Here is a 115,343-nt window from a genome sequence, read left to right as displayed (position 1 = left end):
CGAAGTGAAAGTATAAAGCCAGCAGGTAAGCGAGCGGAATCTCTATGAGCCACAGCACAACAACATTGATGGCGGCAGGGGTGCGAGTGTCGCCGGCCCCGTTAAAAGCCTGCACCATCACCATGCCCAGGCCAAAGAAGACATAGCCGAGCGTGATGATCTGCAGCGCTTCAGTCGCTACGCTGATGACTACGGCCTCGTCGGTGAAAAAATCGGACAGGTGCTCGCCGAAAAGTATGAACACCAGCGTAACAGCCGCCATAAAAACCATGTTGTAGCGGGCCGTCAGCCACACCGCCAGCTCTGCTCTTTTGGCTTTCTGGGCCCCCAGGTTCTGGCCCACCAGGGTGGCCGCGGCCGAAGACAGGCCCCAGGCCGGGAGCAGGGTAAACATGATGATGCGGAAGGCAACGGTATAGCCTGCCAATGCGCTGCTGCCAAACTCGGCCATGAGCCTGGTCAGGAAAATCCAGCTGGCGGAGTCGATCAGGTACTGGCCCACACCGCCCGAGGCCAGTTTTAAAATGCGGATGATAACCCCAACGCTCAGGACCATGTTCTCCCGCGTGAGCTTTAGCAGGTGCTTTCCGTTAAAGAGGTGGTAAAGCTGGTAGAGCACGCCGATGCTTCTTCCGATGGTGGTGGCCCAGGCGGCACCTGCCAGACCCAGGCCCTCTATACTGCCAAGCCCGAAGATCAGGAGCGGGTCCAGGATGATGTTGGCCCCGTTTGCCAGCCACAGCGCGCGCATGGCCAGGTGCGGCTGCCCCGCTCCGCGAAAGGCGCCGTTGATCAGGAAGAGCAGGATAATGGCAACGTTGCCGGCAAAAATGATTTGGGCATAGGTCACGCCCGTGGCGATCACCTCGGGTGCGGCACCCAGCAGGGCCAGTGTTTCCGCGGCGAAGAAAGTGGCCAGGCCGCCCATCAGCAGGGCCAGCGCCACCCCGGTCACGATCAGCTGAAACGTGATGCTTCCGGCCTCGCTGTAGTTCTTCTCCCCAACCCGGCGCGACACCATGGCCGTCGCCGCGATGCTGATGCCCATGCCCACGGCATAGATGATCATCAGCACCGATTCCGTGAGCCCCACGGTGGCCAGGGCGTTCGCCCCCAGCTTACCGACAAAAAAGATGTCCACGATGGCAAACAGCGATTCCATCATCATCTCCAGGATCATGGGTATCGCCAGCAGGATAATGCTGTGCTTGATGCCAAGCATCGTGTAGTCCTGCTCTTTGCCTTTTATGGCAGCCCAAACGAGTTGCGGAAAATCTTGTAGCTTGGGCATAGGGCAAGGTAGCGAATAAGCGGTTTGGTGTTTGCTCAGGTAACTACGGGAACAGGAGGGAGACCGGCTGACGATTCTGCTGATTAACTTCCGCTGCCTCGGACTAATCCAGGCGCAAGCTTCCCCGCTTTAGTCATACTTCGTTTTGCCGCGCCTGCTCCGGGCGAGTTTGCTGCGGAGGTTCACGGCTTATGCCCGGGCTGTTGCAAAGGCTTTTGGCCTAGCCATGAGTACGAAGCGCCAGACTCCTCTGTCTGGCGCTTCGCTATACGCACTTCCTTAGTGGTTGAACTCGATTTCGTAAATGTTCGGCCACATTTTACCTGTCACGTAAATCTTGTCTGTCGCCGGGTCGTACGCGATGCCGTTTAACTCCAGCGACGCCGGGTTCTTGGTTTTCGCATCCTGGGCCAGGCTTGTCAGGTAAAGCTTGCCCACGACCTGCCCGCTTTTAGGGTCAATTTTCACGATGGTATTGGTGGTGTACACATTCGCGTAAATATAGCCGTTGATGTACTCCAGCTCGTTGAGATTCTTCAGAGGGCCGTTGTTGTCGTAGACGCCCAGCGCCTTTGCCTTCTTCAGGGTCTCGGGGTCCAGGTAGGTTAGCTGGCTGGTGCCGTCGCTCATAATCAGGTGGGTGCTGTCTGTGGTCATGCCCCAGCCTTCCTTGCTCGGGAAGGTAAACTCATCCAGCTTCTCAAAGGTGTTGAGGTCATACACAAAGCCTTTTTTAGCCTGGTAGGTAAGTTGGTAAAGCTTGTCGTTCAGGATTACGATGCCTTCTCCAAAGTACTTGTCCCGGTCCAGTTCAACCTTCGTGTCTATTTCGCCTGTGTTTAAATCCACCACGCCCACCAGCGACCTGGTCTGTGGCAAATCAGACGGCGAGCCCGTGCTTTCGTACAGTTTTCCCTCGTGCACCAGCAGGCCCTCTGTAAAGGCGTTGGTGTCGTGGGGGTAAGCTTTGGCCACGCCGTAGTTTATCTCAGCCGGGGCCGGGCCGTATATCGTGTCGTTGCTGACAACGGTTGTTGCTTTTTCCCTGTCGTCTCCGCATCCCGCTAAGGTGCTCAGGGTGAGTAGTGTTGCTGCGAGTATGTTTGTGTTGATGGTTTTCAAGGTTTGGTTGATCATTAGTTATGATATCTTCTTGCGTGCAAAATATGTGCTAATTTTTTTCCTGCATCACCTGGTTAGCACCTGCGCTTTATGGCACTTCTATGCCTGTAGCTACGGGCCGTTCGTTTCTTGACCATTCACTCCAGGACCCTACGTAAAGTTGCGGTATGCCCAAACCGGCATAATCCATTGCCAGCATCGTGTGGCAGGCTGTAACGCCGGAGCCGCAATGTACTACCACGTCTTCCGCCTTTCGGTTGCAGAGGGCCTTCCTGTACCTGGTATAAAGCTGGCCGGGAGGTACAAAAAAGCCACTTGCATCGAGGTTTGTAGTGAAGGGGATGTTAACGGCACCCGGTATGTGGCCCGCCACCAGGTCAATAGGTTCTTTCTCGCCTCTGAAGCGCTCCGGGGCACGCACATCAATTACAAGAGAGGCGGCCGCCCGGGCAGCGTTTGCGGTCTGGTTTATATCAGCGGTAGGCAGGTGCCAGGCTTCAAAGGGGTAAGGCGCACGTGCTGCCGGGGTTTCGGCTGCTGCACCTGTTGGCACCCCCACCGCGACGGCTGCCTGGTAACCGCCGTCCATTACCTGCACCTGCGTGTGTCCGGCCGCTCTTAGCATCCACCAGAAGCGTGCGGCGGCGTTGGCGCCATACTTGTCGTCATACACCACCACATGGCTCTCCGGCGCAATGCCTAACTGCCCCAGTAGGCTCGAGAAGCGGTTGATGCCAGGTAGCGGGTGCCTGCCGCCGTCAGCAGGGCTTGCGTTCTTATTGGCCAGATCCTGTTCCAAATCCACATAGAGCGCCCCTTTTAAATGCGCCGCGTTATACTTTAGCCTCGCGTCCGGCCCTGTTCTGACGTCCACCAGAACCAGGTTTTGCTTTTGCCCGAGCGAAAGTAATGCGTGTGGTTTTATGATTGGTACCATGGCTGTCAATTTAGATGGTTCGCTGCTACTTTACCGCAATTTTTAGCACCACCTTCCGTACGACCTCCTCCGTAACCATCGCCGCGTGCGCATCGTCGGGGTAAAAAATCGTGAAGGAGCCCGCGGGCACATCGAACCAGTTGCCTGTTTTGTCGGGGAAGAAAGCGGCGTCGCGCTCTTCGGTGTAAGGGTCGTTTGGTTCGCTGCAGAGGGCCAGGTCTTTCCAGCCCATGTGGTCGGTGCCCGAGATCACGTACTGTATGTCGATGTACTTGCGGTGTACCTCCAGCTTAGCCTCCTCCTTCGGGCTGCCTTTCGCTTCGGATACAATAGCGAACAAGTCTTTGCCTTTCACTTCGTGCACGCCCGTAGGTACGGCCATCAGGTCTGTCTCTTGCAGGTACTGGAAAGCCAGTTCAAAAAGCGGGTGCATAGAAGTATAGCGCGAAGCGTTGGCAAGTTTGTCGAGAACCATGTCTTTTCAATTAAGAAGTATGAATTAGAAATTATGAACTAGCGGTACCGAGGTGTGGTTTTAAACTGCTTTTTAAAGTATAAGGCCGTATGTCCGGGTGCGTGCTGCCTGTATCGCAACATCTGTCTCGTAAATCGAACAAAACAGCCCTGTATACTTGTTATAGATATTGCTAATTTTGCAGTAAATTAAAAGATAACCGTTGATCTATCCAGAAAACTTTGAAATAAAAATAGGGTTTGCCCAGGTGCGCGAGATGCTCTCAGAGCTTTGCCTGAGCCCGCTGGGCCGCCACTTCGTAAACCGCATGGCTTTTCTGAACCGCCACGACCTGGTGGAGAGGCTGTTGCAACAAACTGAGGAATTTAAACAATTGCTGGAGTCGGACGCTGAGATTCCGCTGCAGCACTACTACGACCCCACGGCCTACCTCGACCGTGCGGCCATCGAAGGCACGTACCTGGATGTGGTGCAGTTCTTCGAGATAAAGATGTCGCTGCGCACCATCCGCGACTCGCTGCGCTTTATCTCAGAGGCAGAGGAGGGGCAATATGAAGCGCTGAAGGCCCTGGGCGCTAACGTAAGCGTGGAGCGCTCGCTGCTGGCTGCTTTAGATAAGGTGGTGGACGATGCCGGCGCCGTGCGCGACGACGCCTCGCCCGAGCTGCAGCGCCTGAAGCGGGACCTGATCGCCCAGCAGGCCGTGCTGCGCAAGACTATCTCGTCTATCATCCGCCACGCCAAAACGCAGGGCTGGACCCCGTCTGACGTGGAGCCGACCATCCGCGGCGGCCGTTTGGTGATTCCGGTGATCGCCGAGCACAAGCGCCGCATCAAGGGCCTGATACACGACGAGTCGAACACGGGGCAGACGGTGTACATTGAGCCGGAGTCTATCTTCGAACTCAACAACGATATCAAGGACCTGGACAACGCGTACCACCGTGAGCTGATCCGCATCCTTGTAGGCCTTACCAACACGCTGCGCCACCACATACCGGAGCTGCGCAAGGCGTACCAGTACCTGGGGCTACTCGACTTTATCCGGGCCAAGGCTGCTTTGGCGCGCCGCATAGAGGCCAGCAAGCCAACCCTGCACAAGTACCCGCTCATTAACTGGAAGCAGGCCTACCACCCGCTGCTATACCTGGCGCATAGGCAGGTGGGCAAACCGGTGGTGCCCATGGACCTGGAGCTGAACCAGGAGCAGCGCCTGTTGCTTATCTCCGGCCCCAATGCCGGCGGTAAGTCGGTGAGCTTAAAAACGGTGGGGCTGGTGCAGTATATGCTGCAGTGCGGCCTGCTTATCCCGGCTGAGGACGGCTCAGGGGCGGGCATCTTCCATGATATCTTTATCGATATCGGGGATGAGCAATCCATCGAAAACGACCTGAGTACGTATAGCTCGCACCTCACCAACATGAAAAAGTTTGTGACGGTGGCCGATAAGCGAAGCCTGGTGCTGATAGATGAGTTTGGTACGGGCACGGAGCCCATATTGGGCGGGGCCATTGCCGAGGCCGTGCTGCAGAACCTGAACGAAAGCCGGGTGTACGGCGTGATCACGACGCACTACACCAACCTGAAAAACTATGCGGAGCGCACGCCGGGCATTGTGAACGGGGCCATGCGCTACGACCACAAGCACCTGCAGCCGCTTTACCAGCTGGAGATAGGCAAGCCCGGCTCTTCTTTTGCCATTGAGATCGCCCAGAAGATCGGCCTTCCGAAGCACATCATCGACAGGGCCAGCAAGCTGGTGGGGAAAGACAAGATCCGCTACGACCGCCTGCTGGAGGAGCTGGAAACAGAGAAGCAGGAGCTGGAGCAAAAGGTGCGTGAGGCCGCGAAGCTGGAGCAGAAGCTTGCCAAGTCGGTGAAGGAGTATAACGAGCTGCGAAACTTCCTGGAGGAGAGCAAGCAGGATGTGATGCGTGAGGCCAAAGGCAAAGCCAAGCTGTTGCTGAAAGACGCCAACCAGAAGATCGAAGCTACTATCCAGCAGATAAAGCAGAGCCAGGCCGAGAAGGAGAAAACCAAGGAGGCGCGCCGGGGGCTGGAGGAGTTTGCCCAGGAGGTACGCAAAGAGGAGCCGCGCCCTGCGCACAAGCGCATCGCCAACGGGCGCATAGAGGAAGGCGATAACGTGGCCCTGGTAGGGCAGGACTCTGTGGGCCAGGTGGTCAGCATTAAAGGTAAAACGGCAGAGGTGCTGTTTGGCGGCCTTAAAACCATTGTGAAGGTGGATAACCTGGAGCGGGTAGAGGGGCAGATAGCCAAACCGAAGAAGTCTAAAATGGAGGGCTCCGGCAGCTTCAGCCGCGGCATGAACATGACGCAGCGTATGGCCGACTTTACCAACACCCTGGACATCCGGGGCGAGTATGCCGAGGATGCCCTGAACAAAGTGATGAACTTCACGGACGAGGCACTGATGCTGGGCATCCCGGAGATCAAGATCATACACGGCCGTGGCAACGGCGTGCTGCGCCAGGTCGTGCGCGATTACCTGTACTCGGTGCGCGAGGTGGCGAGCGTAGAGAACGAAGCCGAGGAGCGCGGTGGCGACGGTGCTACGCTGGCAGTGCTGAAATAGCCTAAAGAGCAACACGTATAAAAAGCAGCAAGGCCTCTCCAACTGGAGAGGCCTTGCTGCTTTTTATACGTTAAGCGGGGACTGAATACTGGCCTGAGAAAACTCAGTTCCTTTCAAACCTGTACTCCAACCCGTCCTGCACGTAGTGCAGCTCGTTTTCATTGAGCAAGGAGATAACAACTTGGTGTTCTCCACGAGTGCCTTCATCGAAGAGGATTACGCGCTCGTTGTTGGCGTACTCCCAGGTGCCATCAACCACGGGTGCGTCATCATAATGGTCAATGTAAGTGCCGTCGCGCTCAAAGTTCGACGTATACTTGCTGAAGTCAAATCCATCCTCTGCTAAGATGTCATCCGTTACGTTCTGCCCCATGTAGTAGATAGCACTTCCGGTCCACTCGCCGTTGGTGAGCAGCGAAACGTTGGGAGAAACATCGTCATCATCGTCGTCGCCGCAACTTGTAAAGGCTGCGCAGCACAGTGTGAGAAACAGAAAGTAGAGTAGCGTGTGTTTTTTCATATGCCGGGGGTTAAATGTGACTAATGCTGTTAAAGGGGCTGTTTAAAGAACTTACTTATAAGAAAGCGAATTAGTTGCTCCCGGGAAGGAATAGGGGCTCTTAGCACAGCCAGGGCCTGGGCCGCTTGCAAAACAGCGAAGGCTCCCAAAACTGGGAGCCTTCGCTGTTCATGGCTGTGAGCTGTTATTAGTGTATGTAGTGTATTTGGATTTTGCTGCTGCCAAGCTCCTCCTCAAGCTCTTCGTCCTCAAACTCCAGGTGTAGCTCGGAAGCCGTTAGCTTCAGCACCTTCGCGCTGGACTCATCGGTGCTTCCTTTGTCGAATACGATCGTCTTCTTGCCATCGGCGTATTCCCACTTGCCCGAGCTGGACTCTCCGAACACGGACATCGTGCCGGTCCCGTCTGCGTTAAAGCGCAATGTCCAGGTGGCAAGGTCGAGCTGGCCCATACTTTCCCTGAACAACTTGTCCCGGGTTACCAGCTCTTCGCCTACTTTAAGGGCATTGCCTTTCCATACGCCGGTTGTTAGCAGCTCCTCTGTAGGAGCAGCATCCTCGTCATCGTCTTTGTCGCAGCTTGTTAAGGTGAGTGAGAAGAGCGCAACGAACAGCAGCGCCAGTAACTGTAGCTTTTTCATATTTTCGGTTATGAGGATTTAAGGTGTGTAAAAGTAGGAGATTAGTTGGATATGAAATGAAAGTGCGTCGAAATATTATGAGCTATGATGCGGATAATCCTGCACGAGAGGCTGACTGCCTGTTAGTTTGCCGCCGCCTCGCCCTCGCTCCGTAGTTTTTATAAGCTCTGAAGGCCAAGTCGTAAGCTTGATGTGCTAAAATAATTAGTATTTCTATATAGATTTTGCTAATATTGTTCGTAAACTAGCGGTATGGAAGCAAGAGTTATACCTATGAAGTTGTGTGAGGAGGGCGTGCCGCTGCATGCTTCGCCTGCACATAAGTTGTTGTTGTTGTTTGCGTCGGCGGTTCGTGCAGGCTTTCCGAGTCCGGCAACAGATTACCAGGCCGACCCTATTGATTTAAACACATACCTCACCCAAAACCCAACATCCACCTTTCTGGCCCGCGTGGAGGGCGACTCTATGATAGGGGCCCATATTGAGTCGGGAGACCTGGTGGTGATAGACCGGTCTTTGAGGCCAGGCAGCGGCCGCATTGTGCTGGCTTTTATTGCCGGTGAGTTCACCATTAAGCGGTTCATGCTGAAGCCCGACGGAGCGTACCTGGAGCCAGAGAACAGCAAGTATAAAAGTATAAAAGTGAGCGAGCCGGACATGGGCCTGATCTGGGGCGTAGTGGTAGGCGTGGTAAAGAAAGTATAGCTGCCGATGAACACAAGCCGATTTGCCCTGGTAGACTGCAACAGCTTTTATGTGTCGTGCCACCGTGTGTTTCAGCCGGAGCTGAACGGCAGGCCGGTGGTGGTGCTCAGCAACAACGACGGCTGTGTGATTGCCCGCTCTGATGAAGCCAAGGCCTTAGGCATTAAAATGGGTACGCCATACTTTCAGATGAAGGAGGTGGCAGGGCAGGAGCAGGTAAAGGTCTTCAGCTCCAACTACGAGCTGTACGGCGATATGTCGCGGCGCGTAGTCAGCACGCTGGCGCAGTTTACGCCTCACCTGGAGATCTACTCCATCGACGAATGCTTTCTGGATCTGAGCCACCTGGCGCCAGAGGAGGTAAAGGCCTACGGGAAGAAGGTGAGGGAAACTGTGAGGCAGTGGACAGGTATACCGGTATCCGTAGGCGCGGCCTGCACCAAAACCCTGGCCAAAGTGGCCAACAGGCTGGCTAAGAAGCAGACCGGGAAGGAGGCCGGCGTGCTGGTGCTGGCAAACCAACAGGAGGTAGAGCAGGCGCTGCGGCAAACGGAGATAGGGGATGTGTGGGGTATTGGCCGCCAGCATGCCAAACGCCTGCGGCAAATGGAGGTGCACACCGCCTGGGGCCTCCGCAATCTGCCGGAAGGCTGGGTCAGGAAAAACATGGCTGTTACCGGGCTTCGGACTTTACTGGAGCTGAGGGGGGAGCCCTGCCAGGACCTGGAGCTGGCATCCCCCGCCCGGAAAAACATCTGTACCTCGCGCTCCTTTGGCAGGCCCGTGGCAGAGCTGGGGCATGTTAAAGAAGCCCTCTCCACCCACACGGTGCGCTGCGCCACCAAGCTGCGCGGGCAAGGCAGCTGCGCCTCCAGCCTTACAGTGTTCCTCATGACCAACCGCTTTGCCGTAACCGAACACGACTACTACAGCAGCCGCACCATACAGCTGGCCAGACCCACCAGCAGCGAGCTCGAGCTGCTGCGCCACGCTAACGCTCTCTTGGAGGATATCTTCCGCGCCGGCAGGCGCTATGTAAAAGTCGGCATCATGCTACACGAACTGATTCCGGCTTCTGAAGTACAGCTCGACCTGTTTACGGCTCGCAACGAGGAGAAGCAGGGCAAGCTGATGGCGACGCTCGACTCTCTGCGGCAGCGCTTCGGGCACCATGCCCTGAAGTATGGGGTACAGGGGGCCAGGAACGAGGGCGACACCTTTGAGAACGAAGCGGAGAAACCACCCTGGATGCTGAAGAGGGAGTTTGCATCACCCTGCTATACCACCAACATCCGTGAGGTGCTGGTTGTAAAAACATAAGAGCCACCCTTGGTAAGGGGTGGCTCTTATACTTGATTTATGAAGATAGCCTTTCGTAAACTTTGTACCTCAGGCTATGTGCCGATAACTAGGCTTTTTTCTTGGCTGCCGGCTTCTTAGCCGCTGGCTTTTTGGCTGCGGCTTTTTTGGTGGTGCTTTTTGCTTTGGTCGCCGTCTTCTTCTCGGCGGCCGGTTTTTCTGCGTCTGCCTTTTTCTTAAAGCCGCCCCGGCCTTTTTTCTCAGGTGTGGCTTCTGCTAAAGCAATGCACTCCTCCAGCGTCAGCTCGCTCGGCTCTTTGTCCTTCGGGATTTTCACGTTTTTCTTGCCGGCCACAATGTACGGGCCGTAGCGTCCGTTCAGCACCTGGATGTCCGGGTTCTCCGGGAAGGATTTGATCAGCTTTTCGGCATCGGCCTTGCGCTTGGCCTCAATCAGTGCAACGGCTTCCTCAGCCGTTACCTTCAGCGGGTCCAGCGTTTTGGGCAGCGAGTAGAACTTGCTGTTGTGGCGAATATATGGGCCAAAGCGGCCAATGGCAGCCGTCATGTCCTTGTCCTCGTAGGTGCCCACTATGCGCGGCAGCTTAAACAGCTCTAGTGCATCCTCCAGCGCCAGGCTCTCGATAAACTGGCCTTTGCGCAGGCTGGCGTACACGGGCTTCTCTCCCGTCTCCTCGTTCTCCTCGCCCAGCTGTACGTAAGGGCCGAAGCGGCCTAGCTTTGCCACAATGGTCTTGCCTGTCACCGGGTCGGTGCCCAGCTCGCGGGCCCCGGATACGTCGGCCCTGGAGATGTTCTCGCTCGACTCGATGCGCTTGTGGAACTTCTGGTAGAACTGATCCAGCATGTTTTCCCACTCTTTCTGGCCTTGCGCAATTTCGTCGAACTCAGCCTCCACACGTGCCGTGAACGAGTAATCGATCACGTTCGGGAAGTGCTCCACCAGGAAGTCGTTCACCACCATGGCTGTGTCGGTAGGGAAGAGTTTGGCTTTCTCGGCACCGGTAATCTCCGTTTTGGTTTGCGTAGTGATGTCGCTCCCCTTCAGCGTGAGCACCTGGTAGTTGCGCTCCTTGCCCTCACGGGTGTCTTTCTCCACGTACCCGCGCTTCTGAATGGTGGAGATGGTCGGCGCGTAGGTAGACGGACGCCCGATGCCCATTTCCTCCAGCTTCTTCACGAGGCTGGCCTCTGTGTAGCGGGCGGCAGGGCGGGTAAAGCGCTGGGTGGCCAGCATCTGGCGCAGACTTATGCCTTGGCCAATGCTCAGCGGCGGCAGCATGCCCTTTACATCGTCATCTGCTCCGTCCTCTTCATCGTCCTTCGACTCAATATATACTTTCAGGAAGCCCTCGAACTTGATTACCTCCCCGGTTGCCTGCAGTTTCTGGTCTGGCTGGGTAGAGATGCCGATGGTCACGGTGGTTTTCTCTATCTCCGCGTCAGCCATCTGCGAGGCAATGGCGCGTTTCCAGATCAGCTCGTACAGGCGCTGCTCGTTGCGGTCGGAGCTGGCCACCATCTGCGAGAAATCGGTCGGGCGGATGGCTTCGTGCGCCTCCTGTGCCGAAGCCGACTTGGTTTTAAAGCGACGCGTCTTCACGAAGTTCTCCCCAAAGGAGCTTGTTATTTCGCGGGTAGCGCCCTGTATGGCCTCGTCCGATAGGTTCACGGAGTCTGTACGCATGTAGGATATCTTACCCGATTCGTACAGGCGCTGCGCCACGGTCATGGTCTGGGCCACAGAGAAGTACAGCTTGCGGCTGGCCTCCTGCTGCAGGGTAGAGGTCGTGAACGGAGGTGCCGGGCTACGCTTGAGCGGCTTTTTCTCCAGGTTCTCGATTTTGTACTCTGCGCCAACACAGGCCTGCAGAAAGGCCTGGGCCTCTTCTTCTGTCTTGAACTTGTGGGGAAGTTCGGCCTCCAGTGTCCGGCCCTGCACATCAAAGGATGCCGTGACACGGAACGTGGCCTCTGCCTTGAAACGCTCTATCTCGCGCTCGCGCTCCACCACCAGGCGAACCGCCACCGACTGCACGCGGCCTGCCGAAAGGCCTGTCTTGATTTTCTTCCAGAGCACCGGCGACAGCTCGAAGCCCACCAGGCGGTCCAGTATGCGGCGTGCCTGCTGCGCGTTCACCAGGTCCATGTCAATGCCGCGCGGTGTGCTGATGGCGTTGAGGATGGCGTTTTTGGTGATCTCGCGGAAAACAATGCGGCGTGTTTTGGCGTCGTTCAGGTCCAGGGCCTCGGTCAGGTGCCACGAGATCGCTTCTCCCTCGCGGTCGTCGTCCGATGCAAGCCATACCATCTCGGCTTCCTTTGCCAGTTTTCGCAGCTGTGCCACCACCTCTTTCTTGTCGCTGGATACAACGTAAGTCGGCTTAAAGCCGTGCTCCACATCGATGGCGTTGTTACCCTTGGGCAAGTCGCGCACATGGCCGAAGCTAGACTTTACAACAAAGTCTTTCCCTAAGTATCCTTCAATTGTCTTTGCCTTTGCAGGCGACTCTACTATGACTAAGTTTTTTATCATCCTTTATCTTTGACAGGCGAAACAGGCCAAATTTTGCCCAAAGTTCAAATTTTTTTTTCAACAATTACAACCTGATTCGTATAACATAGGTTTAATACCATACAAAAACCACCGGTTCTGTAAGACAGGCTGGTACTACAAACTATACGGCCAGTAAAAGACTTTATGCAAAGAATTGTACTCCTCTGCCGTCATGCCGAGACTTTCGACCCTTATCCACTACAGCCCGACTTCGAGCGTGAACTCACGCCAGCGGGCCAGCAGCAGGCACGAAACACCGGAAAGTGGCTGCGCGAAAAATTTTTAAAATTGGATGCTCTTTTGGCAAGTCCCGCCGTGAGAGCCAACTCCACGGCCCGCGTTATTGCCAGTCGCCTATACTTTGGCGAAGAAAATATTTCCTATAACCCCGACCTCTACAACGCCCGCGAGTCAAAACTGATGAACAGCCTCGGTGAGTTGCCCGACCACGTGAAGCAGGTGCTGCTGGTTGCCCATAACCCCGGCATCACACGGCTGGCACGTGAGTTAACGGAACAGCAGCAACTCGGTTACCTGGAGCCCGCCAGCGTGGTGGCCGTCGCCCTGGAGCTGGAGCACTGGCAGGACATCCATGTGACCACTGGCGTGCTGCTAGCCCACAATTTCGAGTCGGTGCTGTAGCCGCGCCCTCCGCAAGTATTATTTTCAGGTTCTACTTTATTTCCCTAGCTTAGGGGCAGGGCAGGTATTGCACCTGCCGCGATGCAATTTAACATCAACGTATGAAGACGAATGTAGTGGCCGTGATCAACCAAAAAGGCGGCACTGGTAAAACAACTACAACCATAAACCTGGGCAGCGCCTTGAGTAAACTCGGTAAAAAGGTTCTGCTGCTTGACCTGGACCCACAAAGCAACCTGTCCTACTCCCTGGCGGTTACTACCCCTGCAGCCACACTGGCAGATGTTTTTCAGGGAGAGAAAAGTATAAACGACGTGCTGGTGGAGCGCGACGGCCTGTGGGTTGTGCCCGGCTCCAACGAGCTGGTGGATATCGAAATCTCTCTGGTAACGCAGCCGGAGCGGGAGAAATTCCTCAAGTCTATACTGGCAGAGGTGAAAGGCTTTGACTTTATACTGATAGACTGCCCTCCTTCGCTCTCTGTGCTCACCCTGAATGCGCTGACAGCGGCGCAGGAGGTGCTGATCCCCCTGCAGATGGAGGTGCTTACGCTACAGGGCCTGGACCAGATCATGAACACCATAAAAAAGGTGCAGAAAACATTTAACCCGCAACTAAAAGTAAAAGGAGTCGTAGTGGTGATGTTTGATGTGCGTCGGAAGCTAAGCCTGGAGGTGCTGGAGTACCTGCAGGAAAACGTGCGGGAGAAGATTTTCCGCAGCCAGATCCGCATGAACGTAAAGCTGGCCGAGGCCCCGTCTTTCGGCCGGAGCGTACTCGACTACGATGGCTCCTCCAACGGTGCCAAAGACTACAGGGCACTGGCAGAAGAGTACCTGGAATCCTAGAATGCGTCTTTTAAAGCCACTGAAGGCTTAATTTTATACTTGTATCAATTTTGCGTAAATTGCACTTGTTTGAAACCTATTGCAGCAACCTGCGCCGTACGCTTATGGGCATGGCCGGCCTGGCAGAAGGTTTGAAGACACCCTATTCCAACCAAAGAAACTATGGCCTTAGGTAAAAACTTGAAGTTGAGCAAAGACAAGCTCATCAGTGATGTAGAAGCCAAAGAAGAGCAAAAAGGCGCCTCCAGTGCGAAGGCCGATAAAGGCGATTCTACCACAGCCGTGCCTGACGCACCAGTTAAAGCAGATGCCCCGGCTGCCAAGGAACAGGTGGCAGGAGCAGCGGCACCTGCCAAACCAGCCGGTAACCCTCCCGACATAAAAAAGAAAAGACAAGGGAAGCTTCCGAGCAACCCCGACTATATCAGCGACCAGCTGAACAGGGTGCTCTATGCCCTGGACGCCTTTAAAAAAGGCGACGTGTCGGTGCGCCTGACGAAGCAGAACGACGACATCTTTGCCGATATCGCCGAAGCCTATAACTCCATGGTGGAGATGATCGGCGGGGTAGGCGGTGAAGTGTCGCGTATCTCCAAAGTGGCTGGAGTAGAGGGAAACCTGAAAGCCCGTGCCTCTGCCGAAAGCGCCTCCGGTTTCTGGAAGGACATGATCAACAACATCAACGGCCTGGTGGACTCCATTGCGGTGCCGGTACTGGAAGTAGGCAAGGTGTTGAAGAACATTTCGCGCGGTAACCTGGATGAAACATTCCAGATCCCGGTGTCCGGTGACTTCAAAGTAATGGCCGAAACCATTAACCGCACCATCGACAACCTGAACCTGTTTGCCGGTGAGGTAACGCGTGTGGCGCTGGAGGTGGGTACTGAGGGTAAACTCGGTGGCCAGGCATCGGTGCCGAACGTGGCCGGTATTTGGAAGGACCTGACCGACAACGTGAACACCATGGCCAGCAACCTGACCAGCCAGATGCGCGACATCGCCAACGTGGCGACCGCCGTGGCGAAGGGTGACCTGACCCAGAAAGTATCGGTGGATGTGCGCGGAGAGTTTGCCCAGCTGAAGGACAACGTGAACCAGATGGTGGACTCGCTCAACATCTTCGCCGATGAGGTGACGCGCGTGGCCCGCGAGGTGGGTACCGAGGGCAAACTCGGCGGCCAGGCCCGGGTGCCGAACGTAGGCGGGGTTTGGAAGGACCTGACCGACAACGTGAACACCATGGCCAGCAACCTGACCAGCCAGGTGCGCGACATCGCCAACGTGGCGACCGCCGTGGCGAAGGGCGACCTGACCCAGAAGGTAACGGTAAACGTGAAAGGCGAAATAGCCGACCTGAAAGACATCATCAACCAGATGGTGGTTTCCCTGAACATCTTCGCCGGTGAGGTAACGCGTGTGGCACGCGAAGTGGGTACCGAGGGTAAACTGGGCGCGCAGGCCAACGTGCCGCGCGTGGAGGGTACCTGGAAAGAGCTGACCGACAATGTGAACACCATGGCCAGCAACCTGACCAGCCAGATGCGCGACATCGCCAACGTGGCGACCGCTGTGGCGAAGGGCGACCTGAGCCAGAAGATCACGGTGGATGTGAAAGGGGAGATTGCCGAACTGAAGGATATCTTAAATGAAATGGTGGACCGACTGAATGTGTTCGGCGCGGAAGTAACGCGTGTGGCACGGGAGGTAGGCACCGAAGGTATACTAGGCGGGCAGGCCAACGTGCCGAACGTGGCCGGTATCTGGAAAGAGTTGACGGACAATGTAAACTACATGGCCAGCAACCTGACCAGCCAGGTGCGCGACATCGCCAACGTGGCAACCGCCGTGGCGAAGGGCGACCTGAGCCAGAAAGTAACGGTAAACGTGAAAGGGGAGATTGCTGAGCTGAAGGTGAACATCAACCAGATGGTGGACTCGCTCAACATCTTCGCCGATGAGGTAACGCGCGTGGCCCGCGAGGTGGGTACCGAGGGTAAACTGGGCGGCCAGGCAACGGTGCCGAACGTAGGCGGGGTTTGGAAAGAGCTGACAGACAACGTGAACACCATGGCCAGCAACCTGACCAGCCAGGTGCGCGACATTGCCAACGTGGCAACCGCCGTGGCCAAAGGAGATTTGGCCCAGAAGGTGTCCGTGGATGTGAAAGGCGAACTAGGGGAGCTGAAGGAGAACATCAACCAGTTGGTAGACTACCTGAACATCTTCGCCGGCGAGGTAACGCGTGTGGCGCTGGAAGTAGGTACGGAAGGACGCCTGGGCGGCCAGGCCAACGTGCCGAACGTAGCCGGTGTATGGAAGGACCTGACCGACAACGTGAACACCATGGCCTCTAACCTGACAACCCAGGTGCGGGGTATCGCCAAGGTAGCGACGGGTGTAGCGAAAGGAGACCTGACGCAGAAGATCACGGTAGAGGCCCGTGGCGAAATTGCAGAGCTGAAAGAGAACATCAACTTCATGGTGGACTCGCTTAATATATTTGGTGATGAGGTAACGCGCGTGGCACGCGAAGTGGGTACCGAGGGTAAACTGGGCGGCCAGGCCAACGTGCCAAACGTTGGCGGCACCTGGAAGGACCTGACCGACAACGTAAACTCCATGGCCTCTAACCTGACCAGCCAAGTACGCGACATCGCCAAAGTAGCGACTGCCGTGGCAAAAGGCGACCTGACCCAGAAAGTGTCGGTAGAGGCACGCGGAGAGATCTTGGACCTGAAGGAGAACCTAAACCAGATGGTGGACTCACTGAACGTATTTGCCGATGAGGTAACGCGTGTGGCCCGTGAGGTGGGTACCGAAGGTAAACTGGGCGGCCAGGCCAACGTGCCGAAGGTGCGCGGTACCTGGAAGGAGCTCACCGACAACGTGAACACCATGGCCAGCAACCTGACACTGCAGGTGCGCGACATCGCCAAAGTATCGACAGCCGTTGCCAAAGGCGACCTGACTCAGAAAGTATCCGTGGATGTGAAGGGCGAACTAGGAGAGCTGAAAGAGAACATTAACCGCATGGTGGACTCGCTCAACATCTTCGCCGGTGAGGTAACGCGTGTGGCGCTGGAAGTAGGTACCGAGGGTAAACTCGGCGGCCAGGCCAACGTGCCGAACGTAGCCGGTGTTTGGAAAGACCTGACGGACAACGTAAATACCATGGCCTCTAACCTGACAACCCAGGTGCGCGGCATTGTGAAAGTAGTAACCGCTGTATCCAAAGGTGACCTGACCCAGAAACTGACGCTGGAAGCCAAAGGCGAAGTGGCTGAACTGGCTGATACCATCAATAACATGGTGGTGGACCTGAACCGGCTAGCCGGTGAGGTAAGCCGTGTGGCCAGGGTAGCCGGTGTGGAAGGAAAACTGACGGAGCGTGCGGCGCTGCAAGGCGTTGGCGGAAGCTGGAAAGAACTGGTGGACACCCTCAACGACCTGCTGGAGTCCATCGTGACGCCGGTGCTGGATGTATCCAGAGTGGTGCGTGCTATTTCGGAGGGTGACCTGACGCAGAAAGTGGAAGCACAGACTGCCGGAGACATTCTGGACATGGCCAATGCACTGAACCTTGCCGTGGACAACCTGAATGCGCTGCTCGGCGAAATAAACGACTCCTCTCTTGTAGTGGGAACCTCTTCAGAAGAGATGGCTTCCAAAGGGTTGGAAATGAACAAAATAACGCTGGATGTGGCCCTGGCCATGCAGCAAATGGCGGAGGGCGCGCAGAACCAGGCCCTCAAGACAGACCAAGCCTTTAAACTGATCGAGGAGATCATGAAGGCGACCAAAGAAACCGCTAACCGGGCAGAGGTAGTAAACAAATCAGCCAAGGTAGGTGAGGAAACCTCGCAGCATGGTCTGAAAACAGTGGCCGAGGTGGTGAAAAACATGGAGGAGATCTCCAGCTCTGCCGCCCAGACAGCCCGCACAATTGAAGTACTGAGCACACGCTCGCAGGAAATATCCAAGTCGCTTGGCGTGATTACCGACATTGCCGCACAGACCAACTTGCTGGCCCTGAACGCGGCCATTGAGGCGGCCCGTGCCGGTGAGGCTGGCCGTGGTTTCGCGGTGGTAGCCGAGGAAATCAGGAAGCTGGCAGAAGGCTCTCGCAAATCCGCCAGTGAGATTTCGACGCTGGTGGACGACGTGAAGAAAGACACCGCCTCTGCTGCAACAGCTATCTCCACCATGGAGGGCCGTGTAATGAAAGGAAAGAACGCCACCTTCGAGGCGTCCGGAGCCTTTAAGAACATTGCCTCTTCGAGCGGTGAAACGCTGCGTACCGCGCAGGACATCCTGACGGCAACAGAGATACAGAAATCCTCCATCGGGGATGTAGTGAAGTATGTGGAGGAAGTGGTGGCCATCGCCGAGCAAACGGCCTCCGGAACGCAGCAGGTGGCAAGCACCGCCAAGCAGCTTTCCGGTTCGATGCAGGAGCTGACGTCATCCTCTCAAAACCTGAACGACATTGCCGCTGACCTGCAGGTGAGTATCTCCGCCTTCAAACTTATTGACGGCAACCTGGTATTCATCAACAGAAAAAACCTGATGACCTCTGTTCCGGCCAACAGCCGGTATGAAAGAAGCCAGACAGGCAACACCAGGCAGGCAACCCGCTCATCGCTGGCTAAAAACGGTTCTGCGAAAAAAGACGGTAGCAAGGCGTAGTTATGGGAAAAGAAGCGAAGAGCAAACCAGAGGCAGCCGCCCCTGAAGAGAAAGCCCAGGTGGCAGCGCCGGAAGTGAAGCCGGATGCCAGCGAAGCCTCTACTGCCAAGGCGGCCAAAGAGCAGGTGTCGGCTGAGATGGTGCACCTGATCGTGTTTAAGCTGGGTACGGAGGAGTATGCGATCAAAATCGACCAGGTAAAGGAAGTAACCATTACGCCGAGTGTTACCCGCATGCCGCGCACGCCGGAATTTGTAAAGGGAGTAGCCAACATCCGTGGCGATATTATTGCCATCATGGATATGGAGCGGCGTTTCCAGATCAGGCCGGCGGAGTTGCCGGCTGGGCTGGCCCCGAACGTCTCCTACACACTGGTGATCGAGGCAAAAGAATACAGCATAGGGGTAGAGGTGAAGGAAATGCCGCAGTCTCTGAACCTGCCTGTAGCCAAAATCGACAGGGCCCCTTCCTTTTTGCAGGATGTGAGCGTGAGCGAGAACTTTATTGAGGGCATTGCCAAAACCGATAACCGGCTCATCATCGTGCTGGACATGCACAAGGTCCTGACGCAGGATGAGATAAACCAGCTGTCGAACACATAAACCTAGAAACTGTACTTTAAAAGTATGAAAAGAATACTAATCGTAGATGATTCCTTCTACATGCGCACCATGTTGAAAAACATGCTCACCGATGCCGGTTACGAAATCGTGGGTGAGGCACCAAACGGGCAGACGGCACTGGAGCTAGCCAAGGAAACCAAGCCCGACCTGATTACCCTGGACGTGATTCTGCCCGACAACACTGGTCTTGATGTGCTAAAGGGCATCCGCAAGGATAACCCGGAGCAGAAAGTGGTGATCGTAAGCGCGGTGGGCCAGGAAGTGATTGTAAACGAGGCGATGGAAAACGGTGCCAAGTCATACATCGTGAAGCCGTTCTCTGAGGAGAAGGTGCTGGAGGTGGTGAGCAAGGTGCTGGCCGAGTAGCCGGTTCTATTTCCCGAAGGATAAGAAAGCAGAAGCAAAGCAGTGCAGGAGAAGAGTAGGGAATTACGGGTACTGATAGCAGATAAATCCAGCTATGTACGGCTGGTGCTGCAGGATATCGTTGACTCGGAGCAGGATATGCAAGCCACGGGAGTGGCAGCGGATGCAGACGAGCTGCTGGGCCTGCTGGGGGCGGATGAAGCCGATCTGGTGATCCTGGACTGTGACTTGCCCGGGAACGAAAACCTGCTGGTGCTGAAGCGCATCTTCAGCGAGGTGCCCAAGCCGGTACTGCTGCTGATAACGCAGGAGCAGCTGACGCTGGATCTGCTGAAGCAGGCGGTGGAGCTGGGGGTGTACGGCATCGTGCTGAAACCCGGCCGGGGGCGTTATGCCAACTACAGAAGTATAGCCGCTGAGTTTTTGCGCAAAGTACGCGCGGTAAGCGAAACAGAGCTGTACAACGTGCAGCGCCGGCTGGAGTACCTGCAGCAGGAGATGGTGCTGCTGGCCGAGCGGCCAGTGAAGCGCAAAAGCAGCCCTGTAGACACTATCATCGTGATCGGAGCCTCAACAGGCGGCACCCAGGCGGTGGAAAGCATCGTCAGCCGGTTATCGCCGGAGCTGCAGGCTGCGGTGCTGGTTGTGCTGCACCTGCCGGAGAAGTTTACCCGGTCCTATGCCAAACGGCTGCAGCGCCTCACCCCACTAAAAGTGGTGGAGGGCCGTGCGGGGTCGTTGCTCAGGACAGGGAAAGTGATTGTAGCACCCGGTGGTAAAAACATGGTGGTGGAGCCTTTTATGGGTGACCCCGCCAACCTAAAAGTGGGCTTTACAGACGAACCGACGCCGCTTTTTGATCAGCCTTCCCTTGATTTGCTGCTCCGCTCCGTGGCGCAATGCGCAGTGCGGAACATGGTAGGTGTGGTGCTGACAGGCATGGGCAAGGACGGCACGCTGGGAGCATCATACATGCGGGAGCAGGGTGGTTTTATGGTGGCGCAGGACGAGGCGACATCAGTCATTTTTGGCATGGCCAGATCTGCCATCCAAAGCGGATACATAAATAAAGTGCTGCCCTTGCAGGAGATACCGCAGTTCCTGAACAGGTATGTGGCAGGGCAGCAGCAGGTCAGTGCAACTGACAGTGACTATGAAATCGAGAGAACAGGAGTATAAAGAAATATTCATCGCCGAGGCCCTGGAGTACTTTGATGCACTCAACAGGCATATCAGCACGTTGGAGAAGGAGCCGGAAGACGAGCAGACGCTGGCCGAGATCTTTCGCTTGCTGCATAACCTGAAGGCAAACTCTAAGGCGATCGGTTACCTGCAGATCTCGGATGTGTCGCACAAGCTGGAGACCGCCTTCAGCCTGATCCGCAACAAGGAGCTAGCTTTTAGCGAGGAGGTCGTAACGGTGCTGTTCGACGGCATCGACATGCTGGGGGAGCTCATCCACAACGTGGACAACCCGAACTATGGGGAGCCTGACCCGGTGTTGCTGCGCAACCTCGACATCATTGTAGAGAACCTCTCCGACAGCACAATTGAGCTGGCCAAGGTACAGAAGTACAACACGTCCAAAAACCTGTCGCTCTCGGAGCTGATCTACATCCAGATTAAAAAGCTGGACCACATGATGAACCTGGTGGGGGAGCTGATGATCGACCGCGACCGCATCCTCTCCATCAGCCGCGACCTGAACAACGACGAGCTGAAGAGCGTGAGTTCGCACCTGTACCGTATTACAGAGGACCTGCAGTACAGTGTGATGGATGCCCGCCTGGTAAACATCGGCTCGCTGTTCAATAAATTTCCGCGTATTGTGCGCGACATTGCCACCGCCGAGAAAAAGGATGTGGACCTGAAACTGACGGGGCAGGACATTCAGATTGACCGGAACATCCTCCAGATCATCACTGATTCGCTGCTGCACCTGGTGCGGAACGCGATCACCCATGGCCTGGAGACGCCGGAAGACCGGAAAAAGAAGGGCAAGGAGCCGGTGGGCAACCTGACGCTCAGCGCCCAAAGCGACCGCGATAACGTGGTGATCAGGCTGCAGGACGACGGCAAGGGCATCGACCTGCGGAAGGTGAAGAAAACCGCCGTGGAGCGGCAGCTGGTATCGGCAGACGTCGCCAAGGGGCTGGCAGATAATGAGCTGCTCTCATTCCTGTTTGAGCCGGGCTTCTCCACCGCAAAAGAGGTTACCGAGTACTCGGGCCGTGGTGTGGGGCTGGACGTGGTGAAGAACGCGATTGACTCCATAGGCGGGCGAATCTCCGTAGACTCAGAGAAAGGCGCCGGGACCACCTTCATACTGCAGCTGCCGACGTCTATTGCCGTAAAAGGGGCCCTGCTGTTTGAGGTGGATGAGAACTACTACGCCATTCCGCTCATACACACCGACCAGGTGGTGGCCCTGGACAAGGATGAGCTGCATGAGGTGGGGGATGTGCTCATCGCCAACCTGAAGGGGGAGACCGTAACGGTAGTGTACCTGAACGAGCTCCTGAATGCCCCGGAGGCAAGTATGAAACTCGGAGACAAGACCCGGCTGAACGGACAGGTGCAGAATATCATCATCGTGTCGTACAACAACAGGAAGCTGGGGTTAATTGTAGATAAGCTGTACCGGCAGCAGGACATTGTGGTAAAGCCACTGAGCAAACCGCTGGAGCAGATTGATATTTATGGGGGCGTTACGCTGCTGGGCACGGGCAAAGTGTGCCTGGTGCTGGATGTACCGGCAGTAACACGCTACTTTATGAGCAAAAGGCAGGCATGAGGCGATGGGAAGCAACACAAACGCAACAACAATGATGATGGAACCTCAGATAACGGAGTTAGAGAGAGATATTATCAAGGAGATACTCAACATCGGTCTGGCAAGAGCGGCGGATTCTTTCGCGGCCATTGCCCAGGATAAGGTACTGCTGAAAGTGCCCGACATCCAGCTGATCGAGGTGAAGGAGCTTCTGAAGCTGGTGGCAAAGTATGAGGATACCCACGCCATCATTCAGTCCGATGTGAAAGGAGACTTTAACGGCGCCACGCTCATGCTCTTCTCCGACGAGCATATTGTGCGCCTCTCCGAAGTGTGCCTGGGCATGCTGGACGTGCAGCCGGGGGAGCTGTCGGTGATGCAGGAGTCGCTGCTGCTGGAGATCAGCAACATCATTACGGGCGCCATGGTGACACAGCTGGCCAACATCCTCAAGGCCAATATTTACGGCTCCCCGCCAAAGGCTCCCAAAAACCACATAGCCGACTCGCTGAAGGATATCCTGGTGCAGCACCCGCTGTTTCAGCCGCTTGTGTTTACCGTAATCACCCGCTTTACGCACAACTCTAAAAGCGTGGAGCTGCCGCTGCTGCTCTTCTTTGATAGCAAGACGTTCCTGAAGATACTGGATATTATCCGCACCTTTGACCTGGGCAAAAACAACCTGATGGAAACCGACTGAGCCAAAACACAGTAATGTAGCGTATTTGAGCAACGGGGTGGCGAGCTGCAGGTGCAGCCACCGCCTGCACGCAATACATACTAGCGCATTACGAACCACATGTCTGAACCCAAGCAGAAACTCAGCAAGTACGAACTTACCGGCTACATTTTAATTGTGATGGGGGCCGTGGTACTTGTTTGGGGAACGATCAAATTTGACTTAGTGAAAGAGCTCTACCTGGACCCCGCTGACCGCGAAGGCGTTTTTGGGCAGTACGGAGAGTTTATCGGCGGCATTGTCGGGTCGCTGTGGGCGCTGGCGGGGGTGTTTCTCTTCTTCGCCACCCTTACCTATCAGAAGCGCGAGTTTGAGCTGCAGCGCTTTGAGCTGCACAAAACCCAGAAGATCTTCCAGCAGCAGAACTTCTCCACGCTCTACATCAGCTTCATTCAGAAGCACAATGACATCATCGACGCCCTTACCGCCTACGACATCAACGAGAGCGCCTGGCGCGGGTCCAACTTCTTTGTGTTCTTTCAGGAGAAGGTGCTTACCTCCTTTGTGCAGAAAGTACGGAGCCTGGAGCCGCACGAGAAAACCGCGGCCGAGCTGCACCACATCTTCCAGGACTACTTTACCTACCACTTCACCTTCTACCAAAACTCGCTCAACCCTTACCTCAAAAACCTGAGCGTGCTCTTCAAGCTTATCCAGAAGTACAGGACGGAGGCCCAGGACCAGGGCGAATACTACAGTTTTATCACCAAGGCTAACTTTACCCAGGCAGAGCTGTTCCTGATTTACCATGTGGCGCAGTTCAGCCTGCTGCAGGAGTTCAGCGCCATCGACAACGCCTTCGACGTGTTTGAGGACATGGTGGAAGAGTACAAGGTAGAGCACATTGTGCGGCAGGAACTGGTGCGCCAGTAGGAGAGAGGGCACAGGGGGCGATTTCGCAACAATAGGTATAAATTATTAACGCGTTGGCTCCCAATGGAGTATACAGGTGTGCTGCAGTTATACTTTTGATAATAGCGGCAGATTTCGTTTTTTTGTTCTCTTATTGATTTTTAACCTTCTATACCCATTGATGAACGCTTTAGGTAGACACATTCTTGTTGAATTTTACGATTGCTCCCCTGAGCTGATGAATGATGTTGTTCACATAGAGAACAGCATGGTAGCCGCCGCCGAAACCGCCGGTGCCACCGTCATCAACAGCACCTTCCACCACTTCTCGCCTTACGGTGTTTCCGGTGTGGTGGTAATCCAGGAGAGCCATTTGGCGATCCACACCTGGCCAGAGTACGGTTACGCTGCCGTGGACCTTTTTACCTGCGGCGATTCCGTAGATCCATGGGTCTCTTACACTTATCTGAAAGACGCCTTCCAGTCCGGCCACGGTTCTTCCATGGAGCTGCGCCGCGGCCAGCTCAGCCTGCTGAAGCGCAACGACTTTAACCTGGATGCCCTGCGCGATGTGGCGCCTAAGTCTATAGAGGCAGACGGCACTATCACGCGTGATGTGTGGTTTACGGAGCGCGACGAGAACATCGCGCTGTCGCTGAAGCACTCCGGCAACCAGCTTTACAAGAAAGACTCGCCGTACCAGCGCGTGGAGGTGTTCGAAACACTGGCCTACGGCAACATGCTGACGCTGGACGGCATGGTGATGTGCACGCAGAAAGATGAGTATGTGTACCACGAGATGATCACTCACGTGCCGATGTTCAGCCACACCAAGGCCAAGCGCGCGCTGGTGATCGGCGGCGGCGACGGTGGTACCGTGCGCGAGCTGCTGCGCCATGAGCAACTGGAGGAGGTAACGCTGGTGGAGATTGACGAACTGGTGATTGAGGCTTGCAAGCTGCACCTGCCGGAAACGGCCGTGGCGTTTGGCAACCCGCGCCTGAACCTCCTGGTAGAGGACGGCATCAAGTACATCAACGACTGTGAAGACGGGCGCTATGACCTGATCATTGTTGACTCTGCTGACCCTGTTGGCCCAGGCGAAGGCCTGTTCACCGCTGAGTTCTACAGCCAGGTGTACCGTTGCCTTACCCCGGACGGCGTGATGATTACGCAGTCGGAGTCGCCGCGCTTTAACAGTGGCGTGTTTGTGGAGATTTACGAAACCTACAAGCAGATCTTTGGCCAGGATAAGGTGCATTGCTACCTGGCAGCTATCCCGACGTACCCAACTGGCACCTGGAGCTTCTCGTACTCCTCAAAAGGCAACTCGCAGCCACTGCAGTTCGACCGTGAGGCAGCGGCGAAGTTCTCTAAAGAGCAGGGCCTGAAGTACTATAACGAGGATGTGCACACTGCCGCATTTGCCCTGCCAAACTTCGTGAAGGAGCTTTTGAGCAACGGCTCGCAGCAAGCAATCAACGCATAATCAGCAGAACCAACTGATGAATAGCAAAGAACAGAAAATACAGAACTTCGACCCGAACGGTGTAGGCGATATTAGCGGAGGCCTGTTCGGCCTTCCCTTTACCGTAGAGGAGTCGGAGGTGGTGATCATCCCGATGCCCTGGGAGGTTACGGTGTCTTACAGCGCCGGAACCGCACAGGGGCCGCAGGCAATCAAAGACGCCTCTCCGCAGCTCGACCTGTTTGAGCCGGGGATCAAAGACGCCTGGAAACTAGGCGTCGCTATGGAGGACATCTCTGAGGAGTGGGCCGCCACCAGCGAGGCGCTGCGCCAAAAAGCCGAGGCGTACATTAACTGGCTGGAGGCCGGCAGTCCCGAGATTGGAAGGGCTGAGTTCGAGAACCTGCCAGCCGAGGTAACTGCGAAGGGCGAGGAGCTGCTGCAGTGGCTGAAGCAAAAGGCGCTGGCGCACCTGGAGCAAGGGAAGCTGGTAGGAGTGCTGGGCGGTGACCACAGCACACCGCTGGGCCTGATGCATGCACTGGCCGAGAAGCACGAAGAGTACGGCATTTTGCAGGTCGATGCCCACGCTGACCTGCGCGACGCCTACGAAGGTTTTGAATACTCCCATGCTTCCATCATGTTCAACGCCCTAAAGCTGCCACAGGTGAAGAAGCTAGTGCAGGTAGGCATTCGCGATTTGTGCCAGGCAGAAGCAGAGCTCGCGGAGCAGTCGAACGGCCGTGTGACCATCTTCTACGATGCCACCTTGAAGGAAAACATGTATGCCGGGGACAGCTGGAAGAAGGAGTGCAAGAAAATCATTGCACAGCTCCCGCAAAAGGTATACATCAGCTTTGACATAGACGGACTGGACCCGAAACTGTGCCCTGCCACTGGCACGCCGGTACCGGGCGGCCTGGAGTTTGAGCAGGCGGTGTATCTGATGAAGCAGCTGGTGAAGTCTGGCCGCGAGATCATTGGCTTCGATTTGTGCGAGGTAGCTCCCGGCGACAGCGAGTGGAACGGCAACGTTGGCGCCCGCATGCTGATGAAGCTGTGCAACTGGATGGCTGTATCGCAAAAGCGCCTGGAGGCGCAGCTGTAAGCCGCAGCCGAGCCCGGTTTTTTGCAATAAAAGAGAAAAAGCCTCACAAGCCTTGTGCCTGTGAGGCTTTTTGTGTCAGTGCTACATCCAAAGTCTACCTTTTATCGGGTGGCGGCCGTATGCATACAAAACAAAGTATAAAAACTATATACGTTCAAAGAGATACACATGGGATTTATTATTAGACTTTTGATTGTTGGAGCCGCTGCGCTGCTTTCTTCCTACATTCTGCCAGGGGTGCATATTTCTGGCTTTGTCGCCGCTGTGATACTAGCCTTGGTGCTGGCGTTGCTTAACGCCGTTGTGAAGCCTGTTTTGGTTATCCTCACCATACCGGTGACGATCCTAACCCTGGGCTTGTTCCTGCTGGTCATCAATGCGCTGATCATACTTTTGGCGAGCGCCATTGTGCCCGGCTTTCTTGTTGATGGCTTTCTGTGGGCGCTTCTGTTCAGTTTGGTGCTGTCCATCATCACAGCCATTATAGACGCGATCGTGTAGCCGTTTAGGGCGAGTGAGAAATAAAAGAGAGGGCCAGCAGTTTTTACTGCTGGCCCTCTCTTTTATACTTATATCCGGTAGGTTATTTCTTCTGCATCCACTCTTCGCAGGCATCCGCGCACTCTTTGCAGGCGTCAGCGCACTTCTGGCAGTGGTCCATGTCATACTTGCGGCACTCTGCCTCGCATTTGCGGCAGATTTCAATGCACTCTTTCATCACATGCTTGGCGTGAGCCGAGTTGCGGGCTACAAAGCGGGCAGTCACCACGCATATGTCCGCACAGTCACGGTCAATCATAATGCAGTCTGCCATTTTCTTTACATCGTCTTCCTGCAGGCAAAGTGTGGCGCAGGTTTCGCAGGCGGTCATGCATTTGATCAGTACGTGTTCCAGGTTGTTTGTTATTTCAGATTTCATAGTTTTAAATTTTATTCTCTTAATGATGCCTTTAGGTACGGCTGCAGGCAGGCATAGTTACCGGAAGGGGCAAAGGCAGCGGAACTAACTCGTATTTGAACGGCATTATGGGTATCTTTGTGGAACAGAAAGTGAAGCAGATACGCAGGTTCGCCTGCAGTTAGAAACAGTAAGTATGGCAACGATACGGGAGGCGAGAGAAGCCCTGAAATTATACTTTGGTTATGAGCAGTTCCGCCCCATGCAGGAGCAGATCATAGAGGGGGTGCTGCAGGGGCAGGATGTGGTGGTACTGATGCCGACAGGCGGGGGCAAGTCCGTGTGCTACCAGGTGCCGGCGGTCGTGCAGCCGGGTATGTGCGTGGTGGTGTCGCCGCTAATTGCCCTGATGAAAGACCAGGTGGAGGCGCTGCTGGCGAACGGTATCCCGGCGGCCTACATCAACAGCTCCCAGAGCGCCGAGCAGCAGTACCAAATCGAGAACCAGTGCCTGGACGGAAAGCTGAAGCTGCTGTACGTGTCACCGGAGAAGCTGCTCTCGTCGGGTTTCATGGCCTTCCTGCGCCGTATCAATATTTCGCTTTTTGCCGTGGATGAGGCCCACTGTATCTCCTCCTGGGGCCACGACTTCAGGCCGGAGTACACGCAGCTGAAGGCGCTGAAGCAGCAGTTCCCCACCACGCCCGTTATTGCCTTAACAGCCACTGCCGATAAACTGACGCAGAAAGACATTCAGGAGCAGCTCTATTTGCGCAACCCGCAGGTGTTTGTCGCCTCCTTCGACAGGCCCAACATCAACCTGATGGTAAAGCCCGGCAAGGACAGGTTTAACAAGATCACGGACTTCCTGATGCGCCGGCAGAAGCAGCCGGGCATCATCTACTGCCTTAGCCGCAAAGCCACCGAGTCGCTGGCCGATAAGCTGAAGCGCAACGGCTTTAACGCCTCCTACTACCACGCGGGCATGTCGCCTAACCAACGGGCAAAGGCACAGGAGGACTTCCTGAACGACGACACGCAGATCGTTTGCGCCACTATTGCCTTCGGCATGGGAATCGACAAGTCTAACGTGCGCTGGGTGATCCACTACAACCTGCCCAAGAATGTGGAAGGGTATTACCAGGAGATAGGGCGAGCCGGCCGCGACGGAGCCCAGTCGGATGCGCTGCTCTTTTACAGCTATGCAGACGTGATGAACCTGCGCAATATGCTGCAGGATAACCAGAACGAGGCCCAAACGGAGCTGCAACTGGTGAAGCTGGAGCGCATGCAGCAGTTTGCGGAGGCCGCCGCCTGCCGCCGCCGAATCCTGCTGCAGTACTTCGGCGAGACGATGCAAAAGAACTGCGGCAACTGCGACATCTGCCGCAACCCGCCCACGCGCTTTGATGGCACCGTGATCGCCCAAAAAGCGCTTTCAGCCATAGCACGCACGCAGGAGCGCGCCAACATGAGCTTGCTGGTGGATGTGCTGCGGGGCGCCCGGAATGCCCAGGTGCTGCAGGCAGGCTTCGACAAAGTGAAGACCTACGGTGCCGGGCGCGACGTGAGCCCGCTGGACTGGAACCGCTACCTGCACCAAATGCTAAACGAGGGGCTTATTGAGATGGCCTATGACCAGGGCTATACTTTAAAGCTGACGGAGCAAAGTAAGGAGGTGCTCTTCTCAGACCGTAAAGTGCAGCTGGTGAAGTTCGAGGAGGTGAAGCAGGAAGAGGCCGCCGTAAAGGCAAGGCCGAAGCGCGAGCTGATAAAAGACGCGCTTTTCGAGAAGCTGCGCGCGCTGCGCAAGAGCCTGGCAGACGAGTACGGCGTGCCGCCTTACGTGATCTTTACTGACACCACCCTGCAGGAGATGGCGGCGGAGCGACCTACGAACAAAATTGCCATGCTGGCCATATCGGGTGTTGGCGCGCAGAAGTTTGAGCGCTACGGCGATGCCTTTATCACCGAGATCATCGATTTTATAAACGAGGAGCAGAACAAGGGGACTAAGATGAAAGGTGCCACCCACCTGGCCACTTTTGAGCTGCTGAAGAAAGGCCTAAGTATAGAGGACGTGGCGCAGCTGCGCAACCTGAACCCGGTGACGATATTCTCTCACCTGGCCACCCTTTACGAGCAAGGCTACGCGGTGGATGTACAACGCTATGTGAGCAAAGCAGAGTATAAGGTCATTTCAAAAGCCATCGCAAAGCTAGGGGCCGATGCCAAGCTGAAGGATTTGTTCGAGGCGCTGGAGGAGCAGTATGAGTACTACAAGATCCGCCTCTCCGTTTCCATTTTTAAGAAGGAGAACACCTGGTAAAGAACTCCGTCATCATAAAAAGAAAAGGGCTGCCCAAACCGAGCAGCCCTTTTCTTTTTATGATGACGGAACCCCTGTTACTTCAGAGATGCAATCGGGTCTGGCGTGGTATCTTTATCGCCTGTGATGACACCTGCAGACAGCACCTCGCCGCGAAGAAGCAGGATACCGGCCACGTGTGGCGCTGCAAAAGATGTTCCGGACGGGCCTGTGGTCAAACCGCCGCCTTTGTTGGTAGTCGTTACGTTTACACCAGGTGCAGAAAAGTCAACCCCTAAACCGAAGTTAGAGTAGTCCCACAGCCTGTTGTAGTTGTCCATGGCAGAGACGGTGAACACTCCCTGCACATTCACGCGGGCAGGAGAGGAGCCTGAGCAATCTACGGCACTGTTACCGGCAGCCACCGAGAAAAGAATGCCTTTTGCTGCTGCTGTTGTAACGGCGTTGTCGAGGGTAGAAGAAATGCCGCTACCAAGGCTCATGTTTACCACATCACCTGGCTTTGCATTGTTGATGACGTGGTTTACCGCAGAGATAGCTCTGGATACCGTACCGCCACCGGCGTCGTCAAATACGCGCAGTGCCACCACCGTAGCGTTAGAGGCCACGCCTAACATGCCTGTGCCGTTGTTCTTCGCTGCAATAATGCCCGCTACCTTTGTGCCGTGGCCAAAGCCGTCCTCAACAGAAGGGTTGCCATAGATAAGGGAGAAGCTTCTTTCTAGGTCCACGTTCAGGTCTGGGTGGTCTGTGTCAACACCTGAATCGATGATCCACACGGTTTTGCCAGTGCCGTCGCCGTAGCCTACGCGCTCAACGTTCCAAGGCACAATTTCGCCGGCAAGCGGCGTTACAGAGGTATAAGCTGGAGCCGGTTCTGTTGGTGTTGGCTCCGTAGGAGTTGGTTCTGTTGGAGTCGGCTCTGTCGGCGTTGGTTCCGTAGGTGTAGGCTCCGTAGGCTCTGGCTGTGGTAGCGTGCCTTTTTTGCCGCCGCCTTTTGTAGTCGTCTCTGAAGGGGAGGTTTTGCCACTGCCTTTACCGTTGTTGCCGAGGCTGATGATTCGGTCCTGCTCAATGTAGGCCACCTCTGGGTTTTGGCGAAGCGAGGCAAGCTGCTCCTGGCTCAGGCGAGCTGCAAAGCCGTTTACCACTCCTTCAAAAAGCTGCTCAACGTCTTGTTGTTTTACCCCTGATGTTCTGATTGCATTGTCGCGCATTCTGGCCGCAGCTACCTTGCTTGTGGTGAAGTTTTGGCTGGTGCTGTTAGAGCTGATGCTGGTGTTGCCATTCTTAAGAACAACGATGTACTGGCCTTCTATGGCCTGTCCGTTTAGCGGCGACAGAACAGCCTGCGGCTCGTTAAACTGGTTCTCCATCAGTTCCTCTTTCTGACAGCCCGTCAGGGTGATCGCTGTAGCCAGTGCCATCATAGACACTGCTTGCTTAAATGCGCGTGAAGTCGCCATAGCTGAAATTAATTTTAGGGGGTTTAAAGTTTTTAGTGTATCGCGTAACTTTTTCTTAAAGAATACGTAACCGGGTGCTTATTCAAAAGGTTCACACGCACCTGCTTATTTTCAAAAATTTTGGCGCTTCGACTGTGAAATGTACAAACCACAGGCTTTGTAAGCTGTAGGGCATACTTTTCCCCTGTAATCCGGAGGAAAAACGTCTGTAATTGCACAAAATGCCAGATAGTGAAATTAAAGGAGAGTGTAGCTGTTTTGCATATATTCGTATTCGTTAAAGTAGTATGGCGTAAAAGTGTGCTTATGTGAGCATAAATGCAAGAAAAGGTTCGGTGTTGTGCAAGTATAATGTTGTACTTAATAAAGAATATTGAATTTTATTGGAAGGGTTAAATTTTACTACCGTCTAAGTGATATAGGAATATACTGTGGTTTTAAAATATTGCTAATAATATTAGTATAAAAGCTAAAGTTTAATTAGTTTTACAGGCGTGCAGCTATACTGTGGCTGCAGCATCAGAAAACCTAAAGAAGCAGATATGCAGTTGGTAACATCTAACATCAGGCATTTGCGCAAGCATGCCGGTTTTACGCAGGCACAGTTGGCCGAGAAGCTGGAAATAAAGCGCTCTTTGGTGGGCGCTTATGAGGAGGGGAGAGCAGAGCCTAAGCTGAGCACCTTAGTTAATGTTGCGAAGCTGTTTAGTGTTTCCCTGGATGACCTGGTGACCCGGGATCTGCAGCGCGAGGGTGCCGCAGGCGGGGCTGACAGGTCGAGTGGTGGCAACCTGCGCGTGCTAGCCATTACGGTAGACCAGGACGAAAAGGAAAATATCGAGCTGGTGCCTTACAAGGCGAGTGCCGGTTACCTCAACGGCTACGCTGACGCGGAGTTTATAGAAGAGCTTCCGCGCTTCAAGCTGCCCATGCTGGGAACCACCGGCACCTTCCGGGCCTTCGAGATAAGCGGCGACTCCATGCTGCCGATCGCCTCGGGCACCGTTATTGTCGGGCGCTTTGTTGAGGACTGGAGCCAGATTAAAGACGGCACTCCCTGTATTGTGGTAAGCCAGAAAGAAGGGGTGGTGTTCAAGCGCATCTTCAACAAGGTGAAAGACGCTTCCATGTTGCGCCTGCACTCCGATAACCCGGTGTACTCACCGTACGAGGTGCATGTGGAGGACGTGCTCGAGATCTGGGAGGCAAAGTCGTACATCAGCTCTACTTTCCCGATAGCGGACCTGTCGCTCGACAAGCTGTCCAGCATTGTGCTGGACCTGCAGAAAGAGGTGCAGAAGCTAAAGAAGGTAGACTAGAGAAAGGAAACTCCTGTAAAGCCTGGCGCTGTATAAACCTACGGCGCCAGGCTTTTTTGTGCCTGTACTTGCCGTTGAGGCGCTTTGGTTAACAAGAAATTGCCATATCCGTAAAGCCATAGCAGAATGTGGCACTGCCTGTGCCCTTTATTTGTACCATGCACTACAGCAAAAAGAAACTATGATAAAACTGATATCTGCCTCCGAACGCCACGAAGCCCAGGTAGGAGACTGGTTGCAATCGCACTACCTTTTCTCCTTCGCCGATTACTACGACCCTGCCAACGTGCAGTTCGGGCCTTTGCGCGTGTTTAACCATGATGTGGTTGCAGGGCACAATGGTTTCCCGTCCCACCCACACGCGGAGATGGAGGTGGTTACGATCGTGCTCGATGGGGAGCTTACCCATAAAGACAGCATCGGAAACGAGGTGACCCTGAAGGCGGGGGACGTGCAGCGGATAACGGCCGGCACGGGAGTTAGCCACGCGGAGGCCAACGATACGGACAACACCGCCGAGCTGCTGCAACTGTGGTTTTTGCCAAACAAGCGGGGGCTTGCGCCATCCTACGAGAACATGTCCCTGGACTTCTTAGACGTACACGATAAGCTCGTTCCGCTGGTAACAGGCCAAAAGGTGCTCGACAACGTTCCTTTCCTGAACTCCAACTCTACGGTTTACTTTGGACAGGTCACCCAGGGGCAGGAAATCGATTTTAAGACCTTTAAAATAAGGAAGACGCTGGTGTACGTGCTCAGCGGTAGCCTGCTGGTCAACAATGTGGAGGTGGACCGGCATGACCAGGTGCGGCTGGAGCAGAAAGACGTGGTGAGCCTGCACGGCGCTGCCAACGCTACTTTCATACTGGTGGACGTGCCAGCCACAGAAGCCAATTACTAACCAGGATATAAATTTGTCTTTACTCCTGACACAGCAAAGGCCGCCCTTTATAAGGCGGCCTTTGCTGTGTCAGGGCAGGAAAAGCAGGCAGTGCTGCTACTCGCTCTTCAGAGAAAGCACCGGGTTGGAGAGAGCGGCCTGCACAGCCTTCGAGCCCATGGTGACCAAAGCGATCGTCAAGGTGGCCAGGCCGGCAAGTATAAACGGCCAATAGCCAATGCTTATACGGTAGGTGTAGTCCTCTAACCAGTGGCTGATGATATAGTAGGCAATCGGGGCAGCCAGCACAAAGGCGAGCAGCACCAGTTTTATGAACTCCTTTGAGAACAGCACCGCAATGTTAAAAATGGAGGCACCCATAACCTTGCGAATGCCTACCTCTTTGGTGCGCTGCGCCGCCATAAAGGCTACCAGGCCGTAGAGGCCAAGGCACCCGATCAGTATCGTTATCAGCGAGAACACTTTGAACAGCACGTTCTGCCGTGCCTCATCTTTATAAAACTCAGCTATACTTTCATCAAAAAAATAGTAACTGAACACATCGTTCGGATAGGCCTTTTCCCATACTTTCTCCAGGTGCTGCAGTGCCTCCTGCTTTTGGTTCATGTCTATTTTAGCAGAGAGCGTGCCGTAGCCTTGCGGGTATTTCGTGATTAAAAGGGGCTCTATGGGTAAGGCCAGCGAGGCCTGGTGAAAATCGGCTACCACACCCGCGATAGCGCCCGCAAACTGGCCGTCTCCCCCAAACGAAATATGCTTTCCGATTGCTTCCTCGGGAGTTTTAAGGCCAAGCCTGCGGCGCATGGTATCGTTGATAACCATGTACTGAAGCGAGTCGTTGGTGTAGGGCTTGCCCGCCACAAACTTCAGGTCAAACAGGTCAAAGTACTGCGCATCTGCATATTTTTTATGCGTCTGGAAATCTTCGTCTTCAGCTGCATGGTTAAAGTAGAAATTGCCATAGCTCATATTTCCAGAGGAGGGGGCGTCGGAGGCAAAGCTGACGTTTTTTACGGCAGGGTTGTTTAGCAGCTCCTGGCGCAACGGCTGTATTCTCTGGTTTGTCTGCTGCGGCAGCTTAACCACCACTACGGCTTCTTTGTTAAAGCCTAAGGGCTTGCTTCTGAAGAATGCCATCTGCTCACTTACCAGGAAAGTACAGATAATGAGCACCTGGCAAATGGTAAACTGCAGTACCACCAGTACCTGCCGTAGCGAGACACCTCCCAGGCGCTGCACGCTCATGCGGCTCTTGAGCGCAGTGATAGGCTTAAAGTTAGAAAGCACAAAAGCTGGGTAAAAGCCTGCAAAGAGGGTAACCAGCAGCACTTGTAAAAATAGGAACAGCAGCATGAGCGGGTCCTGTAATAAGCTAAAGGCTATTTCCAGCTCCAGCAGTTCGTTCAGGTAAGGCAGTGCCAGCTCTACAAGTATAACGGATATGAAAGTGGCAAACATCACCAAAAACAGTGTTTCGCACAGAAACTGCAGCACCAACTGCCACTGGCTGCTGCCCAGCACCTTGCGTACGCCAACTTCTTTCGCACGTTTTGTGGCTTGCGCGGTGGCAAGGTTTATAAAGTTGATGCAGGCGGTTAGCAGTATGATCACGGCTACGGCGGCCATTGCCATAATCATTTCTTTGGTGATGGGTGTTTGTGCGTAAGCTCCGAAATAGTCAGTGTTGTAGTGGATGTCGCGCAAAGGCTGAAGAGAGTAAACTGCCTGCCTGTTAGGGTTCTCGTCTTCCACCTGCTGTGCCACAAAGCTGTTTACAGCCTCTGCGGCAGTGCCAGCCGACATATGCTCAGGTAGCACGACAAACGTTTGGTGATCGCTTGACAGGTTGCCCCAGTCGTCTGGCAGGCTGTTTTGGATGGTGGGGTAGGAGATCAGCATCGAAAACGGGAACTCTGTATTGCCGGGCATATCCGGCATAACTGATACTACCCTCAGGTTGTACATGTTGTTGTACCGGATTACTTTTCCGACAGCGTTCTCTCCGGGAAAGAACTTATCAGCCGTTGCTTGTTCAAGCACGACGACATTGGGCTCCTTAAAGTACGCGCGTAGATCCAAAGGGCCGGTGTTGAAATCAAACACCTCAAAGAATTCAGCATCGACAAAACCGACACTGCTATCTTCCAGAAACTTTCTGGCGGGTCTTGTGCCATCGGCCGGTACATTTATTTGTGCGCCCGCTGTCCCCTGTATCTGCGTGACCGCGTCAAACCCGAGGCGGTCGTTGGTGCGCATGTACGCGGGGAGGGGGTAGTGAGAGGCAGGCGTATGAAAGTCCCTGCCTACAAAATCGACATTCAGGCGGTAGATCCTGTCTGCTTTCTGATGAAAATCATCGTAGCTGAGCTGGTACTGAATAACGAGGAAAAGCAAAATGCTGCAGGTGATGCCCAGCGCCAGCCCGGCAATGTTAAGCAAGCTGTAGCTTTTGTTGCGAACCAGCGAACGAAAAGCCGTAAGGAAGTACATCTTGATCATAGTTTTGGCTATCAGGTGTAGAAGGTTAAGGTACGCGTGAGCCAGCGCCTTCTTGCTTGGCCCCCGAAACACCTTTGCCATAGCTGTGCCAGATCGCAAAACCGCTTTTAAGGTACTGTAAATGTGCCTCTGTGCTGTTAGGGCTGTCCACTGCCGGACACATTTTGTCCATTGCCGGACAAAGTATCCTTCCAAATAATCCTTCTTTCCCTTAAATTACAGAAAGATATTACTGGCACAATATTTCTATACTTATCCCCAAAGCCTATAACTATGGAAGAACAAAACCTGGGTCGCATCCTGGTGATCGATGATAACGAGGACGTGCTGTTCTCCGCAAAGATGCTCCTGCGCAAGCATGCCAGGGAAGTCGTGATGGAGAAGAATCCGAAGAAGATCCCTTTCCTGCTTTCGAACGAGGACTTCGACCTCATTCTGCTCGACATGAACTTTAGCCAGGATATCACGAGTGGGCAGGAGGGCTTTTACTGGCTTAAGGAGGTGCTGAAGTATGACCCATCGGCGGTGGTAGTGATGATTACAGCCTACGGCGATGTGGAGATGGCGGTGAAGGCGCTGAAAGAAGGAGCCACCGACTTCGTACTAAAGCCCTGGCAGAACGAAAAGCTCTTGGCCACACTGTCGGCCGCGGCCAGGTTACGCCACTCTTACCAGGAGGTGAGTCGCCTGCGGGAGGCTAACCGCACCCTCAGCACGCAGCTCCACAGCGGCAAGGACATCATCCAGGGGGAAAGCAAGGCTATGCGCCACCTGTTCTCTATTATAGATAAAGTGGCGAAGACCGACGCCGACATTCTGTTGCTGGGCGAGAACGGGACAGGGAAAGAAGTGATCGCCCGTGCGCTGCATGAGCGCTCTTCCCGTGCCGACAAGGTTTTTGTAACCGTAGACATGGGTGCCATCACAGAGTCGCTTTTCGAGAGCGAGTTGTTCGGCCATAAAAAGGGCGCCTTTACCGATGCGAAGGAGGACCGCGTGGGAAGGATTGAGGCAGCCAACGGCGGTACTTTGTTTCTGGATGAGATCGGGAACCTGTCGCCGGCCATGCAAGCCAAACTGCTCACGGTGCTGCAGCGCCGGGAGATAATCAAGGTCGGCACAAACAAGCCTGTGCCGGTGAATGTGCGCCTAATCTGCGCCACAAACATGCCGCTGAAGGAGATGGTGCAGCGGGGGGAGTTTCGGCAGGACCTGCTCTACCGCATCAACACCGTGGAGCTGCAGCTGCCGCCTCTGCGCAGCCGCCAGGATGACCTGCCGCTCTTTGCCGCGCATTTTCTGCAAGTATATGCCGTAAAGTATAAACAGCCCGTGAAGCGGCTGAGTGATGCCGCCCTGGCACGCCTGAAGAGCTACAGCTGGCCCGGCAACGTGCGGGAACTGCAGCATGCGCTGGAGCGTGCCTCCATCATGAGCGATAACCGCGAGCTGCAGCCGGACGATTTTTTCTTTCTGGCTGAGGAGGAGGCAGTAGAGGCTTCCGCAGTCTCCGCCCAGAGCCTGGACCTGGATGAACTGGAGCGTGAGGCTGTGCAGCGGGCCTTGCAGAAGCATGAGGGCAACATATCCAAAGCCGCAAAAGAGCTGGGCCTGTCCAGGGGGGCGCTGTACCGAAGACTGGAGAAGTATGAGCTTTAGGCATCACCGACTGCAGCTGCTGTTGCGAATTCTGCTGCTGAGCATCACTGTTTTCCTCCTGGCGCGGCTGGAGTTCAGCGCGGCCTACCGCAGCACGATTATCGGGTTAGGGCTGCTGGCGCTGCTGCAGGCCTGGGGGCTGATGCGCTACATGGAGCGAACAAACAGGCTCTATCTGCGCTTCCTCGACTCCATTAAGTATGATGACTTCACCGAGCAGTTCCATGGGGCAGGCGCAGGGAAAACACAAGGGGAGCTGGCCCTGCGGCTGAATGAAGTGACGGAGAAGTTCCGGCAGGTGCGGGCCGAGAAAGAGGCGCACCTGCATTACTTCGAGGTGATCGTGCAGCACATTGGCATCGGGATTATCACCTACAGGTCCGATGGCAGTATCCTGTTGCTTAACAACACCGCTAAAAAGTTGCTGCAGGTAGGGCAGTTGCGGCAAGTGCAGGACCTGAGCGCGGTAAGCCCCGAGCTGGCATTGGGGCTGCAGCAGCTGGCGAGCGGCGACAAGGTACTGGTGCCGGTGAGGCACGGGGGGGAGCAGGCGAACCTGTCTGTACACGTTACCGAGTTTTCGTTGCTGGGCGACCGGGTGCGCCTGGCCTCGCTGCAGAACATACAGCGGGAACTGGAGGAGAAGGAGATGGAGGCCTGGAACAACCTGATCCGGGTACTCACCCACGAAATTATGAACTCCGTGACGCCCATTTCCTCGCTTTCTGCCAGCGCCTACGACGAGATCAGCAGCTATACCGATACCGAAGCCGAGGAGATCACGCTGCTGCGCGAGGAGCTGGAGGATGTGGGGCAGTGCCTGCACACGATCAGCCGCCGTTCGGAGGGCCTGATCCGCTTCGTGAGCGAGTTCCGCAACCTGACGACCATAGCAGTGCCTCAGATGAGCCGCTTCCATGTGGCAGAGCTGCTAAACGAGATCAAAACGCTGCTGCGCCAGCAACTGGCCCACCAGCAGGTGCACCTCCAGGTCTGTGCGCCGCGGGAGAACATGCTGCTGGAGGCAGACCGAAGTATGATAGAGCAGGTGTTGATTAACCTGGTAAAGAATGCGATGGAAGCCGTGCAGGAGCAGCCGGACGGGCAGGTTGTGCTGCGTGCGGCCCTGGATGAGCGGAGCCGCGTCTGCATCCTGGTGAGCGACAACGGACCCGGTATGACGGATGAGGCCATGGGTAAGATATTTATCCCGTTTTACAGCACTAAGAAATCCGGTTCCGGCATTGGCCTCAGCCTTTCCCGCCAGATGATGCGACTGCACAAGGGTACTATTTCGGTTCAGTCGGAACTGGGGCAGGGCACCACCTTTGTTCTGCGGTTCTAGCTGCTTTTTATTAGGAGAGAAGTGGTGAAAGGAGTCCTGTGCGGCAACGGTGGCAGTATCTCACACCACGCCCTTTTTGGCGCCAGCGCCAGACTAAGAACCGGCAAGGGTAAAGTGGCTGGCGCAGGACAAGGCAAGCGCCAGCCGGGCTTACTTTTCATCGTTTTATTTTGTGCGGGTGCAAAGACAAGTATAAAACCTTTGCCGTGCCATGCCTTTCGGCCAATTGCCAGCCGCTGCCATTTACCGGCTCAGCTTTTAGACGAACGGCGGCTGCTGTGCAGCTATGGGCGGTGGTGGAGTAAAAGCCGGTATCTGTCGAAAAGATGGAGTGCCTGTGCCTGATTTGTGTCCGAAACTTTATCTTTGGCTATACTGGCCTTAAAAATCTGGCATGAAATCCTTTTGGCAGCGCCACCTGATTGTTTTGCTTCACCTCTCTTTCTGGGCGGTGTACCTTTTCTTCAGCATCTTTAACGTGGTGCAGTACAACAGCTTTGGCCGGGCGCTCCTCTACACGGGTGTCACTGCGGTGTTTCATGTCGTTATCTGCTACTACAACTATTTTCAGCTGCTGCCCCGCTTTATGCGCCAGCGCCGGCTTTTACCTTACCTGCTGCGGCTTGTGCCCGCCCTGGCGTTGGTGGTGGCGGCGCGTGTGCTGGTCGAAAAGCAGATGTACGGCAGCTTGCCGACGGATATGCCGTACCTGGTTACCGTGGCGCGGGTGGTGCAGGTGGCAATGGGCATGCTGTTTATGCTCGCTTTTATCGCCCTGCTGCGGTTCACCACGGAGTGGCTGGTGCTGGAGGGAAGGCGGCGGGAGCTGGAAAACCAGCAGATGGCCGCCGAGCTTAAGTTTTTGCGTGCCCAGGTAAACCCGCACTTCCTGTTTAACACCCTCAACAGCCTCTATTACCTGGCCTATACCAAATCGGACCAGGCACCGGAGGTAATTGACCGCCTTTCGCAGATGATGCGCTACATGATTTACGAGGCGAACCACAAGCTGGTGCCGCTGGAGCACGAGATCAGGTACATGCAGCATTACATAGACCTGGAGAAAATGCGCCTCACGCAGCAGGTCCACATTCAGTTTGATGTCTGCGGTGTGGTGGAGGGAGTGCAGGTGGCCCCGTTCCTGTTCATGACCTTTCTGGAAAATGCCTTTAAGCACGGGGTAAACCCCAACGGGCAGGGAGATTGGGTGCTTTTACAGCTACAGGTAAGGCAGGGGGTATGTTACTTTGCCCTGCGGAACAGCAAAGGCAACGCCCGCAAAAACGAATTTTCGGAGAGCAGCGGAATGGGGCTTCAAAACGTGCGCCGCCGCCTGGAGCTAAGTTACCCGAACCGGCACGAGCTACAGCTGCGCGACAACCCCGAAGCCTATGAAGTTAACCTCAACCTACAACTAAATTAAGATGATGGAACAAACCTGCCGCTGCCTGATTGTGGATGACGAACCCATGGCCCGCCAGCTGCTACAGGAATATGTTCAGAAGGTGCCTTTTCTGCAGCTGCACGCTACCTGCGCCAGTGCTCTGGAGGCCCTGCAGCGGCTGCGGGAAGTACCCATAGACTTGCTTTTTCTGGATATCAACATGCCTGAGGTAAGCGGTATCAGCCTGTTGCGCACCCTTGCGCACCCGCCGAAAGTTGTCTTTACCACGGCCTTCTCCGAGTATGCGGTGCAGGGTTTTGAACTCGATGCAGCAGACTATCTCCTGAAGCCCATCACCTTCGACCGCTTTCTAAAGGCCGTAAGCAAAGCCACTGCGCAGGCACCGGCCCCTGTTACAGCCCCTGCCGCCAGCGTTGCACCGGCCCAGCCGGAGCGGGACAGTATCTTTCTGCGGGAGGGAACCAAGGTTGTTCGCCTCACCCTGAGTGATATCCTGTTTGTGGAGGGCCTGAAAGACTATGTGAGCATCCACACGCGCAGCCAGGGGCGGGTGGTGAGCCTGCAGCGGCTGAAACAGCTGGAGGAGCAGCTGCCGGCCTGTAGTTTCGTTCGCGTGCATAACTCCTTCATCATTAATGTGGAGCAGGTGGATGTGCTGCACCGGCAGAAGGTAAAGTATGGCGAGAAGGCCATTCCTGTGGGAGAAACTTATCGCCAGCGCTTCCTCGAGTTTCTGAAGCAGCGGAACATTCAGCTGTAGCTGTGCTGTAGGCGGTACAACCTTTTGGCTGCTTTCGGCTTATACTTATAAGCGCCGCAGCGCGGCTTCAAATTTATAGGATATGAGCGTAACAGAGACAGAGGGCTATGTAACGGTAAGCGCAGACAGCAGCGCACCGATGGTGGCCAGGATAAAGGCTGGTGCCGATGTGATGGTTATTGATGAGTCGGGTGTTGCACAAGGTATGAAAACAGGTGCGGACCCTTATGATTACATTCTGGGGGCGTTGGGGTCCTGCACCGTTATCACGCTGCACATGTACGCCCGGCGCAAAGGCTGGCCGCTGGAGCAGGCCATCGTGAGGCTGCGCCATGAGCGCATCCATGCCGACGACTGCGAGCACTGCGGTGATGTGGCGGCCAGGCTAAGCCAGGTAACCAAGAAGCTGCGCCTGGTCGGGAACCTGACACCCGAGCAGCGCCAGCGCCTGATGGTGATCTCCAGCAAATGCCCGGTGCAGAAAACACTGCAGGCAGGAATGGTGGTAGAGACGGAGCTGGTAGAGGATTAGTGCCCGATCTGGCTGTGGCCGGTGTTTCCTGATGTGTTGGCGCTGGTTGCGTGCTGCCCTGCCAGGAGCGCTTTGTCCAACTGGCAGCCTCTTTTGCACGTGTTGTAGCAGGGTAGGAGTTCCCGCGAAGCAAGAGGTCTGGCTACAGTTTTTAAGGCAGGCATGTACTTTTTAGCTATATTCGTTCAGACAACGATGTGGCGGTGCCCAAGCCCTGCCCCTGAACAATACAAGATGCTAAGAAAAACTACCTATACTTACCTGCTGGCTGCATTGCTGGCCACAGGCACTGTCGCCTGTGTGCCTGTGGAGCAGCAGGTGCAGAGCAGCAGTGCCCAAGTACAGCTGCGTTACGAAGACTACGTGTACGACGAGAGTGTGCAGTCGGTGCAGGCCTATGTGGCCACTGGCTTTGAGGAGGAGGTGCTGGAAGCGCCGGTGGTGCCGCTCAGCCAGACAGAGCCGGTTATACTGGAGTTCGACCGCCTGAACGCTGCCCCGCTGCGCCTGGTGGCGAAGCTCGTGCACTGCGATGCCAACTGGAGGCCTTCCACCCTGAGCGACACCCAGTTCCTCTATGACTTTAATGAATTCTTTATCACCGTTGCACAAAACTCGGTGAACACGCGCGTGCCCTACGTGCATTACAGGTTCAGGGTGCCCCGTGTAAAGATAAGCGGAAACTACTTGTTGGTGGTGCAGGAGGAGGGTGGCAAACCGCTGCTCTCGCAGCGCATGATGGTGTACCAGGAGCTGGTAACGGTGGCAAGCAAACTGGGCGCGCCCTTGGGGCCGCAGGGTCGTGAAACACGGCAACCGGTAGAGTTTAATATTTTCTATGCCGACTATGAGCTGGTAAACCCGGCGGCCGAGGTCAAGGCGGTTATGCGCCAGAACTTCCGCTGGGATAATGCCAAGTACATCACGCGCCCTACTTATATACATGATGCCCAGCGCCGCCTGGAGTATGTGTTCTTCGAGCCGAAAGACCTCTTTAAAGGGTACAGCGAGTTCCGCGCTTTTGACACGCGCAGCCTGAACTTTAATGGCATTGGCGTGCAAAGTATAAACCTGCAGGAGAGCCCGGTGGAGGTAAACCTGAACCTTGATATCAACCGCAGTGGGCTGGCTTACAGCCAGGACCCGGACATCAACGGCAAGCGTATCTTCGGCAACAGGCAGTACGGCAACGGCGACGTGAACGGCGACTACACCTGGGTAGACTTTGAGCTAAAAGTGTCGGAGAAGGTGCCCGGCGATGTGTACCTGCAGGGGGAGCTTACAAACTGGCGGCAGATAGAGGAGGCCAAATTGGTTTATGACATCGAGCGCGATGTATACTCCGGCCGCATGCTGCTGAAGCAAGGCTACTATAACTACTATTATACTTTAAAATCAGCAGCTCCCGTGCCCGACGATAGCTACTTTGAGGGCAGCCATTTTGAAACGGACAACATTTACGACATCCTTGTTTACTATCGCCCACCCGGGTCCCGCGCCGACCTCTTGATTGGCTACGACAGGATTTTCTTTAATAGGAAATAAGGGTAGAGCAGGCAACTGTTCCCGTTGATGAACTGATACACCTAAACTTGCTTGCAAATGAATGAAGAAGTAGTAATCAGAGCATACCGGGAGAGTGATAAACCGGCCGTGCTTGATTTGCTGAGGCGCAACACGCCCCGCTATTTTGCCCCTGAAGAAGAAGCGGATTTGCGCCACTACCTTGCCCACGAAATCGAGCACTACTACGTTGTGTCGTACAACGGTGCCGTAGTTGGGTGCGGCGGCTTTAACTTCTCTAAGGATAAGTCTGTGGGGATTATAAGCTGGGATATTCTACACCCGGACTACCAGGGCAAGGGCCTCGGGAGCAAACTGCTGAACTTTAGAGTTGCCAGGCTCCGAGAACTAGCCCACATCCAGGCAATTTCTGTCCGTACATCGCAGCTGGTGTACCGGTTCTACGAAAAGCTCGGCTTCAAACTTTTAGAAGTGGTGAAGGACTACTGGGCTCCCGGCTACGATATGTACCGGATGGAATATGCTGCTGGGTCCCAAACTGACGCAGATGGAGGTAAAGTATAGCCTGTAGAAATAGCCCTGCCTTCGGGAGAACGCGTGGCTGTGCCTTCCTAACGCATTTGCAGAAGTTAAAGGCACTAGCGGAGATGTATAGAGCAACGGTGCCTCCGGGCGTTTTGTCAGAAAGCTGAAGGAGAAAAGAATGCTTACCACGCCGAGGAGAAGCGATACCATGATCATAAGTATACTGCCGACAGATAGCGAGGATGGGGCAGAAAGCCGGTTCGGTAAAAGGCAGCTTCTGCTTCAGGCATGCTGCCTAGCGAAGGCCTAGCTAGTATTACTTCGTTATAAGTGAAAAGCCCCGGCACCTGATTAAGATGCCGGGGCTTTTTCTATGCTGATTTACCTGATTATTATTTTCCGGGCAAACGTCTTGTTGGCCTTAACCGCTTTCAGGAAGTATAAACCGGGAGGCAACGCAGATACATCAATTTGGTGAACAGTACCACTGCGCACGTGCAACTGCTGTACCTGCTGGCCTTTCGCGTTCAGGAGCTGATAGGCTGTTTGAGGCTGATGCGCAGCAGGCCAGGCAACATGGATGGCATCCTCTGCAGGGTTAGGGTACACCTTCATCTCCTCAGCCTCTAGCGCATCACCTACAGCCAGAACAGACTCCGGAGCAGGAAGCCTTGTGACCAAGGTGTTGAACGCTACGTTTGTCTCTATGGCAGGATTATAGTCGAAGTATATAAAGGCCTGGTTGTTTAGGAGTGTGCTATCGGCAAGGTCACTTTTTGGCTTAATGCTGTAGAGGATGTAGCCATGGCTGCCCGGCTCATCGACCTTATCATCTGGCAGCTGAATGTTATCAAAATGGAAACTTAGCTGGTTGCCTTTTACCACGGTATACATGTCGTGGCTACTGCCGATCACTTTGAAAGTGCTTATGTCAAACTCCGGCTGCAGCTCGTTCTTGACTACAATATTAAACGCTTTGTCGGTGCCCATGTTCTGGAAGCGGATGAGGTACTCCAGTGGCCGGTTCTTGAGGGTCAGGTGCTTTTCTCCCAAGCCTGCCGGGTTCGCCTGGATATCATTCGGGTCATAGGAGCAGGTCAGGATTTGCTGTAGCGTAGTTGTGTCGGTGTGCGTGCTGGAGTTGACGTCTGAGCTAAACCGCGTGTACAGGCTTGATGTCAATGTATCGCCCATGTGTTCTACACCGGGCATGGTGAAGTTAATGATGATTCTGCCTTTTTGGCCAATTGGCAGATGCTTGATTTGCCAGATTAATGTATCGCCGCTAACCTCCGTAGGGGCAGGGGAGGCCGATTCGTAACTAAACGTTGCCTCTGGCTTTAGTTTGATGGTGCCCGTTGTACTTGTAAAGCCAGTGTTGCTGTAGTGCAAGGTGTACGAGGTTGGAAAGCCGCAGCGGGAAAACTCGGACATGAGGGAAGCATCTACCTTAGTGGTAGGTTGTGTAGGGGTAAAGCCAAAAGAGTACACCTTCGTGTCGTCCGCTGGTAGGCTGACGGTATACTTTTGCTCTCCGTTCACCGGAACCCAGCCTGACGCAGGGCTAGCAACCAATGTGTAACTGCCATCCTCCAGAGTAATTGTACTGCTGCCCTCCGAAGGAAGAACGGTTAACGCATCACCAGCTAACTTATACTTCACATTTGTAAGTAGTGGCTCATCTGCATCCTTTATTTGGTTGCCGTTGGAGTCTACATAGCTTTGTAGTTGAAAGGTACTGGCGCTGTCTGAGAACTTATACAGGCGCAGCGTTTTTTGGCTAGCAGTTAAGCGGGCGGTAAAATACAGCTCATCCTCATGCTCATAGAAAAGGGGGTACATCATACCGTCCTGACCTGGAATAACATCCTGCAGTAAAGTAGCCGATTGACCATCGTATTGCCACAGTTCCGGCCCATGCGTCTCATCTTTTCTGAAGAAGTATAGCTTGCCCCTATGGGCTATGACATTCTGGTCCTGATTATCGTAAGAGGGTGGTGCCACTTTATCAGCAATCAATTTGGTGCCAGCGGGAGTACCGTCTGTTTCGTAAAGTTTTACAAGCGCGGTATCGACCTGTTCATCCCACTCATCCCTCACCGTAAAAACTAACTTGTTTTTGTAGTCTCCCACAAACGTGACGCTTGAAACATCAGATAGGAGCGGTAAGAGACCATTTTCAGTACTTTTTACTATACTTTGAGTGCTGTTGTCGTAGCCGTAGAACGCCCCTTGCTTTAAGTAGTTAGAGCCGTCGGAAGTGCTAAAGTAAGGGAAGGTTCCGAGGTCTGTTACCCCATCCGAAACTTTATAGACATGGCTAGTCCGGTTTTTATAATCTGCGCCCTGGTAATAAAAGTTGATGAGATACAAGTCTTCCCCATTAGCGAAAAAGCTGGATAACAGGCTGCCACTCCCAACTTCTTCCGAAAGGTTCGTTACGAGTTTTGTACGCTCATAGCTGCCATCGCTTGCGTAAAGGGCCACCGTGTTATCAGCGGTACGATGAACAAAGTATAGCAAATTCTCTTTTTCAAAGTAAGCCAGGTGCACGTCTGCGGTACCTCTTGTGATAAAAGCCTTCTGAGGGGTAAACGTGCGGCTATCCACCGATATAATCTTAGTACCTTCTCCATTCAAATCTCTGTACAGCAAATAGGTATAGTCTTTCCCGGTCACGATTTGCTCGCTTTGGAGTAAGGCCTGAAGTGGTCGTGATGCTTTCATATCAGCAATATGGAGTACATCGTTCGCCCCGTTGCTGAAAAGCACGGAAGAACCTACCGCCCCGAGCGTCTTCCCTTTCTGGATAAACTGCCCGGGAGGTTTGTCCACGATATGGTTTGCGCGTGTGGCGAAGTTGAACGCCTCGAAATAAGCACCCTGGTTAAGGTAAAAGTTGCCTTCTGCAAACACACTGGCCTCAGAGAACTCTGCCTGCTCAAATGTTTGCAGGAGCAAGGCCTTCTGGGCAGAAGCCTGGTATGAAAAGAGCATGACCAGGAGTAGGAGGGTAAAGGTTTGCTTCATATTGTCGCTGCGTTTTTGTGTAAGAATAGGTAAAGGCAAAGTAGAGCATCCTTGCGTGCTTTGTTACTTCGCGTTTTCATACAGTAGCCTGCTGTACAGTTTTTTGAGCGAACAAATATAGCATAAAATAAAAGAGACCAGCTTTCAGGCTGGTCTCTTTTTGTACAATTTATACTTTCTCTAATGTAGTGCTACACGTTAAAGCGGAAGTGCATGATATCGCCGTCCTGCACCACGTATTCTTTGCCTTCCACGGCCATTTTACCGGCTTCCTTAATCTTGGCTTCAGACTTATACTCCTGGTAGTCCTTCAGCTTGATTACCTCTGCACGGATAAAGCCTTTCTCGAAGTCAGTGTGGATGACGCCTGCCGCCTGCGGAGCTTTCCAGCCTTTCTCAATCGTCCAGGCGCGTACTTCTTTCACACCGGCGGTAAAGTAGGTGATCAGATTCAGCAGGTCATAAGAGGCACGGATCAGCTTGTTCAGGCCAGACTCTTTCAAACCATATTCCGATAAGAACATCTCTTTTTCCTCCGGATCGGTCAGCTCTGCAATCTGTGCTTCGATAGAGGCGGAGATCAGCACCACCAGTGCGTTCTCATCCTTCACATGCTCACGCAGTGCCTCTGAGTACTGGTTGCCCTCCAGCATGGAGTTCTCGTCCACGTTTGCGGCATAAATCACCGGCTTGGCCGTCAGCAGCTTCAGGTCTTCCACCGCCTCCAGGTCGTCTTCTGTCACATCCAGACTGCGGGCGTTGAGGCCGGCCTCCAGGTGTGCTTTATACTTCTCCAGGCTCGCCAGCTCTTTTTTCGCTTTGGCATCCCCGGACTTGGCGGAACGCACCACTTTCAGAATCTTCTTGTCGATAGACTCCAGGTCCTTCAGCTGCAGCTCCGTATCAATGATCTCCTTGTCTGCGATAGGGTTTACCTTGCCGTCCACGTGCACGATGTTTTCATCTTCGAAGCAGCGCACCACGTGAATGATGGCATCAACCTCGCGGATGTTTGCCAGGAACTTGTTGCCCAGGCCTTCGCCTTTGCTTGCGCCCTTCACCAGGCCGGCAATGTCCACAAACTCGATTACCGTTGGCAGCACGCGCTCCGGGTGCACCAGCTCCTCCAGGATCTGCAGGCGCTCATCCGGCACCGTAATCACGCCCACGTTCGGCTCGATGGTGCAGAAAGGATAGTTGGCAGACTCTGCCTTGGCGTTAGAAATAGCGTTGAACAGGGTAGACTTGCCAACATTTGGCAGTCCCACAATACCGCATCGTAGTCCCATTTATACTTTAGTTGTTTATTTCAGGCCGCAAAGATACAACATTTTAAGCAGCTTCGCGCGCCCGGCCGCACGAAATAGTGGCACGGGGCAGGCAAGGTGTGTTGGCAGGTGCTAAATGCACAAAGCCCACAGCGGGGCTATGGGCTTCAGGTAATATCTATAGGAAAAGCGGGAGAGGGTTATTCCCACTTAAGTTCTTCGTCAAAAGAGCCTTCTTTTTCGCTAACCGGGGCTTCCAGTGCGGCAAGTGCCTCTTCTGTCAAGAGTTCTGATTTAACGTGATCGATTGTTTCCTGTAGCGCTTCCATAAATTTCACGAAGTCCTCTTTGTACAGGAAAATTTTGTGTTTCTCGTATGAGAAGCTGTCTTCCTTGAACTTACGCTTACTCTCCGTGATGGTCACGTAGAAGTCGTTAGAACGAGTTGACTTCACATCAAAGAAATACGTTCTCTTCCCGGCTCTCACTCGTTGGGAATAAATTTCTGCTTTTTCGTTGTTCTCTTCCACCGTTATTAGACGTTAAATTCAACCTTGTGAACCTAAAAGTAACATATACATCTGATATATAAAAATTTTCGAATTTAAAATTTAGATAAAAACTTTACACTTATATTTGTTGCCGGACCAACTATATAATACTATGAATATATGTTCAATAGTATTGATTCTAATCCTTTCGCTCTTTAACGGCCCGGCCAACTACGCTGCAAACGGCAAGGCATCCTTTTACGCCGACCGTATGCACGGCCACCGCACCGCCAGCGGCGAGCGATACGATAAGACCCAGCTGACGGCAGCCCACGCCACACTTCCTTTCCATACCAGGGTGCTGGTGACGAACTTAAAGAACGGCAAGTCAGTGGTTGTCAAGATCAATGACCGCATGGCGCGCAGCCGCCACCATGTGATAGATCTCTCGAAGGCCGCCGCCCAGGAACTGGCGATGGTGCGCGACGGAACCGTAGCCGTGCGCCTGGAAGAGGTAACAGAGGAGCCCGCACAACAAGATGCGCCCGCGGCCGTTTCAGGAGCAGACGCCAACGCTAAGCTGTAGGAAATGAAAAAGCCCCTTACCCTTGCCGATGTACAGAAGTTTGAGAACATGGAGTTTCTGGCCAGGCAGTTGGTGGAGGGCTTTATCACGGGCTTGCACCAGTCTCCGTACCACGGCTTCTCGGTAGAGTTTTCCGAGCACCGCCTCTACAACAGCGGCGAGAGCACCCGCCACATCGACTGGAAGGTGTTTGCCCGCACAGACAAGCTTTTTGTGAAGCGCTACGAGGAGGAGACCAACCTGCGCTGCCATATTCTTCTGGATGTGTCGCCGTCTATGTACTACCCGGTGGAAAGCAACGGCAAACTGGCTTTTTCCTGCCTCTCTGCCGCCGCCCTGGCAACGCTGCTGCGCAGGCAGCGCGATGCGGTGGGCCTGGTTACCTTCTCGGACCGCGTGGAGCAGCAGACTCCGGTGCGGTCCACAGCCTCGCACCTGCACACGCTGCTGCTGCTGCTGCAACAGCAACTGGGCCAGCAGCCAACCGCCAAAGACACCCGCGTGGCAGAAGTGGTGCACCAGATTGCGCAGCAGATTCCAAAGCGCTCGCTCGTTGTTATCTTCAGCGATATGCTAAGCCAGGCGGATGACCTGGAAGAGGTGTTTGCCGCGCTGCAGCACCTGAAGCACCAGAACCACGAGGTACTGCTCTTTCATGTGATGGACCGCCAAACAGAGGAGGAGTTTGCCTTTGCCGAACGCCCGTACGTTTTTGTGGACATGGAGACGGGGCAGGAGCTGAAACTGCAGCCTTCGCAGGTGCGTGCGCATTACCGCACTGCCGTAGAAAACTACAAGAAAGAGCTCGCCCTCAAGTGTGGCCAGTACAAGATCGATTTCGTGCCTGTGGATATCAGCGAGCCCTTTGATAAGGTGCTCTACTCATACCTTGTAAAGCGCTCCAAGGGCAGGTAGTTTTGCGATGGGCCGCCTGGTCAGTTTCCCTCCCTGTCGTAGGCGTGCACGCGTACGTCATCGGTTGTCCTGTCTCTTGCCTCCGAACCGAACGTAAACTCGTTGCCACGCTCCGTGTCGTATACTTGCGTATACTTCTTCCAGCCGCTGACGGAGGAGCTGTCTACAACTTTATCCTCTCCCAAGCCACCGTAAATCGTTACGGGTATACTTTTGGCTACGTCTCCAGATACAGTAAACTGGTCCTCGCCGGCCAGCCCGCGAAGGATGATCTGCTCTGTTTCGCGGCGGTAAAAAGTGCGGCGGTAGAGTTGTTTGCCCGGACTTGTTTCCGTGGATGGCCGCAGCACCGTTACCTCCACGCGCTCATTATCCAGCCGCTTTACCACAAACTGCTCTTCCTGGTCTGAGCCGGGCACTGTGACTTCCTTTGCCAGGATGCGGTACATTTCCGCTGCGGCCTCAGGCAGTTTGCTTCTGCGGCTTTTCAGGTTATGGATTATTTCCTCTCCAGCCAGGGCGTAAATTGGCGGCGGCAACCGTTGCACGGCCTGCTCAATCACGTCATCGGTGAGCTGTTGCTGCATGTGCCGGGCTATGTTTTGCCATTCCTGCCGGCTAAGCTCGTTCAGAAAGCGCTCGTCTACAAAGGTGGCGTTCACCATGTAGGCCTTCACATCACTGAAGTCGTCGTCAAAGCTGTGGAGTTTGCGGGCGAGCAGTTTGCTTGTAGCGATGGAGGGGATGAAGCCGTCTTGAATTTCGATAAAGACCTGGTCGCGGTCTTTCGGGATCGGCGTGTAATACGTATCGGCTCCCTTTTTGGACACGGCCCAGTCCCACTGCCCTTTGTGGCGGTCCCAGTCGCCGAGGAGCAGGTCCAGCAGGCGCGCGCGGGCAAAGCCACGCTGGTTTATGTGGTAGGTGTTGTAGTTGAAGCGGTGGCGTATGGCATCGTCAGAATCCTCGAAATCTGTAACGCCGTTGAACTCGGGCGTAAGGTCAGCAGGCTCTTCATACTTCTCCTCAAGCATAAAAACCTTGCCCTGTACGGCCGGGGCGTGCTTTCCGAAGGAGGTGTCGTTGGCTGGGATGTAATACAGCTGCGGGTGGGAGTGGTATACACCAACGGCCTCGGCGAGCGGCGGCACGACTAAGGCACCGAAAGGGTTGGCAGCCGAGGTTTGGTCGCGGAGCACATTGGCCACAAAGGTTGATCGCCAGAACTTGCTGACAACATCCACGGGGTCTTTATCCAGGGAGCGGAGGGCGTAGAAGCGACCGGTGCTGTCCTGCAGGTCAAAGCTGGTAGTCTGAAACCCGCCGCCTTTCTCCACTACCTTTAGCCCTCCGTAGAGGGAGTCTTTTTTGAACACCGGCAGCTTTACCGGCTCCGCCCAGAGGTTACGGTTGTGGTGACCCCAGAAGAAACGATGAAAGCCGCTGCGGTCGTAGTGGCGCCCTGCTGTTACCCAGGCGCTGTCCGGACCGGCAGCGGCTCTCTCCGTTAGCTCACTTGTGGGAAGCTGTGCGTCATGCTGAAAAAAGTCTTCATCTGCACAGCTGCTTAAGCCCAGGCTGCACATCAACACCAGCACCACACGCCTCATAAGCTATCTTCTTAAGGGGGGCGTTCTACAGCTGTAAAACGCCCCGCCGATTGTTTTTACTTGTTGTTACGGTAAAACACCATCAAACCGCTGGTAGAGCTGTCGTGGTTGGAAGTTTTGCCTTGCAGCAACTCACCCTCTATGGTGCCCGCAAGCTGTTTGCCAAGCTCTACACCCCATTGGTCGAAGCTGTAGATGTTCCAGATCACGCCCTGCACAAACGTTTTGTGCTCGTACATGGCCACGAGGCTACCCAGCTCAAACGGCGTTAGCTGCTGCATCATAATTGAAGTGGTTGGTTTGTTGCCTTCGAACACCTTATGCGGCAGCAGGCTCTCCAGTTCGTCACCGGCCATGCCTTTTTGCTCCAGCTCCTGGCGCACCTCATCAGCTGTTTTGCCTTTCATGAGAGCCTCGGTTTGGGCAAAGAAGTTAGACAGCAGCAGGGCGTGGTGGTCGCCGATCTGGTTCTGGCTTACCGCCGGGGCAATAAAGTCGCAGGGGATCAGAATCGTGCCCTGGTGGATGAGCTGAAAGAAGGAGTGCTGGCTGTTGGTGCCCGCCGCTCCCCACACCACCGGTTGTGTCTGGTAGTTTACGCGGTGGCCGTTGCGGTCGGTACTTTTGCCGTTGCTCTCCATCAGCAGCTGCTGCAGGTACTCAGGCAGCAGGCGCAGATATTGGTCGTAGGGCAGGATGGCGTGTGTCTGGCAGCCAAAGAAATTCGTGTACCAGATGCTCAGCAGGGCCATCAGCACCGGAATGTTCTCCTGCATCGGTGCCTGGCGGAAGTGCTTGTCCATCGACTCGGCACCTTTCAACAGTTCTTCGAACCTGTCGTAGCCCAGCGCGCAGGCAACGGAGAGGCCAATAGCGGACCACAGCGAAAAACGGCCACCAACCCAGTCCCAGAAGCGGAAAGCGTTTTCCTCGGCAATACCGAATTTCTTTACCGCCTCAATGTTGGTAGAGAGCGCCACAAAGTGCTTTTTAATGTGCTCGCGGTCCACTGCCTTATGCAGGAACCAGCCACGCGCGGTTTCGGCGTTGGTGATGGTTTCTTTGGTGGTGAATGTTTTGGAGGCGATGATAAACAGCGTGGTCTCCGGGTCCAGTTTGCGCAGTACCTCGGCAGCGTCCGTGCCGTCCACGTTGGAAATAAAGTATACTTCCAGGTCAGGCTTCTGGTACTTCTTCAGGGCTTCCACCACCATCTTCGGGCCAAGGTCCGAACCGCCGATCCCGATGTTCACCACGCTTTGGATGCGCTTGCCGGTGTAGCCGGTCCACGCGCCGCTGTGCAGTTTGTTGCAGAACTCCTTCATCTGCTGCTGTACCTCGCGCACCTCCTGCAGTGCGTTTTCTCCATCCACGTTCAGGTCGCTGTCGGAGAAGTTGCGCAGCGCCGTGTGCAGTACCGCCCGGTTCTCTGTCGCATTGATGCGCGCGCCCGAAAACATGCTTTCGATGGCGGCGGGCACATCCATCTGCTCGGCCAACTGCGTCAGCAGGCGCAGCGTTTCTTCCGTGATGCGGTTTTTGGAGAGGTCGTATAGCGTATCGTTCAGCTTATAGGTAAACTTCTGGAAGCGCTGCGGGTCTTGCGCAAACAGGTCGCGCAGGTGTTGCGGCTGCACTTCCTGGTAGTGCTTCTCCAGTTTTTTCCAGGCTTCCGTTTGGGTTGGCGATGAATTCTTCAGCATAATATTATCTTGTTGATGAGCTTGGCGCCCGGCCTCAACTACTCTAATTTGCTTGTTGAGGTTGCGGCGCGCGGGTTTATAAGTATAAGCAGCAGCCTCTGTGCTGTGAATTCAAATTTAGGAAATCTCTCTTAAAGTATAGGTAAAGCCGAATACATCAGACTATGGCAGCTTTACAGGCCGCTCGCTGTACTTTGCCACCGCCCAATATCTTATCGGGGCTTCCTGCGTAGGTAATGAGTTGAATATAACGTATCAACGTGCCGCCCATGCCATTCGGGCAGCGGTGCAACGGATTCCGAAGCTGCCACAAAACCAGCCTGTTTTATACCTGGATGTGGCGTACGGCACGGTGGGGTTTTATACCCTGCGCTTTTGCCAAGTATACTACAAGGAATAGGAGCAGCAGGAACAGCAAGCAGAAAACAAACAGAGACTATTCGTAACTTACCTATCATGGAAAACAACAAGAAAGAACAACCACAGCACCCCGGTAAAAAGAAAAGTAACGAGGAGGAGGCCGGGCAGAAGCGCTCAGCGCCCGAGCAAACGGGTTATATAACAGGCGGTGAAAACCGCGCCACGCGGCCTGAGCAGGGGCCTGATGTGCCGCCGCAGGAGCGTACCGAAGGCATTCCGTAAGCCACACTGCTCACATACCACCCAGAACACCTAGCTCGCTATCTATGGCCATAGAACAGAAGTTTCCATACCACAGCATTGCCGCCGAGGAGGCGCTGGAAAAGCTTAGAACAAAGCCGGAAGGGCTGACGGAGGAGGAGGCGCAGCGGAGGCTGCAGGAGTACGGTCCAAACGAACTGACCGGTAAAGAAGGTATTAACCCGGTGCTGCTCTTCCTGAAGCAGTTTAAGGACTTTCTTATACTTGTGCTCGTGTTGGCAGCAGGGGTAGCCTGGTATGCCGATCAGATGGTGGATGTGTATGTGATCCTGGGCGTGATCCTGTTTAACGCGGTGCTTGGCTTTTTGCAGGAGTACCGGGCCGAAAGGGCCATACAGGCGCTCAAGAAAATGCTGAAGCAGGAGGCCAAGGTTCTCCGGAACGGGCAGGTCAAGACGGTGGAGGCACAGGAACTGGTGCCCGGCGACATCATTCAATTGGAGGAGGGAGACAGCGTTCCGGCCGATGCGCGGCTGCTGCGGGGCAAGAACCTGCAGACAGTGGAGGCGTCCCTCACCGGCGAATCCCTCCCGATCGAAAAGAAGCCGGAGCCGCTGGAGGAAAAAACCAACCTCGGCGACAAGACCAACATGCTCTGGAAGGGTACGCACGTGGCGCGCGGCACGGCCACGGCAGTAGTGGCAGCCACAGGCGGCAACACCGAGCTTGGCAAAATTTCCAAATCACTGGGTGAGATCCAAACGACAAGCACCAACTTCCGGAAGAAGACGGAGCGGCTGGGGAAGCAGATGGCAGTGATCGCCGTCATCACCTCTGTGATCGTGTTTGTGCTGGGGTATTTTGTGCGTGACTACGCTTTTGAAGAAGTGCTGCTTGTGACGGTGGCCACGCTGGTGTCTTCCATTCCGGAGGGTTTGCCGGCGGTTATCTCCATTGTGCTGGCCATCGGGGCAAAGCGCATGGCCAGCCAGAATGCCATTATCCGCGAGTTTACCGCTACCGAAATGCTGGGTTCCGTCTCGGTTATACTTACCGACAAAACCGGCACCCTGACCAAAAGCATCCTGACGGTGCGCAACGTCTTTTTGGGCGACGGGTCGGAGCTGGAGGTGTCCGGAACGGGTTACGCAGTGGAAGGTGACCTGACGCAAGACCAAAGAAGTATAGCCCTTGCCGATAACCCGGTGCTGCGTAAGCTCCTGCTCATCGCCAACGTGTGCAACAACGCCAACCTCGGCGAGGTGAAAGCGAAGGAGGAAGGGGCGGAGCCAGAGGTGTCCGGCGACCCAACGGAGGTGGCCCTGCTGGTGCTGTCGAAGAAGGCGCTGGCAAAGGAGAAGGACCTGCTGCCCAACGTACAGGTGGTGGATGACCTGCCGTTTAACGCGGATCAGAAGTACAGGGCTACGCTGGTGGAGCAGGACCGGCGGCGCGAGGTTTACGTGGTGGGCGCCCCCGAGAAAGTGCTGAAGCTCAGCAATCGCATTCTCACAAAAGAGGGGCCGCAGGAGCTTTCCCAGGAGCTGCGGGAGCGGGTGCAGGCCAAGAACGACGAATGGGCAGACGCAGCCATGCGGGTGCTGGCGCTGGCCTACCGCGAGGCGGAGAGCAGCACCGATACCGTTGGCACCGACGCGGTACACGATCTGGTGTGGGTCGGGATTACCGGCATTGTAGACCCTCCGCGCCAAGGGGTGCTGGAGGCGATACAGGATTGCAAGTCGGCGGGCATACGTGTGATGATGGTGACCGGCGACCACAAGAAAACAGGTGCCGCCATCGCCCGGGAGGTAGGTATCCTTGACGGTTCTCCGAAAGGAAACGAGCCGCAGGCACTACAGGAGGATGAGCTGGATGTGAGTGAGCAGGAGTTTGAGCGGATGGTGAACGGTGTGTCCGTATTTACGCGCGTGAGCCCAAATACCAAGCTGCGCATTGCCGAGCACCTCCAAAACAAGGGGCACCTGATTGCCATGACCGGCGACGGTGTAAACGATGCGCCTGCCCTCAAGCGTGCCGACGTAGGGATCGCTATGGGGATCCGCGGAACCGATGTCGCCAAAGACGCCTCGCAGATCGTGCTCTCTGACGATAACTTTGCCACGATTGTACGGGCGGTGCGCGAGGGGCGCATCGTGTTTCAGAATGTGCGGCAGACCAGCTTCTTCCTGCTCACCACCAACTTTGCCGCTGTGGCAGTATTTATCGTGGCGATTGCCATTGGGTGGCCGTTTCCGCTTACCGCGACGCAGATCCTGTGGGTGAACCTGGTCACGGACGGGGTGATGGAGCTGGGGCTGGCCACCGAGCGCGGGCATGGTGACATAATGCGGCACAAGCCCGTGCCGCGCGATGCCAATATCCTCGACCGCAGCGTAGTGCCGTATATTTTACTGATGAGTATCGTGATGCTGGGGCTGGCTCTCAGTGTGTTTGCCTACTACTTGCCGCAGGGAGAGCAGCTGGCCCGTACGGCCGTCTTCATTGTGGTCGCCATGACGCAGGTATTCAATACCTTTAACATGCGGTCCTTGGAGTACTCCGTTTTTCAGATCGGCCTGTTCAGCAACAAATATGTAAACCTGGCGTTTTTAGCATCCCTGGTCTTGCAGCTCGGGGTCATTTACACGCCTCTGCTGAGCGGCGTCTTCCGTTTCGAGGAGCTGCCTTTGCCGGATCTGCTGATCTTGATCGTACTTTCCAGTTCGGTGGTGTGGGTGGCAGAAATCTATAAATGGCTTATCCACAGGCGCCGCACGTAAGCTTGATCGGCTGCGGCTGCTCTGCTTTGCTGCCTGAGCGGCACAGCAAGGCCCTGCAATGCTTTGCCTGCTTGGTAAACGAAGGGCAGCCTAGCCGTTATTTATGTAGCACAACATGCTGATTTTACATTGGCATATGCCTATATTTGGACTATGGAAAAGCTCCTGCGCACCAGGTAAGGTAACCGGGGCAGCCTGCTGGGCAATGCGGTAGGGTCGGGGTAACTATTCTGCACAAAACCTGTATAGCAACATTTTGTAAAGGTAAGGGCGATAGGCGGCGCCTCGTGTTGCGTATAAAAAGAAAGACTGTGCCCATAAGCGAGCTGTTTTGCAGCTGCTTTAAGATGGTTCAACCAAAGCCGCTAGCCAACAAGTAATGCCGAATGGCCCGTACCTGGCTGGCCCGAGTGTTTGAAATCCGTTAACATAAAAATATCCTGTAATGAGTGATCTGAATAAGCTTATAAAAGAAAGAAACATCAAAGCCCTTATCCTGGATATGGATGGTGTTGTGACGAATACAGCAGGTCTGCATGCAGAGGCCTGGAAAAAACTCTGCGACTCTTTTCTAAGACAACGCAGAGAGGAGGGAGGCGATGAGTATAAGCCATTCGATCTGAAGGAGGATTACCGCACCTATGTGCATGATGTGCCCCGCCTGGATGCCATGCGCAACTTCATGGAGTCACGCGGTGTTTTTCTTCCCGAAGGAGAGCCGGATGACGATGCAGACAAAAACACCATCGTTGGGCTGGGAGAGCGCAAAGACCTGTACTTCCACGAACTGCTGAAGCAGGACGGGGTAGTGGTGTTTGATAAGGCTGTGCAGTGGATTAAAGAGCAGAAGCAGGCAGGCATGAAGGTGGCCATTGTTTCTGCCAGTCGAAACTGCCTTACCATCCTGCGCCGCGCAGGGCTGGAAAAACTGTTTGAGGCACGCGTAGACAAAGTGGTGGCCGCAGAGCTGAAGCTGAATAACAAGCCGGCTCCGGATGTTTACCTGGAGGCCGCCCGCCGCCTGGGTGCTGCCCCACAGGAAGCAGCCGTTTTCGAAGACTCTGAGGCTGGCATCGAAGGTGCCAAGGCCGGTGGTTTTGGCTTAGTGGTTGGTGTAGACCACAGCTATAAGAAAGAGGTGTTTGAAATGAGAGGCGCCGACATCGTTATCAAAGGATTCTCCAGCGAGGTAAAAGCCAAGAGCGAATCTACCCTTAGCTAAGCTTTTCCTGCTTTAGATATACAGACAGAGCCCCTTTTTCCGAAGGGGCTCTGTCTGTTTTAGGCCGCCTGCCGCGGCGGGCGCACTGGTTTCTGGCGGTGCAGAAGAGCAAAGTAGCGCACCACGGAAAACCTATGAGGGAGAAGTAGAGTAATATTTTCTGAGCGACTCAAGAAAAATAAAGCAACCTGCCGTATGCCGCAGCACGACCTCTTCCGGCTAATCAAACAAAAAGAAATAAGAGCCCTGATCTTCGACCTCGACGGTGTGGTGACCCAGACGGCCAGGGTGCATGCGCAGGCCTGGAAACGCATGTTCGATGATTACCTGCAAAAGCGGGGACAGTTGGAGGGCAACGTATATGAGCCGCTACGCCTGGAGACCGATTACCGCCGCTACATAGACGGTATCCCGCGTTACGACGGCGTCCGGAATTTTCTGCGTTCCCGCGGTATCGCTTTACCAGAAGGAAAAGTGATAGATGCCCCCGGCACCGATACCGTGGCAGGCCTGGGCAACCTTAAAAACACGTACTTTCAGGAGCTGGTGCGGGAAGGAGGTGTAGACGTGTATGCGGATACAGTGGCTTTCCTGCAGGAGGCGCGAGAGCAGGGGCTGCATACCGCCATCATATCGGCCAGCAGGAACTGCCAGCCCATACTTGCCGCTGCGGGTTTGGAGCACCTTTTCGAAACACGGGTCGACGGAATCGTGTCGGCGGAGCTGGGGCTAAAAGGAAAGCCTGCCCCCGATGTTTTTCTGGAAGCTGCCAGGCGCCTGCAGGTGCCGCCCCGGCAGGCAGCCGTTTTTGAGGATGCCCTGGCCGGAGTGGAGGCAGGCAAGGCAGGCGGCTTTGCCCTGGTTGTGGGCGTAGACCGCACAAACGAAGCAAAAGAACTGAAACAGCGCGGCGCCGACCTGGTGCTGCAGTATTTCCCAACCCATACATCAACTATGACCAACACATCTGCCACAAAAGTACAGAAACAGGAAGGCAAATCACTGCCCTCGGCACGCCACAAGGAGCAGGAGCTGCTGCAGGGTAAAACCCCGGCCGTGTTCCTGGACTACGACGGCTGCCTAAGCCCTATTGTAAAAGACCCGAACAAAGCCATACTTAGCGATGCCATGCGCGAAACGCTGCAACGGCTGGCTGCTGCGTGCCCCGTGGCGGTGGTTAGCGGGCGCGACCGCGCCAATGTAGAGCAGCTGGTGCAGCTAGAAAACGTATACTATGCCGGTTCCCACGGGTTCGACATCTCGGGGCCAAACAACATGCACACAGAGCCCGGTGGAGCCAAAGCCGCCGTGCCAGCCCTGGATGCGGCACAGCAGGAGCTGGATGAGTGGCTGAAAAGCGTGGAGGGAGTGCTGGTGGAGCGGAAGCGCTATGCTATTGCCGTGCATTACCGCAACGTGCCGGAGCAGCAGGTGGCCAAGGTGCTGCAGACGGTGCAGGAGGTGCTTTCCCGGCATCCGGAACTCAAGCCCGGCCCCGGCAAAAAGGTGATGGAGCTGAAACCGAGCCTCGACTGGCACAAAGGGAAGGCGGTGCACTGGCTGCTGGAGGAACTCAACCTGAACAAGCCAAATATTATCCCGCTCTATATCGGCGACGACCTGACGGACGAGGATGCCTTCGCGGCGCTGCAGGGGCAGGGAATCGGTATTCTGGTAGGGGAGCACGATGAGCAGACGGCAGCCACCTACCGGCTGGAGGATGTGGAGGAGGTACAGGCTTTTCTGGAGTCGCTGACACAACACCTGAAAAAATAAGCGTATGCCGGACTGGAGAGTAGTTTACGATACATGGAAGCCGGAGCAGCAAGCCCTGCGGGAGGCGCTCTGTACCCTTGGCAACGGTTACCTTGCCACGCGCGGTGCTTTTGAAGAGGCGAGTGCCGATGAAGACGTGAACTACCCCGGCACTTACCTGGCGGGCGGGTATAACCGCCTCAAAACAGAAGTAGCAGGAAAGCTGATCGAGAACGAAGACCTGGTGAACTGGCCCAACTGGCTGCCGCTTACATTCCGGCACCCGGGCGAGGGCTGGTTTCAAATGGAGGAGGTTGAGGTAATCAGTTACCGGCAGGAGCTGGACATGCAGCAGGGGGTACTGAGCAGGCAGGTGCGCTTCCGGGACAGTAAAAAAAGGGAAAGCACGCTTCATATCAGGCGGCTGGTAAGTATGGCCAACAAACATGTGGCTGCTATTGAGTGGGAGCTTACGCCGCTTAACTGGTCTGGCGAGATAGAGGTCTTGTCTGCGCTGGATGGGCGGGTGAAGAACAGCGGAGTGGCGCGCTACCGTGCCCTAAACAGTCAGCACCTGCGCCCGCTCACACAAGGGCAGCATAACGAAGAAACTGTTTACCTGGAGGTAGAAACGGTGCAGTCGCGGCTGTTGATGGCGCAAGCGGCCAGAACGCGGGTGTACACGGCCTCTTCTCCCGATGCCGTGCAGCGCAGCCTGAAGGAAGAACCGGGTTACGTGGCGCAGCGGATACAGGTCACATGCCGGCAAGGGTTGCCAATCCGCGTAGAGAAAGTCGTGCAGGTGCATACTTCCCGCGACCAGGCCATTACAGAGCCCCTGCAGGAAGCCTGCAAGAACATAGACCGCCAGGGCAGCTTCTCGCACCTCCTGGAAAAGCATGAGAATGCCTGGCGCCGCCTCTGGAACCGGTGCGATTTAGTGCTGGCCTGCAACATCCAGGCGCAGTCCGTCCTGCGGCTGCACATTTTCCACTTGCTGCAGACGGTGTCGGCCAATACCGTGGGCATGGACGTAGGCGTACCGGCTCGTGGCCTGCACGGAGAAGCCTACCGTGGGCACATTTTCTGGGATGAGCTTTTTATTTTCCCTTTTCTCAACCTGCGCCTGCCAGAGCTGACGCGGGAGCTGCTTTTCTACCGGTTCCGCCGTTTGCCCGAGGCACGCTACGCCGCCTCGCAGGCCGGCTACCGCGGGGCCATGTTTCCGTGGCAGAGCGGCAGCAACGGCCGTGAGGAAAGCCAGGTCATTCACCTTAACCCGGAGTCCGGGCGTTGGCTGCCGGATAATACACACCTGCAGCGCCATATCAGCGCCGCGATCGCCTACAATGTGTGGCAGTACTTTCAGGCCAACGAGGACATGGCTTTCTTGACCTTTGTGGGGGGCGAGCTGATTTTCGATGTAGCGCTGTTCTGGTCCACTATTGCGGTGTACAATAAGGACCGCGGGCGCTACGAGATCCGAAACGTAGTGGGGCCCGATGAGTACCACACCGAATACCCCGACTCTGACCAGCCGGGGCTGAACAACAACGCCTACACCAATGTGATGGCTGTCTGGGTCATTCAGGCGGCACTGAAGCTGATGAATATTCTGGATGGCTCACGCGTGGAGGAGCTGTTCCAGAAGCTAGGCATTAACGAGCAGGATGTAGAGCGCTGGCACGACATCTCGGTGAAAATGTATGTTCCGTTTATCAACGACACGCACATCATTGCCCAGTTCGAGGGATATGAGCAGCTGCAGGAGTTTCCGTGGGAAACGTACAAGGCAAAGTATGGCGAGTCAATGCGCCTGGACCGCATCCTGGAAAGCGAGGGAGACAACGTGAACAAGTACCAGGCCAGCAAACAGGCTGATGTGCTCATGCTGTTTTACCTGTTCTCTTCCGAAGAGCTGCTCCAGATATTCAGCACCCTTAACTACGACTTTAGCCCGGAAAGCATCCCTGCCAATATTGAATACTATGAACAACGCACCTCGCATGGCTCCACGCTGAGTAAAATTGTTCACTCCTGGGTGTTGGCGCGCTCTGACCGGAAGCGTGCCTGGAACAACTTTAAAGTGGCGCTGATGAGCGATGTGGAGGATGTGCAGGGCGGCACTACCCCCGAGGGAATCCACCTTGGCGCGATGGCAGGCACCGTGGATTTGGTGCAGCGCGGTTTTACCGGGCTCGAAATCAGGGACAATGTGCTCTGGCTGAACCCGGTGCTGCCGGAGGAGATTGGTTGCCTGAACTTTGAGGTTCGCTACCGCAGCCATTGGATCGCACTGGAAGTAACCCAGGACAAAATGCGCATCACCTTCGACAGGGGCTGGTCCGAACAGATGCGCATCGGCGTGTGCGGCAAGGTATACACTTTCCAGACAGGCGAGCAGCGGGAGTTTGACCTCACGCGGTAATGTTTCATACTTAGCAGAACGATCTTTATGAGCGATGTAATCACCATCACCATCAACCCTGCTTTAGATAAGAGCACCTGCGTAGCGCAGGTGCTGCCGGAGAAAAAGCTGCGTTGCGATGAGCCGCAGTACGAACCGGGAGGCGGCGGTATAAACGTGTCGCGGGCCCTGAAAAAGCTGGGCGGCTCATCGTGTGCCTGGGTGCTGGTTGGCGGGCCGTCTGGAGAGCGTTTGTGCACGCTTCTGCAGGAGGAGCAGGTAAATTACTGGCCGGTGCACACCAAGAACTGGACACGCGAAAACCTGATGGTGATGGAGGAGAACTCCGGGAACCAGTACCGCTTTGGCATGCCCGGGCCTGTTACTTTCGAAGAGGAGTGGCGGCAATGCCTCACAAAGCTGGCGCAGATGCCAGCGCACAAATTGCCGAAGTACGTCGTGGCCAGTGGCAGCCTTACGCCCGGCGTGCCGGATGATTTTTACTCTCAGCTGGCGGCTATTGCCAACGAGAGAGGGTTCCGCTTGCTGGTGGATACCTCCGGCGAGGCGCTGCTAAAGGCGGCAGGAGAGGGGGTGTACTTACTCAAACCAAACCTGGGGGAGCTTGCGGCGCTTGCCGGGAAGGAGAAGATATCCGCGATGGAGCAGGAGGAGATTGCCAGGCAGGTGCTGCAGGCCGGAAAATGCCAGGTGCTCGTCGTTTCTTTGGGGCCGCGCGGTGCCATGCTAGCCTCAAAAGAGAGCGGTATCAGCTATGTAGTGCCGCCTACGGTTCCGCAGCAAAGCGCCGTGGGGGCCGGAGACAGTATGGTGGCAGGAATGGTGCTGAGCCTGATGAAAGGCTGTAGCCTGGAAGAAGTGGTGCGCTATGGCGTTGCCGCCGGTACAGCCGCCACCATGACCCCCGGCTCGGAACTCTGCCGCCTGGAGGACACGGAGCAGATATACCAGTGGCTGCAGGAGCACAAGGTACAGGTATAAAAAAGGCGGGGTTGTTTGCCCCGCCTTTTCAAAGTAAAGTATAACCAGCCTTAGTTGCGGTTGTTCGCATTCAGGTCGGTGAACGCCTCTTTCAGGCGCGCAATAAAGCTCTTCTCGCCTTCACGCAGCCATACGCGCGGGTCGTAGTACTTCTTGTTCGGAGAGTCTTCGCCATCCGGGTTGCCAATCTGGCTTTGCAGATAGCCCTTCTTGCTCTCATAGTAGTTGCGCACGCCATCCCAGAACGCCCACTGCATGTCCGTGTCAATGTTCATTTTGATAGCGCCGTACTCAATGGCTTCTTTGATCTGGTGCTTTTCTGAGCCGGAGCCGCCGTGGAACACGAAGTTAACCGGGTTAGCGCCTGTGCCGAACTTCTTCTGGATATAGTCCTGCGAGTTCTTTAGGATATCCGGGCGAAGCTCCACGTTGCCCGGCTTGTACACCCCGTGCACGTTACCGAAGGCAGCGGCGATGGTGAAGCGGTCACTGATCTTGTTCAGCTCTTCGTAGGCATAGGCCACTTCTTCCGGCTGCGTATACAGGCGGGAGCTGTCCACGCCGGAGTTGTCTACGCCGTCTTCTTCGCCGCCTGTCACCCCTAGCTCAATCTCCACGGTCATGCCAAGCTTGTTCATGCGCTTCAGGTAGCTGGCGCAGGTCTCAATGTTTTCTTTGATCTCCTCTTCCGAAAGGTCGAGCATGTGAGAGGAGTAAAGCGGTTTGCCGTGCTGCTCAAAGTACTTCTCACCGGCATCCAGCAGCCCGTCGATCCACGGAAGCAGCTTTTTGGCGGCGTGGTCGGTGTGCAGTACCACTGGCACCCCGTAAGCCTCGGCCATCAGGTGCACGTGCTGTGCGCCTGATACAGCGCCGGCGATGGCGGCTTTCTGCTGGTCGTTTGCCAGGCCTTTGCCGGCAAAGAACTGCGCTCCGCCGTGCGAGAACTGAATGATCACCGGTGAGTTTACCTCGCGCGCCGTTTCCAGCACTGCGTTTACAGAATCAGTGCCAATAACGTTTACGGCAGGAAGGGCGAAGTTATTTTCGTTCGCATACTTGAAGAGTTCAGTAACCTCGTCGCCGAAAAGCACACCGGCTCTGAATCTTTTTGTTGTTTCGCTCACAGTAATATTTTTTAAGGTTTTTAAAGGAAATATAGGTTGATTAGTCCTCCTGCTACTCGCAGAATTCTCAAGTAAATTTACTATATAGTTTATAATTTAAGAAATCAATCACCGCTAATCTAACGTTGCTGCCTCTATATTGTTAGAAGATGTATGAAAGTATGAGTAGAATATTGATTAGAATTATTGTGAAGAAGTAGTCTTTCATCCTGCGCAGATATTTTGCTGTACAGTATCGCACAAAATGGTGTCTGTAATCGAACACCAAGTATAAAAACCTCCCTCACACGTGCCTTGAACGAATATTTTAAATATGGTATAGCTATTGTAATAGAGAAGAAAACTTAGTGCGCCCAAGCTACACAACTACAAAATAAAACTATGTTCCGCCACAGCCTTCTGCTTATCTATAGAAACTTCAAGCGCTATAAAAGCACCTTCTTTATTAATGTTTTAGGCCTGTCTACCAGCTTAGCTTGTGCTTTACTCATTTTTATATGGGTTTACGATGAACTTAACATGGATAAGTTTCATCAACAGGATAAGCAGCTATTTCAGGTGATGACAAACCATTATAATACGGAAGGTATCGTAACCTGGGAGGCGGGACCGGGTCAATTGGCAGAAGCTCTGAAGGATGAAATGCCGGAGGTTGCCTATAGTGTCAGCTCATCTGATATTCCTGACAAGTTTATTGTCTCAGCAAATGAGCAACACATGTCTGCCGCTGGGCAGTTTGTTGGCAGCGATTATTTTAATGCTTTTTCTTATAAGCTAAGCCAGGGAAGTAAAGATCAGGTGCTCCAAAGCAAGAACGCAATTGTAATATCCGAGGCACTTGCTCTTAGGCTTTTTAATACAACACAAGGTGTTGTTGGCAGAACAATAAATTGGCAGATCCTGCACTTCACTAAGCCAGTTGTTATTACAGGCGTTTTTGAAGCCATGCCCTCTAACTCCTCAGAGCAGTATGATTTTCTGCTTTCTTTCGAAGAGTTTAAAGATATGCTCGGCGATGGCCTTCACTGGGACAATCATAATGCTAAAACATACCTGGTGCTACAAGAAGGTACTGATGCAGTATCATTTAATCATAAGATAGAATCCTTTCTAAAAAGTAAACAACCCAACTCAAATGTTACGCTTTTTGTAAGGCCATACTCAAACAAGTACCTCTATGGCAACTATGAAAATGGTGTACAAGCAGGAGGCAGGATTGAGTATGTAAAGCTGTTCTCACTGATCGCTATTTTCATATTAGCTATTGCCTGTATTAACTTCATGAACCTTTCTACCGCAAAGGCTTCAAGAAGAGTTAAAGAAATTGGTATTAAAAAAGCTATTGGCGCTAGCCGGGGCTCCCTTATACTTCAGTACCTGGGAGAGTCGCTTTTGGTGGCATTCATCTCTCTTATCATCGCGTTAATGTTTGTTGAGCTTGCACTAGTTCCTTTCAGCGAGATTACTGGCAAAGAGTTAAACCTGAGCTACCACGCACATTTTATACTTGGGGCACTGGGCATTACCGTTTTGGCAGGACTTATGGCAGGTAGTTATCCAGCTTTGTACCTGTCAAGGTTTAAGCCGGCAGTGGTGCTGCGGGGTACAATTAATAAGTTAGGTGGCGAATTATGGGCCAGAAGAGGTCTGGTTGTTTTTCAGTTCACGCTATCCATTATCTTGATTGTGTCTGTGCTCGTTGTTTATAAGCAGATTGAGTATGTTCAGGCAAAGAACCTGGGGTACAGCAAAGACCATGTGTTATACTTTAACGCTGAGGGCAAGGTGCAGGAAAAACTTGAAACTTTTCTGACAGAGGTGAAGAAGCTGCCTGGTGTTAGTAATGCCTCGAGCGGCGGTAGTATCATCAGCGATTACGGTTCTACAGTAGGTTTAAATTGGGAGGGAAAAAACACCGCGGAGCAGACAGCCTTTCAGATGCTGGCCGTGAACTATGACATGATTGAGACATTGGGTATAGGTGTAAAAGAAGGGCGCGCTTTTTCGAGAAGCTTTGCCTCCGACACATCCAAAATCATTTTTAACGAAGCTGCCATAGCTGTTATGGGCCTTGAAGAACCCGTTGGAAAAGTGGTTAATCTGTGGGGTGAGAATAAGAAAATCGTGGGGGTGGTAAAAGACTTTCATTTTCAATCGCTGCACCAGAAGGTAAAGCCCATGTTCTTCCGCCTGGACCCTAAGACAGCTATGAAAGTGATGGTGAAAATAGAAGCTGGGAAAGAGCGCGCAACAATAGAAAAGCTCCAGAGTTTATATGCCTCTTTCAATCCAGGTTATGTTCTAGATTACAAGTTTCTGAATGAGGACTACCAGGAGTTATATGCAGCAGAACAGCGTGTCGCAACCCTATCCAGGTATTTTGCCGGACTCGCCATACTTATTTCCTGCCTTGGCCTTTTCGGACTTGCAACGTTTACTGCCGAGAGAAGAGTGAAAGAGATCGGGATCAGGAAAGTGATGGGGGCAAGCGAGGTAAGTATCGTGTACTTGCTCTCCAGCGATTTTACAAAGCTTGTACTTGTAGCCATAGTAGTAGCCTTACCAGTAAGCTATATGCTCTTAAAGTATTGGCTAAATAACTTTGCTTACAGAATTGATTTGGAGGTGTGGTACTTTTTGGGAGCTGGTATACTTTCTCTTTTCATTGCCTGGCTAACAGTGGCTTCACAGGCTTTCAGAGCTGCTAAAGTTAACCCGTCTCAGTGCCTGAAAGAAGTATAAAAACAGAAAGGCCCGGTAAGTCTTAACTGCCGGGCCTTTCTGTTATTCAAACACGATCACTTTATCTTTATGCTTGCCGCGCATGTGGTTTCGGATAATCTGCTGAATATCCTTGTTGTCATTGTAGCGCTGAATGGCTCCTTTGAAATCTTCTAAGTTGTGTGCCGAAAAAGTATCATCTACAAAGCCAAAGCCAAGGTAAGTGCCATGCTCCACCACCACCACTGACTTTTCACCTGGCTCTCTTCCTTTACCGATGATAACAAAGCTGTTGTGTTCGTAGGTAAATGACTCTATGGCCTCTTCTACCCGCAGGTTATACTCCTCCGGGCTTTCTTTCCCGATGCAGGCACCATTGCATTGGTGTACCTGGTAATCAAAGCAAGCTCCGTTGGTTTTATAGAGGTCGCAGAGCTTCTGGCAGAGGTTATACTTGGCTACTTTGTGAAACAGAAAGCCTTTTGCCTTAAAATGATTTGAAAGTGCAATAATGGGCGTTAAGCTTTCATTATCTGCTTTGTTGATTGTGTCATAACTGAGGCGTTTGTAACCGTTGTTATCTTCATACACAAAAATGCCTGTGTTAAACACACTTCGCCGCTGCTGCCTGTTATACTGCGGTTTCATGCGCTTAATCTCTGCAGATTCAAAAAGCAAAGCTACCAGTTCATTCCCCATCAGCTCATAGGTAATGTCGGTGATGTTGTTTTTGAAGTCTAAAGACTTGCGGCTTTTATAGTCTATGTTAAAGTGCTGTATAATGCGTTTCTTTATATTGATGCTTTTGCCAACATAAATTACCTCGCCCTCCTCGTTATGGAAGTAGTATACCCCTGGCACCATAGGTAAGGCGTCTACCTGCTCTTTGCTAATAGCAGGTGGTAGCAGCGATGTTTTGATCTCTTTTTTAAGCACCTGTGTGGTGTTGTCAGCGGCCATATTCATGTTACCGTCAACCACAGGCCTGTTTATCTTAATAAGCTTGTCGAAGAGCAAAGCAGTTGCTTCCGCATCACCAATGGCTCGGTGGCGCTGGCTTAGCGGGATATCAATGCTGTTGCAGAGCTTGCCAAGGCTGTAAGATGGAAGCCCAGGTATAAGTGAGCGGCTCAGGCGCACGGTGCAGAGTGTCTTCCGTTGAAAGGTAAAGCCCAGGTCAGCAAACTCCTTCTTCATAAAAGAATAGTCGAAGCGCACGTTGTGGGCCACGAATACCTTGCCCTCGGTAAACTCGACTATCTCCTTGGCCACCTCGTAAAACTTGGGGGCTTCCAGTACCATGTCGTCTTTAATGCCGGTAAGCTGCGTTATGAAATAAGGGATGGGGCGCTCCGGGTTAATGAGCGTGTGGTATTTGTCGACTATCTTCTCCCCGTCATGTATAAAAATGGCAATCTCGGTGATCTTGTCCTGGTGCGGCTGCCCACCGGTTGTTTCGATGTCTACTATTGCGTACAAGTTGCTCTGGTTTAGTTGCTCACTCTCAGAGCCTGCGGCATTGCCTGCAGCTCCTTCTTCTAAACCAATATTTTTAGTAAACCGTTTCAAATCGCTCCTTTCGCTTTTAGGCTGCAAATACAGTTAGCAGGCTTACCTGTCGATATCCTTTTTGCCTCGGCCCAGGCCGTTCACCAGCTCCGACAGCCAGGTGCTGATGCCTCCCTTTTTCTTCGGGTGCAGATCCTCTATATCGGCCAGCAGATACCCGAAAGGCTGCAGGGGAGGGTACACATCGAAGATCACCTTCATCATGGCAATAACAGGGATGGAGAGCACCATGCCGGCCGCCCCCCAGATCTCCCCCCCGATCAGCAGGGCCACGATGGCGGCAAAGGGGTTTATACTTACCTTGGACCCCACCACAAAGGGCGTGATAAAGTTGCCTTCCAGGAACTGCACAAACATAAACACCAGCACCACTAGTACCGCATCCAGCAGGTTGCCGGTGGTAGCCAGCGTGAACAGGGCCGGCAGGGAGGCACCGATCAGGATGCCGATGTAAGGGATAATAGTAAGTATAGAGGCGAATATGCCGAAGAAGATGGCATACTTTACCCCCAGTATAAGCAGCCCCGCAGTGTTGAGCAGCGCCACCACCACAATCACAATCATCAGCCCGGAAATATAGCTGTGCACAACGTGCTGGATGTCGGTCATGGTATGGATCACTCCGCCGCGCCTGTCTTTGGTGACGAACTTGAAGAGGAACTGCTCCAGGTGGTCGCGGTAGTAGAGCAGGCAGAACACAAAAATAGGCACCAGCGTGAGCACAGTAATAGCGCCGGTGGTCATGGATATGGTGCTGCTCAGGAAGGTGGCGGAGAGGTCCTGTATGTTGCCGATGGCGTTCTGGATGATCTCGGATTTGTTCGGTGCCGCAATCCCGAAGCGGTTATACATAAAGTCCTGCCCGCGGGTGATCAGGCCCTCAACGTTCTGCCCGATGGTGTCCAGCTCCGAGGTCAGGCTCACCAGTTGCATCGAGACAAACCAGGCCACGAGCCCCAGTACCACCACCACCAGCGTTATGCCGCTCAGGATGGCCAGCGGGCGCGGAAAGCGCAGCTTCGATTCCAGGTCGCGGGTGAGGGGCAGGAGCAGCAGTGCAAAAAGCAGCCCGAAGGCCAGCGGCATCAGGATGGGTTTGAAGGTTCTAAGCCCAAGTATAAGTAAGGTAAGGCCCAGCAGGATAACGGTGTATTTGAAGTATGGCGGTAACTTTATTTCCATGTAGGGTGCTCGTGAGTATGTTAAATCCCGGTCCGGGTTCTACATTTGCAGCTCAAAGTAAGTAAATGTTCTGGCGAAATGTATAGTTTTATGCATATATTAAAATGCTAAATAATTTAGCCTAAAAAGTCTGCTAAAAACCAGCATTAACTGAACCAGCTCCACGCCAGAATGGTTTATATTTAGGAAGAGGGAAGCAGTACTTTATTTAAAGCTAAAACCATTAGTATTTTTAGGGCGCTTTAGGTAATTTAGCATCGGTAGGAACTTATCGATTGCGTCTTGTCTTTTATAATTTCCTATATTTCGGATTGATACTACCTATTCAACTACACTTACGCTTACATAATGGCAGAGTTAGAGCATAATTACACCGAAGACAGCATCCGGTCGCTGGAACCACGCGAGCACATCAGGCTGCGCCCTGGTATGTACATTGGTAAGTTGGGCGATGGCTCATCAGCAGATGACGGTATTTACATCTTGGTGAAAGAGGTGATCGACAACTCCATCGACGAACACGTGATGGGTTTCGGTAAGACCATTGAGGTGAAGATCTCAGATCACAAAGTGCAGGTGCGCGACTATGGTCGCGGTATTCCGCTGGGTAAAGTGATCGACTGTGTGAGTAAGATCAACACGGGCGGTAAGTACGACAGCAAAGCCTTCCAGAAGTCGGTGGGCCTAAACGGTGTGGGTACGAAGGCAGTAAACGCCCTCTCCAGCCACTTCCGCATCCAGTCTGTTCGCGATGGCAAAATGAAAGCCGCCGAGTTTGAGAAAGGCGTGCTCACAGAGGATTTTGAGGTGCAGGACAGCCCGCAGCGCAACGGTACCCTCACTGTCTTCACGCCGGACGACACCATCTTCAAGAACTACCAGTTTAACCCGGACTACCTGGAGAACCAGATCTGGAACTACGTGTACCTGAATGCCGGCCTGACCATTAACTTCAACGGTAAGAAGTTCTACTCTGAGAACGGCCTGCTGGACCTGCTCCGCAACAAGGCGGATGAGGAGAGCCTGCGCTACCCGATCATCCACCTGAAGGGCGAGGATATTGAACTGGCCCTGACCCACGGCGACAACTACGGCGAGGAGTACTACTCCTTCGTGAACGGCCAGTACACTACCATGGGTGGTACGCACTTGGCCGCTTTTCGTGAGGCGGTGGTAAAGACGGTACGAGACTTCTACAAAAAAGACTATGACGCCGCTGATATCCGCGGCTCTATTATAGGGGCGGTTTCGTTGCGTGTGCAGGAGCCGGTGTTTGAGTCGCAGACGAAGACAAAGCTGGGCTCCATTGAAATGGGGCCTGACGGACCAGCCGTGCGCGCCTATGTCAATGACTTTGTGCGCGAGCACCTGGACAACTACCTGCACAAGAACCCGGAAACGGCGGAAGCACTCAGAAAGCGGATTGAGCAAAGTGAGCGCGAGCGCAAGGACATGGCCGGCGTGAAAAAGCTGGCGAACCAGCGGGCCAAAAAAGCAAATCTGCACAACCGTAAGCTCCGCGATTGCCGCCTCCATTTTAACGAGGACAAAGGCGAGAAGTCATTGCTGTCCACGCTGTTCATCACCGAGGGTGACTCTGCCAGTGGATCAATCACCAAATCCCGCAACGTGGATAGCGAGGCTGTGTTCAGCTTAAGGGGTAAGCCCCTGAACTGCTTTGGCCTTAAGAAAAAGGTGGTGTACGAAAACGAGGAGTTTAACCTGCTGCAGCACGCCCTGAACATCGAAGAGGGGCTGGAGGGCCTGCGCTACAACCGCGTGGTGATCGCGACCGATGCCGACGTGGACGGTATGCACATTCGCCTGCTGCTGCTTACGTTCTTCCTGCAGTTCTTCCCGGACCTGGTGCGAAACGGCCACGTGTACATCCTGGAGACACCGCTGTTCCGGGTGCGCAACAAGAAGGAAACGATCTACTGCTATAACGAAGCAGAAAAGCAGGAGGCCATGCAGAAACTAGGGAAGAAACCGGAGATCACCCGCTTCAAAGGTTTGGGAGAGATCTCTCCGGATGAGTTTGGCAAGTTTATTGGCGATAACATAAAGCTGAAGCCGGTGATCCTGCAGAAGGACACGACGATCCAGAAGATGCTGAGCTACTACATGGGTAAAAATACCCCGGACCGTCAGCAGTTCATCATCGAGAACCTGAAGTATGAGAAAGATATAGTTGAAGAAGTATATGCATAACGACGAATTGAACAACGAGGAGGAGCTCCAGCACAACGAAGAGTTGGAGGTGGAGTTTACGGACGGGGAGGAGGAAACCATCCACAACGTGACGCCTGTCTCTGGTCTGTACGAAAACTGGTTCCTCGATTATGCCTCTTATGTAATTCTGGAGCGCGCGGTGCCAGCCATTGAAGATGGTTTGAAGCCGGTGCAGCGCCGTATCCTGCACGCCATGCGCGAGATGGACGACGGTCGCTTTAACAAGGTGGCCAACGTGATCGGCCAGACCATGCAGTACCACCCGCACGGCGACGCCTCCATCGGCGACGCCATGGTGAACCTGGGGCAGAAAGACCTGCTGATCGAGACGCAGGGTAACTGGGGCGATGCCCGCACCGGCGACAGCGCGGCGGCTCCCCGCTATATCGAGGCGCGCCTTTCCAAGTTTGCCCTGGATGTGGTGTTTAACCCGCAGACAACGCTGTGGCAGCTGAGCTACGACGGGCGTAAAAACGAGCCGGTAACACTGCCGGTTAAATTCCCGCTGCTGCTGGCGCAGGGCGTGGAGGGTATTGCCGTAGGCTTGTCTACCAAGATTATGCCGCACAACTTCCGGGAGCTGATCAAGGCCTCTGTCGATGTGCTGAAAGGCCGTAGCACGAACCTGTTGCCCGACTTCCTGACGGGTGGCCAGATAGACGTGACCAACTACAACGGCGGCCAGCGCGGCGGCAGAATCCGCGTGCGCGCCACCATTGAGAAGGTGGACAAAACCATGCTCGTTATCCGGGATGTGCCATACGGTACCACCACAACGGGTTTGATGGAGTCCATCGTAAAGGCCAGCGAAAACAATAAGATCAAGATCAAGAGGGTAGTAGACAATACTGCCGCCGATGTGGAGATACAGGTGCAGTTGCCGCCGGGCGTGTCGCCGGACCTGACCATGGATGCCCTCTACGCCTTCACCGACTGTGAGGTGTCCATCTCCCCGAACGCGTGTGTGATCATCAACGATAAGCCGCACTTCCTGGACGTGAACGAGCTGCTGCGCATCTCTACCTTTAAGACGGTAGACCTGCTGAAGCGTGAGCTGGAGATTCGCAAAGGGGAACTCGAGGATAAGTGGCATTACTCGTCGCTGGAGAAGATCTTCATCGAGAACCGCATCTACCGCGATATTGAGGAGTGCGAAACCTGGGAAGCCGTACTCAACGCCATTGACAGGGGGCTGGACCCTTACAAGCACCTGCTGCGCCGTGAGGTGACAGAGGAGGATATTATCCGCCTGACGGAGATCAAGATCAAGCGTATCTCCAAGTATGACTCCTTTAAAGCCGATGAGTATATTCATAAGCTGGAGGAGGAAATGGCCGAGGTGGATGATAACCTGGCAAACCTGATCCGCTACGCCATCGCATACTTCGAAGGCTTGCTGAAGAAGTACGGCCAAGGCAAAGAGCGCCGCACGCAGGTGAAAACCTTCGACGTGATCAACGCGCAGAACGTGGCCATCGCCAACCAGAAGCTGTACATGAACGCCAAAGACGGCTTTATCGGGACAGGCCTGCGCAAAGACGAGTTTGTGTGCGACTGCTCCGACATGGACGATATCATCGTGTTCCGCAAGGACGGTAAGTTCATGGTAACGAAAGTGGCGGAGAAAACCTTCGTGGGCAAGGACATCATTTATGCCGGCGTTTACAACAAGAACGATGAGCACATGGTCTACAACATGATCTACCTCGATGGTAAGTCTGGTGTGTCGTATGCCAAGCGCTTTGCTGTGAAGTCCGTAACCCGCGACAAGGAGTACGACCTTACCAAAGGCAACAAAGGCTCTAAAGTGCACTACCTTACCGCCAACCCGAACTCCGAGTCTGAGGTGGTGACCATTACGCTTTCGCCGAACGCATCAGCCAGAAACAAAGTATTGGACTTTGATTTTGCCGAGCTGATGATCAAAGGCAAAGGGTCCAACGGTAACATCGTGACGAAGTACCCGGTGAAGAAAGTGGTGCAGAAGAGCCTGGGCGAGTCTACCCTGGGAGGCCGTGAGATTTATTACGATGAGGTGATCGGCCGCCTGAACACCGAAGGCCGTGGCCGCTACCTGGGCTCGTTCAACACCGACGATGCCATACTTGCCATTCACGACGACGGCACGTACGAGCTGACATCGTTTGACCTGGCCAACCACTACACCGTGGAGAAGCTGAAGGTGCTGCAGAAGTTCGATCCCGAGCTGGTGATTTCAGCTATTTATTACGAGGGGGAAAATAAAACCTACTACGTGAAGCGTTTCAAGGTAGAGACGACCACCATAGGCAAGCGCTTCGCCTTTATTCCGGAGACAAAGAACTCCAGGCTAGAGGCCGTGTCTACGCATCCGGAGCCATTGGCCAGCATCAAGTTCAAGCGTTCGCTTCGCGGCGAGCGTGAGGCGGAGAAAATTCTGCTTAACGAGTTTATTGATGTGAAGGGCTGGAAGGCGATGGGCAACAAGCTCAACTACTTTAAAGTGTACGAGGTGGATGTGCCGAAAATGCTGCCTGTGGACCAGCCAGAGGAGGATAAGCCCAAAGCTAAGAAGTCTGCCAAAAGGGAGCCGGTAACGCTGCCATCCCAGCTAAAAGAGCTGGCCGAAGAGGCCGCCAAGGTGAGCAGCGCCCAACCACACGCAGTGGACGACGTACAAGGCGAGAAAGACCTTAGCCTCGAAAAGAAAGCGTTGAAGGAGAAAAGGCAGCTGGATATTTTCTAATCTATCTTGCGCCTGCTCTTGCTAAAGTCTTTGGTTTTCCGTAGATTGTAGGGTAGGAATATAGATATGAAAAGAACTTGTACAGCTATTCTTCTGGGATGTTTGCTTTCTGCAGGAGCACCCGCTGCCGTAATGGCAGGTGGTGGCACTGCATCGGGCAACGAGTTGATGCAGCGGGCTGAACAGCTTCTCAACAACTATAAAGACAGCGAAGCCCTGCGCCTGTTTGAGCAGGTAATCACGCAGTCGCCGGATAACTACGAAGCACTGTGCCGGGCCAGCTACCTGCATTGCCGTATCGGCGACAGGTTTGCTGATGAAACCCGTAAGGCGGAGCACTTCTCCAAGGCAAAGACCTATGCCATGAAAGCCTATGAGCTTCAGCCGGAGGATGCCGAGTCGAATTACGTGATGGCGCTTTCGCTTGGCTGCTCCGCCATGACTGCGGGCCCGCGGCAACGGCTGGAGGGCATTAACCAGATGAAGTCCTTTGTGGATGCCGCACTGGTGGATGATGCCAAACATGCGGGAGCCTGGTATACGCTGGGGCGCTGGTACTTCAAAATGGCGAACCTCAACTTTGCTGAGAAAGCGGCCTCCAAGCTGTTTTTCGGCGGCGTTTGTGATGAGGCCTCCAATGAGAAGGCTGCCGAAGCCCTGGAGCAGGCGATCGTGTATGAGCCAAATAACATCCGCTACTACTTCGACCTTGCCAGCGTGTACAAAGAGATGCGGGAAACAACCGCCTGTATCAGCACCTTGGAAAAGGCGCTCACGCTCACTTTCGAAACGAAGGAGGAGCTGGAACTAAGCAGGCGGTGCAAGATTATGCTACAAGAGCAACAGAAACTATAAGTTGATGATATTCTGCCAAAAAGCCTGCTCCCGATTCGGTGGCAGGCTTTTTGTTTTAGCCAGGAGGCTGCTTCGTGTGTAGGATGTGTTTCTATTTAGGCAAAATGTCTTAATTTAGCGCCCCTAAGTGCGAATGTCCTTTTTTCAGAAGAATACTATTAGCCGGTAAGGATGCGGGTTTACAGATTATTGCTGTTGGTTTTATCGGTTTCGATGGTTTCCTGTACGCTGGAGGAAGGGGATAGCGAGCAGATGGTGAACCTGCAGGTGGTGAAGGACAATCCCGCCGCGCAGCTGGAGAACCTGAATGCCGCCATTGAGCGCTCCAAACGGGACGGCTCCTTGTATGCCCGCCGTGCAGTGGTACTGCTGCGCAGGGGGGAGCTGGAGCAGGCGCTTGAAGATGCGGACAAAGCCGTGCGGCTAACGAAAAACGAGCCGGCCAGCCTGTTTGTAAAGGCCCAGGTGCTGCGCGCCATGGGGAAGAGGGAGGAGGCCCTGCCGCTGGCGCTGCAGGCGGAGCGCAACTCCTACCAAAGCACCTCGCTGTACGTGCTGCTGGGAGATTTATACTTGCAGCGGCAAGAGCACGAGCAGGCGCTGCAGTACCTTCGGAAGGCGCAGAATCTCTCACCTGCAGACGAGTTTGCCTATTACTACAAAGGGCGGGTGCAGGAGGCAACCGGTGACACAGCCAAAGCCATCCAGAACTATAAACTGGCGCTGGGGCAGGTGCCGGACTTTACAGAGGCGCAGCGTGAACTGGCTGCCTTGCTAATAGACAAGGGCGACTACACCTCGGCGAAGCCGTACTTGCAGCGCGCCCTGAAAGCTGCTCCAAAGGATGCCAAACTGTGGTATAACCGCGGGTTGGGATACCAGGCAGAGCAGAAGCAGGACAGCGCCATGCAGGCCTTTGCCAAAGCGGTAAGTATAAACGACACGCTGTCCGGCGCTCACTATAGGCTGGGCGTATACCAGCACAACCTGGGAAATAACGAGGCGGCGCTGGAGCACCTTCAGAAGGCCTATGAGGCGTTTAAAGGGAAGCCGGAGTACCTGGGCAAGCTAGCGAGTGCCTATGAGCGCACAGGGCAGTACAGGGAGGCCTTGTCCGCCTACCAGCGCTTGCTGGAGGTAGAGCCCAAAGCCACCTATGCCTACCAGTCTGTTGCCAGGCTGAAGTATAAAATTTCAAAACCATTGCCTGATAGTGCAGCTGTACGCCTACAGGAACAGATAGAAAGATAAACAACTATGATCAACATCACACTGCCAGACGGTTCAGTGCGCCAGTATGAAAGCGGCGTAACTAGCCTTGACATTGCACAGAGCATCAGCGAAGGCCTGGCTCGGAACGTGCTTGCTGCCAAAGTTAACGGAGCGGTATGGGACGCCACGCGCGCCATTAACCAGGACGCAACGGTGCAGCTGCTCACCTGGAATGATGAGGAGGGCAAAAACACCTTCTGGCACTCTTCTGCCCACTTACTTGCGGAGGCCCTGGAAGACCTTTACCCGGACGTGAAGTTCGGCATCGGCCCTCCGGTAGAGAACGGCTTTTACTATGATGTGGACCTGGGCGAGCACCACCTCTCTCAGGAAGACATCGCAAAGCTGGAGCAGAAAATGCTGGAGCTGGCGCGTCAGAAAAATGTGTACCTGCGCAGTGAGGTGTCCAAGGCGGATGCGGTCGACTATTTCACAAAGAAAGGCGACCAGTACAAGCTGGACCTGATCAAAGACCTGGAGGACGGCTCCATTACGTTTTACGAGCAGGGTAAATTTGTGGACCTTTGCCGCGGGCCGCATATCCCGAACACTGGCTTTGTGAAGGCCGCCAAGATCACGAACATCGCCGGCGCTTACTGGCGCGGGGATGAGAAGAACAAGCAGTTAACCCGCATCTACGGCATCACCTTCCCGAAGCAAAAGGAGCTGACAGAGTACCTAGAGCGTGTGGAGGAGGCCAAGAAGCGCGACCACCGCAAACTGGGCAAGGAGATGGAGCTTTTCGCCTTCTCCGAGAAGGTGGGCATGGGCCTGCCGCTATGGCTGCCAAAGGGCACGCTGCTGCGTGAGCGCCTGGAGCAGTTTATGCGCAAAGCACAGATGCGTGCTGGTTACCAGCCGGTAGTTACGCCGCACATCGCCAGCAAAGAGCTGTACGTAACTTCGGGCCACTACGAGAAGTATGGCGCAGACTCGTTCCAGCCGATCAAGACGCCGAACGAAGGAGAAGAGTTCCTGCTTAAGCCGATGAACTGCCCGCACCACTGCGAAATCTACAAGACCCGCCCACGCTCTTACAAAGAGCTGCCGGTAAGGTTTGCAGAGTTCGGTACGGTTTACCGTTACGAACAAAGTGGTGAGTTGCACGGTTTAACCCGGGTGAGGGGCTTTACGCAGGATGACGCACACATTTTCTGCCGCCCGGACCAGGTAAAAGAGGAGTTCCTGAAAGTAATTGACCTTGTGCTGTATGTTTTCAAAGCACTGGGGTTTGAGGATTACACAGCGCAGATATCTTTACGTGACCCGGAGAACAAGGCCAAGTACATTGGTACGGATGAAGCCTGGGAGAAAGCGGAGCGTGCTATTATTGAGGCCTCGGCTGAGAAAGGGCTCTCCACTGTAACCGAATTGGGAGAGGCTGCGTTTTACGGACCTAAGCTTGACTTCATGGTGAAGGACGCTCTTGGCCGTAAGTGGCAGCTGGGAACTATTCAGGTAGACTATCAGTTGCCAGAACGCTTCCAGTTGGAGTACATCGGTGCGGATAACCAGAAGCACCGGCCGGTTATGATCCACCGTGCGCCGTTCGGTTCGCTGGAGCGCTTCGTGGCCGTGCTGATCGAGCACTGCGGCGGTAATTTCCCGCTGTGGCTGAGCCCGGAGCAGATCGCGATACTTCCGATCTCTGAGAAGTACCACGACTATGCGCAGCAGGTGTACGACCGACTGCAGCAGGACGATATCAGGGGCTACGTGGACAACCGCGATGAGAAGATCGGCCGTAAGATCCGTGATGCAGAGGTGCGCAAGGTGCCGTACATGATCATCGTAGGAGAGAAGGAGCAGGAAAACGGAGCCGTATCGGTTCGTAAGCACGGTGAGGGAGACCTTGGTGCCATGACGGTCGAGGAGTTCAGCACGTTCTTTCAGGGCAAAGTAGCCGAAATGCTGAACAATTAAGAAAGAAATTTTCTTTTTGATAGATAATTTGCGATATTCGCAACCTAATTGTAGAATTTAATTTAAAGGAGGTACAACCATAGCTACGCAAAACAGGCGCTACATCCCACGCGGAAAGGTGGAGGAGCCATACAAAGTCAATGAAAAAATAACTGCCAGAGAAGTACGGGTGGTTGGTGACAATGTTGAGCAAGGAGTATACTCAACCAGAGATGCTCAGAAACTGGCTAATGAACAGAATCTCGACCTCGTTGAGATTTCGCCAACAGCCAACCCACCGGTATGCCGCATCATCGACTATTCTAAGTTCAAGTATGAGCAGAAGAAGAAAACGAGGGAGATGAAGGCGAAGCAGCAGAAAGTCGTTATCAAGGAAATCCGCTTCGGTCCGAACACGGATGACCACGATTTCGAGTTTAAGCTGAAGCACGCCAAAGGCTTTCTGGAGAGCGGTTATAAAATTAAATCTTACGTGCACTTCGTAGGTAGATCTATTGTGTTCAAAGAGCGCGGTGAGATTCTTCTTCTGAAATTTGCCCAGGCACTGGAAGATTTAGCGAAGGTTGAGCAGTTGCCGAAGCTGGAAGGGAAACGCATGTTCCTGATCCTGTCGCCGAAAGCCGCTCCTGTGAAGAAGTAATTTCATTCAATTAATTTTATACTCATGCCAAAAGTAAAAACCAAATCTGGTGCAAAGAAGCGTTTTTCTTTGACAGGTACTGGCAAAATCAAGCGTAAGCACGCTTACAAAAGCCACATCCTGACGAAGAAAACGACGAAGCAGAAGCGTAATTTGACGCACATCGGCCTAGTTAGCAAAGCTGATGAAGCAAACGTTAAATTCATGCTGAAAATCTAATTCTGCGACAGAATTAGGAATCGGTTAATTATTAGTACGAACCCGGTATCTGGTCTTTAAGAAGATTTTTTAGAATCACCAGCCGCCAAAACTCAAAACAAAATGCCTAGATCGGTAAATGTCGTTGCAGCACGACACAGAAGAAAGAAAGTAATGAAAATGGCCAAAGGTTACTTTGGCCGTCGCAAGAACGTTTGGACAGTTGCGAAAAACGCGGTAGAAAAAGGCTTAGTTTATGCCTACCGTGATAGAAAAGCTAAGAAGAGAGACTTCAGAGCCCTGTGGATCCAGCGTATCAACGCCGGTGCACGTGAGCACGGCTTGTCTTACTCCGCTCTTATGGGCGCTTTGAAAAAAGCTAACATCGACCTGAACCGCAAAGTACTTGCTGACCTGGCGATGAACCACCCAGAGGCTTTCAAATCTATCGTTGATAAAGTAAAGTAATTACTTTTAGATATAATACAGAAGGGCTTAGCATTGCGCTAAGCCCTTTTTATTTTTACATACTGCTTTGTTTAAGCCTCCGCTGCCTGCTAAAAAAATGCCGTTGATAAGCCTTTGAGCGGCAGATAACTAGATGAAAGCAGCATATTGACAATAAAAAAAGCTTAAACAAAAAACACAGTGGCTGGTTGTGGTGTATCTAAAAAGGAGCAAAAACCAATCAGATGAAAAATAAGACTATTATACTGGCAAGCCGCCCAAAAGGGGTGCCAGCGAACGAAAACTTTAAATTTGAAGAGCGCGAAATACCTGCCCTGCAGGATGGGGAGGTATTGCTGAAGTCCCTCTACGTTTCTGTGGACCCCTACATGCGGGGCCGTATGAGCGATGCTAAGTCATACGTGGCGCCATATGAGGTAGGTGAGCCTATTACAGGTGGTATTGTGGCAGAAGTGGTGGACAGCCGAAACAGCAAGCTGCCGAAAGGTGCCGTGGTGCTGGGCAACCTGCCGTGGCAGCAGTACACCGTGCACAGTGGCAGCGGCCTGAGCCAGATTCAGCCGGATGTTGCCCCTCTGAGCTACCATTTGGGTATTTTGGGTATGCCGGGCCTTACAGCCTATTTCGGACTCCTGCACATTGGAGAGCCTAAACCTGGTGAAACCGTGGTGGTGTCCGGCGCGGCAGGCGCGGTAGGCACCGTGGTAGGGCAGATAGCGAAAATCAAAGGGTGCCGTGTGGTGGGTGTGGCAGGCTCAGACGACAAAGTGGAGTACCTGAAGCAGGAGCTGGGCTTTGACGAGGCCATCAACTATAAAACCGCCGGTGACATGAAGGAGGCCATGGCCAAGGCTTGCCCCGATGGCGTGGATGTATACTTCGACAACGTGGGCGGTGAGATATCAGACGCGGTATACCTTTCGCTGAACAAGTTTGCCCGCATCGCCATCTGTGGGCAGATCGCCTACTATAACAGCACAACCCTGCCTACCGGCATGCGCGTGGAGCCAATCCTGCTGAAGATGAGCGCCCTGATGAAAGGCTTCATTGTAAGCGACTACGCCAGTGAATTCGGTACGGCCGCTAGAGAGCTAGCCGCTTGGGTGAAGGAAGGAAAGCTGCAGTACCAGGAAACGATCACCGAAGGCTTCGATAACATCCCTCAGGCTTTCTTCGGCTTGTTCTCAGGCGAGAACACCGGTAAACAGCTGGTGAAGGTGGCCGACCGTGAAGCTTAAACATAACTTGGCAGCAGTAGTTTCAAAATAAGCATATGGGTGCAGCACGTGTGCACCTTAAACGATACAAATAAGTACAGTAATAGCATAAATGAATAATTTCACGTTTTATAACCCGGTTAAAATCCTCTTCGGGAAAGGGCAGATCAGCGCAATAGCAAAAGAGATACCGCAGGGCGCACGCATCATGGTGACCTACGGCGGTGGCAGCATCAAAAGAAACGGTGTGTACGACCAGGTGATGGAAGCACTGAAGGATTTCTACGTGCTGGAGTTTAGCGACATTGAGCCGAACCCGCACTACGAAACACTGATGCAGGCAGTAGACATTGCCAAGCGGCAGCAGATCGACTTTTTCCTGGCTGTAGGCGGTGGCTCCGTGATAGATGGCACCAAGTTTATTGTGGCGGCTATGGAGTTTGAGGGAGAGGATCCGTGGGACATGATGACCAAGCGCACTCCAGTGAAGAAAGCCGTTCCGTTTGGAACAGTGCTTACCTTACCTGCCACAGGCTCTGAGATGAACTCTGGCTCAGTGGTTACGCGCGTGTCTACAAAGGAGAAGCTGGCTTTCGGAAGCCCGTTAACCTTCCCTAAGTTTTCTGTACTGGACCCTGAGGCAACCTTTACGCTGCCGGTGCGCCAGATCTGCAACGGAGTAGTGGATGCGTTTACGCACGTGCTGGAGCAGTACCTGACCTACCCGGTTAACGCTCCTTTGCAGGACCGCATGGCAGAGGCCGTGTTGCTGACGCTGAAGGAAGAGGGGCCGAAGGCGGTACAGAACCCGCAGGACTACGATACGATGGCAAACTTCATGTGGGCCGCAACAATGGCGCTGAACGGCGTGATTCGTCCTGGTGTTCCTACTGACTGGTCTACGCACTACATTGCGCACGAACTGACGGCGCTGCACGGGATAGACCATGCCAGAACGCTGGCGATTGTCCTGCCGTCCTTGCTGCGTTATAAGAGCGAACAGAAAAAAGAGAAGCTACTTCAGTACGGCTCAAGGGTGTGGGGTGTGAACTCCGGCACAGAAGACGAGCGTTTGGAGGCAACCGTGGAGGCGACAATCGCCTTCTTCGAGTCTTTGGGTATTCAAACAAAACTTTCGGACTACGAAGTTGGAGAAGATACGATTGACACGATCATTGAGCGTTTTGAAGCGCGTGGCGTGAAAGATCTGGGCGAGCGCGCCGATATTCAGATTGCCGATGTGAGGCAGATCCTGACGATGAGTCTGTAGCTGAAGCAAAAAGCAAGTGAAGCCGTTGCAGCCCCGTGCTGCAACGGCTTTTTTAATGTCGTAGCAGGAGAGCGGCTCGGAACAAGGGGGGAGTGGAGTGCATTTATGCGTAAATACGGAGGGTAAATCCGTGTTTATGCGTGAACGATGCAGAGGCACAGACGTTTATAAAGTGGTGGTTACTGATTGAGGCCACCATGTGACCCGCGTTTCCAAGCTATAAACAAACTACAGCATGGTGCCTGTGTGGCGGTGCTTCGGCACCTTCTGAGAAAGAGGGCGTCCTGTTCGCACACCCACAGTGCCTACAAGAAGTAATAGAACACTTTATTCTTTAAACCCGAAAACAAAAACCCGAACCGGCTGGCTCGGGTTTTTGTGTATAGAAGGCCTCATTGGTAAAGCTGTTGCTTTTTTGCTAAGCACTTGCCTTGCTTGTGTCAATAATGCCGTTGAAGATGATTTTTACCAGGCCATCAAAAACTGCCGCAGGCGTATGGGGCAGTTCCTGCATAAGCTCTGCCGGCACCTGCTGCGTGAAATCAGGGTTCAGTATGGTTTCCAGGGCGCTGGCGTACAGCAGAACGGCCATTGTGCGGTTCGTGTCTTCCCGGATGTAGCCTTTACGCACCCCTTCGTCCAGCAAAGAGTTAAAGCGCAGGAATGCAGCATCTGCCTTATGCTGCTGCAGGTGCTGCCAGCTGGAAGGGGCATTTTTCTTGATATCTTGTACAAACTCCGGGTTGATGTAGTGGAGCTTCGTGCCGACGTAACTGAAGATCTGCTTTATTTTCTCCGGGAACTCAATCTGGTCGCTTTTCAGGATTCGCTCCACTTCCCGCTGTATATCATGCCCATGCTGCCGGATGATGACATTGAGCAGTTCCTCCTTGCCTGTAAAATACTGGTAGAGTGTTTTCTTGCTCATGCCCAGGTTTCTGGCCAGGTCTGCCATCAGCACCTTACTGTAGCCGTGGGTGAAGAACATTTGCTTGGCTTCAGCTATAATTCGTTCGCGTGGGTTTTCAGATGCCTCCATTACAAATAAGTTTGTGGTGCCGTGGTAAGTATAAAGCTAAACATGCGTTTGCAACAAAAATATATAGATTAACTCATAAATCTAAGGAAGAGTCACTGAATAGTTCAGCTGTAAAGCAAAGAGAAGCGCAGGCAGGGCTTTACCGGGGGCCAATGCCAAAGTTGGGCACGCTGCACGGCCGGTTTACATAGCGCATGAGCTGTGCGCCTCACAGCAGGGATCTTCTCACTAATTGCACCTTTAGATTACAGGTCTTGCTGCCTTACCGGCTTTTGCGGGAGTGGTCGGTGGGGTGGGAGATGGTTAAGTGATTGTAATATAGTTGTTATGCTATATGTATAGATGTTAAAGTTTTGTAAATATTTTTAATCCAAAATTTGTGTTTTAGGTAGCATCCTTCTAATTTGCATCAAGCTGTTCCGGTAAAAAGATAAACGAAAGAACATCAGTTAGTAAAAAAATGAAGTTGATGACGATAAAGTACACAACCAAAAAGCTGGTATACTTGTTGCCATCAGTAAGCCATTCTAACTTTTAGCCAATGATTGACATTATTAACTTAGTCGCACTCTCCGGTATTTTTAACGTACTGTTCTTCTGGTACGCTTCTACTAAGATGAAATCAAAGCCGGATCCGGTTAAGACGCTGATTGTTTCGTTTGTGTTTTCTATCCCGCTTAGCTTTCTGCTAATTGGCGTGTACACCACCATGCTGGTTTACGCCGTGAGAAGCGGTGCCAGCGAAGATGCCATGTGGGAGTACATGGAGCAGGAGGAACTGCAATAACACGAGCATTTAGTTTTTATACATACTTCTGAAACAGTAAAAGCCACCCATAATAGGTGGCTTTTACTGTTTCAGCGTTTAAATACGGCAGGTCAGCCATAGGGGCTGACCTGCCGCTTTATCTCTTAGCACTAGCTTATGCTCAGTGGCTGCCGGCGCTGCTACCAATATCAGTACCGCCGTCCTGCGTGTCGGCGCTGCCGCGGCTACCGCTCTTCTGTGAAGGGGCTCCGCCTACTTTGCCTTTACGCAATTCCTCGTTGTCAACCGTTTTACGCTCACCCGTTGGGTTAATGTTCGGCACTTTATTGCCTTCGTTCAGGGTGTTGTTCAGGTTCTCATTCTTCAGTTTGTCTTTATTCTTATCGTTAGTGCTCATGGTTATTCAGTTTAAGTTAAAAATGGGAGCCGCTTAGGCTCCTTGTCACTCTGTGTGCTACTGGCTTAGAAGTAGCGCTCGTCCGCATTGTGGTCAGAGGGCCTTCTGCTGGCGTTGTCCCTGTACTGGCCGCTTTCTGGGTGGCGGCTGGTATAGTTGCCGTGGTAGCTGCGTCGGTGCCCGCTCTGTGGCTCGTAGCGGCTGTTCCAGTCCGGGTCATAGTTACTGGAGCCGTCATAGCCGTAGCTTAACGAGCCCGCTTCGTTGCCGTAGTTCTCTCCGCCGCCCTGTCCGTACGAGTCCGGGCCGTAGTTGCCGTTGAAGTTCCCGGCTCCGTAAGGGTCCTGGTCGTCTATGCGGCTGCGCACGCTTCGGTGCTGCTGGTCCTGGTCACCGCCGAAGCGTGTGCCATACCCTCCGCTGTTAGGGCGGTACTGCTCATCCCAGTTGGCGTTGCTGCCGCTGCGGTAGCCGCTGTACTGGTTGCGGTAGCGACTATCCATGTTGTAGTTGTCATGGTCGTAGCCGCCTTGCCTGCTTGAGCTGTTGTAATTGCGGTTATAGTCTCTGTTATAATCACGGTTGTAGTTCTGGTTATAGTCTGCGCCTCCCCGGCGGTTGCTCTCTGAACTGCCGTAGCCATTCCAGGTGCTCACGTTGCGGTCGCTGCTGGAGTTGTCCAGGCGGTAAGCGCCCCGGTAGCTATCGGGGTTCATGCGGTTGTCCTCGTCGCGGTAGCGGTTTCTATTGTCTCTGTATCTATCTCTGTTATTCCAGTTGTTTCCTTCCATAGTGTTTTCAGGTTTGGTTAATGTATACTTTTTAACGGATGCCGGGCCGTCAGGTTTAGCCTGTGCTTAACCCAAGGGAGGGGCTGTACCGTAAGAAGAGTAAGAATACATGATCATAACATAATATTTTAAAGCTATGAGAGACGAAAGAAGAGATAACTACAGAGACAGAGATAGAGAAAACTACCACGCAGATCCCGATGCCCGCTGGTTACACGGCCATCACCACGGGCAGAACTCGGACCGTGGCAACTATGCGCGGGATTCTCACTTTAACCGCGGCTACGGAAACAATGCCAACAGCCAGTACGGCGACAGCAACAGCTTTAACAGTAACGCTGACCAAAGCCAGATGTATCCGCAGGGGCGCTTCCAGGCTGGCGGTGCGCACTACAGCGGTCCCGACTACACCAGCGGAAGCCGTAGTGACAATCCTTACGGGATGAACTACTTTCCGGAGGACGACCACAACTCCGGCCGCCATTACGACCCGCAGGCGGACTACTCCGACAGGGACTATGATGACCTGAGGCAGCAAGGCCGTTCGGACTACCGCTATGGGATGGCCGATGAGCGCTTTGGGCACGATGTGCGCCGGGGCGGCAACGACAACTGGGCACGCGGCTCACGTGGCGACGAGGAATCCTACCGCCGCTATGAGCAAGGAAACCGCATGTACGACAACGACTACAGCACCGGGTTTGCCGGCCGTAACTATGCCCGCGGCGAGAAACACTACGGTGAGGGCCAGTACTACAGCGAAATGGACCGCTGGCAAGGCCAGAGCGGCGAGAACTACGACCGCTATATGCGCGACCGCGACAGACGCTAATAAAACGGCGTAAGTATAAATTCATTTAATCACTGCGACACCCGCTAAACCCGGGTGTCGCCCATACTTAAAGAAGATGAGAGATCATAGAGATAACAGAGAAGACAGGCACTACGGGGATTTCAGCCGTAGCTATAGGCAAGAGGGGCACGATAACCACGGCCACTGGCGTTTTCACGGGCGCGAGCATGCCCACCTCGGCGACACGCGTAACGAGGCGGGCGAGCACTACCGCATCCAGCAGAGCAGGCAGTACGGCCGCCAGGGCGGTCCGGTAGGCACTCGCGACGATTATTACCAGGAGATGTACGACATCTCGAACTATACAGACCAGCCCCGCTCGGTGGAGTACGGCTTGCCAAGGGGAGCGGAGTCTGAGCTGGACAGGGTAGAGCGGTTCCCGTATGCCGAAGGGCCGTATGCCGGCCGACCAAGGCACTACAGCTACAACATGGGGTACAACCCTAACTATGATAACCCGGAGGAAGGGGACCGTTACCGCGACTTCGACAGCCGCGGCAACCACGGGTACCGGCACGATGCCGCCTATGGCAGCGAAGACAGGTTCCGTGATTTCGGGGACGACCATTACGGCCGCCGCGACAGAACCAATGATAATTACTACGGGCACTTCGGGGGGTATAACCGATAACCCGTAGGTCCGCAGAGTATAGAGAAGCGTCTCCATTCATTAACTTTAGCCACCAGTATTGCCGCCGCACAGCTTTGCTTAAAGCCTGTGTGGCGGCATTTCTTTTATGGGGCAGTGCCTCCTGCAGCCTCCGGCGCAGCACAAAAAAGGCAAAGCGTATCTGCACGGGCCAATTCTCGTACATCAGTATGCGGTGAAGCGGGAAGAATCCACCTCCACCGCAAAGGCCACCCTACTACCAGAGCAGCTGACCATACGCCAAAACGGACAGATAGCATGACACACCCGTACTTTAAGAAGCTATTCTTTATCTTTCTGCTGCTCTTTTGCTCTTGTGTAACAGAGCGTAAGGCCAAAGAGTATTTCGAGGAGCATCCCGAGCAACTGGCGGCTTATGTCGATAAAAACGAGGCGTATACGGAGGAGTACGGGGCAGCCTATGCTGCCAAGCACTTCCCGGGTAAAAAATACCCGCCCGACATCACCCCCAAACCTTACCTGGCGCCGGGCAGGCTTTCTCCATATCCGGCGGTACCGGAAGAAGGGCCTACTGCAGCCGGAGAGGGGATAACCAGCAACTGCCCTGTGTGCAAACCTGAACGCGTTTCGGAAATAATTTACGTAGAAGACACCTCTAAACTAGATGCGCTGCGGGTAATGCTCGATAACGAGCGCTCAGCCTACAACGTGGTGACGCAGCAACTACGGGAAACAGAGACGGAGCGGGATTACTGGCAGGAGCAAAACAGAAAGAAATTCTGGGCCCTGATCGCTATGGCCGTTTTCGCTGTACTGTACATTCTCTTCCGGGTGCTGGCATCCAGGATACGCACAACCTAGCAAAACGTACCTTGGGTGCTTCTAATTTGCCTCAATACGCGTGAGGCTGCAGGAGCAGGCCTGCTGGCTTTTCACAGTAAAAGGCTGGGCGCCAAGCGCAGATCTTAAAACCTGCGTAGCGCATGTTCGTAAAAGCCCTAGTACATTAGTATTAAATTTCCATCTGAAAAAGGCCGCGGCGAAAGCTGCGGCTTTTTTTGTGCCACACAGGCAGCAGTACCTCCCCAGCGATAACCAAACCCGGTTGCGGGGCTGGCGCTTTGCTAAAACTTTTTTGGGTGCAGTTAAAACTGAGCAGGGGGTTTGTAAGTATACTTACTATGTCGTATGTTTACGTCATACTTCAAAAGAAGCGTTATGACCTATACCAAAGCCACAGCGTTCAGCATGGAGCAGCAGGAGGTGGCCCGCCTGGCAAAAGTGCTGTCGCACCCGGCCCGTATTGCCATCCTGCAGCACCTGGCCGAAACGAAGACCTGTATTTCGGGGGATATTTCGAATGCGTTGCCTTTAAGCCGCACCACGGTGTCTCAGCATTTACAGGAGCTTAAGAGCGCCGGCCTTATCAAAGGCGAAATAGACGGGCTTACCGTGTGCTACTGCATCGATCAGGAGCGCTTTGATGCTGCCCGGCAACTACTCGAGTCAATGCTGTCGAACATCAAGAGCACATGCTGCTCTGATGGTTGCTGCTGTTAAACATAATTATTCAACCTAAAACTTTAAATGCGATGCAGACTTCAGTATTTCCGCGGATGCACGTGAGCCTTTACGTCTCTGACCTCCATAAAACAACCGCTTTTTATACTTCTTTCTTCGGCCAGGAGCCAGCCAAGGTAAAGCCGCACTATGCGAAGTACGTGCTGGACAACCCCTCGCTGATCATATCCTTTGTAGAAAACCCGGAGCGGGTGCAGCAAAACTTCGGCCACCTGGGCTTTCAGGTAGAGACGAAGCAGGAACTGAACGAGCGCCTGGAACTGGCAAGGGCCAACGGAATTGTGTCGAAAGAGGAGATAGGCACCTCCTGCTGCTACGCGGTACAGGATAAGTTCTGGGCCAGCGACCCTGATGGGGTGCAGTGGGAGGTATACTACTTCCACGCGGATGCGGAATTTAATGACCCGCACTACGAAATGAGCGACGCCAACGCCTGCTGTATGCCTCCGGCCAAGGAGCAGAAGCCGAAGCTGCAGCTTATAGACATGAGCCTGGTGTCGGAAGAGAAATCCTGCTGCACGCCTGACAGCGGCTGCTGCTAAAATAGGAGTGGCTACGGCAGGCTGTCAGGCAAATGCCTGCCGTAGTCTGCTGCTACCTGTAAAGATTCAGAACCAAGATGAAAATAGCTTTCTTTAGCGACGTCCACGCCAACTTACCGGCCCTGGAAGCAGTGCTGCAGGACATGGAGCAGCGGCAACCGGACATGATCTACTGCCTCGGCGACCTGGTAGGATACAACGTGTGGGTAAACGAGGTGGTGGAGCTTATCCGCCGGCACCGCATCCCGACCATTGCCGGTAACTATGACGAGGGCGTGGGCCTGAACAGCGGCGACTGCGGCTGTGCCTATAAAACTGAGGAGGACAAAGCCCGCGGCAACAAGTCCATTGCCTTTACCAACGGGGTCATCAACAGTGGAAACAGAGCGTACCTGCGGCAGTTGCCGCGCCACATCCGGGTAGATTTTCAGCCGAAGGAGGGGGAGAAGCTGCGCATCCTGTTGGTGCACGGGAGCCCGCGCAAGATAAACGAGTACTTGTTTGAGGATCGCCCGGAAAAAAGCCTGCTCCGAATAATGGATGAGGCAGCGGCCGACGTCATGCTGTTTGGCCACACCCACAAGCCTTTTCACCGGCGGCTACAGGCGGAAGACAGCGAGGCTCCCAAGTATAAGCACGCGATCAACCTCGGCTCTGTTGGCAAACCTAAAGACGGCGACACCCGCGCCTGTTACGTGCTGCTGGAGCTCGATGAGCATTCCACGGCCCGGGAACCGGACAGTATAAAAGTGGACTTTATACGGGTGCCCTACGATGTGGAGCGGGCGGCGCGGGCCGTGGAAGAAAGTCCGCTCCCCAACGAGTTCGCCGACATGCTTCGCAAAGCCTACTAGCCATGGTGGTGGCTGCTTCTAAAAAATGAACACCCATCGCGCCACATCCCTTCAACTTTATACTTAAAAGGTTATGCCTTCCTGCAACCCTACCTACAAGCGGCAGCGCCTCTCGTTCCTGGACCGCTACCTGACTCTCTGGATCTTTCTGGCCATGGGCCTCGGTGTGGCCATAGGCTATCTGGTGCCTGGCGCAGAGGGAGTGATCAATTCCTTCCAGCATGGCACGACAAACATACCCATTGCACTGGGGCTGATTCTGATGATGTACCCGCCGCTGGCGAAGGTGCGGTACGAGCAGCTGGGGAAGGTGTTCCGGAACATCCGCGTGCTGACGGTATCGCTGGTGCTGAACTGGCTGGTGGGGCCGGTGCTAATGTTCCTGCTGGCCGTCCTCTTTCTGCGCGATTACCCCGAGTACATGGTGGGCTTAATCATGATCGGCCTGGCGCGGTGCATTGCCATGGTGATCGTCTGGAACGAGCTGGCGGAGGGAGACCGTGAATATGCGGCAGGGCTGGTGGCTTTCAACAGTATTTTCCAGGTGGTGCTCTACAGCTTCTATGCTTATTTGTTTATCACTGTGTTGCCGCCATACTTTGGTATAAAAGGAGAGGTGGTAAGCATCCGCATGGGCGAGGTGGCGGAAAGCGTGGCAATATACTTAGGTATACCCTTTGCCGCAGGGCTGCTCTCCCGCATCGTTCTAAAAAGTGTAAAAGGGGAAGAGTGGTACCAGCAGCGGTTTATCCCTGCCATCAGCCCGGTTACACTGGTGGCGCTGCTTTTCACCATTGTCGTTATGTTTAGCCTGAAGGGAAGCACCATTGTAAGCATACCTTTTGACGTGCTGCTGCTGGCTGTGCCCCTGTGCATCTACTTTGGGGTGATGTTCCTGCTGAGCTTTTTTGCCGGTAAGGCCGTGGGGGCCGATTATTCTCAAAATGCGGCCATCTCCTTTACAGCGGCTGGCAATAACTTTGAGCTGGCCATAGCCGTGGCTATCGGTGTGTTTGGCCTTAATTCCGGGCAGGCTTTTGTCGGGGTGGTGGGGCCGCTGGTAGAGGTGCCGGCACTTATCCTGCTGGTAAACGTGGCACAGTGGCTCCGAAAGCGCTTTTATACTTCTAAAGAGCAGGCGCTGGTGAAAAGCTAAGGAACCTGCGTGAGCGTCCTGACATCTGCAGCAGGCCCGAATATATCCTGTGCGGCGTCGTTTTTTGTTGGTCAGGCACAGGATTCCTTCAGACTTGTTGCGTAATTTCCCGTTTCAGATGGAAATTGAATGATATGAAAGTGCTTGTAATAGAGGATGAGCAGGCCCTGAAGGAGTCGATAGTGGCGTACCTGCGCCAGGAAGGCTACACCTGCGACGCTGCCGATGATTACCGCAGTGCCCAACACAAAACCGCCACCTTCCGCTACGCCTGTGTGGTAGTGGACCTAAACCTGCCCGATGGGAACGGCCTGAACATCGTGCGCTCTCTAAAAGAGAACTACGCCGACACGGGCATTATCATCATCTCGGCGAAGAACGCTTTAGACGATAAGATCACAGGCCTCGAAGTAGGGGCGGATGACTACCTGACCAAACCGTTTCACCTCTCAGAGCTGAATGCGCGCCTGAAGTCGGTGCTGCGCCGGCGAAACTTTAACGGCCAGAAGGTGCTGCGTGTAGGTGAGGTGGAGGTACAGCCGGAGTCGGCAGAGGCCAGCGTGGCAGGTAAGACGCTTACGCTCACCCGGAAAGAGTTTGACCTGCTGCTCTACTTTGTCTCTAACAGAAACCGCGTACTTACCAAAGAGTCCATTGCCGAGTACCTGTGGGGGGATCACATCGAAATGCTGGACTCCCTCGATTTTGTGTACACGCACATTAAGAACCTGCGCCGCAAGATTGTGGAGGCCGGAGGCGAGGACTATATTCAAACGGTCTACGGGCTGGGCTATAAATTCATGAGCCCATGAGGGTACTGACCAAGACCAGCCTCTATTATGTGCTGGTGTCGCTGCTGGTATTCGCGGTGGGGGGCACGCTGTTTTACCTGTCCATGCGCGAGGAGATTTATGATGAGGTAGACGATCAGCTCTTTACCGACAAAGAGAACATCATCAGCTACGTGAGGCAGCACAACCGCCTTCCCAACGTAACCTCCGGTATTTCCGAGGCCATACTTGTGAAGGAGGGGCACCCGGAAAGCTTGGTAATGGAACAGCTCTCGGATACGCTGATCTACAGCTCCTACGACGAGGAAGAGATCCCGTTCCGCCAGCTGACCTTTTCGGTGCAGCAGCAGGGGAAAATTTACCAGTACACGGTTCTAAAGTCGCTGATGGACTTCCAGGACCTGGTGGAGAGTACCGTGCTGGCCATGTTCTGGACCTTTCTGCTGCTGCTGACCGGGCTTGTCTTTGTGAACTACTATACCAGCAAGTATACCTGGCGGCACTTTTACGATACCCTTTCCAAGATCAAGCGCTACACCTTAGCGCAGCACCAGCCGCTGCGGCTACAGCATACCACTACCAAGGAGTTTCAGGAGCTGAACGAGGTGCTGCAAAACATGACGGGCAAAATCCACAGCGATTACCTCAACCTGAAGGAGTTCACCGAAAACGTTTCGCACGAGATTCAGACGCCGCTGGCGATTGTAAGTAGCAAGGTGGAGTTGTTTATGCAGTCGGAGAACCTGACCGAGGAGCAGGCCAAACTGCTTTCGGATATGTATGGGGCCATAAACCGGCTGGCCCGCCTTAACAAATCGCTCATCCTGCTCACCCGGATCGAGAACCGCGAGTTTGGAGTGGATGAACAGGTGCCGCTGCATCAGGTGTTGCAGGACCTGCTCACCCAGCTGCAGGAGGTGATTACCATGCGGGGCCTCGAAATAAAAGTGGAGAAGCTGGAGGAAGTCTACCTCAAAATGAACAGTGGTTTGGCTGATGTGTTGCTGCAGAACCTGCTGCACAATGCCATCAAGCACAACCAGCCCGGCGGCAGCATAAGTATCCTGCTCACGTCGGAGAAACTGTGCGTGAAGAACACCGGCGATGCGCCCCAGGAGCAGCCAGAGGAGCTTTTCAGCCGCTTCAGGGTAGGCGACGACACGGTAGGCTCACTGGGAATCGGTTTGGCACTGGTTAAAAAAATCTGTTCGCTTTACCAGCTACACCCGAAGTACAGGTACGGTAGCGGAGTCCACAGTCTCTGTATCTATTTCACCTGAAGCACTGTTTCTCCAAATTTCCTTCAGAATCCGCAAGTATACTTGTATTGAAGTGTTTAACAACGAGAATCATAGGAAGAATGAGAAACCTAACTATAAAATTAGCAGGACTGGCGCTGCTGGTCAGTACCAGTGCGTGTGATAACCTTTGGGACCAGGAAGATGTGCCGGAGGCAGTAAAAGTACACTTGAGTGAACTCTACCCCAACGTGAAAAACGTGGATTGGGACCAGGAGGACGAAGGCTATGAGGCTGAGTTTGACCTGAGTGGCAGGGAGCGCTCCGTTCTTTTCGACGTAAACGGAAAGCTGATCCGCGTAGCCGAAGAGATAACCAACGATCACCTGCCGGTACAGGCCATGACGCATGTGCAGCAGCATTTTCAGAACCATAAGGTAGAGGAAGTGCACCGGGTGACAGAAAACAGCACCATCATGTATGAGGTTGAGCTGGAGCAGAACAGCGACGAGGTGTTGCTCATCTTCAGCGAAAACGGAGAGCTACTGCAGCAACAGGGGGCGCAACAGCCGGTGAAGGCGCAGCATGCCTCGCTGGCGGGGCCTTTAGGCATAGCGGCAGGAGAAAGTGATTTTGCCAGGCCGCTTGCACGCTGGGAGCTTCCGGCAGAACTGCGGGAGATATCCGGCATCGCGCTGCTGCCAGGCAACAAAATGGCCTGTGTGCAGGATGAGGAAGGCGCTATCTTTATCTATGACCTTCAAAACAAGAGGGTAGAAAACAAGATCAAGTTTGGCGGCCCCGGCGATTACGAGGAAATAGCAGTAGCGGGTGCTACTGCCTATGTGTTGCGCAGCGACGGAGCCGTATTCGAGATAGCTGACTTCATGGCAAAGCCCCGCGTAACCGAGCATGAATCAGTGCTGGCCGCTACACAGGATACCGAGGGACTCGCTTATGATGAGAAAGGGAAGCGCCTGCTGATCGCCTGCAAAGGGTATGATGAGAAACTGGGGCCACACAAGGGGATTTACGCCCTTGACCTCAGTAAAAAGAAGATGGAGCTGGAGCCTGCCATCAAAATTCCATTGGCACAGGCACAGTTGCAGGGCAGCGACCTCAAGCGCAAAGATGCCTACGACGTGCTGCAGCCTTCCTCACTGGAGGTGCACCCGCAGACAGGCGACCTTTACTTGCTCGATGCAGAAAACCAGCGCCTGATGATTCTGTCGGAGGACGGAAAGATAGAGCGCGCCGTTTCGCTGGACAAGGACCTGCTGCGCCAGCCCGAAGGACTTGCATTTGGTGACAACGGTGAAGTATACATCGCCAGCGAAGGCAGCAAAAAGGGCAGGGGCGTTATCTTAATGTATGAGAAAGGCCTGTAGGAAATTTTTTCGTATCGGAACAAGAAAGCCGCTCCCCTCGGGAGCGGCTTTCTTGTTTATACCTATGCTCGGTAACCAGTTAAAGAAGGCGTTGAGGTGGTGCTTTCACGCGTGGTCAGGCACTGTAGTTGGTGGCCATATCGTGATCAAAGAGTAAAAGCCTGCGGGCGTGGCTCTGGCCTGCGCTGCATGATAGTGCCTCTATACAGCCAGTTGCTGGGGTTTAGGTGGCATAGGGCGAAAATTATTGTTTTGTGGCAGGGCAGGGGTGTCATCCTCTTTACTGTACACGCGCGCAGCCCACCGTGGGAATATAACGGCACCTACCACTAAGTATAAATAATACGTTAGCAGGCGGTAAAGCAGCACGACGATCGTGGTAAAGCCACCGACAAAGGCACCGAAGAACGCCGGGAACGAAATCTCTGCAAAGCCAGCCCCTCCCGGTGTAACCGACACAAACAGCACGATCTTGTAGATCAGGTTACGGGCAAAGATTACCAGGTGGTCGTGCAGGCTCAGGTGCGTGAAGGCGGCAATCAGGCAGCCGATAATAAGGTAACGGGCCGTCCAGACAAATACGGTAGAGACACTTGCGCGCAGCCAGTACGACATATTTTTAGTGCGCATGTGGCTGGAGGCGATCAGCAGTTCGTTTGCGTGGCGGAAGAGCGGTTCTTTCCAGCGGCGAAGCGGCTTTAGCTGGCCCAGCCTGATTAAAAGGCGCTTCACCGCTTTCGGGTTTACAAACAAGGCATAAAACATGGAGCAGGCATAGAGCGCAATCATCAGGTAAGAAACAAAGAAGGCGATACCGATGCTTTCCCGAACCGTTTCGCTAAGCCCCGCCAGCTCGGGCAGTACCTGGCCCTGTGTAAACAGCAGCACAAGCGGCACGGCCAGCACAAAGTATACATTATCCAGCATGGCCGTGAGCATCACCTGCGCAATGGATTTGCCTAGCGGGATCTTTTCCTTGTTCAGGATATAGGCCGCGATGGTGGAGCCACCCACCACGGAGGGGAGGGCGCAGGAGGCAAACTCCCAAAGCATAATAACGTTAAAGCTCTGCTTCCAACTTAGTACCTTTTCTGTGATGTGGCGGATGCGGTACATATAGCCGAAGTCGCGCACAAACAACACAAGCAGCGCCATTCCCACCCAGAAAGGACTCGCCTGCACCAGCGTCTGCAATTGGCCCGGCTCATAGTTCTTGTAGAGCATGTAGCCGATTACGCCCAGCCCCAGGAAAACGGGCAGCAATATATTGCGGAGCGAGAATTTTGCCTGTAGGTTCTGTCTTGTTAGCGCCATAGCAGCATGTCGTCAAATATTAAGCCACAACACCTACAAAATGAGGGAGTTTGGTGAATGTCGTCAGCAGCGGTACCCTCAACTCTATCATAAGAACGTTGCACAGCACGGAAAGGGAGGCATGAGCTGGTAAAGGCACATAGCAGGAACAATAGTAGGACACAGGAAACTGTAACACCACCAGCTGACACAGCGTGTTTCCCGGTACAAGCCCTCGGCACAATGTTGTGGCTTAGCTATTGAATAGCTATCGCCGTAGCAGCCGGTGGTTAGGGAGCGGGGCGCGTTGCCCTGGATAATGTTTACGGGTAGAATGTGCGGGAGGCGCGCCTTTCGAGCTGCACTAAAGTATGTTAAAGTACTCGGCCAGCTTGATCAGTTCGGCATAGCTGTTTATCTCGAGCTTTCGCCAGATGTTTTTTCGGTGTGTGCTTACCGTGTGAGGCGATATGAAAAGCGATTCAGCAATATGGTTGCTGCTCTCTCCCTTGGAGATGCGTTGCATGATCTCCTTTTCGCGGGGGGTAAGCGTGTTGAAGCGGCGCAGGTTTTTTCGGATGTACAGGTTCTCGTTTAGCACACGCTCTACCTGGTTGTGGATGTTCCCGAGTGTGCGCAGCGGCGTAGAAATGGAAATAATTAAATCCTTGCTAAAGCGCTTTGTGCTGGTAAAATACCACTCGTAGTTGGACGGGTGTTGTACGCGGAAGGCCTGAAAGCAGGACACAACCTGTGTCAGATCCTCCAGCGTGGCTACCTCTCGGTACATTTCCTGCGCCTGGTTGTAGCACTCCGGCTCGGCATACTGCAGCAGCATCTCCTTTCCTTTTTCAAGGATATCCTGTATTCCCAGCCCAAGCAAGTGGCGGGTGCGCCGGTCCAGGTACACCATTTGGAGGGTTTGCAGATGGCTAAGGTGCACAATGCCGGGCATCAGGTCACACACCGCATCCATGTCTTTGGTGTTTTTCAGCAAATGCTCTACCCACGCCATTCTGTGCTGTTGCAGTTCTTGCATTTCGGCCTCAAATTCCTGCATTTACTGGTAATAAATGTTAGTTATGTTATATTTATACAAACGAATCTACATTCTTGTTTACAAACTTTACTACTGCTGGTTTAAATATACCTACGCGTAGGTATGGCAATTGGTACTACATTTCTATTTATTTGAACAAATAAGCGAAATAACTGAAGGCTGTGCCGCATGGAGAAGCAATGTTTATATATCTTGTGCCAACTGCTGATGCTCATCAGCCGGTCCGACTAAAGCGGGGCTCTTACCCCTGCCTGATCAGCCTGAAAAAGAAGCAACCAGTCGTGCTTCCGACCTAAGCCTGTCCTCTTCTAATGGCATTCGGAGACGGTCTGGTTTTTATGGGATGGCCCAGCTCTAGCAGTGGACCTAGGGGGGCTTGTGCTACCAAAACCGTGCGTATATGCTTCTAATGCGGGAGTTTTAAGTATAACTGACCTTTTCCTGCTCCCGGTATGCAGTGCCCATCCACGGTCGCTAAGTTCTATTTATGTGTGTTCAAACGGACACAACACACCTTCTCTTAAAAGCCTTACTGCTTAGCCGCTGATGCCACGGGGCGTGTAGCACCGGGTCTGTACCTGCCCTTCTTTCCTGCTATTCAAACTGAAGGAGTTCTAAGTCCTGCGGAAAGCAATTGGGCGCCCTTTTTGTAAGAGCGCCCAAACATATGCTAATCCCAGAAGTGTACGCGTTACAGCGCCCTGACGGGCTGGTGGTTTTCACTTCCCTGTTCTTCGTTTACGACAAAAAGTGTACGGGTAGGATAGGCAAAATCAATGCCCCGCTTACTGAATTCCTGAAAGATGCGCATGTTAATTTGCTGCTGCACATCCATATACGTGTTGTACTCAGAAGATAGCACGTAGTACACCACCTCAAAGTCAAGGCTGGAGTCGCCATAGGAGGAGAAGTGGGCACGGTCGAACCGCACCGGCTCCTGTTCTTCCACAATCTGGCGCAGCAGCCTTGGAATGGCCTGTACCTGCTCGTATGGGGTTTGATAAATCACGCCGATTTTAAAGAGCACGCGGCGCTGTTGCATCTGCTTATAGTTGTGGATGCGCGAGTTGGTAAGGTCGGAATTGGAAAAAACAAGCTGCTCCCCCGAAAGGCTTTTCAGGCGGGTGGTCTTGATGCCGATATTCTCCACCACGCCCATCTTATCATCAATAATAATAAAGTCACCGATTTCGAAGGGGCGGTCAAAGAATATCACGAAGTAGTTGAACAGGTCACCGAGTATGTTTTGTGCGGCCAAGGCCACGGCAATACCACCGATACCTAGTCCGGCAACCACAGTTGTGACATCATAGCCCAGGTTGTCGAGCAATGTCAGGAACCCGAGGCCCCAGATCATGATGTTGATGATGAGCATTACCCCGCCCAGTTGCTTTACCTTTTCCTCCCCGTTCTCCTGGCGGTGAATGTAGCCGCGCAGCACGAGCAGGATGGTAGAGGACAGCAGCCTGATCACAAGTATGGTGACGGCCACGATAGTGGCGAACTCGATGATGTTTGACACGCGCTCCGAAAGCACCAGGTAGTTGAGCCCCAGGTACACCACGTAAATGTAGAGCGCCGGAACGCCAAAGCGGGCAAGGCTTTCTACCAGAAAGTTGTCGATGCTGGTGCTTGTTTTCTGGGTGAGGCGTGCAATGCGCGTGAGCACGCTTTTCTTAAAGAAACTGATGACCAGGAAGCCCACTAAGATGAAACCCAGGGCGATCAGGTAGGTTTGTACAGAATTGTGCAGATAGACTCTATCCAAAAAATCACTCATGAAGGTCTGGTTGGTTTAAGGTTGGTTGGCTTGATTTAAGTAGTTACGTATGGCTTACGCACAAATGTAGCGGAAGGATAGCAGGCCCTCTGTGCTTGAGGCCTCTTAGCCCCTACACAGGCTCTATTTCGCTTGCCGTGCCTGGTGAGCTGCTGTGGCACTAAAAAGCAGTGGCGCCCGCCCGTCTTTTAAGGGGCGCCACTGCTGCCTGTATTTTTACTTCAGCTCCAGCACCAGGGAGGCCTTCTGGGGCAGTGCCAGAGTCGGCTGGTTCAGGTCATAGGTTTTACCTGTGATCACATCCGTGCCTTGGGTTAGTCCGCTTAGCTGCGGGGAGAACTTCTCCAGCTCCAGCTCATACGGCTCCGTGTTTTTGTTGAGCACGACCATCACGCGCTCTTTCCCGTTGTCGCGGAAGTACACATACACGCCTTTCATGGGAGCGTAGTGCGTTAACTTGCCTGTGTGGATCACCTCCGCGTTCTTGCGCCAGTTCAGCAGCCTTTTTGTGAACTGATGCATGTCCTGCTCTTCCCGGGTAAGGCCCGTGCCTGTAAAAGCATTACGCTTATCACCGGCCCAGCCCCCGGGGAAGTCCGTCCGGATAATGCCGTGATCATCGGGTTCGTCGTTGTGCATCAGTATCTCGGTGCCATAGTATAGCTGCGGAATGCCACGTGTAGTCAGCACATAGGTTACGGCAAGCTTTGTCAGCTCCGGGTCCTGGTTTAGTTGCGTGTAGATGCGGTCCATGTCGTGGTTGTCGGGGAACACCACCAGGTTGTTCGGGTCCGGGTACAGGAAATCGTTGACGAGCATGGTGTAGAGTTTCATCCAGCCGGATTCCCAGCTGCTTTCATCGTCTTTCAGCGACTCGGCCAGGGCATTTTGCACCGGAAAGTCCATCAGGCTGGGCAGGTACGAAACGTAACCGTTCCAGTTCTGCTTGCCCCGCTGCCAGTAAGACACAATGGCCGGGTTCACCGACCACTCTTCGCCCACGATGTTGAAGTTGGGGTACTCCTCCATGACACGGTGGGTCCACTCGCTCATAAACTGCGGGTCAGGGTAGGAGTAGGTGTCCATGCGTATGCCTCCCAGCCCGGCGTATTCTATCCACCAGATCGTGTTTTGGATCAGGTAGTTGGCCAGGAGCTCGTTTTCCTGGTTCAGGTCCGGCATCGACTCTACGAACCAGCCCTCTGTATGCATTCGGTAATCATAGGCAGAGGCGTGGGGGTCTTGGATGGCTTCGCGGCGGTGATTCGTGGTTTTAAAGTCTCCCTGGAAGTTAAGCCAGTTATCAGTTGGTAGGTCGTCCATCCACCAGTGCGCTGAGCCGCAGTGGTTCAGGATCATGTCCATCACCAGTTTAATTCCACGTTCTTTGGCCAGGCTGGAGAGCTGTAGGTATTCTTCGTTAGAGCCGAAACGAGGGTCAACTTTGTAAAAGTCTGTGGTGGAGTAGCCGTGGTAGGAGTAGGACGGCTGGTCGTTTTCCAGCACAGGATTTACCCACAGTGCCGTAAAGCCCATCTCATCCACATAGTCGAGGTGGTCTATCAGCCCGGAAATATCCCCCCCGTGGCGGCCCCCTTTGTCTGAGCGGTTAAGCTTGTCATCCATCCCCTTTACCGAGTCGTTTTTCGGGTTGCCATTGGCAAAGCGGTCCGGTGTAATGAGGTAGAGCACGTCAGAAGTATCAAAGCCCTGCCGGGTGGCCGACTTCGGGTCGCGCTTCCGTAGTTCATACGTATAGCGCTCCACCGTTTTCCCATCCCGCTTCAGTTTCAGGTCAGACTTGCCGGGCTTGGCGTTTTCTATGTTCAGGGTCACGAAGAGGTAGTTGGGGTTTTTTACTTTGGTCACAGCCTTCACCTTCACACCCGGGTGTTTTAGTTCAGGTTGTAGGTGAGAGATATTCTGACCGTGCAGCATTAGTTGCAGGTCGGGGTTTTTCATGTCTGTCCACCAAAAACTGGGTTCTACACGCAACTTCTCCTGCTGTGCAAAGGCAGTGGAGGTTATAAAGCTGAGGAGGAAAAAAAGGAGTAGTAACTTTTTACAGTGCATAGGCTATAAGATATAGAAGTATAAGTATAGGCAGCAGCTGCTGCCGAAACGCCAGAAGGCCTTACTATAAACTAGACGACTATAGGCAGTTTTATCCCTCTGGAGCTCCTTTTTTTAAGTTGTTGGTTTGACGGAGGAGTAGGAGTAGGGCCGTCGCGCGTTAAACACAGAAGACTTAACAGGATTTGTGATGGAAATAAAGCAACGATACGTGCCGGTAGGGGATTTGCAGCTGCACACTGCCGTGGCCGGGCCCAGTACGGGTGAGGCGGTCATACTGCTGCACGGTTTTCCGGATGCCTGGTTTACCTGGGAAGAGCAATTACAGGTGCTTGCCGGGCAGGGCTATTATGCTGTTGCTCCTGACCAGCGCGGCTACAACCTCAGCTCCAAACCACCCGGTGTCGAGAACTACACCCAGGACAAACTGACCGGGGATATCCTGCGCCTCGCGGATGGGCTGGGCCTGGAGCGGTTCCACCTGGTTGGGCATGACTTTGGGGCAGCTGTTGCCTGGCGGCTGGCGCTGCTGTACCCGCAGCGGGTGCGTAAGCTGGTAATCTCTAATGTGCCGCACCCGCAGGTGATGCGGCATAACCTGCGGCGGCAGCCGGGGCAGATGCTGCGCAGCAGTTATGCGCTCTTTTTCCAGTTGCCCTGGCTGCCCGAAAAGCTTCTTGCCGCACTTGAACCGGAGTTGCTGATGAAGCAGATGCCCAGCAACTTGAGAGAGGTGCAGGGGGCGCGGCTAAAGCAGGCATGGTCACAGCCCGGGGCCCTCACAAGCATGCTGAACTGGTACCGTGCCGCAGGGCGTGGTGCTGCTACGGCATCAGCCGGTAAAGCAATGGTGAACGTGCCTACGCGTATTATCTGGGGAGAACAGGACCCTTACCTTCGCGCAGAAATGGCTAAACAAAGTATGGCTTACCTCCAAAACGGGGAGCTTATGCTCCTGCACGAGGCAGGGCACTGGGTGCACCACGATGCTGCGGAAAAGTATAACCGGTACCTCCTGGATTTTCTGCGCAGCTAAGCTACGCCTGCTGTTGGGGCGTTTCCTGCAGCCGCTCCAGGCGTATCTGCACGCGCTCCGCCTCCAGGTCTGTTACTGGCCATACTTTGTAATCTGCCGCTTCGTTAAAGTAAATGGTTATACCTTTGATGATGCCTACGGCAATGCTGGCCATGCGGCGCTTGGAGTAATAGTCAACCACGAGCAGGTTCTTGTTCACCTTCGTGACGAAAAGCCTTGGTGGGTTTGTACGCTCATCCTGTCGGCGGACGGCACCGTGTAGGTACTGCTCGGTGTACTGTATCATCTCAAAGGTACCCCAGCTCGGATCTACGAACTTCTTAAAAATGAGCAGCAGGTCCGTAACGAGAAAAGTGCCGAACTCCTCCAGCACCTGGTATTTGTCTTTGCCTGAAAGTGTAGAGAGGGCCTCTACTACAGCCGTTAGCTCCTGCACAGGGTACATCTCATTCATCTGGTACATCGTGCGGTTGATGCCCGTTTCCTCCGATAGCCTGATCCAGGTACTAAAGTCGTATGAGTTCTCCACAAAGCGCTTCAGAAAAACGAAGATGGAGCCATGCATGTAGTCGCCGTTAAAGTTGTTGTTCATCTGGGTTTTGAAGCTGGTGGTTGTGCTTGAACCCTGCAAGATACGAAAAAGGAAGCAGGAGCAGGTGGTACAAATCAGGAAAATAACAGAAGGTACACGGCAGCGGCTGAAGAGGGGCAGGCAGGGTGCTCCTGCGAGTCTTGCTCCTCCTCCTCGTGGTGACCATTCATCCCTCAACTTTTAAAGAATGTTGCTTTTGGGCAGGAAGAAGCTTGTACAGAATGTGAGTCCTTATTTTTTTAACTAGCTATATGTTTACCAGTTATAAAAGGTGTTTTGATTAAAGTATAACTACTATATAAGAGGAGGCTACTTTCAACGGTAGCCTCTTCTTATATAGGGTCAAATCTGGAAATCTATTTCAGAATTACACCATCTGCTACGAACCGCAGTTCCTCATTTGGTGCGGTAATGGCAGCAATCTCGGCTTCTGGTTTGCCTGCATCCTGCGCATAGTGGCGTTGGTCTTCTACAGAGATCACTTCCCGTTTGGCAGTGCCGGTGAAGACTACCTGCCTCCCTTTCAGGTCTTCCACAGGTAGGAAGAAGCCGTAGTCCCGGAAGGTTACTTTCATGCTGTTCCCATCCGCCAGCCTTACATCCATCCAACAGCCTTTGGCTTGGCAGCTTTCCTGCACCTCGGCAGCCACAGTGGCTTGCACTGAATCTTTGCCCGCCACGGCATCAGCCAACTGCCCGACAGAGATGGTATTCTCTTCGGCAAAGGTCGCTCCAAAGGAAGCGCCAGTCGTGGTGCTGGTGCTAGCTGCTACCGCTTCGGTTACGGTAGGTGGGGTGGATTGCTGGCAGCTGTAGCAGGCTGCTGCCATGGCTACCAGGAAAACTGTTTTTTTCATGTCTCTGGGTGGGATTGATTTACATAGCAAATGTAGTAAAACTAAGCACAGATGCAAATTTCGGCACAGTGGCTAACCGTGGCTGCGGCAGTTGCTGTTGCCTGTGCTAAGGATATCCTGTATATAGGTGAGCTTTACGTACAGCTGACATCTGCAGAGGTACCGGTTTGGTAAACGTTTAGGATGCCCGCAATGAGGAGGCTTTACCCGATAGCATACTTATGACACCTGCTTCGTCTACGGCCGCAGCACCTCCCTTTACTGTTGTGGCAACAGGCTTGCTAGTGGGTACTGTGCCAGCTCCTGTTGCATAGCCTCGGTAGGATCGGTAGTAGGTTGCCCGAGGCAAGCTGCGTTAGGTGAGGCTATTCCCAGACCTCCTCTCTCCCTTAAACCTCCGCGGCAAGTGTTGTTAATAAGCTGGCATGACAAAATGTCAAAACACATGTTTGGTAAAAGTATAGATTGTTGTAAATCAATTATAAGCTTTCGTCTTGTGGAAGAAGTAGTTTAAGTGCGGTTTACTCAAACGGGCGCTCCTGAAAGAGGATATAGCCGACATGGAAAAGTACCCCCCACCGTTTTGCTTTATCATCATAGTAGTTCAGGCTGAGAGACACGGGGCCTGGCAAACCATGGTATACCACTGTGCCACTGCCAATGAAAGCGGTGCCACTTAGGGTAGAGCCGTAATAAGCCTGTTGTTCTTTGTCTTGCCGAATGGCCTGGTAAGGCTGAAACAGGAAGCCCTCAGCTCGCAGATCCAGCTTAGGAACAGGGGAGAAAATATAACGGAGCCCCGCTGCCACATAGCGGTCGTTGCGGAAGGAATCCAGAAAGAGCGTTTTGCTGTCTGGCAACGGCGTGAAAGCGGGCGTGGTTGTAAGGGTGCTTCTGTAGTTCTGGAAAAAGGGCTGCGTGCTCAGCACACCCTCTGCCAGGTAGCCCCAGCTGTGCTGTCCCAACGTGTGATAGCGCTCATAGCTTACGCGTAGCTTTAGCCATTGGTGCTCTCTGCTCGCCCGCTGGGCCTGGTTGGCTGTTGAGCCCGGTTTATACTTCTCTTCCCCGTTAATGTAGCGTAAAGAGGCCACAAAACTACGTCCCGCGCTGGCGTACTGGCGCCGGTTCAGGTTGTTGAACTCAAACGTGACGGCAGCGGTGTAGGCATCGAAGGCTGTTCGGTCCAGGGTGTCTGTGCTTCGGATCTCCAGTTGGTTGCTGTAGCGGTCTTCTGTCTGGGCGTAGGCGGCACTCAGCACCAGTTTGCCTTTATAAGTGTTGGTAAAGCCAAGCGCCAAGCCGTAGCTTTTGTCGCTCTGTTCTAGGAACGGCTGCCGGTCTTCGGTGCTCTCTAGCAGAAAGCCCTTTGTGGAGATGTAGTTCCAGTTGTTGTAGGTATACGACGGCTCCAGGTAAAAGGGGAAGCGGGCGGGTACATCCAGCCGTACCCGCAGCCGCGCTGCCTGGTAAAAGCGCCCTGTGTAGAAGCTCCCTGAGAAGGTGTACAGGTAGCGCCGCAGCAGGTTGTATTCCAGTCCGGCGTAGATATTATCAATGGGCCGGGAGGCCAGCACACCGCCAACGGCCAGCTGTAAATCGGTATTGGTGCTTAAATCCAGGGCAAAGTCGTAGTGCTGTTTGTCCGGGTTGTAGCGAATGGTCGGGTACAGGTTATAGAAGTTGTCAGCGGCAGCCAGCCTGAAATAGCCGCGCTTTATCTCCTGCATGCTATAGGTGCCGTCGCCGTTGCGGCGGAAATGGTTTCGGACATAGCGCGCCTGCTGCTCCGTGAGGCCATTCACATGTACCTTGTCGAAGCTGAGGGTGCTGAAATCCTCCCGAAAGGCTATCCGCTGCTGTTCTATTTCTGCAGGCGTTACGCGGCGTTCAATGCGTTTTTCTATGGTTGGCATCTCCTCCTGCGCCTCTTTGTATCCTGCCTCAAACAAAGACTTAACCTTGTTAAAGTCCAGTGCCGTGTAATCATCCACCTCCGGCTGTACATAGATATCCTTCGGACCGAGTTCGGTGGAGTCGCTTTTGGATAATAGGGCGTACAGCAGGGTCTGGGGGAGGTCCAGGTCGTCCTTCTTGTAAGGGTACTCGTTGTAGACTTTTGAGGAGACGTTCACCCCGATGATCACATCAGGGGAAAACTCCTTTTTCATCACATCCACCGGAAAGTTATTGTAGAGCCCGCCGTCGTAGAGGCGCCTGCCCTCGACTCTGATCGGCCGGAAGAAGAGCGGAACAGTCATGGTGGCACGCACGGCATCCGCTAGCTGCCCCTCTTCCAGCACCACTTCCCGTTGCGTGTAGATATCGGCTGCCACACTCCGGAACGGGACCATCAGGCTGTCAAAATTATAGTTGGCTTTGGCCGCCGGCTGTGCCAGCAACTGCGCCAGCGCAAAGTTAAGGGGCGCATCGTCTACCAAGCTTGGGTTGAGGTGCACCTGCAGGGTAGAGTCATAGGCGAGGCCCAGGCGCAGCAGGGCAGGGTTGTGCCGGTATGCGTTGTAGCTGTAGGTATAGTTTTCCTCCACGGCTCCTCTGGCCCATTTCTGAAACTCCTGCGTGTTCATCAGGTACTCGATCTCGGCGGGGGAGTAGCCGGCAGCGTAAAGGGCACCCACGATGCCGCCCATCGAAGTGCCGACAATGTAATCAATGGGAATGTTATGCTCCTCAAGGGCCTTCAGCACGCCCACGTGCGCAATTCCCTTTGCGCCGCCGCCGCTCAGAACCAGCCCTACCTTCTGTGCCTCCACGCCTGGCGCTCTCAGCAGGCAGAAAAGCAGAAGTATGTATAGGAACCGTGAAGGTGCAGGGGGTAAAGGGCAGGGCATGTGCTAGGGTTGTTCTCTTTGGGTGAGGGTATGTTTTTTTGTGTCTGTTAAGTATAGGCGCTATCGCATTTCAAGGTTTATCCAGCGGGCATTGTCAATGGAAATCAGGATACGGCCCGTTAACAGTGGCGCATACTCTATAGGCAGTGAAGCCTGAAAGTTGTCCAGCATCAGGTCAAAGCTGGTAGAGAAATAGAGCGAGTTGTTCTCAGAGGTAAAAGCCACAGGGACCACTGTTTCGTTGTTCACGCCCTGAAGGCCGATAGAGGTGGTGCGCCGTATGGTTTCAGGGGTAAGGTTACCGGCACTGATTTTCTGAACCGGTGCATCGATGTTGATGTACAGCTGCGGGTATTTGGCTCCAAACAGCACCTCAAAAGCCATTGCCGGAGGGATAGAGTCGTTCAGGGGCAGCAAAGTGGCTACCGGCAGGATGCACTCCAGCTTTTGGGTGGCTTTGTTGTGGCGCACCAGCATCTGGTTGGAGCTAAACTCATAGCGGCTTGTGGGGCCCTCCAGCGCAATAAATATACGGTTGCTGCCGGTGTACGGCGCACGTTCCTGCTGTGCCGAGGCGGCAAAGCCCGGGAGCAGCAACACAAGCAGCACGAGTAAGTATGAAAAGCGTAGTTTTATAGTCATCGGATGGTTTTGGTGTTTGCGTTTGTACTTCTCTTAACGCAATTCGGCGGCTCAGGGTGGTCTCCCTTCAGCTATACTTGCAGCAGTACGGGAGAAAGAACAAAACCTACGTACTGCTGTTGTTAAGAAAGCAGCCGGGAGTCGCCAAATTAACTGCGCAATTGCAAAACTATAAAGAGGCTATAAAGGTATAAATGTAGTAACCGGAGGTTTAAACCCATGAAATTGGGGTAAAGTGGCACAGTGGCCACACTAGCTTTCTTAGCGTCGGAAAATGGAGTAGCGGATGGACCAGGATAAGAAGAACCATGTAGATTCAAAACAGCGATCAGCCTTTAAGAGGATCGAGAAAATGCACCCGATCAGAATGCTGCTCTACCTGAGCATGATTGGTATCGGGGTGCTGTTCTTTATCCTGACAGTTGCCTTTGCCCGTACAGGCGGCTTCCCCGGCGAGGCGTTTGAGCTTCCGAAATTTTTCAGTGTGAGCACTATCCTGCTGCTCTTCAGCAGCTATACCATCTCCCGGGTGCCACGCCTCTACAAGCAGGAAAAACTCAAAAAGATGGCCCGCTACCTCGGGATCACATTAGCACTGGGCCTGCTCTTTATCGGTACGCAACTGATCGGCTGGAACGAAATGTCGCGCACTGGCGTCCACTTTTCCGGCAAGGCCTCCGGAACCTACCTGTACTTAATCTCCGCACTGCACATGCTGCACCTGGCGGGCGGCGTTATTTTCCTGTCGTTTATGGTGTTTAAGACCATGTATGTGAACAGCGACGGCGTGCGCAGCCTTATCTTTATCCGGGACCCTTTCCGGCACCTGCAGCTATCCATGCTGAACAGCTACTGGCATTTTATGGATTTTCTGTGGCTGGGCTTGTACCTCGTCTTCCTTTTCATCGCCTGATTTTATACCACCTATACGTAAAAGCAAAAGCTCCTGCTGAAGCGTTATACTTAGGCAGGAGCTTTTGCTTTGTATGGGAACAGCAGGGCTCAGCGCACCAAGGTTACACTGCCTTTGTAGGTGGTGGTGCCGTAGTCAATCACATAGAAGTATACGCCGTCGTTTACGTTCTCGCCGTTCCACTGGAAACTGCTGGAGGTGCTGCGGTATACTTCCTTACCCCAGCGGTTAAATATCCGGATGCTAGTGAAGGTGGCGGAGCAGAACTCCGGAGGCATGCCCGGTATCTCAAAAAAGTCGTTTTTACCGTCGCCGTTCGGAGTAAAGATGTTAGCCGGTATGTAGTCTGCCAGTTTGGGCGCTTCCACGGTAAACTCCATCTTGAGCTGTTGCGGCTTCGGCACGCAGGCATCCTCCTGTAAGGTGAAGTTCACGCGCAGCACGTCGCCTTCGCGGGCTGGGCAAGTGGCCTGCCAGGTAAACTTGCCTGCCGCCTCGCCAACCCCCCCTGCTCCTGTAAACGCCATGCCATAGTCTGCCAGGTTGAAGCCCTCGCCCTCTGCAGTGAGCAGCAAGTTGTCTAAGTCCACGTCGAGCCCGTTGAAGTTGGCCTCAAAGTTTTCGTTTAGCTGTAGGGTGAAGGCATACGCCTGTTGGTCTGTGGAGAGGGCAGGGGCGTTGTTCGGGTCCTTCAGCCTAAACTCCAGCACCAGCTCCTGGTCCGGTGAAGAGGAGCAGGTATCCTCGGCCAGCTGAAACTTAACCTGTAACTTCTCGTTTTGGAGCGCTTCGCAGGTAGGGGTCCAGCTAAACACACCGTCTGCTTCGCCGTTGCCGCCGGTGCTGTTGAAGCGCATGCCATAGGTTTCGAGCGTAAATCCCTCACCGGCGGCAGTAAGGGAGAGCGGGTCCATATCCACATCTCGCCCAAAGAGGTTTGCGCTGTAAGGCTGGCCTACCTCCAGCTCCACAACCGTCAGTTCCTGGTCAGAGCTCAGCGTGGGCAGGTTGTTGGTGGAGCTGGTGCGTACTTCTATTGTCTCCGTTCGCAGGACCTCCTTGCCGCACTCGGTGGAGCGCACCACAAAATCCAGCGTATAGGACTCCTGCTGCAGCGTTTCGCAGGTAATATCCCACGTGAAGGGAGAGCTGACACGACCTGCCGCGCTTTTACCTTCAAACGTTATTTGCTGCGTGGCAAGGTCGAAGTTCTTTGCCTCTGCTGACAGCGTCACTACATCTTCATCGGGGTCCAGCCCCAGCACATCGAAAGTGATCTGGTCCCCCTCCTGCACGCTAAACACCCGCTTGTTTGTTGATAGCGACACGGCGGGAGGGGCGTCGGGTTCAGGTTCTACTACAAAGCTCACGCGAATGGTGTCCTGGCGGGGCAGGCTGCACCCGTCGTCCTTCACAATCAGGTCCATGAGGTATACTTTTCCTTCGGTGTCAAAGCATTCTTCAAAGCAGAGGGTTGCCTGTAGCGTGTCCGGCGTGCTGCCCTGGTTAATAAATCCTTTTGTAACTCCCTGGAAAGTATAGTCGCGGCGGGAAAAGTTAACCGGCCGCGCCCGTAGTTCCACGTACTCGCTCAGGTCCGGGTCTGTGAAAAGTACATTTAAGCAGCGGTTGGGGTCAGTGGAGCTGATGCGCAGTATGTTTCCCTGTTGATAGTCGTTTTTCTTGCCCTGCTCCCGGGCCACGACAACGGGTGTCTGGTTTCGGGGGCAGTCCAGCACGAGCACCTGAAAGTCGCGTCTGACCTCACCGATCTTCTCTCCGTTCCGATACTCCTGCGCCCGTATGCCGAAAACAAACAGGCCTTTTTGCGAAGGCCGCATGGTAAGCTGCCCTGTTTGCCGGTCTATATCAATCGCTGGATTTCCCTGCACCTGTATATCGGCGCTGTACCCGCTGCGCCAGGTGATCTCAGGGTAAGGCGCAGGGCGTGGCTGTATGGTGTAGGCGGGCATGCTGGGGCTGGTAAAGCCGTTGAGCGGGGTAACCATGTCGTACACGATGGAGTCACCGTCTGGGTCGCTGCCGTTAAAATCGAAATAGAACTGCTCTCCCACACAGGCATAGTCACTGAGGGGCGGGAACAGCACGGGGGAGGAGTTAACAAAGGGCTGGCCCCTTCGTGCCACCGCCGGAAACTCCATATAGAAGGTTTGGGCGGCATCCTCTGGCCGGACAATGTTGTTTATCGTGCCGTTGCGGCAGCAGCGCTCCCAGGTGACATAGTAGCCATCAAGGCTGCTGAAGGTGCTGGGGGGCAGGCTAATCGTTTCATAGTACACCAGCCGTTTGGTAACAAGCTGCCCCACGGTGCAGTCAATGTTGGTGTACGGCACATATGACTGTTCCCGCAAGCGCATCATCTCCGTCCGGACAAGCCGGTTGCTCCCCTTTTCGAATATGCTGACGGTGATGGTCTGGTCCAGCGCGTCTGGGTTTCCGTTCACCACATCAAAGTACAGGTTCAGCTGCAGGCGGTATATGTAGCCTTCCAGGTGCTGCATCTCAAACTCCCCACCTACTATATGGGTAGCGCTTGCCGTTGCGCAGGAGCATAACAGGAAAACCAGGAGAAGTAGACGTCGCTGCATAGGCGTATGCTAATTTTCTGATACTATATTGTCTTAAATATACCTTAAATTCAGGTAAATTAAAACAAAATACCAGGAATTATACTGCGCTGCTGCCTCTGCAGTTGCTTTACTTTCAGTTTAAATGCGCTGTTTTTCTTGTGGTTGTAATACTTTCTCAAGTAGCTCCTCAAAGGGGAGGGGTGTAGAGAAATAGGAGTCGTTGTAGGTATTGGCGATAAATCGGATAAAGCCGGGGTGTTTATTCACTTTAATGTAGTCCAGCAGGATATTCCCGTACAGCTGGTTGCAGAGGCTGGTGCCTGGAAGGTCGGAGGCGGGAGGGGTAAGGAGGCATTTCTCCACTTGCTCCGTGTACCGCTCATGGCGCACCTCCAGCTTGTCGCAGCTGCGCAGGGTGTAGCCGTGCTGCTGCAGCCGGTCCTTCAGCAGGTCGTAAAGGAAAGAAAAGTTAGCAGGGCCGATACTGGGGTCATAGAAGAAAACGGCCCCTTTCATGTGCTCTTCCTGAACCAGTTGCACCCGGAGGCCGCCGGAAATACCCGCCTTTTGAAAATGGTACGCTTTATGAAACGGGCCTGTCCAGTTCAGGTACACCTGCGCTTGCACCCACGCCTGGTAGGCCGCCTTAAACTTTGCGGAACGTTCCAGCTTTGTACACGTAGGCATTTTGCCTCCCAGGCCCAACAATCGGTTAAAAATATCGTTAAATGGCATCTGTTAATTTACCCATAAAACATGTTTCCCCTAAAATAGTTTAGCCTATACCTTCGCCAGCAATGAAAAGGGCAAAACTCCGGGAAAGCAAAATTTAAATTTAGCTAAAACAAATTGAAATATGCCAGCTGTGTACTTAATTGCCGGTTAAAACCTGCTGCTTATAGCCACTGCTGGGTCTAAAGCAATGAACCTATGGAAATGTTGACACAAGAATTAGAAACGAAGAAGCGCCTGCTTCAAGAGTGCTCGCGGCTGCTGAGCAACCAGATTAAAGCTGCAAAGGATGCCATGGACGAGGCACAGGAAAGCGCGAACGACCACCAGGGGGCCATGGAGGATAAGTTTGAGTCCTTTAGGGAGAATTGCCAGATCCAGCGTGACATGTATGCGCGGCAGTTGGATGAACTGATGACGACGCAAAGCATACTGCGGCGCATTAACGCGACCAAGCTGAACCATGATGTATCGCTGGGAGCCGTGGTGCATACAAACCTACAGAACTACTTTATCGGTGTGAGCGTGGGTGAGCTGAAACTGGAAGGGGAGTCATACTTTGCCATTTCCGGCATGTCGCCGCTCTTTAAGGCAATGGCGGGCAAAACAGCGGGAGAGAGCTTTACCTTTAGAGACAAAAGCTATAAGGTGTTGCAGATTTTTTAGAAAAACGCCTTACCAGGGCCTCTGGCAAAACAAAATCTCAGAAAGCGAGTAAAAACGCATGTAAAGGGTTAATAAAAAAGGGCCGGCAGTACTGCCGGCCCTTTTCCTTTTGGGTCTGCTCAAGCGCTTAATTGACGCGTGTCCAGGTCTGGGCCCGGCCGATCAATGAAATGCCGATGTATCCCTTTACTTCCATTTTATCTTTCCCAAGCATCTTCATATAGCAGGAGTAAGTTTTGCCACTTTCCGGATCATAGATAGTGCCCTCGTCCCACTTGTTGTCTCCGTCATACTCGAAGCCCTTCATAAACTGCATGCCGATCAGCGGGCGCGTACGCATCTTTTTGTCCGGGTTGTTATCGTCTGTCTTCGGTTTACCGTTGCGGGTAGGCTCTTTCAGCGACACAATTTTACCGCACAGCTCATCGCCGCACTGGTAAATTTCAAACTTTGCCTTGCCGTCTTCATTTGTCCAGGTGCCGAGCGGAGACATTTTCTGAGCCCATGCACAGGTGGTAAACAGCATGAGCACTACTAAGGTTAAAAGGTGCTTTTTCATGGGAAATTAGTTTAGGTGTTTGTAATGCAACGAAATATAGAAAAAATAATTCATTTGTATGGTCTGAGCAGAACAAATTCGGGACCAAGTACAATACTGGCTGGCTAAATATTTTTTTCTGCCCTGGCTTTCCTGCCTAAGACAGCAGCTGTGTCTGCAGCTGGTTGTATGTCAGTAGGTTATACTTTGAGCTTGCTTTGTGGACTATGTTTTGACCAGCAAGCACCCTTGAGGCTACCAACAAAGGCTAAACTATTGTGAACTTTTACACGTCTTTTTACCTTTATACATCAGTAAGTGGCGAGTGCCACGGGCTTTGGGTTGTAAGCCGGAAATACACGGATGCGCCCAAGGTTTATGTCGGACAAAAGAGAAAGGAGGTGCTATGTCTAATCCATCGGTCGTCTTAGTAAGCCTAGGTAATAATGTTCACTCAAAAGGTGGGCTGGCTTAGTAAGCAGTAATAGCTACTGCTTGCGCAGATAGCGATGTTACCTCAGGTCTTCTTACAAGATGGTAAACTGAAAAACAGGGCGCCGCTTACTAAGAAGTTGAGGGATTCCTGAAACACCTGATGTACTTTGACGGGCTACATCAGGTGTTTCTTTTTTTGCCCTTACCGCGTCTGCGCACCTCAAAACAGGCAAGGGTGCGGCTCCCTAAAGATCATCTTTATAGATAGAGTTGTTGCCCATACGGCGCTCCCGCACAAAACTCCCCACGTAGAACGCTACGGCTGCAAAGCAGCTGATACCCATCACGAGCAGCAGTATGTAATGCCTGTTCCACTCAAACACCTCCGGGTCTATCTGCCAGATTACCAGTGAGCCCACCAACAGCGTAAGCGCAGTAACGGTGTTAAACACAAAGCGGTTATGCTTGCGCAAATGATAGGTGCACGCCAATAGCAGCAGGCCGATAAAAGGCACGACCAAGGCTGTCGGGGGCTTGGCGGGGTTGGCAAAATAGTTAACAAGGCCGGCGATAAGCAGCACCAGCGCATTAATTGTGTTTACAATGTAAGGATGTACCATAGCTATAGGTTTAGTGTACAGTTGGCCCAACGGGCCTGCTATGGTTGTGTGTACGAGAAAAGCGAAAACAGTTTTATATGGATGCCTACAGCACCCTTCGCACCTCCAGGAAGCGCAGGTTGTAGCGCGAACCTTCCACCTGGCTTACTTTAACGCCACCGTTAGAGGAGGAGTGCACGAAAGAGATCGTATCGCCGGGTTGCGAAATGACGATACCTACATGTCCGGGCCGGCGTAGATCCGGGTTTGTGCCAGTGAAAATCACCAGGTCACCGGGTTTGGCCTGCTCCCGCGGTACTTCGCGCCCTTCTTCCGCCTGCATGCGCGACGAGTGCGGAATCGCCACATCGTATTCCTGGAAAACATGCGTGGTGAAACCGGAGCAGTCGAAGCCGTTTTGGCTTATGCCGGCATACACGTACGGAGAGCCAAGCAGCGACATGGCATATTTCACCACTTGCTGTCGCTTTGGGTTTGCCTGCACAGGGGGTAAGGGAGCCGTTGCGCTAGCTGCGCTATCCGGCAAAGCCGCTACAAAAGTGGAAAGCTTTGGCGGCGTGCCTGCAAAATGCTGCGGCACTACAAGTACAAGCAAGGCAAGCAAAGCCAACGGGAAAAGCATCAGGAGCACAGTCTTTTTCATAGCGTAGGGTATTTGGTACAGGTGTTTACATGAAAAATTCATGCCAGGCGTGCGTTTCCACCATACGCTATGGTCGAAACGCCTTCTAACAGCCATGGCTGTTTCTTTTACCGTAGCCTTAACAACACTCTTTCCAGATAAAAAAGTTTACTCCCTGCTCTTGACTGTTTACCCTCACAAACCTGCCATTCAATATTATTTAAGAAATAATAGAAATGAATCTTTCTTAAATAGTATTATATCAATTTTAATTTTTATTTTTGCGCCGCAAAGAAAATGGAGGACATAGATGGAGTTGTATAGCACAAGCTCGCTGGAAGTTAAGTATGATGAGGGGCAGGGAATTCTTTTTATGGCGTGTTTCAGGAAAGCAGGCACAGAGGAGTTTATAGCGGGCTTCTTGCAGGCGCTACAGTATGCCGAGGAACACCAGGTGAAGCGTTGGCTCCTGGACCTGCGCGGGATTGGCTCCTTAAACGACCAGGAGGAGTCGTGGCTGCACACGCACCTCTTCCCACGAATCATGATGAACCTCGGAACAGGCAACTATGTGGCCATGGTGCTGTCGGAGAAGTGCTACCAGGTGCTGCTAAAGGAAGCGGGTAAGTTCGGCCTGCAGAGCTACAATTCCTTTATTATTCTGAACAACTTCTGTGAGGTAGGAGAGGCACTTCATTGGCTGCAGCAAACAGCCGTGCCGCGTGCTTCCTGAGCGTTTTGTAGCACGGTTGGGCTATATAGGGATTTTGAAAAGCACGGTTTTTGTTGTAACATGCCAAAGCTTTAATCATTAACCCTTAACATAAACATGCTCAAACACAACCGATTTAAACTTTCACTTTTATTAGTCCTGTTCCTTTGCCTGGGCAACGCTGCGGCTGCGCTGGCGGCAGAGTTGCGCTACACGCTCTCAATGCCGGAGCCGCACACGCACTACTTTGAGGTAGAGGCGGAGCTTAGCGGCGTTAAAAAGAACTACGTAGATTTCACCATGCCAGTATGGGCCCCCGGCTCTTACTTGGTGCGCGAGTTCGCTAAAAACGTAGAGGGCTTCGAGGCAACAGACAAAGCAGGCAAGGAGCTCCGCACAGAGAAAATAGACAAGAACACCTGGCGAGTGTATAGCAACAAAGCAGATGTGGTGCGCGCCAAGTACGACGTGTACGCCTATGAACTGAGCGTACGTACCAGCTACCTTGATGCCTCCCACGGCTATGTGAACGGTACCAGCATTTTTATGTATCCCGAAGGCTACCAGAACCTGAACGGCACTTTGGTAGTGAAGCCGTACAACGGCTGGGACAAAGTTTCCACCGGCCTGAAAAGCACAGGTAAGTTTACTTATACTTTCCCGAACTACGATATCCTGGCCGACTCTCCACTGGAGATAGGAACACACGAGGTGTATACCTTTACAGCCGCTGGCGTGCCGCATGAAGTGGCTATGTACGGCGAAGGGAACTTTGACCCGCAGCGCCTGATGGCTGACATGAAAAAGGTGACAGAAGAAGCTGTAGAAGTGATGGGCGAGCTGCCTGTCGACCGCTACGTGTTTATCGTGCACAACCTGCAGCGCGGCGGCGGCGGACTGGAGCACCTGAACTCCACCACCCTGCAGACCTCCCGCTGGAACTACGGCACTGAGAGTGGCTACAATGGTTTTCTGAGCCTGGTGGCGCACGAGTACTTCCACTTATGGAATGTGAAGCGCCTGCGCCCGGAGGCCCTCGGCCCGTTTGACTACAACAACGAGAACTACACACGCCTGCTGTGGGTGTCAGAAGGCATC

General features: G+C 53.6%; 95 protein-coding genes (2 of these 95 only partly in view). 61 read left to right on the top strand and 34 right to left on the bottom strand.

All coding sequences use genetic code 11. The features are described from left to right. The 4 genes from CA264_RS07710 to CA264_RS07695 all read right to left on the bottom strand — a co-directional run. A protein-coding gene (locus CA264_RS07710; protein WP_025606050.1) for an MATE family efflux transporter crosses the window boundary here: on the bottom strand, window positions 1-1,291 show its 5' portion. 104 nt of this gene lie to the left of the window's left edge; the window shows 1,291 of its 1,395 coding nt (coding positions 1-1,291); it begins with the start codon at window positions 1,289-1,291; the stop codon falls past the left edge of the window. A gap of 279 nt (window positions 1,292-1,570) precedes the next feature. Beyond that, window positions 1,571-2,428 (bottom strand): glutaminyl-peptide cyclotransferase, encoded by an 858-nt coding sequence (locus CA264_RS07705; RefSeq protein WP_025606048.1) that lies wholly within the window; start codon window positions 2,426-2,428, stop codon window positions 1,571-1,573. A gap of 73 nt (window positions 2,429-2,501) precedes the next feature. After that, window positions 2,502-3,350 carry a sulfurtransferase gene (locus tag CA264_RS07700; RefSeq protein ID WP_025606047.1) on the bottom strand — a complete coding sequence of 283 codons (849 nt, stop codon included), beginning with the start codon at window positions 3,348-3,350 and terminating at the stop codon, window positions 2,502-2,504. A 25-nt stretch (window positions 3,351-3,375) separates the two neighbouring features. Then, window positions 3,376-3,825 carry a NanQ anomerase/TabA/YiaL family protein gene (locus CA264_RS07695; RefSeq protein WP_025606045.1) on the bottom strand — a complete coding sequence of 150 codons (450 nt, stop codon included), beginning with the start codon at window positions 3,823-3,825 and terminating at the stop codon, window positions 3,376-3,378. Between the two features lie 202 nt (window positions 3,826-4,027). Here CA264_RS07695 and CA264_RS07690 point away from each other — a divergent pair, with 202 nt between their 5' ends. Continuing rightward, on the top strand, window positions 4,028-6,421 hold the full coding sequence (locus tag CA264_RS07690; RefSeq protein ID WP_025606044.1) for an endonuclease MutS2: 2,394 nt from the start codon (window positions 4,028-4,030) through the stop codon (window positions 6,419-6,421). 103 nt (window positions 6,422-6,524) lie between these two features. Here CA264_RS07690 and CA264_RS07685 read toward each other — a convergent pair whose 3' ends face one another. Both CA264_RS07685 and CA264_RS07680 read right to left on the bottom strand, forming a co-directional pair. Next, a complete protein-coding gene (locus CA264_RS07685; RefSeq protein ID WP_025606043.1) occupies window positions 6,525-6,941 on the bottom strand; it encodes a lipocalin family protein in 417 nt (138 codons plus the stop codon). 187 nt (window positions 6,942-7,128) lie between these two features. Beyond that, a complete protein-coding gene (locus CA264_RS07680) occupies window positions 7,129-7,581 on the bottom strand; it encodes a lipocalin family protein (protein WP_025606042.1) in 453 nt (150 codons plus the stop codon). Between the two features lie 273 nt (window positions 7,582-7,854). Between CA264_RS07680 and CA264_RS07675 the strand changes: the two genes are divergently transcribed. Beyond that, window positions 7,855-8,286 (top strand): LexA family protein, encoded by a 432-nt coding sequence (locus CA264_RS07675; RefSeq protein WP_025606040.1) that lies wholly within the window; start codon window positions 7,855-7,857, stop codon window positions 8,284-8,286. A 6-nt stretch (window positions 8,287-8,292) separates the two neighbouring features. Then, window positions 8,293-9,606: a Y-family DNA polymerase gene (locus tag CA264_RS07670; protein ID WP_025606039.1), complete on the top strand. Its 1,314-nt coding sequence runs from the start codon at window positions 8,293-8,295 to the stop codon at window positions 9,604-9,606. Between the two features lie 88 nt (window positions 9,607-9,694). On the opposite strand, the gene topA is transcribed toward CA264_RS07670, so the two are convergent. Then, window positions 9,695-12,142: a type I DNA topoisomerase gene (gene topA / locus CA264_RS07665; RefSeq protein WP_025606038.1), complete on the bottom strand. Its 2,448-nt coding sequence runs from the start codon at window positions 12,140-12,142 to the stop codon at window positions 9,695-9,697. A gap of 165 nt (window positions 12,143-12,307) precedes the next feature. Between topA and CA264_RS07660 the strand changes: the two genes are divergently transcribed. The 12 genes from CA264_RS07660 to CA264_RS07605 all read left to right on the top strand — a co-directional run bounded on the left by CA264_RS07660 (window position 12,308) and on the right by CA264_RS07605 (window position 26,769). Then, complete coding sequence (locus tag CA264_RS07660) at window positions 12,308-12,805, top strand: SixA phosphatase family protein (protein WP_025606037.1); 498 nt, start codon at window positions 12,308-12,310, stop codon at window positions 12,803-12,805. Between the two features lie 101 nt (window positions 12,806-12,906). Then, on the top strand, window positions 12,907-13,653 hold the full coding sequence (locus CA264_RS07655; RefSeq protein WP_025606035.1) for a ParA family protein: 747 nt from the start codon (window positions 12,907-12,909) through the stop codon (window positions 13,651-13,653). A 162-nt stretch (window positions 13,654-13,815) separates the two neighbouring features. After that, window positions 13,816-18,339 carry a HAMP domain-containing protein gene (locus tag CA264_RS07650; protein ID WP_025606033.1) on the top strand — a complete coding sequence of 1,508 codons (4,524 nt, stop codon included), beginning with the start codon at window positions 13,816-13,818 and terminating at the stop codon, window positions 18,337-18,339. Window positions 18,340-18,341: 2 nt separating this feature from the next. Continuing rightward, the gene (locus tag CA264_RS07645) at window positions 18,342-18,941 is read left to right on the top strand and encodes a chemotaxis protein CheW (protein ID WP_025606031.1); all 600 of its coding nucleotides are present in this window, start codon (window positions 18,342-18,344) and stop codon (window positions 18,939-18,941) included. Window positions 18,942-18,965: 24 nt separating this feature from the next. After that, on the top strand, window positions 18,966-19,328 hold the full coding sequence (locus CA264_RS07640) for a response regulator (RefSeq protein ID WP_025606030.1): 363 nt from the start codon (window positions 18,966-18,968) through the stop codon (window positions 19,326-19,328). Between the two features lie 42 nt (window positions 19,329-19,370). Then, window positions 19,371-20,507 (top strand): chemotaxis protein CheB, encoded by a 1,137-nt coding sequence (locus CA264_RS07635; protein WP_025606028.1) that lies wholly within the window; start codon window positions 19,371-19,373, stop codon window positions 20,505-20,507. Next, complete coding sequence (locus CA264_RS07630) at window positions 20,482-22,122, top strand: chemotaxis protein CheA (RefSeq protein WP_025606026.1); 1,641 nt, start codon at window positions 20,482-20,484, stop codon at window positions 22,120-22,122. The genes CA264_RS07635 and CA264_RS07630 overlap by 26 nt, the downstream gene beginning before the upstream one ends. 31 nt (window positions 22,123-22,153) lie before the next feature. Next, on the top strand, window positions 22,154-22,801 hold the full coding sequence (locus tag CA264_RS07625; RefSeq protein WP_237151195.1) for a chemotaxis protein CheC: 648 nt from the start codon (window positions 22,154-22,156) through the stop codon (window positions 22,799-22,801). 99 nt (window positions 22,802-22,900) lie between these two features. Next, window positions 22,901-23,713, top strand: a complete 813-nt coding sequence (locus tag CA264_RS07620) for a putative phage abortive infection protein (RefSeq protein WP_025606022.1) — start codon at window positions 22,901-22,903, stop codon at window positions 23,711-23,713. 160 nt (window positions 23,714-23,873) lie between these two features. Beyond that, the gene (speE, locus tag CA264_RS07615; protein WP_025606020.1) at window positions 23,874-25,181 is read left to right on the top strand and encodes a polyamine aminopropyltransferase; all 1,308 of its coding nucleotides are present in this window, start codon (window positions 23,874-23,876) and stop codon (window positions 25,179-25,181) included. Window positions 25,182-25,197: 16 nt separating this feature from the next. After that, entirely contained in the window at window positions 25,198-26,268 is a 1,071-nt protein-coding gene (locus CA264_RS07610) for an agmatinase family protein (RefSeq protein WP_025606018.1), read from the top strand. 168 nt (window positions 26,269-26,436) lie between these two features. Further along, on the top strand, window positions 26,437-26,769 hold the full coding sequence (locus CA264_RS07605) for a phage holin family protein (RefSeq protein ID WP_025606016.1): 333 nt from the start codon (window positions 26,437-26,439) through the stop codon (window positions 26,767-26,769). Window positions 26,770-26,851: 82 nt separating this feature from the next. On the opposite strand, the gene CA264_RS07600 is transcribed toward CA264_RS07605, so the two are convergent. Then, the gene (locus CA264_RS07600; RefSeq protein ID WP_025606014.1) at window positions 26,852-27,187 is read right to left on the bottom strand and encodes a four-helix bundle copper-binding protein; all 336 of its coding nucleotides are present in this window, start codon (window positions 27,185-27,187) and stop codon (window positions 26,852-26,854) included. A gap of 175 nt (window positions 27,188-27,362) precedes the next feature. Here CA264_RS07600 and recQ point away from each other — a divergent pair, with 175 nt between their 5' ends. Then, complete coding sequence (recQ, locus tag CA264_RS07595; RefSeq protein WP_025606013.1) at window positions 27,363-29,495, top strand: DNA helicase RecQ; 2,133 nt, start codon at window positions 27,363-27,365, stop codon at window positions 29,493-29,495. A 77-nt stretch (window positions 29,496-29,572) separates the two neighbouring features. Here recQ and CA264_RS07590 read toward each other — a convergent pair whose 3' ends face one another. Further along, window positions 29,573-30,961, bottom strand: a complete 1,389-nt coding sequence (locus tag CA264_RS07590; protein WP_237151193.1) for a S8 family serine peptidase — start codon at window positions 30,959-30,961, stop codon at window positions 29,573-29,575. A 542-nt stretch (window positions 30,962-31,503) separates the two neighbouring features. Between CA264_RS07590 and CA264_RS07585 the strand changes: the two genes are divergently transcribed. Both CA264_RS07585 and CA264_RS07580 read left to right on the top strand, forming a co-directional pair. After that, the gene (locus CA264_RS07585) at window positions 31,504-32,280 is read left to right on the top strand and encodes an XRE family transcriptional regulator (protein WP_025606010.1); all 777 of its coding nucleotides are present in this window, start codon (window positions 31,504-31,506) and stop codon (window positions 32,278-32,280) included. A gap of 181 nt (window positions 32,281-32,461) precedes the next feature. Further along, window positions 32,462-33,181: a pirin family protein gene (locus CA264_RS07580; protein WP_025606008.1), complete on the top strand. Its 720-nt coding sequence runs from the start codon at window positions 32,462-32,464 to the stop codon at window positions 33,179-33,181. Window positions 33,182-33,277: 96 nt separating this feature from the next. On the opposite strand, the gene CA264_RS07575 is transcribed toward CA264_RS07580, so the two are convergent. Continuing rightward, window positions 33,278-35,680, bottom strand: coding sequence for an ABC transporter permease (locus tag CA264_RS07575; protein ID WP_025606006.1), 2,403 nt, complete (start codon window positions 35,678-35,680; stop codon window positions 33,278-33,280). Between the two features lie 273 nt (window positions 35,681-35,953). Between CA264_RS07575 and CA264_RS07570 the strand changes: the two genes are divergently transcribed. The 7 genes from CA264_RS07570 (at window position 35,954) to CA264_RS07540 (ending at window position 43,469) form a co-directional block, all read left to right on the top strand. Then, entirely contained in the window at window positions 35,954-37,339 is a 1,386-nt protein-coding gene (locus CA264_RS07570; protein ID WP_025606005.1) for a sigma-54-dependent transcriptional regulator, read from the top strand. Next, window positions 37,329-38,684 carry a sensor histidine kinase gene (locus CA264_RS07565; RefSeq protein WP_025606003.1) on the top strand — a complete coding sequence of 452 codons (1,356 nt, stop codon included), beginning with the start codon at window positions 37,329-37,331 and terminating at the stop codon, window positions 38,682-38,684. Before CA264_RS07570 ends, CA264_RS07565 begins: the two co-directional genes overlap by 11 nt. A 394-nt stretch (window positions 38,685-39,078) precedes the next feature. After that, window positions 39,079-40,107: a sensor histidine kinase gene (locus CA264_RS07560; protein ID WP_025606001.1), complete on the top strand. Its 1,029-nt coding sequence runs from the start codon at window positions 39,079-39,081 to the stop codon at window positions 40,105-40,107. Window position 40,108: 1 nt separating this feature from the next. Then, window positions 40,109-40,849, top strand: coding sequence for a LytR/AlgR family response regulator transcription factor (locus tag CA264_RS07555; protein WP_025605999.1), 741 nt, complete (start codon window positions 40,109-40,111; stop codon window positions 40,847-40,849). 82 nt (window positions 40,850-40,931) lie between these two features. Beyond that, complete coding sequence (locus CA264_RS07550) at window positions 40,932-41,381, top strand: OsmC family protein (protein ID WP_025605998.1); 450 nt, start codon at window positions 40,932-40,934, stop codon at window positions 41,379-41,381. Between the two features lie 234 nt (window positions 41,382-41,615). Then, a complete protein-coding gene (locus CA264_RS07545) occupies window positions 41,616-42,926 on the top strand; it encodes a type IX secretion system plug protein (RefSeq protein WP_025605996.1) in 1,311 nt (436 codons plus the stop codon). 57 nt (window positions 42,927-42,983) lie between these two features. Further along, a complete protein-coding gene (locus tag CA264_RS07540; protein WP_025605994.1) occupies window positions 42,984-43,469 on the top strand; it encodes a GNAT family N-acetyltransferase in 486 nt (161 codons plus the stop codon). Between the two features lie 342 nt (window positions 43,470-43,811). On the opposite strand, the gene CA264_RS07535 is transcribed toward CA264_RS07540, so the two are convergent. The 3 genes from CA264_RS07535 to CA264_RS07525 form a co-directional block, all read right to left on the bottom strand. Next, window positions 43,812-46,460, bottom strand: coding sequence for a T9SS type A sorting domain-containing protein (locus tag CA264_RS07535; RefSeq protein WP_025605992.1), 2,649 nt, complete (start codon window positions 46,458-46,460; stop codon window positions 43,812-43,814). 191 nt (window positions 46,461-46,651) lie between these two features. Beyond that, window positions 46,652-47,749: a redox-regulated ATPase YchF gene (gene ychF / locus CA264_RS07530; RefSeq protein ID WP_025605991.1), complete on the bottom strand. Its 1,098-nt coding sequence runs from the start codon at window positions 47,747-47,749 to the stop codon at window positions 46,652-46,654. 179 nt (window positions 47,750-47,928) lie between these two features. Continuing rightward, window positions 47,929-48,258, bottom strand: a complete 330-nt coding sequence (locus CA264_RS07525; protein ID WP_025605990.1) for a DUF3276 family protein — start codon at window positions 48,256-48,258, stop codon at window positions 47,929-47,931. A 133-nt stretch (window positions 48,259-48,391) separates the two neighbouring features. Between CA264_RS07525 and CA264_RS07520 the strand changes: the two genes are divergently transcribed. Both CA264_RS07520 and CA264_RS07515 read left to right on the top strand, forming a co-directional pair. Then, window positions 48,392-48,805: a septal ring lytic transglycosylase RlpA family protein gene (locus CA264_RS07520; RefSeq protein WP_036775757.1), complete on the top strand. Its 414-nt coding sequence runs from the start codon at window positions 48,392-48,394 to the stop codon at window positions 48,803-48,805. Window positions 48,806-48,808: 3 nt separating this feature from the next. Then, window positions 48,809-49,720: a DUF58 domain-containing protein gene (locus tag CA264_RS07515; RefSeq protein ID WP_025605986.1), complete on the top strand. Its 912-nt coding sequence runs from the start codon at window positions 48,809-48,811 to the stop codon at window positions 49,718-49,720. A gap of 20 nt (window positions 49,721-49,740) precedes the next feature. Here CA264_RS07515 and CA264_RS07510 read toward each other — a convergent pair whose 3' ends face one another. Together CA264_RS07510 and pgi are read right to left on the bottom strand one after the other, a co-directional pair. Next, the gene (locus tag CA264_RS07510; RefSeq protein WP_025605985.1) at window positions 49,741-51,330 is read right to left on the bottom strand and encodes a hypothetical protein; all 1,590 of its coding nucleotides are present in this window, start codon (window positions 51,328-51,330) and stop codon (window positions 49,741-49,743) included. A 56-nt stretch (window positions 51,331-51,386) separates the two neighbouring features. Next, window positions 51,387-53,033: a glucose-6-phosphate isomerase gene (gene pgi, locus CA264_RS07505; protein ID WP_025605983.1), complete on the bottom strand. Its 1,647-nt coding sequence runs from the start codon at window positions 53,031-53,033 to the stop codon at window positions 51,387-51,389. Window positions 53,034-53,274: 241 nt separating this feature from the next. On the opposite strand from pgi, the gene CA264_RS21815 reads away from it, so the two are divergent. The 7 genes from CA264_RS21815 (at window position 53,275) to CA264_RS07475 (ending at window position 62,823) form a co-directional block, all read left to right on the top strand. After that, complete coding sequence (locus CA264_RS21815; protein WP_157593660.1) at window positions 53,275-53,433, top strand: hypothetical protein; 159 nt, start codon at window positions 53,275-53,277, stop codon at window positions 53,431-53,433. Window positions 53,434-53,489: 56 nt separating this feature from the next. Beyond that, entirely contained in the window at window positions 53,490-53,675 is a 186-nt protein-coding gene (locus CA264_RS07500) for a hypothetical protein (protein WP_025605981.1), read from the top strand. A gap of 44 nt (window positions 53,676-53,719) precedes the next feature. Further along, a complete protein-coding gene (locus CA264_RS07495; protein ID WP_025605980.1) occupies window positions 53,720-56,437 on the top strand; it encodes a cation-translocating P-type ATPase in 2,718 nt (905 codons plus the stop codon). A gap of 445 nt (window positions 56,438-56,882) precedes the next feature. After that, on the top strand, window positions 56,883-57,659 hold the full coding sequence (locus CA264_RS07490; protein WP_025605978.1) for a beta-phosphoglucomutase family hydrolase: 777 nt from the start codon (window positions 56,883-56,885) through the stop codon (window positions 57,657-57,659). Window positions 57,660-57,854: 195 nt separating this feature from the next. After that, window positions 57,855-59,435, top strand: a complete 1,581-nt coding sequence (gene otsB / locus CA264_RS22185) for a trehalose-phosphatase (protein WP_025605976.1) — start codon at window positions 57,855-57,857, stop codon at window positions 59,433-59,435. A gap of 4 nt (window positions 59,436-59,439) precedes the next feature. After that, window positions 59,440-61,842, top strand: coding sequence for a glycoside hydrolase family 65 protein (locus tag CA264_RS07480; RefSeq protein WP_025605974.1), 2,403 nt, complete (start codon window positions 59,440-59,442; stop codon window positions 61,840-61,842). A gap of 27 nt (window positions 61,843-61,869) precedes the next feature. Then, complete coding sequence (locus CA264_RS07475; RefSeq protein WP_025605972.1) at window positions 61,870-62,823, top strand: 1-phosphofructokinase family hexose kinase; 954 nt, start codon at window positions 61,870-61,872, stop codon at window positions 62,821-62,823. A gap of 50 nt (window positions 62,824-62,873) precedes the next feature. Here CA264_RS07475 and fbaA read toward each other — a convergent pair whose 3' ends face one another. Further along, window positions 62,874-63,950 carry a class II fructose-bisphosphate aldolase gene (gene fbaA / locus CA264_RS07470; RefSeq protein ID WP_025605971.1) on the bottom strand — a complete coding sequence of 359 codons (1,077 nt, stop codon included), beginning with the start codon at window positions 63,948-63,950 and terminating at the stop codon, window positions 62,874-62,876. 381 nt (window positions 63,951-64,331) lie between these two features. Here fbaA and CA264_RS07465 point away from each other — a divergent pair, with 381 nt between their 5' ends. Then, window positions 64,332-66,692: an ABC transporter permease gene (locus tag CA264_RS07465; RefSeq protein ID WP_025605969.1), complete on the top strand. Its 2,361-nt coding sequence runs from the start codon at window positions 64,332-64,334 to the stop codon at window positions 66,690-66,692. Between the two features lie 42 nt (window positions 66,693-66,734). Here the strand turns inward: CA264_RS07465 and CA264_RS07460 are convergent, their stop codons facing one another. Together CA264_RS07460 and CA264_RS07455 are read right to left on the bottom strand one after the other, a co-directional pair. Next, window positions 66,735-68,150: an exonuclease domain-containing protein gene (locus CA264_RS07460; protein WP_025605967.1), complete on the bottom strand. Its 1,416-nt coding sequence runs from the start codon at window positions 68,148-68,150 to the stop codon at window positions 66,735-66,737. Window positions 68,151-68,282: 132 nt separating this feature from the next. Then, a complete protein-coding gene (locus CA264_RS07455; protein WP_025605965.1) occupies window positions 68,283-69,422 on the bottom strand; it encodes an AI-2E family transporter in 1,140 nt (379 codons plus the stop codon). Window positions 69,423-69,770: 348 nt separating this feature from the next. On the opposite strand from CA264_RS07455, the gene CA264_RS07450 reads away from it, so the two are divergent. The 10 genes from CA264_RS07450 to CA264_RS07405 all read left to right on the top strand — a co-directional run bounded on the left by CA264_RS07450 (window position 69,771) and on the right by CA264_RS07405 (window position 82,222). Then, complete coding sequence (locus CA264_RS07450) at window positions 69,771-71,633, top strand: DNA topoisomerase IV subunit B (RefSeq protein ID WP_025605964.1); 1,863 nt, start codon at window positions 69,771-69,773, stop codon at window positions 71,631-71,633. Next, entirely contained in the window at window positions 71,626-74,379 is a 2,754-nt protein-coding gene (locus CA264_RS07445; RefSeq protein WP_025605962.1) for a DNA gyrase/topoisomerase IV subunit A, read from the top strand. The genes CA264_RS07450 and CA264_RS07445 overlap by 8 nt, the downstream gene beginning before the upstream one ends. Before the next feature lie 66 nt (window positions 74,380-74,445). Then, a complete protein-coding gene (locus tag CA264_RS07440; RefSeq protein ID WP_084196178.1) occupies window positions 74,446-75,234 on the top strand; it encodes a tetratricopeptide repeat protein in 789 nt (262 codons plus the stop codon). A 171-nt stretch (window positions 75,235-75,405) separates the two neighbouring features. Beyond that, window positions 75,406-76,485, top strand: a complete 1,080-nt coding sequence (locus tag CA264_RS07435) for a tetratricopeptide repeat protein (RefSeq protein ID WP_084196177.1) — start codon at window positions 75,406-75,408, stop codon at window positions 76,483-76,485. A gap of 6 nt (window positions 76,486-76,491) precedes the next feature. Next, window positions 76,492-78,429, top strand: a complete 1,938-nt coding sequence (gene thrS / locus CA264_RS07430; RefSeq protein ID WP_025605957.1) for a threonine--tRNA ligase — start codon at window positions 76,492-76,494, stop codon at window positions 78,427-78,429. A gap of 118 nt (window positions 78,430-78,547) precedes the next feature. Next, window positions 78,548-79,069 carry a translation initiation factor IF-3 gene (gene infC / locus CA264_RS07425; RefSeq protein ID WP_025605955.1) on the top strand — a complete coding sequence of 174 codons (522 nt, stop codon included), beginning with the start codon at window positions 78,548-78,550 and terminating at the stop codon, window positions 79,067-79,069. Window positions 79,070-79,093: 24 nt separating this feature from the next. Continuing rightward, the gene (gene rpmI / locus CA264_RS07420) at window positions 79,094-79,288 is read left to right on the top strand and encodes a 50S ribosomal protein L35 (protein WP_025605954.1); all 195 of its coding nucleotides are present in this window, start codon (window positions 79,094-79,096) and stop codon (window positions 79,286-79,288) included. Window positions 79,289-79,390: 102 nt separating this feature from the next. After that, window positions 79,391-79,735 carry a 50S ribosomal protein L20 gene (gene rplT, locus CA264_RS07415; RefSeq protein WP_036775750.1) on the top strand — a complete coding sequence of 115 codons (345 nt, stop codon included), beginning with the start codon at window positions 79,391-79,393 and terminating at the stop codon, window positions 79,733-79,735. Between the two features lie 224 nt (window positions 79,736-79,959). Then, window positions 79,960-80,973 carry an NADP-dependent oxidoreductase gene (locus CA264_RS07410; protein WP_025605952.1) on the top strand — a complete coding sequence of 338 codons (1,014 nt, stop codon included), beginning with the start codon at window positions 79,960-79,962 and terminating at the stop codon, window positions 80,971-80,973. A 91-nt stretch (window positions 80,974-81,064) separates the two neighbouring features. Further along, window positions 81,065-82,222, top strand: coding sequence for an iron-containing alcohol dehydrogenase (locus CA264_RS07405; protein ID WP_025605950.1), 1,158 nt, complete (start codon window positions 81,065-81,067; stop codon window positions 82,220-82,222). Window positions 82,223-82,640: 418 nt separating this feature from the next. Here CA264_RS07405 and CA264_RS07400 read toward each other — a convergent pair whose 3' ends face one another. After that, a complete protein-coding gene (locus CA264_RS07400) occupies window positions 82,641-83,261 on the bottom strand; it encodes a TetR/AcrR family transcriptional regulator (RefSeq protein WP_025605948.1) in 621 nt (206 codons plus the stop codon). 541 nt (window positions 83,262-83,802) lie between these two features. Between CA264_RS07400 and CA264_RS07395 the strand changes: the two genes are divergently transcribed. Further along, window positions 83,803-84,048, top strand: a complete 246-nt coding sequence (locus CA264_RS07395) for a hypothetical protein (RefSeq protein WP_025605946.1) — start codon at window positions 83,803-83,805, stop codon at window positions 84,046-84,048. Window positions 84,049-84,190: 142 nt separating this feature from the next. Here the strand turns inward: CA264_RS07395 and CA264_RS07390 are convergent, their stop codons facing one another. Then, on the bottom strand, window positions 84,191-84,427 hold the full coding sequence (locus CA264_RS07390; RefSeq protein ID WP_025605944.1) for a hypothetical protein: 237 nt from the start codon (window positions 84,425-84,427) through the stop codon (window positions 84,191-84,193). A gap of 65 nt (window positions 84,428-84,492) precedes the next feature. Next, entirely contained in the window at window positions 84,493-85,218 is a 726-nt protein-coding gene (locus CA264_RS07385; RefSeq protein ID WP_025605942.1) for a hypothetical protein, read from the bottom strand. 136 nt (window positions 85,219-85,354) lie between these two features. Between CA264_RS07385 and CA264_RS07380 the strand changes: the two genes are divergently transcribed. The 10 genes from CA264_RS07380 to CA264_RS07335 all read left to right on the top strand — a co-directional run bounded on the left by CA264_RS07380 (window position 85,355) and on the right by CA264_RS07335 (window position 94,231). Beyond that, window positions 85,355-86,050, top strand: coding sequence for a hypothetical protein (locus tag CA264_RS07380; protein ID WP_025605940.1), 696 nt, complete (start codon window positions 85,355-85,357; stop codon window positions 86,048-86,050). A gap of 76 nt (window positions 86,051-86,126) precedes the next feature. Beyond that, the gene (locus CA264_RS07375; protein ID WP_025605938.1) at window positions 86,127-86,702 is read left to right on the top strand and encodes a hypothetical protein; all 576 of its coding nucleotides are present in this window, start codon (window positions 86,127-86,129) and stop codon (window positions 86,700-86,702) included. Window positions 86,703-86,978: 276 nt separating this feature from the next. After that, complete coding sequence (locus CA264_RS07370) at window positions 86,979-87,542, top strand: hypothetical protein (RefSeq protein WP_025605936.1); 564 nt, start codon at window positions 86,979-86,981, stop codon at window positions 87,540-87,542. A gap of 357 nt (window positions 87,543-87,899) precedes the next feature. Beyond that, complete coding sequence (locus CA264_RS07365) at window positions 87,900-88,241, top strand: ArsR/SmtB family transcription factor (RefSeq protein ID WP_025605934.1); 342 nt, start codon at window positions 87,900-87,902, stop codon at window positions 88,239-88,241. A 32-nt stretch (window positions 88,242-88,273) separates the two neighbouring features. Beyond that, entirely contained in the window at window positions 88,274-88,804 is a 531-nt protein-coding gene (locus CA264_RS07360; RefSeq protein WP_084196176.1) for an ArsI/CadI family heavy metal resistance metalloenzyme, read from the top strand. Between the two features lie 77 nt (window positions 88,805-88,881). Continuing rightward, a complete protein-coding gene (locus CA264_RS07355; RefSeq protein ID WP_025605930.1) occupies window positions 88,882-89,658 on the top strand; it encodes a metallophosphoesterase family protein in 777 nt (258 codons plus the stop codon). A 73-nt stretch (window positions 89,659-89,731) separates the two neighbouring features. After that, window positions 89,732-90,814, top strand: a complete 1,083-nt coding sequence (gene arsB, locus CA264_RS07350; protein WP_025605929.1) for an ACR3 family arsenite efflux transporter — start codon at window positions 89,732-89,734, stop codon at window positions 90,812-90,814. Window positions 90,815-90,948: 134 nt separating this feature from the next. Further along, window positions 90,949-91,626 (top strand): response regulator transcription factor, encoded by a 678-nt coding sequence (locus CA264_RS07345; protein ID WP_025605927.1) that lies wholly within the window; start codon window positions 90,949-90,951, stop codon window positions 91,624-91,626. Continuing rightward, window positions 91,623-92,885, top strand: coding sequence for a sensor histidine kinase (locus CA264_RS07340; RefSeq protein ID WP_025605925.1), 1,263 nt, complete (start codon window positions 91,623-91,625; stop codon window positions 92,883-92,885). The genes CA264_RS07345 and CA264_RS07340 overlap by 4 nt, the downstream gene beginning before the upstream one ends. A gap of 80 nt (window positions 92,886-92,965) precedes the next feature. Continuing rightward, window positions 92,966-94,231 carry an SdiA-regulated domain-containing protein gene (locus CA264_RS07335; RefSeq protein WP_025605923.1) on the top strand — a complete coding sequence of 422 codons (1,266 nt, stop codon included), beginning with the start codon at window positions 92,966-92,968 and terminating at the stop codon, window positions 94,229-94,231. Window positions 94,232-94,432: 201 nt separating this feature from the next. Here the strand turns inward: CA264_RS07335 and CA264_RS07330 are convergent, their stop codons facing one another. The 4 genes from CA264_RS07330 to CA264_RS07315 form a co-directional block, all read right to left on the bottom strand. Next, window positions 94,433-95,545 (bottom strand): lysylphosphatidylglycerol synthase transmembrane domain-containing protein, encoded by a 1,113-nt coding sequence (locus CA264_RS07330; RefSeq protein WP_025605922.1) that lies wholly within the window; start codon window positions 95,543-95,545, stop codon window positions 94,433-94,435. Window positions 95,546-95,888: 343 nt separating this feature from the next. Beyond that, window positions 95,889-96,584, bottom strand: coding sequence for a LuxR C-terminal-related transcriptional regulator (locus tag CA264_RS07325; protein WP_025605921.1), 696 nt, complete (start codon window positions 96,582-96,584; stop codon window positions 95,889-95,891). A 691-nt stretch (window positions 96,585-97,275) separates the two neighbouring features. After that, window positions 97,276-98,364: a mechanosensitive ion channel family protein gene (locus CA264_RS07320; protein ID WP_025605919.1), complete on the bottom strand. Its 1,089-nt coding sequence runs from the start codon at window positions 98,362-98,364 to the stop codon at window positions 97,276-97,278. A gap of 216 nt (window positions 98,365-98,580) precedes the next feature. Then, window positions 98,581-100,437, bottom strand: coding sequence for a glycoside hydrolase family 13 protein (locus tag CA264_RS07315; protein WP_025605917.1), 1,857 nt, complete (start codon window positions 100,435-100,437; stop codon window positions 98,581-98,583). 190 nt (window positions 100,438-100,627) lie between these two features. Here CA264_RS07315 and CA264_RS07310 point away from each other — a divergent pair, with 190 nt between their 5' ends. Continuing rightward, window positions 100,628-101,473 carry an alpha/beta fold hydrolase gene (locus CA264_RS07310; protein WP_036775745.1) on the top strand — a complete coding sequence of 282 codons (846 nt, stop codon included), beginning with the start codon at window positions 100,628-100,630 and terminating at the stop codon, window positions 101,471-101,473. A gap of 1 nt (window position 101,474) precedes the next feature. Here the strand turns inward: CA264_RS07310 and CA264_RS07305 are convergent, their stop codons facing one another. From CA264_RS07305 to CA264_RS07290, 4 genes are all read right to left on the bottom strand, one after another. After that, a complete protein-coding gene (locus CA264_RS07305; RefSeq protein WP_157593659.1) occupies window positions 101,475-102,065 on the bottom strand; it encodes a heme NO-binding domain-containing protein in 591 nt (196 codons plus the stop codon). A gap of 356 nt (window positions 102,066-102,421) precedes the next feature. Continuing rightward, the gene (locus CA264_RS07300) at window positions 102,422-102,922 is read right to left on the bottom strand and encodes a DUF4920 domain-containing protein (RefSeq protein WP_025605911.1); all 501 of its coding nucleotides are present in this window, start codon (window positions 102,920-102,922) and stop codon (window positions 102,422-102,424) included. 521 nt (window positions 102,923-103,443) lie between these two features. Next, window positions 103,444-105,774 carry a patatin-like phospholipase family protein gene (locus tag CA264_RS07295; RefSeq protein WP_051364366.1) on the bottom strand — a complete coding sequence of 777 codons (2,331 nt, stop codon included), beginning with the start codon at window positions 105,772-105,774 and terminating at the stop codon, window positions 103,444-103,446. A gap of 60 nt (window positions 105,775-105,834) precedes the next feature. Next, complete coding sequence (locus CA264_RS07290; RefSeq protein ID WP_025605907.1) at window positions 105,835-106,416, bottom strand: hypothetical protein; 582 nt, start codon at window positions 106,414-106,416, stop codon at window positions 105,835-105,837. Between the two features lie 352 nt (window positions 106,417-106,768). Here CA264_RS07290 and CA264_RS07285 point away from each other — a divergent pair, with 352 nt between their 5' ends. Then, on the top strand, window positions 106,769-107,329 hold the full coding sequence (locus CA264_RS07285) for a cytochrome c oxidase subunit 3 (RefSeq protein WP_237151192.1): 561 nt from the start codon (window positions 106,769-106,771) through the stop codon (window positions 107,327-107,329). A gap of 89 nt (window positions 107,330-107,418) precedes the next feature. Here CA264_RS07285 and CA264_RS07280 read toward each other — a convergent pair whose 3' ends face one another. After that, entirely contained in the window at window positions 107,419-109,938 is a 2,520-nt protein-coding gene (locus tag CA264_RS07280) for a gliding motility-associated C-terminal domain-containing protein (RefSeq protein ID WP_084196175.1), read from the bottom strand. Between the two features lie 120 nt (window positions 109,939-110,058). After that, window positions 110,059-110,655 carry a hypothetical protein gene (locus CA264_RS07275; RefSeq protein WP_157593658.1) on the bottom strand — a complete coding sequence of 199 codons (597 nt, stop codon included), beginning with the start codon at window positions 110,653-110,655 and terminating at the stop codon, window positions 110,059-110,061. Window positions 110,656-110,850: 195 nt separating this feature from the next. Here CA264_RS07275 and CA264_RS07270 point away from each other — a divergent pair, with 195 nt between their 5' ends. Continuing rightward, entirely contained in the window at window positions 110,851-111,318 is a 468-nt protein-coding gene (locus CA264_RS07270; protein ID WP_025605900.1) for a hypothetical protein, read from the top strand. A gap of 127 nt (window positions 111,319-111,445) precedes the next feature. Here CA264_RS07270 and CA264_RS07265 read toward each other — a convergent pair whose 3' ends face one another. The 3 genes from CA264_RS07265 to CA264_RS07255 form a co-directional block, all read right to left on the bottom strand. Continuing rightward, window positions 111,446-111,877, bottom strand: a complete 432-nt coding sequence (locus CA264_RS07265) for a DUF2147 domain-containing protein (protein WP_025605898.1) — start codon at window positions 111,875-111,877, stop codon at window positions 111,446-111,448. A 659-nt stretch (window positions 111,878-112,536) separates the two neighbouring features. Next, window positions 112,537-112,911, bottom strand: coding sequence for a hypothetical protein (locus CA264_RS07260; protein WP_025605896.1), 375 nt, complete (start codon window positions 112,909-112,911; stop codon window positions 112,537-112,539). An 85-nt stretch (window positions 112,912-112,996) separates the two neighbouring features. Next, window positions 112,997-113,554 carry a C40 family peptidase gene (locus tag CA264_RS07255; protein WP_025605894.1) on the bottom strand — a complete coding sequence of 186 codons (558 nt, stop codon included), beginning with the start codon at window positions 113,552-113,554 and terminating at the stop codon, window positions 112,997-112,999. 289 nt (window positions 113,555-113,843) lie between these two features. On the opposite strand from CA264_RS07255, the gene CA264_RS07250 reads away from it, so the two are divergent. Both CA264_RS07250 and CA264_RS07245 read left to right on the top strand, forming a co-directional pair. Then, window positions 113,844-114,266, top strand: coding sequence for a hypothetical protein (locus CA264_RS07250; protein WP_025605892.1), 423 nt, complete (start codon window positions 113,844-113,846; stop codon window positions 114,264-114,266). A gap of 96 nt (window positions 114,267-114,362) precedes the next feature. Then, window positions 114,363-115,343: the 5' portion of a M61 family metallopeptidase gene (locus CA264_RS07245; protein ID WP_025605890.1), read on the top strand. Its footprint extends 828 nt past the window's final position; the window shows 981 of its 1,809 coding nt (coding positions 1-981); its start codon is at window positions 114,363-114,365; its stop codon lies off the right edge, out of view.

This window comes from Pontibacter actiniarum, from assembly GCF_003585765.1.
GTDB lineage: Bacteria > Bacteroidota > Bacteroidia > Cytophagales > Hymenobacteraceae > Pontibacter > Pontibacter actiniarum.
Note: the sequence above shows the minus strand (reverse complement) of the source record. Positions and strands in the feature narration are given on the sequence as shown.

What these genes read in the sequence shown, in the direction of transcription:
- CA264_RS07570 (WP_025606005.1), top strand. Translation starts at nt 35,954, where the DNA reads ATGGAAGAACAAAACCTGGGTCGCATCCTGGTGATCGATGATAACGAG.
- CA264_RS07620 (WP_025606022.1), top strand. Translation starts at nt 22,901, where the DNA reads ATGTCTGAACCCAAGCAGAAACTCAGCAAGTACGAACTTACCGGCTAC.
- CA264_RS07290 (WP_025605907.1), bottom strand. Translation starts at nt 106,416, where the DNA reads ATGACTATAAAACTACGCTTTTCATACTTACTCGTGCTGCTTGTGTTG.
- CA264_RS07495 (WP_025605980.1), top strand. Translation starts at nt 53,720, where the DNA reads ATGGCCATAGAACAGAAGTTTCCATACCACAGCATTGCCGCCGAGGAG.
- CA264_RS07270 (WP_025605900.1), top strand. Translation starts at nt 110,851, where the DNA reads ATGGAAATGTTGACACAAGAATTAGAAACGAAGAAGCGCCTGCTTCAA.
- CA264_RS07300 (WP_025605911.1), bottom strand. Translation starts at nt 102,922, where the DNA reads ATGAAAAAAACAGTTTTCCTGGTAGCCATGGCAGCAGCCTGCTACAGC.
- CA264_RS07655 (WP_025606035.1), top strand. Translation starts at nt 12,907, where the DNA reads ATGAAGACGAATGTAGTGGCCGTGATCAACCAAAAAGGCGGCACTGGT.
- CA264_RS07585 (WP_025606010.1), top strand. Translation starts at nt 31,504, where the DNA reads ATGCAGTTGGTAACATCTAACATCAGGCATTTGCGCAAGCATGCCGGT.
- CA264_RS07705 (WP_025606048.1), bottom strand. Translation starts at nt 2,428, where the DNA reads ATGATCAACCAAACCTTGAAAACCATCAACACAAACATACTCGCAGCA.
- CA264_RS07315 (WP_025605917.1), bottom strand. Translation starts at nt 100,437, where the DNA reads ATGCACTGTAAAAAGTTACTACTCCTTTTTTTCCTCCTCAGCTTTATA.
- CA264_RS07455 (WP_025605965.1), bottom strand. Translation starts at nt 69,422, where the DNA reads ATGGAAATAAAGTTACCGCCATACTTCAAATACACCGTTATCCTGCTG.
- CA264_RS07600 (WP_025606014.1), bottom strand. Translation starts at nt 27,187, where the DNA reads ATGAAATCTGAAATAACAAACAACCTGGAACACGTACTGATCAAATGC.
- CA264_RS07445 (WP_025605962.1), top strand. Translation starts at nt 71,626, where the DNA reads ATGCATAACGACGAATTGAACAACGAGGAGGAGCTCCAGCACAACGAA.
- CA264_RS07275 (WP_157593658.1), bottom strand. Translation starts at nt 110,655, where the DNA reads ATGCCATTTAACGATATTTTTAACCGATTGTTGGGCCTGGGAGGCAAA.
- CA264_RS07545 (WP_025605996.1), top strand. Translation starts at nt 41,616, where the DNA reads ATGCTAAGAAAAACTACCTATACTTACCTGCTGGCTGCATTGCTGGCC.
- rpmI (WP_025605954.1), top strand. Translation starts at nt 79,094, where the DNA reads ATGCCAAAAGTAAAAACCAAATCTGGTGCAAAGAAGCGTTTTTCTTTG.
- CA264_RS07305 (WP_157593659.1), bottom strand. Translation starts at nt 102,065, where the DNA reads ATGAACAACAACTTTAACGGCGACTACATGCATGGCTCCATCTTCGTT.
- CA264_RS07535 (WP_025605992.1), bottom strand. Translation starts at nt 46,460, where the DNA reads ATGAAGCAAACCTTTACCCTCCTACTCCTGGTCATGCTCTTTTCATAC.
- CA264_RS07685 (WP_025606043.1), bottom strand. Translation starts at nt 6,941, where the DNA reads ATGAAAAAACACACGCTACTCTACTTTCTGTTTCTCACACTGTGCTGC.
- CA264_RS07405 (WP_025605950.1), top strand. Translation starts at nt 81,065, where the DNA reads ATGAATAATTTCACGTTTTATAACCCGGTTAAAATCCTCTTCGGGAAA.
- CA264_RS07670 (WP_025606039.1), top strand. Translation starts at nt 8,293, where the DNA reads ATGAACACAAGCCGATTTGCCCTGGTAGACTGCAACAGCTTTTATGTG.
- CA264_RS07565 (WP_025606003.1), top strand. Translation starts at nt 37,329, where the DNA reads ATGAGCTTTAGGCATCACCGACTGCAGCTGCTGTTGCGAATTCTGCTG.
- CA264_RS07515 (WP_025605986.1), top strand. Translation starts at nt 48,809, where the DNA reads ATGAAAAAGCCCCTTACCCTTGCCGATGTACAGAAGTTTGAGAACATG.
- CA264_RS07325 (WP_025605921.1), bottom strand. Translation starts at nt 96,584, where the DNA reads ATGCAGGAATTTGAGGCCGAAATGCAAGAACTGCAACAGCACAGAATG.
- CA264_RS07400 (WP_025605948.1), bottom strand. Translation starts at nt 83,261, where the DNA reads ATGGAGGCATCTGAAAACCCACGCGAACGAATTATAGCTGAAGCCAAG.
- CA264_RS07440 (WP_084196178.1), top strand. Translation starts at nt 74,446, where the DNA reads ATGAAAAGAACTTGTACAGCTATTCTTCTGGGATGTTTGCTTTCTGCA.
- CA264_RS07650 (WP_025606033.1), top strand. Translation starts at nt 13,816, where the DNA reads ATGGCCTTAGGTAAAAACTTGAAGTTGAGCAAAGACAAGCTCATCAGT.
- CA264_RS07390 (WP_025605944.1), bottom strand. Translation starts at nt 84,427, where the DNA reads ATGAGCACTAACGATAAGAATAAAGACAAACTGAAGAATGAGAACCTG.
- CA264_RS07345 (WP_025605927.1), top strand. Translation starts at nt 90,949, where the DNA reads ATGAAAGTGCTTGTAATAGAGGATGAGCAGGCCCTGAAGGAGTCGATA.
- CA264_RS07640 (WP_025606030.1), top strand. Translation starts at nt 18,966, where the DNA reads ATGAAAAGAATACTAATCGTAGATGATTCCTTCTACATGCGCACCATG.
- CA264_RS07260 (WP_025605896.1), bottom strand. Translation starts at nt 112,911, where the DNA reads ATGGTACATCCTTACATTGTAAACACAATTAATGCGCTGGTGCTGCTT.
- CA264_RS07510 (WP_025605985.1), bottom strand. Translation starts at nt 51,330, where the DNA reads ATGAGGCGTGTGGTGCTGGTGTTGATGTGCAGCCTGGGCTTAAGCAGC.
- CA264_RS07295 (WP_051364366.1), bottom strand. Translation starts at nt 105,774, where the DNA reads ATGCCCTGCCCTTTACCCCCTGCACCTTCACGGTTCCTATACATACTT.
- CA264_RS07475 (WP_025605972.1), top strand. Translation starts at nt 61,870, where the DNA reads ATGAGCGATGTAATCACCATCACCATCAACCCTGCTTTAGATAAGAGC.
- CA264_RS07645 (WP_025606031.1), top strand. Translation starts at nt 18,342, where the DNA reads ATGGGAAAAGAAGCGAAGAGCAAACCAGAGGCAGCCGCCCCTGAAGAG.
- CA264_RS07580 (WP_025606008.1), top strand. Translation starts at nt 32,462, where the DNA reads ATGATAAAACTGATATCTGCCTCCGAACGCCACGAAGCCCAGGTAGGA.
- CA264_RS07265 (WP_025605898.1), bottom strand. Translation starts at nt 111,877, where the DNA reads ATGAAAAAGCACCTTTTAACCTTAGTAGTGCTCATGCTGTTTACCACC.
- CA264_RS07380 (WP_025605940.1), top strand. Translation starts at nt 85,355, where the DNA reads ATGAGAGACGAAAGAAGAGATAACTACAGAGACAGAGATAGAGAAAAC.
- CA264_RS07450 (WP_025605964.1), top strand. Translation starts at nt 69,771, where the DNA reads ATGGCAGAGTTAGAGCATAATTACACCGAAGACAGCATCCGGTCGCTG.
- topA (WP_025606038.1), bottom strand. Translation starts at nt 12,142, where the DNA reads ATGATAAAAAACTTAGTCATAGTAGAGTCGCCTGCAAAGGCAAAGACA.
- CA264_RS07680 (WP_025606042.1), bottom strand. Translation starts at nt 7,581, where the DNA reads ATGAAAAAGCTACAGTTACTGGCGCTGCTGTTCGTTGCGCTCTTCTCA.
- CA264_RS07320 (WP_025605919.1), bottom strand. Translation starts at nt 98,364, where the DNA reads ATGAGTGATTTTTTGGATAGAGTCTATCTGCACAATTCTGTACAAACC.
- CA264_RS07250 (WP_025605892.1), top strand. Translation starts at nt 113,844, where the DNA reads ATGGAGTTGTATAGCACAAGCTCGCTGGAAGTTAAGTATGATGAGGGG.
- pgi (WP_025605983.1), bottom strand. Translation starts at nt 53,033, where the DNA reads ATGCTGAAGAATTCATCGCCAACCCAAACGGAAGCCTGGAAAAAACTG.
- CA264_RS07660 (WP_025606037.1), top strand. Translation starts at nt 12,308, where the DNA reads ATGCAAAGAATTGTACTCCTCTGCCGTCATGCCGAGACTTTCGACCCT.
- recQ (WP_025606013.1), top strand. Translation starts at nt 27,363, where the DNA reads ATGGCAACGATACGGGAGGCGAGAGAAGCCCTGAAATTATACTTTGGT.
- arsB (WP_025605929.1), top strand. Translation starts at nt 89,732, where the DNA reads ATGCCTTCCTGCAACCCTACCTACAAGCGGCAGCGCCTCTCGTTCCTG.
- CA264_RS07395 (WP_025605946.1), top strand. Translation starts at nt 83,803, where the DNA reads ATGATTGACATTATTAACTTAGTCGCACTCTCCGGTATTTTTAACGTA.
- CA264_RS07285 (WP_237151192.1), top strand. Translation starts at nt 106,769, where the DNA reads ATGCACCCGATCAGAATGCTGCTCTACCTGAGCATGATTGGTATCGGG.
- CA264_RS07550 (WP_025605998.1), top strand. Translation starts at nt 40,932, where the DNA reads ATGAGCGTAACAGAGACAGAGGGCTATGTAACGGTAAGCGCAGACAGC.
- CA264_RS07435 (WP_084196177.1), top strand. Translation starts at nt 75,406, where the DNA reads ATGCGGGTTTACAGATTATTGCTGTTGGTTTTATCGGTTTCGATGGTT.
- thrS (WP_025605957.1), top strand. Translation starts at nt 76,492, where the DNA reads ATGATCAACATCACACTGCCAGACGGTTCAGTGCGCCAGTATGAAAGC.
- CA264_RS07360 (WP_084196176.1), top strand. Translation starts at nt 88,274, where the DNA reads ATGCAGACTTCAGTATTTCCGCGGATGCACGTGAGCCTTTACGTCTCT.
- CA264_RS07675 (WP_025606040.1), top strand. Translation starts at nt 7,855, where the DNA reads ATGAAGTTGTGTGAGGAGGGCGTGCCGCTGCATGCTTCGCCTGCACAT.
- speE (WP_025606020.1), top strand. Translation starts at nt 23,874, where the DNA reads ATGAACGCTTTAGGTAGACACATTCTTGTTGAATTTTACGATTGCTCC.
- CA264_RS07410 (WP_025605952.1), top strand. Translation starts at nt 79,960, where the DNA reads ATGAAAAATAAGACTATTATACTGGCAAGCCGCCCAAAAGGGGTGCCA.
- CA264_RS07610 (WP_025606018.1), top strand. Translation starts at nt 25,198, where the DNA reads ATGAATAGCAAAGAACAGAAAATACAGAACTTCGACCCGAACGGTGTA.
- CA264_RS07370 (WP_025605936.1), top strand. Translation starts at nt 86,979, where the DNA reads ATGACACACCCGTACTTTAAGAAGCTATTCTTTATCTTTCTGCTGCTC.
- CA264_RS07700 (WP_025606047.1), bottom strand. Translation starts at nt 3,350, where the DNA reads ATGGTACCAATCATAAAACCACACGCATTACTTTCGCTCGGGCAAAAG.
- CA264_RS07520 (WP_036775757.1), top strand. Translation starts at nt 48,392, where the DNA reads ATGAATATATGTTCAATAGTATTGATTCTAATCCTTTCGCTCTTTAAC.
- CA264_RS07255 (WP_025605894.1), bottom strand. Translation starts at nt 113,554, where the DNA reads ATGAAAAAGACTGTGCTCCTGATGCTTTTCCCGTTGGCTTTGCTTGCC.
- CA264_RS07555 (WP_025605999.1), top strand. Translation starts at nt 40,109, where the DNA reads ATGATGGAACAAACCTGCCGCTGCCTGATTGTGGATGACGAACCCATG.
- CA264_RS07695 (WP_025606045.1), bottom strand. Translation starts at nt 3,825, where the DNA reads ATGGTTCTCGACAAACTTGCCAACGCTTCGCGCTATACTTCTATGCAC.
- CA264_RS07590 (WP_237151193.1), bottom strand. Translation starts at nt 30,961, where the DNA reads ATGGCGACTTCACGCGCATTTAAGCAAGCAGTGTCTATGATGGCACTG.
- CA264_RS07330 (WP_025605922.1), bottom strand. Translation starts at nt 95,545, where the DNA reads ATGGCGCTAACAAGACAGAACCTACAGGCAAAATTCTCGCTCCGCAAT.
- CA264_RS07280 (WP_084196175.1), bottom strand. Translation starts at nt 109,938, where the DNA reads ATGCAGCGACGTCTACTTCTCCTGGTTTTCCTGTTATGCTCCTGCGCA.
- CA264_RS07480 (WP_025605974.1), top strand. Translation starts at nt 59,440, where the DNA reads ATGCCGGACTGGAGAGTAGTTTACGATACATGGAAGCCGGAGCAGCAA.
- CA264_RS07560 (WP_025606001.1), top strand. Translation starts at nt 39,079, where the DNA reads ATGAAATCCTTTTGGCAGCGCCACCTGATTGTTTTGCTTCACCTCTCT.
- CA264_RS07385 (WP_025605942.1), bottom strand. Translation starts at nt 85,218, where the DNA reads ATGGAAGGAAACAACTGGAATAACAGAGATAGATACAGAGACAATAGA.
- ychF (WP_025605991.1), bottom strand. Translation starts at nt 47,749, where the DNA reads ATGGGACTACGATGCGGTATTGTGGGACTGCCAAATGTTGGCAAGTCT.
- CA264_RS07500 (WP_025605981.1), top strand. Translation starts at nt 53,490, where the DNA reads ATGGAAAACAACAAGAAAGAACAACCACAGCACCCCGGTAAAAAGAAA.
- CA264_RS07575 (WP_025606006.1), bottom strand. Translation starts at nt 35,680, where the DNA reads ATGATCAAGATGTACTTCCTTACGGCTTTTCGTTCGCTGGTTCGCAAC.
- CA264_RS07365 (WP_025605934.1), top strand. Translation starts at nt 87,900, where the DNA reads ATGACCTATACCAAAGCCACAGCGTTCAGCATGGAGCAGCAGGAGGTG.
- CA264_RS07630 (WP_025606026.1), top strand. Translation starts at nt 20,482, where the DNA reads ATGAAATCGAGAGAACAGGAGTATAAAGAAATATTCATCGCCGAGGCC.
- CA264_RS07355 (WP_025605930.1), top strand. Translation starts at nt 88,882, where the DNA reads ATGAAAATAGCTTTCTTTAGCGACGTCCACGCCAACTTACCGGCCCTG.
- otsB (WP_025605976.1), top strand. Translation starts at nt 57,855, where the DNA reads ATGCCGCAGCACGACCTCTTCCGGCTAATCAAACAAAAAGAAATAAGA.
- CA264_RS07340 (WP_025605925.1), top strand. Translation starts at nt 91,623, where the DNA reads ATGAGGGTACTGACCAAGACCAGCCTCTATTATGTGCTGGTGTCGCTG.
- CA264_RS07605 (WP_025606016.1), top strand. Translation starts at nt 26,437, where the DNA reads ATGGGATTTATTATTAGACTTTTGATTGTTGGAGCCGCTGCGCTGCTT.
- CA264_RS07625 (WP_237151195.1), top strand. Translation starts at nt 22,154, where the DNA reads ATGATGATGGAACCTCAGATAACGGAGTTAGAGAGAGATATTATCAAG.
- CA264_RS07310 (WP_036775745.1), top strand. Translation starts at nt 100,628, where the DNA reads ATGGAAATAAAGCAACGATACGTGCCGGTAGGGGATTTGCAGCTGCAC.
- CA264_RS07375 (WP_025605938.1), top strand. Translation starts at nt 86,127, where the DNA reads ATGAGAGATCATAGAGATAACAGAGAAGACAGGCACTACGGGGATTTC.
- CA264_RS07490 (WP_025605978.1), top strand. Translation starts at nt 56,883, where the DNA reads ATGAGTGATCTGAATAAGCTTATAAAAGAAAGAAACATCAAAGCCCTT.
- CA264_RS07335 (WP_025605923.1), top strand. Translation starts at nt 92,966, where the DNA reads ATGAGAAACCTAACTATAAAATTAGCAGGACTGGCGCTGCTGGTCAGT.
- CA264_RS07540 (WP_025605994.1), top strand. Translation starts at nt 42,984, where the DNA reads ATGAATGAAGAAGTAGTAATCAGAGCATACCGGGAGAGTGATAAACCG.
- rplT (WP_036775750.1), top strand. Translation starts at nt 79,391, where the DNA reads ATGCCTAGATCGGTAAATGTCGTTGCAGCACGACACAGAAGAAAGAAA.
- CA264_RS07465 (WP_025605969.1), top strand. Translation starts at nt 64,332, where the DNA reads ATGTTCCGCCACAGCCTTCTGCTTATCTATAGAAACTTCAAGCGCTAT.